At 74.2% G+C, this 113,343-nt stretch carries 97 protein-coding genes, 1 tRNA gene, 2 pseudogenes and 1 riboswitch (2 of these 101 running past the window's edge); of the genes and pseudogenes, 59 read left to right on the top strand and 41 right to left on the bottom strand.

The window, feature by feature from the left end; genetic code table 11:
• On the bottom strand, window positions 1-1,574 hold the 5' portion of the coding sequence (locus tag OHS33_RS32755; protein ID WP_330334037.1) for a glycosyl hydrolase family 18 protein. Its footprint begins 181 nt before the window's first position; the window shows 1,574 of its 1,755 coding nt (coding positions 1-1,574); it begins with the start codon at window positions 1,572-1,574; its stop codon lies beyond the left edge, outside the window.
• 305 nt (window positions 1,575-1,879) lie between these two features.
• Here OHS33_RS32755 and OHS33_RS32750 point away from each other — a divergent pair, with 305 nt between their 5' ends.
• The 7 genes from OHS33_RS32750 to OHS33_RS32720 all read left to right on the top strand — a co-directional run bounded on the left by OHS33_RS32750 (window position 1,880) and on the right by OHS33_RS32720 (window position 7,237).
• On the top strand, window positions 1,880-2,869 hold the full coding sequence (locus OHS33_RS32750) for an ATP-grasp domain-containing protein (RefSeq protein WP_330334036.1): 990 nt from the start codon (window positions 1,880-1,882) through the stop codon (window positions 2,867-2,869).
• A complete protein-coding gene (locus tag OHS33_RS32745) occupies window positions 2,866-3,726 on the top strand; it encodes an ATP-grasp domain-containing protein (protein WP_330334035.1) in 861 nt (286 codons plus the stop codon). The genes OHS33_RS32750 and OHS33_RS32745 overlap by 4 nt, the downstream gene beginning before the upstream one ends.
• 93 nt (window positions 3,727-3,819) lie before the next feature.
• Window positions 3,820-4,557, top strand: a complete 738-nt coding sequence (locus OHS33_RS32740; RefSeq protein ID WP_330335295.1) for an SAM-dependent methyltransferase — start codon at window positions 3,820-3,822, stop codon at window positions 4,555-4,557.
• 43 nt (window positions 4,558-4,600) lie between these two features.
• Window positions 4,601-4,966: a DUF6204 family protein gene (locus OHS33_RS32735; RefSeq protein WP_330334034.1), complete on the top strand. Its 366-nt coding sequence runs from the start codon at window positions 4,601-4,603 to the stop codon at window positions 4,964-4,966.
• Window positions 4,967-5,025: 59 nt separating this feature from the next.
• Window positions 5,026-5,391 carry a YbjQ family protein gene (locus OHS33_RS32730; protein WP_330334033.1) on the top strand — a complete coding sequence of 122 codons (366 nt, stop codon included), beginning with the start codon at window positions 5,026-5,028 and terminating at the stop codon, window positions 5,389-5,391.
• A 185-nt stretch (window positions 5,392-5,576) separates the two neighbouring features.
• A complete protein-coding gene (gene tmpA / locus OHS33_RS32725) occupies window positions 5,577-6,686 on the top strand; it encodes a 2-trimethylaminoethylphosphonate dioxygenase (RefSeq protein WP_330334032.1) in 1,110 nt (369 codons plus the stop codon).
• Window positions 6,683-7,237 (top strand): phosphonate degradation HD-domain oxygenase, encoded by a 555-nt coding sequence (locus OHS33_RS32720; RefSeq protein ID WP_330334031.1) that lies wholly within the window; start codon window positions 6,683-6,685, stop codon window positions 7,235-7,237. The genes tmpA and OHS33_RS32720 overlap by 4 nt, the downstream gene beginning before the upstream one ends.
• A gap of 21 nt (window positions 7,238-7,258) precedes the next feature.
• Here the strand turns inward: OHS33_RS32720 and OHS33_RS32715 are convergent, their stop codons facing one another.
• The 7 genes from OHS33_RS32715 to OHS33_RS32685 form a co-directional block, all read right to left on the bottom strand.
• Window positions 7,259-8,011, bottom strand: coding sequence for a GntR family transcriptional regulator (locus OHS33_RS32715; RefSeq protein WP_330334030.1), 753 nt, complete (start codon window positions 8,009-8,011; stop codon window positions 7,259-7,261).
• 58 nt (window positions 8,012-8,069) lie between these two features.
• On the bottom strand, window positions 8,070-8,711 hold the full coding sequence (locus OHS33_RS32710) for an HAD family hydrolase (protein WP_330334029.1): 642 nt from the start codon (window positions 8,709-8,711) through the stop codon (window positions 8,070-8,072).
• Window positions 8,708-9,811: an ABC transporter ATP-binding protein gene (locus OHS33_RS32705; protein ID WP_330334028.1), complete on the bottom strand. Its 1,104-nt coding sequence runs from the start codon at window positions 9,809-9,811 to the stop codon at window positions 8,708-8,710. The genes OHS33_RS32710 and OHS33_RS32705 overlap by 4 nt, the downstream gene beginning before the upstream one ends.
• Window positions 9,811-10,698 (bottom strand): ABC transporter permease, encoded by an 888-nt coding sequence (locus OHS33_RS32700; RefSeq protein ID WP_330334027.1) that lies wholly within the window; start codon window positions 10,696-10,698, stop codon window positions 9,811-9,813. Before OHS33_RS32700 ends, OHS33_RS32705 begins: the two co-directional genes overlap by 1 nt.
• Window positions 10,686-11,681, bottom strand: a complete 996-nt coding sequence (locus OHS33_RS32695; protein ID WP_330334026.1) for an ABC transporter permease — start codon at window positions 11,679-11,681, stop codon at window positions 10,686-10,688. The genes OHS33_RS32700 and OHS33_RS32695 overlap by 13 nt, the downstream gene beginning before the upstream one ends.
• Window positions 11,682-11,688: 7 nt before the next feature.
• Window positions 11,689-12,846 (bottom strand): ABC transporter substrate-binding protein, encoded by a 1,158-nt coding sequence (locus OHS33_RS32690; RefSeq protein WP_330334025.1) that lies wholly within the window; start codon window positions 12,844-12,846, stop codon window positions 11,689-11,691.
• 120 nt (window positions 12,847-12,966) lie between these two features.
• Window positions 12,967-14,517, bottom strand: coding sequence for a vWA domain-containing protein (locus OHS33_RS32685; protein ID WP_330334024.1), 1,551 nt, complete (start codon window positions 14,515-14,517; stop codon window positions 12,967-12,969).
• Between the two features lie 397 nt (window positions 14,518-14,914).
• On the opposite strand from OHS33_RS32685, the gene OHS33_RS32680 reads away from it, so the two are divergent.
• From OHS33_RS32680 to OHS33_RS32640, 9 genes are all read left to right on the top strand, one after another.
• Window positions 14,915-15,220 carry an urease subunit gamma gene (locus OHS33_RS32680; RefSeq protein WP_330334023.1) on the top strand — a complete coding sequence of 102 codons (306 nt, stop codon included), beginning with the start codon at window positions 14,915-14,917 and terminating at the stop codon, window positions 15,218-15,220.
• A 2-nt stretch (window positions 15,221-15,222) separates the two neighbouring features.
• Window positions 15,223-16,056: a sirohydrochlorin chelatase gene (locus tag OHS33_RS32675; RefSeq protein WP_330334022.1), complete on the top strand. Its 834-nt coding sequence runs from the start codon at window positions 15,223-15,225 to the stop codon at window positions 16,054-16,056.
• Window positions 16,057-16,070: 14 nt separating this feature from the next.
• Window positions 16,071-16,550, top strand: coding sequence for an urease subunit beta (locus OHS33_RS32670; RefSeq protein WP_330334021.1), 480 nt, complete (start codon window positions 16,071-16,073; stop codon window positions 16,548-16,550).
• Window positions 16,550-18,274, top strand: a complete 1,725-nt coding sequence (ureC, locus tag OHS33_RS32665) for an urease subunit alpha (protein WP_330334020.1) — start codon at window positions 16,550-16,552, stop codon at window positions 18,272-18,274. Before OHS33_RS32670 ends, ureC begins: the two co-directional genes overlap by 1 nt.
• Window positions 18,271-18,999: an urease accessory protein UreF gene (locus tag OHS33_RS32660; protein ID WP_330334019.1), complete on the top strand. Its 729-nt coding sequence runs from the start codon at window positions 18,271-18,273 to the stop codon at window positions 18,997-18,999. Before ureC ends, OHS33_RS32660 begins: the two co-directional genes overlap by 4 nt.
• 45 nt (window positions 19,000-19,044) lie before the next feature.
• Window positions 19,045-19,668: an urease accessory protein UreG gene (ureG, locus tag OHS33_RS32655; RefSeq protein WP_330334018.1), complete on the top strand. Its 624-nt coding sequence runs from the start codon at window positions 19,045-19,047 to the stop codon at window positions 19,666-19,668.
• A complete protein-coding gene (locus OHS33_RS32650) occupies window positions 19,665-20,645 on the top strand; it encodes an urease accessory protein UreD (RefSeq protein ID WP_330334017.1) in 981 nt (326 codons plus the stop codon). Before ureG ends, OHS33_RS32650 begins: the two co-directional genes overlap by 4 nt.
• 97 nt (window positions 20,646-20,742) lie before the next feature.
• Entirely contained in the window at window positions 20,743-21,111 is a 369-nt protein-coding gene (locus OHS33_RS32645) for a PadR family transcriptional regulator (RefSeq protein WP_330334016.1), read from the top strand.
• Window positions 21,108-21,710 carry an HAAS signaling domain-containing protein gene (locus tag OHS33_RS32640; protein WP_330334015.1) on the top strand — a complete coding sequence of 201 codons (603 nt, stop codon included), beginning with the start codon at window positions 21,108-21,110 and terminating at the stop codon, window positions 21,708-21,710. Before OHS33_RS32645 ends, OHS33_RS32640 begins: the two co-directional genes overlap by 4 nt.
• Window position 21,711: 1 nt before the next feature.
• Here the strand turns inward: OHS33_RS32640 and OHS33_RS32635 are convergent, their stop codons facing one another.
• Window positions 21,712-23,286, bottom strand: a complete 1,575-nt coding sequence (locus OHS33_RS32635; protein WP_330334014.1) for an IucA/IucC family protein — start codon at window positions 23,284-23,286, stop codon at window positions 21,712-21,714.
• A gap of 142 nt (window positions 23,287-23,428) precedes the next feature.
• Between OHS33_RS32635 and OHS33_RS32630 the strand changes: the two genes are divergently transcribed.
• The 3 genes from OHS33_RS32630 to OHS33_RS32620 all read left to right on the top strand — a co-directional run bounded on the left by OHS33_RS32630 (window position 23,429) and on the right by OHS33_RS32620 (window position 27,693).
• Complete coding sequence (locus tag OHS33_RS32630) at window positions 23,429-25,063, top strand: IucA/IucC family siderophore biosynthesis protein (protein WP_330334013.1); 1,635 nt, start codon at window positions 23,429-23,431, stop codon at window positions 25,061-25,063.
• Window positions 25,064-25,171: 108 nt separating this feature from the next.
• Window positions 25,172-26,704 carry an FAD-binding oxidoreductase gene (locus OHS33_RS32625; RefSeq protein WP_330334012.1) on the top strand — a complete coding sequence of 511 codons (1,533 nt, stop codon included), beginning with the start codon at window positions 25,172-25,174 and terminating at the stop codon, window positions 26,702-26,704.
• An 80-nt stretch (window positions 26,705-26,784) separates the two neighbouring features.
• Window positions 26,785-27,693, top strand: coding sequence for a trypsin-like serine protease (locus OHS33_RS32620; protein ID WP_330334011.1), 909 nt, complete (start codon window positions 26,785-26,787; stop codon window positions 27,691-27,693).
• On the opposite strand, the gene OHS33_RS32615 is transcribed toward OHS33_RS32620, so the two are convergent.
• Window positions 27,653-28,021 (bottom strand): hypothetical protein, encoded by a 369-nt coding sequence (locus OHS33_RS32615; RefSeq protein ID WP_330334010.1) that lies wholly within the window; start codon window positions 28,019-28,021, stop codon window positions 27,653-27,655. The genes OHS33_RS32620 and OHS33_RS32615 overlap by 41 nt on opposite strands.
• Before the next feature lie 137 nt (window positions 28,022-28,158).
• On the opposite strand from OHS33_RS32615, the gene OHS33_RS32610 reads away from it, so the two are divergent.
• Window positions 28,159-29,199: a phosphotransferase family protein gene (locus tag OHS33_RS32610; protein WP_330334009.1), complete on the top strand. Its 1,041-nt coding sequence runs from the start codon at window positions 28,159-28,161 to the stop codon at window positions 29,197-29,199.
• A 6-nt stretch (window positions 29,200-29,205) separates the two neighbouring features.
• Here OHS33_RS32610 and OHS33_RS32605 read toward each other — a convergent pair whose 3' ends face one another.
• Window positions 29,206-29,793, bottom strand: coding sequence for a hypothetical protein (locus OHS33_RS32605; RefSeq protein ID WP_330334008.1), 588 nt, complete (start codon window positions 29,791-29,793; stop codon window positions 29,206-29,208).
• The gene (locus OHS33_RS32600; RefSeq protein WP_330334007.1) at window positions 29,790-30,758 is read right to left on the bottom strand and encodes an AEC family transporter; all 969 of its coding nucleotides are present in this window, start codon (window positions 30,756-30,758) and stop codon (window positions 29,790-29,792) included. The genes OHS33_RS32605 and OHS33_RS32600 overlap by 4 nt, the downstream gene beginning before the upstream one ends.
• A 186-nt stretch (window positions 30,759-30,944) precedes the next feature.
• Between OHS33_RS32600 and OHS33_RS32595 the strand changes: the two genes are divergently transcribed.
• The 5 genes and pseudogenes from OHS33_RS32595 (at window position 30,945) to OHS33_RS32575 (ending at window position 34,671) form a co-directional block, all read left to right on the top strand.
• Window positions 30,945-32,255 (top strand): sensor histidine kinase, encoded by a 1,311-nt coding sequence (locus tag OHS33_RS32595; protein ID WP_330334006.1) that lies wholly within the window; start codon window positions 30,945-30,947, stop codon window positions 32,253-32,255.
• On the top strand, window positions 32,252-32,932 hold the full coding sequence (locus OHS33_RS32590) for a response regulator transcription factor (protein ID WP_330334005.1): 681 nt from the start codon (window positions 32,252-32,254) through the stop codon (window positions 32,930-32,932). Before OHS33_RS32595 ends, OHS33_RS32590 begins: the two co-directional genes overlap by 4 nt.
• A 156-nt stretch (window positions 32,933-33,088) precedes the next feature.
• On the top strand, window positions 33,089-33,880 hold the full coding sequence (locus OHS33_RS32585; protein WP_330334004.1) for an alpha/beta fold hydrolase: 792 nt from the start codon (window positions 33,089-33,091) through the stop codon (window positions 33,878-33,880).
• A gap of 27 nt (window positions 33,881-33,907) precedes the next feature.
• Window positions 33,908-34,252 (top strand): annotated as a pseudogene (locus OHS33_RS32580) (serine hydrolase); the annotation flags it as partial.
• 179 nt (window positions 34,253-34,431) lie between these two features.
• Window positions 34,432-34,671: a chaplin gene (locus tag OHS33_RS32575; protein ID WP_330334003.1), complete on the top strand. Its 240-nt coding sequence runs from the start codon at window positions 34,432-34,434 to the stop codon at window positions 34,669-34,671.
• A gap of 66 nt (window positions 34,672-34,737) precedes the next feature.
• On the opposite strand, the gene OHS33_RS32570 is transcribed toward OHS33_RS32575, so the two are convergent.
• On the bottom strand, window positions 34,738-35,406 hold the full coding sequence (locus OHS33_RS32570; protein ID WP_330334002.1) for an NUDIX domain-containing protein: 669 nt from the start codon (window positions 35,404-35,406) through the stop codon (window positions 34,738-34,740).
• A 59-nt stretch (window positions 35,407-35,465) separates the two neighbouring features.
• Between OHS33_RS32570 and OHS33_RS32565 the strand changes: the two genes are divergently transcribed.
• Window positions 35,466-36,221 carry a DeoR/GlpR family DNA-binding transcription regulator gene (locus OHS33_RS32565; protein ID WP_330334001.1) on the top strand — a complete coding sequence of 252 codons (756 nt, stop codon included), beginning with the start codon at window positions 35,466-35,468 and terminating at the stop codon, window positions 36,219-36,221.
• 32 nt (window positions 36,222-36,253) lie between these two features.
• Here the strand turns inward: OHS33_RS32565 and OHS33_RS32560 are convergent, their stop codons facing one another.
• Window positions 36,254-37,033: an NAD(P)H-dependent oxidoreductase gene (locus OHS33_RS32560; RefSeq protein ID WP_330334000.1), complete on the bottom strand. Its 780-nt coding sequence runs from the start codon at window positions 37,031-37,033 to the stop codon at window positions 36,254-36,256.
• A 207-nt stretch (window positions 37,034-37,240) separates the two neighbouring features.
• Between OHS33_RS32560 and OHS33_RS32555 the strand changes: the two genes are divergently transcribed.
• The 3 genes from OHS33_RS32555 (at window position 37,241) to OHS33_RS32545 (ending at window position 40,621) form a co-directional block, all read left to right on the top strand.
• Entirely contained in the window at window positions 37,241-38,089 is an 849-nt protein-coding gene (locus OHS33_RS32555) for a helix-turn-helix transcriptional regulator (RefSeq protein WP_330333999.1), read from the top strand.
• Window positions 38,090-38,231: 142 nt separating this feature from the next.
• Window positions 38,232-39,311: an alpha/beta hydrolase gene (locus OHS33_RS32550; RefSeq protein WP_330333998.1), complete on the top strand. Its 1,080-nt coding sequence runs from the start codon at window positions 38,232-38,234 to the stop codon at window positions 39,309-39,311.
• 125 nt (window positions 39,312-39,436) lie between these two features.
• Entirely contained in the window at window positions 39,437-40,621 is a 1,185-nt protein-coding gene (locus tag OHS33_RS32545; protein WP_330335294.1) for an acyltransferase family protein, read from the top strand.
• Window positions 40,622-40,630: 9 nt separating this feature from the next.
• Here the strand turns inward: OHS33_RS32545 and OHS33_RS32540 are convergent, their stop codons facing one another.
• On the bottom strand, window positions 40,631-41,053 hold the full coding sequence (locus OHS33_RS32540; RefSeq protein WP_330333997.1) for a DUF350 domain-containing protein: 423 nt from the start codon (window positions 41,051-41,053) through the stop codon (window positions 40,631-40,633).
• 126 nt (window positions 41,054-41,179) lie between these two features.
• Here OHS33_RS32540 and OHS33_RS32535 point away from each other — a divergent pair, with 126 nt between their 5' ends.
• Complete coding sequence (locus OHS33_RS32535) at window positions 41,180-42,958, top strand: GNAT family N-acetyltransferase (RefSeq protein ID WP_330333996.1); 1,779 nt, start codon at window positions 41,180-41,182, stop codon at window positions 42,956-42,958.
• On the opposite strand, the gene OHS33_RS32530 is transcribed toward OHS33_RS32535, so the two are convergent.
• Entirely contained in the window at window positions 42,955-44,964 is a 2,010-nt protein-coding gene (locus OHS33_RS32530; RefSeq protein ID WP_330333995.1) for an AMP-binding protein, read from the bottom strand. The genes OHS33_RS32535 and OHS33_RS32530 overlap by 4 nt on opposite strands.
• 142 nt (window positions 44,965-45,106) lie before the next feature.
• On the opposite strand from OHS33_RS32530, the gene OHS33_RS32525 reads away from it, so the two are divergent.
• Window positions 45,107-47,005: an ABC transporter ATP-binding protein gene (locus tag OHS33_RS32525; RefSeq protein ID WP_330333994.1), complete on the top strand. Its 1,899-nt coding sequence runs from the start codon at window positions 45,107-45,109 to the stop codon at window positions 47,003-47,005.
• Between the two features lie 62 nt (window positions 47,006-47,067).
• Here OHS33_RS32525 and OHS33_RS32520 read toward each other — a convergent pair whose 3' ends face one another.
• The 3 genes from OHS33_RS32520 to OHS33_RS32510 all read right to left on the bottom strand — a co-directional run bounded on the left by OHS33_RS32520 (window position 47,068) and on the right by OHS33_RS32510 (window position 51,285).
• Window positions 47,068-47,712, bottom strand: coding sequence for a hypothetical protein (locus OHS33_RS32520; RefSeq protein ID WP_330333993.1), 645 nt, complete (start codon window positions 47,710-47,712; stop codon window positions 47,068-47,070).
• A 601-nt stretch (window positions 47,713-48,313) separates the two neighbouring features.
• Window positions 48,314-50,452 carry an ATP-binding protein gene (locus tag OHS33_RS32515; protein WP_330333992.1) on the bottom strand — a complete coding sequence of 713 codons (2,139 nt, stop codon included), beginning with the start codon at window positions 50,450-50,452 and terminating at the stop codon, window positions 48,314-48,316.
• Between the two features lie 122 nt (window positions 50,453-50,574).
• Complete coding sequence (locus OHS33_RS32510) at window positions 50,575-51,285, bottom strand: FadR/GntR family transcriptional regulator (protein ID WP_330333991.1); 711 nt, start codon at window positions 51,283-51,285, stop codon at window positions 50,575-50,577.
• A 148-nt stretch (window positions 51,286-51,433) separates the two neighbouring features.
• Between OHS33_RS32510 and OHS33_RS32505 the strand changes: the two genes are divergently transcribed.
• The 3 genes from OHS33_RS32505 (at window position 51,434) to OHS33_RS32495 (ending at window position 56,398) form a co-directional block, all read left to right on the top strand.
• Window positions 51,434-51,961: a gluconokinase gene (locus tag OHS33_RS32505; protein WP_330333990.1), complete on the top strand. Its 528-nt coding sequence runs from the start codon at window positions 51,434-51,436 to the stop codon at window positions 51,959-51,961.
• Window positions 51,962-51,973: 12 nt separating this feature from the next.
• Entirely contained in the window at window positions 51,974-53,371 is a 1,398-nt protein-coding gene (locus OHS33_RS32500) for a GntT/GntP/DsdX family permease (RefSeq protein ID WP_330333989.1), read from the top strand.
• 117 nt (window positions 53,372-53,488) lie between these two features.
• Entirely contained in the window at window positions 53,489-56,398 is a 2,910-nt protein-coding gene (locus tag OHS33_RS32495) for a tetratricopeptide repeat protein (protein WP_330333988.1), read from the top strand.
• 91 nt (window positions 56,399-56,489) lie between these two features.
• On the opposite strand, the gene OHS33_RS32490 is transcribed toward OHS33_RS32495, so the two are convergent.
• Window positions 56,490-57,260 (bottom strand): serine hydrolase domain-containing protein, encoded by a 771-nt coding sequence (locus tag OHS33_RS32490; RefSeq protein ID WP_330333987.1) that lies wholly within the window; start codon window positions 57,258-57,260, stop codon window positions 56,490-56,492.
• A gap of 223 nt (window positions 57,261-57,483) precedes the next feature.
• Here OHS33_RS32490 and OHS33_RS32485 point away from each other — a divergent pair, with 223 nt between their 5' ends.
• Complete coding sequence (locus OHS33_RS32485) at window positions 57,484-59,004, top strand: MFS transporter (RefSeq protein WP_330333986.1); 1,521 nt, start codon at window positions 57,484-57,486, stop codon at window positions 59,002-59,004.
• A gap of 12 nt (window positions 59,005-59,016) precedes the next feature.
• Here the strand turns inward: OHS33_RS32485 and OHS33_RS32480 are convergent.
• Window positions 59,017-59,832, bottom strand: a pseudogene (locus OHS33_RS32480) (hypothetical protein); the annotation flags it as partial.
• 112 nt (window positions 59,833-59,944) lie between these two features.
• Between OHS33_RS32480 and OHS33_RS32475 the strand changes: the two are divergent.
• On the top strand, window positions 59,945-60,625 hold the full coding sequence (locus tag OHS33_RS32475) for a DUF6629 family protein (RefSeq protein ID WP_330333985.1): 681 nt from the start codon (window positions 59,945-59,947) through the stop codon (window positions 60,623-60,625).
• On the opposite strand, the gene OHS33_RS32470 is transcribed toward OHS33_RS32475, so the two are convergent.
• The 3 genes from OHS33_RS32470 to OHS33_RS32460 form a co-directional block, all read right to left on the bottom strand.
• Window positions 60,589-60,765, bottom strand: coding sequence for a DUF6126 family protein (locus OHS33_RS32470; RefSeq protein WP_443065378.1), 177 nt, complete (start codon window positions 60,763-60,765; stop codon window positions 60,589-60,591). The genes OHS33_RS32475 and OHS33_RS32470 overlap by 37 nt on opposite strands.
• Window positions 60,766-60,840: 75 nt before the next feature.
• Window positions 60,841-61,446 (bottom strand): helix-turn-helix domain-containing protein, encoded by a 606-nt coding sequence (locus tag OHS33_RS32465; RefSeq protein WP_330333984.1) that lies wholly within the window; start codon window positions 61,444-61,446, stop codon window positions 60,841-60,843.
• A 76-nt stretch (window positions 61,447-61,522) separates the two neighbouring features.
• Window positions 61,523-63,091: an ATP-dependent DNA ligase gene (locus tag OHS33_RS32460; RefSeq protein ID WP_330333983.1), complete on the bottom strand. Its 1,569-nt coding sequence runs from the start codon at window positions 63,089-63,091 to the stop codon at window positions 61,523-61,525.
• Between the two features lie 130 nt (window positions 63,092-63,221).
• Between OHS33_RS32460 and OHS33_RS32455 the strand changes: the two genes are divergently transcribed.
• Window positions 63,222-65,957: an alpha/beta fold hydrolase gene (locus OHS33_RS32455; RefSeq protein ID WP_330333982.1), complete on the top strand. Its 2,736-nt coding sequence runs from the start codon at window positions 63,222-63,224 to the stop codon at window positions 65,955-65,957.
• The gene (locus OHS33_RS32450; protein ID WP_330333981.1) at window positions 65,954-66,841 is read left to right on the top strand and encodes an ABC transporter permease; all 888 of its coding nucleotides are present in this window, start codon (window positions 65,954-65,956) and stop codon (window positions 66,839-66,841) included. The genes OHS33_RS32455 and OHS33_RS32450 overlap by 4 nt, the downstream gene beginning before the upstream one ends.
• A gap of 125 nt (window positions 66,842-66,966) precedes the next feature.
• Here OHS33_RS32450 and OHS33_RS32445 read toward each other — a convergent pair whose 3' ends face one another.
• Window positions 66,967-68,790, bottom strand: a complete 1,824-nt coding sequence (locus tag OHS33_RS32445; protein ID WP_330333980.1) for a glycoside hydrolase family 35 protein — start codon at window positions 68,788-68,790, stop codon at window positions 66,967-66,969.
• A gap of 205 nt (window positions 68,791-68,995) precedes the next feature.
• Between OHS33_RS32445 and OHS33_RS32440 the strand changes: the two genes are divergently transcribed.
• The 5 genes from OHS33_RS32440 to OHS33_RS32420 all read left to right on the top strand — a co-directional run bounded on the left by OHS33_RS32440 (window position 68,996) and on the right by OHS33_RS32420 (window position 74,600).
• The gene (locus tag OHS33_RS32440) at window positions 68,996-70,165 is read left to right on the top strand and encodes a substrate-binding domain-containing protein (protein WP_330333979.1); all 1,170 of its coding nucleotides are present in this window, start codon (window positions 68,996-68,998) and stop codon (window positions 70,163-70,165) included.
• A 127-nt stretch (window positions 70,166-70,292) separates the two neighbouring features.
• Entirely contained in the window at window positions 70,293-71,663 is a 1,371-nt protein-coding gene (locus OHS33_RS32435) for an ABC transporter substrate-binding protein (RefSeq protein ID WP_330333978.1), read from the top strand.
• A gap of 155 nt (window positions 71,664-71,818) precedes the next feature.
• Entirely contained in the window at window positions 71,819-72,667 is an 849-nt protein-coding gene (locus OHS33_RS32430; RefSeq protein WP_330333977.1) for a carbohydrate ABC transporter permease, read from the top strand.
• Window positions 72,664-73,569: a carbohydrate ABC transporter permease gene (locus tag OHS33_RS32425; RefSeq protein ID WP_330333976.1), complete on the top strand. Its 906-nt coding sequence runs from the start codon at window positions 72,664-72,666 to the stop codon at window positions 73,567-73,569. Before OHS33_RS32430 ends, OHS33_RS32425 begins: the two co-directional genes overlap by 4 nt.
• A 26-nt stretch (window positions 73,570-73,595) precedes the next feature.
• Window positions 73,596-74,600 carry a hydroxyacid dehydrogenase gene (locus OHS33_RS32420; protein ID WP_330335292.1) on the top strand — a complete coding sequence of 335 codons (1,005 nt, stop codon included), beginning with the start codon at window positions 73,596-73,598 and terminating at the stop codon, window positions 74,598-74,600.
• On the opposite strand, the gene OHS33_RS32415 is transcribed toward OHS33_RS32420, so the two are convergent.
• The gene (locus OHS33_RS32415) at window positions 74,588-75,394 is read right to left on the bottom strand and encodes a sugar phosphate isomerase/epimerase family protein (protein ID WP_330333975.1); all 807 of its coding nucleotides are present in this window, start codon (window positions 75,392-75,394) and stop codon (window positions 74,588-74,590) included. The two genes, OHS33_RS32420 and OHS33_RS32415, sit on opposite strands and share 13 nt — an antisense overlap.
• Window positions 75,391-76,467: a LacI family DNA-binding transcriptional regulator gene (locus OHS33_RS32410; protein ID WP_330333974.1), complete on the bottom strand. Its 1,077-nt coding sequence runs from the start codon at window positions 76,465-76,467 to the stop codon at window positions 75,391-75,393. Before OHS33_RS32410 ends, OHS33_RS32415 begins: the two co-directional genes overlap by 4 nt.
• Window positions 76,468-76,651: 184 nt before the next feature.
• Between OHS33_RS32410 and OHS33_RS32405 the strand changes: the two genes are divergently transcribed.
• From OHS33_RS32405 to OHS33_RS32380, 6 genes are all read left to right on the top strand, one after another.
• Window positions 76,652-77,803 (top strand): Gfo/Idh/MocA family protein, encoded by a 1,152-nt coding sequence (locus OHS33_RS32405; RefSeq protein ID WP_330333973.1) that lies wholly within the window; start codon window positions 76,652-76,654, stop codon window positions 77,801-77,803.
• On the top strand, window positions 77,800-78,954 hold the full coding sequence (locus tag OHS33_RS32400; protein WP_330333972.1) for a dihydrodipicolinate synthase family protein: 1,155 nt from the start codon (window positions 77,800-77,802) through the stop codon (window positions 78,952-78,954). Before OHS33_RS32405 ends, OHS33_RS32400 begins: the two co-directional genes overlap by 4 nt.
• On the top strand, window positions 78,951-79,784 hold the full coding sequence (locus OHS33_RS32395; protein ID WP_330333971.1) for a sugar phosphate isomerase/epimerase family protein: 834 nt from the start codon (window positions 78,951-78,953) through the stop codon (window positions 79,782-79,784). Before OHS33_RS32400 ends, OHS33_RS32395 begins: the two co-directional genes overlap by 4 nt.
• Window positions 79,785-79,847: 63 nt before the next feature.
• Window positions 79,848-82,241 (top strand): polysaccharide lyase 8 family protein, encoded by a 2,394-nt coding sequence (locus OHS33_RS32390; protein WP_330333970.1) that lies wholly within the window; start codon window positions 79,848-79,850, stop codon window positions 82,239-82,241.
• 82 nt (window positions 82,242-82,323) lie between these two features.
• Window positions 82,324-83,961, top strand: coding sequence for a N,N-dimethylformamidase beta subunit family domain-containing protein (locus OHS33_RS32385; RefSeq protein ID WP_330333969.1), 1,638 nt, complete (start codon window positions 82,324-82,326; stop codon window positions 83,959-83,961).
• A 121-nt stretch (window positions 83,962-84,082) separates the two neighbouring features.
• Window positions 84,083-84,478 (top strand): VOC family protein, encoded by a 396-nt coding sequence (locus OHS33_RS32380; protein WP_330333968.1) that lies wholly within the window; start codon window positions 84,083-84,085, stop codon window positions 84,476-84,478.
• A gap of 60 nt (window positions 84,479-84,538) precedes the next feature.
• Here OHS33_RS32380 and OHS33_RS32375 read toward each other — a convergent pair whose 3' ends face one another.
• The 5 genes from OHS33_RS32375 to OHS33_RS32355 form a co-directional block, all read right to left on the bottom strand.
• On the bottom strand, window positions 84,539-85,327 hold the full coding sequence (locus OHS33_RS32375) for an ABC transporter ATP-binding protein (RefSeq protein WP_330333967.1): 789 nt from the start codon (window positions 85,325-85,327) through the stop codon (window positions 84,539-84,541).
• On the bottom strand, window positions 85,324-86,385 hold the full coding sequence (locus tag OHS33_RS32370; protein ID WP_443065484.1) for a FecCD family ABC transporter permease: 1,062 nt from the start codon (window positions 86,383-86,385) through the stop codon (window positions 85,324-85,326). Before OHS33_RS32370 ends, OHS33_RS32375 begins: the two co-directional genes overlap by 4 nt.
• Window positions 86,349-87,362 (bottom strand): ABC transporter substrate-binding protein, encoded by a 1,014-nt coding sequence (locus OHS33_RS32365; protein WP_330333965.1) that lies wholly within the window; start codon window positions 87,360-87,362, stop codon window positions 86,349-86,351. Before OHS33_RS32365 ends, OHS33_RS32370 begins: the two co-directional genes overlap by 37 nt.
• 56 nt (window positions 87,363-87,418) lie before the next feature.
• Window positions 87,419-87,494: riboswitch (cobalamin riboswitch) on the bottom strand.
• A gap of 175 nt (window positions 87,495-87,669) precedes the next feature.
• Window positions 87,670-87,742: transfer RNA gene (locus OHS33_RS32360), tRNA-Trp, on the bottom strand.
• A 58-nt stretch (window positions 87,743-87,800) separates the two neighbouring features.
• Window positions 87,801-88,538, bottom strand: coding sequence for an ankyrin repeat domain-containing protein (locus tag OHS33_RS32355; protein WP_330333964.1), 738 nt, complete (start codon window positions 88,536-88,538; stop codon window positions 87,801-87,803).
• A gap of 265 nt (window positions 88,539-88,803) precedes the next feature.
• On the opposite strand from OHS33_RS32355, the gene OHS33_RS32350 reads away from it, so the two are divergent.
• The 5 genes from OHS33_RS32350 to OHS33_RS32330 all read left to right on the top strand — a co-directional run bounded on the left by OHS33_RS32350 (window position 88,804) and on the right by OHS33_RS32330 (window position 96,524).
• Window positions 88,804-89,334, top strand: coding sequence for a DUF4352 domain-containing protein (locus OHS33_RS32350; RefSeq protein WP_330333963.1), 531 nt, complete (start codon window positions 88,804-88,806; stop codon window positions 89,332-89,334).
• Window positions 89,335-89,497: 163 nt separating this feature from the next.
• Window positions 89,498-90,850, top strand: a complete 1,353-nt coding sequence (locus OHS33_RS32345; RefSeq protein WP_330333962.1) for a glycoside hydrolase family 18 protein — start codon at window positions 89,498-89,500, stop codon at window positions 90,848-90,850.
• Window positions 90,851-90,913: 63 nt separating this feature from the next.
• A complete protein-coding gene (locus OHS33_RS32340) occupies window positions 90,914-92,143 on the top strand; it encodes a serpin family protein (protein ID WP_330333961.1) in 1,230 nt (409 codons plus the stop codon).
• Window positions 92,144-92,286: 143 nt separating this feature from the next.
• A complete protein-coding gene (locus tag OHS33_RS32335; RefSeq protein ID WP_330333960.1) occupies window positions 92,287-93,927 on the top strand; it encodes a sigma-70 family RNA polymerase sigma factor in 1,641 nt (546 codons plus the stop codon).
• A gap of 155 nt (window positions 93,928-94,082) precedes the next feature.
• The gene (locus tag OHS33_RS32330; RefSeq protein ID WP_330333959.1) at window positions 94,083-96,524 is read left to right on the top strand and encodes a DEAD/DEAH box helicase; all 2,442 of its coding nucleotides are present in this window, start codon (window positions 94,083-94,085) and stop codon (window positions 96,522-96,524) included.
• A gap of 39 nt (window positions 96,525-96,563) precedes the next feature.
• On the opposite strand, the gene OHS33_RS32325 is transcribed toward OHS33_RS32330, so the two are convergent.
• Complete coding sequence (locus OHS33_RS32325; RefSeq protein WP_330333958.1) at window positions 96,564-97,508, bottom strand: DUF1906 domain-containing protein; 945 nt, start codon at window positions 97,506-97,508, stop codon at window positions 96,564-96,566.
• Between the two features lie 102 nt (window positions 97,509-97,610).
• A complete protein-coding gene (locus OHS33_RS32320) occupies window positions 97,611-99,038 on the bottom strand; it encodes a glutamate decarboxylase (protein WP_330333957.1) in 1,428 nt (475 codons plus the stop codon).
• 302 nt (window positions 99,039-99,340) lie between these two features.
• On the opposite strand from OHS33_RS32320, the gene melC1 reads away from it, so the two are divergent.
• Window positions 99,341-99,730, top strand: coding sequence for an apotyrosinase chaperone MelC1 (gene melC1 / locus OHS33_RS32315; RefSeq protein ID WP_330333956.1), 390 nt, complete (start codon window positions 99,341-99,343; stop codon window positions 99,728-99,730).
• The gene (melC2, locus tag OHS33_RS32310) at window positions 99,730-100,566 is read left to right on the top strand and encodes a tyrosinase MelC2 (protein ID WP_330333955.1); all 837 of its coding nucleotides are present in this window, start codon (window positions 99,730-99,732) and stop codon (window positions 100,564-100,566) included. The genes melC1 and melC2 overlap by 1 nt, the downstream gene beginning before the upstream one ends.
• Before the next feature lie 29 nt (window positions 100,567-100,595).
• On the opposite strand, the gene OHS33_RS32305 is transcribed toward melC2, so the two are convergent.
• Both OHS33_RS32305 and OHS33_RS32300 read right to left on the bottom strand, forming a co-directional pair.
• Window positions 100,596-101,294 carry a response regulator gene (locus tag OHS33_RS32305; protein ID WP_330333954.1) on the bottom strand — a complete coding sequence of 233 codons (699 nt, stop codon included), beginning with the start codon at window positions 101,292-101,294 and terminating at the stop codon, window positions 100,596-100,598.
• Window positions 101,291-102,874, bottom strand: a complete 1,584-nt coding sequence (locus OHS33_RS32300; protein ID WP_330333953.1) for a sensor histidine kinase — start codon at window positions 102,872-102,874, stop codon at window positions 101,291-101,293. Before OHS33_RS32300 ends, OHS33_RS32305 begins: the two co-directional genes overlap by 4 nt.
• Window positions 102,875-102,979: 105 nt before the next feature.
• Between OHS33_RS32300 and OHS33_RS32295 the strand changes: the two genes are divergently transcribed.
• Together OHS33_RS32295 and OHS33_RS32290 are read left to right on the top strand one after the other, a co-directional pair.
• Entirely contained in the window at window positions 102,980-104,410 is a 1,431-nt protein-coding gene (locus tag OHS33_RS32295; RefSeq protein ID WP_330333952.1) for a cation:dicarboxylate symporter family transporter, read from the top strand.
• A 278-nt stretch (window positions 104,411-104,688) separates the two neighbouring features.
• Window positions 104,689-106,443, top strand: coding sequence for a S8 family peptidase (locus OHS33_RS32290; RefSeq protein ID WP_330333951.1), 1,755 nt, complete (start codon window positions 104,689-104,691; stop codon window positions 106,441-106,443).
• Between the two features lie 32 nt (window positions 106,444-106,475).
• Here the strand turns inward: OHS33_RS32290 and OHS33_RS32285 are convergent, their stop codons facing one another.
• From OHS33_RS32285 to OHS33_RS32275, 3 genes are all read right to left on the bottom strand, one after another.
• A complete protein-coding gene (locus OHS33_RS32285) occupies window positions 106,476-107,942 on the bottom strand; it encodes an alpha/beta hydrolase family protein (RefSeq protein WP_330333950.1) in 1,467 nt (488 codons plus the stop codon).
• Window positions 107,943-108,086: 144 nt separating this feature from the next.
• Window positions 108,087-108,761 (bottom strand): (2Fe-2S)-binding protein, encoded by a 675-nt coding sequence (locus OHS33_RS32280; RefSeq protein WP_330333949.1) that lies wholly within the window; start codon window positions 108,759-108,761, stop codon window positions 108,087-108,089.
• Window positions 108,762-108,861: 100 nt separating this feature from the next.
• Entirely contained in the window at window positions 108,862-110,103 is a 1,242-nt protein-coding gene (locus tag OHS33_RS32275) for an MFS transporter (RefSeq protein WP_330333948.1), read from the bottom strand.
• Between the two features lie 499 nt (window positions 110,104-110,602).
• Here OHS33_RS32275 and OHS33_RS32270 point away from each other — a divergent pair, with 499 nt between their 5' ends.
• The gene (locus OHS33_RS32270; protein WP_330333947.1) at window positions 110,603-111,295 is read left to right on the top strand and encodes a GNAT family N-acetyltransferase; all 693 of its coding nucleotides are present in this window, start codon (window positions 110,603-110,605) and stop codon (window positions 111,293-111,295) included.
• Between the two features lie 49 nt (window positions 111,296-111,344).
• On the opposite strand, the gene OHS33_RS32265 is transcribed toward OHS33_RS32270, so the two are convergent.
• Window positions 111,345-112,373: a TolB family protein gene (locus OHS33_RS32265; RefSeq protein ID WP_330335291.1), complete on the bottom strand. Its 1,029-nt coding sequence runs from the start codon at window positions 112,371-112,373 to the stop codon at window positions 111,345-111,347.
• Between the two features lie 46 nt (window positions 112,374-112,419).
• On the bottom strand, window positions 112,420-113,343 hold the 3' portion of the coding sequence (locus tag OHS33_RS32260; RefSeq protein ID WP_330333946.1) for an MFS transporter. 435 nt of this gene lie beyond the right edge of the window; only the last 924 of its 1,359 coding nucleotides appear in the window; the start codon falls outside the window, past its right edge; it ends in the stop codon at window positions 112,420-112,422.

The raw sequence follows: 113,343 nt of genomic DNA, 5'->3' as shown, positions 1-113,343 counted from the left end.
TGGACCCATCCGCTCAGCGTGTACTTGGTGTTCGGGGTGAGTGTGAGGGTCTGCGTGCATTCCCCCGTCTGACCGGCGGTCGGCGCGGTCTTCAGCGCGTACGAGCCCCCGTGCGCCGGGGTCGCCACCACCGCGCCCCCGCTCTCACAGGTCCACGGGGCGAGCGCCCCGCTCTCGAAGCCGCCGTTGACCAGGGCGCCGCTGCCGCCGCCCGGGCCGGAGACGGTGAGGGTGAAGGTCGCGGAGTGGGTGAGCTGTCCCGCCGTCCCGGTCACGGTGACCGGGTAGGTGCCCGGCGCCGCCGAGGCCGCGGCGGTGACGGTGAGCTGCGCCGAGCCGCCCGCCGTGACCGTGCCGGGGCTGAGCGTGGCGGTGACCCCGGCCGGGGCTCCGGAGGTGGTCAGGGTGAGGGTCTTGGCGCTGCCGGAGGTGACGGCCGTGCTCACCGTGGCCGTGGCGGCCGCGCCGCCGGGTGTCACCGAGGCCGATCCGGGGGCGACGGCGAGGGAGAAGTCGTCGGCCACCGGTCCGCCGCCCCCGGTGAAGGGGGCGAAGGTGTGGGTGAAGTACCAGGGGTCCTGGGCGATGCCCGAGCAGGTGTCGGAGCCGCCGGTGCCGGGGCAGCCGCCGTTGTCGCGCTGCAGGGCCCAGAAGGAGAGGGTGTTGATGCCCTTGCCGACGGCCCAGTTGTAGACGGCGCTCGCGTCGGCGGTGGTGAAGGTCTCGGCGGCGCCGAAGTCGTCGATGCCGGGCATCTCGGTGACGCCGATCATCCCCCACAGCTGGGCGGGGGTCTTGGCCGGGTAGAGGGTGGCGAGCTGGTTGTAGAGGCCGGTGGCGGCGGTCTGGGTGTCGGCCGCCATGTTGTGGCTCGCGTTGTCGTAGTAGTCGAAGGTCATCAGGTTCACGACGTCGACCTGCGCGCCCGCGGTCTTGGCGCTCTTGAGGACGGCCAGTCCGCTGCTCGCGAGGCCGCCGGTGGTGGTGGGCAGGGTGTAGGAGATCTGCAGCGGGCGGCCGCTCGCCGCGGCCCAGTCCTGGACCTTCTTGATGGCCTGGTTGCGGCGGTCGATGCCGGCCTTGTTGGTCAGCGAGTTGTCCTCGATGTCCATGTCGAGGCGCGCCATGTCGTAGGTGGTGATCACCTTCTCGTAGGCGGCGGCGATCGAGTCCACGCTGCTGCAGCTGTCGGCGATCTCGGTGCCGCCGTTGTCGGCCGCGTACCCGCCGAAGGAGGGGATGACGTCACCGCCGCGCGAGCGGATGGTCGCGAAGTCGGCGCCGAAGACGGCGGAGGAGACCGGCTGGGCGGTCGAGCCGTTCCAGTAGGGGGTGCACGATCCCTTGGCCTCGGTCTGGACGAACGCCATGGTGAGGTACTTCGCGCCGGACTTCTGGGCGAGGTCGGCGGGGCTGTCGTTCGAGTACGCCTCGAAGTACGGGGCGAAGACGTGCGCGGGCAGCGGGGTCGCGGCGGCGTGCGCGGCGGAGTCGGCCGCGAGGACGAGGCCGGCGGAGGCGGTGACCGTGCAGAGGGCGGCCAGTAAGGCGTGCAGGGGCCTGGGGCGTCTCATCGTTGCTCCCGGTGGGGCGTGAGCGTGCGGATGGGCGGACGCCCCATGATTGGTCTGGACCAACCCTCGGTCAAGGGTCCAGACCACTTCATTCCCAAGGGTTTGCCGATCCGGCCAAGTCGGCGCCGCTCATCGCCCGTTGACGGGCGGACCGGGACGCGGGGGTCCGTACCGGGACGGGGTCCGCACCCCCCGGGAGCCGGGAACAGCACACCGATGCCGGGCTCGTGGCGGTTCATGACATCCTATGACGTCACAACTCGCCGGGCCGGACCGGTCGATGTCCGGGCAGACAGGGAAGGTCGATGAGGCTCTGCTTTCTGGTGGAGGAGCAGTACCGCCATGACGGCATGCCGAACGAGGTGATCGGGCAGCTCACCGCGTGGGGCCACCACGTGGACGTGGTGCGGCCCGGCGGTTCCCTCCTGCGCATGACCGAGGCGGTCCGCACCGGTACCCACGACGCCTGGGTGCTCAAGACCGTCTCCGGCGGCCCCGGACTCACCCTGCTCGAAGCCGCCGCGGGGGCCGGGATGACCACGGTCAACGACGCCCGCGCGATCCGCGGCGTCCGGGACAAGGCGCTCGCCGCCGCCCTGGGCAGCAGCCGCGGCCTGCCGCTGCCCCCGACGTACGCGGTGGCCCGCCCCGAACTCCTGCTGGAGATACCGGACGCGGAGTACCCGCTGGTCGTCAAGCCCGCCGACGGCAGCTCCGGCCGGGCCGTGTACCTGGTGTCCTCACCGGACCGGCTGGCCGCGATGCTCCCGGAACTGGCGGGCGAGGGCATGCTGATCGCGCAGCCGTACGTACCCAACGCGGGCACCGACATCAAGGTGTACAGCGTCTGCGGCGAGCTGTACGCGACCGAGCGCCGCTCGCCGCTGCACCCGGACCACTCGGTACGGGAGCGGCGCGTCCCGCTGTCCGCCGAAGTGGCCGCGATAGCCGGGCAGGTGGGCGCGGTGTACGGGCTCGACCTGTACGGGGTCGACGTGATCCTCGGCCCCGACGGCCCGGTGGTGGTCGACGTGAACGACTTCCCGAGCTTCCGCCAGGTGCCGGACGCGGCGGCGCGGGTGGCCCGGGCGGTGCTCGGGCTGGCCCGGGCCGGAGCGCCGGGCTCCGCGGGCGCGGGCACGGGCCTGCGGTCCCCCTCGATCCCGGCGCAGGTGGGCGCGGCGGGGGCGTCGTCGGTGGCGGGCGCCTCGTCGGCGAACGGGGCGGGCGCGCCGTCGGCGAGGAGCGCACCCGCTTCCGTCCCCACGGCCGTGCCGGCGGGCGAGGCGCTGTGAGGATCGGCCTGATCACCCCCGAGCCCGGCCATCCCCTGCTGGCGGGCGCCACCGCGCTGCTCTCCCCCCGGCACCGGGTCGAGGCGCTGGACCCGGGCACCGCGACGGAACTCCCGGGACCGCCCGCCGATGTGTACCTGCTCAAGTCCCGTACGCCGCGGGCCCTCGCCCTGGCCCGGGAAGCGGAGGCGCTCGGGGCCCCGGTGATCAACTCGGCGGCGGCCACCGCCCTGTGCCAGGACCGTACGGCGATGGCGGAGCTGGCCCGCGGGGCCGGACTGCCCTTCGCCGCCACCCGCGCGCACGCCTCCCTCGCCGCGCTGGCCGCGGGCCCGCCGCTGCCGGGACCGGTCGTGGTCAAGAGCCGGCACAGCCGCCGCGGCGATCTGGTGGCCCGGGTCGACGACGGCGCGCGGCTGAGCGCGCTGGCCCGCCAGTGGGCCGGGGAACCGGTCGTGGTGCAGGAGTTCGCGCCCAACAGCGGCTGGGACCACAAGCTGTGGGCGATCGGCGACCGGGTCTTCGCGGCGCTGCGCCGGTCCGAGCTGTCGCCCGGCGGGCGCGGCCCCACCGTGCCGCTGGCGCTCGACGACCTGCCGCCGGGCTGGGCCGATCTGGTCCGCGCGGTCGGCGAGGTCTTCGCCCTGGACGTGTACGGCGTGGACATCATCGCCGCCGGTGCCGACGGCGGCGGCGACGGCGACGGCGACGGCGAGCGGGCGGGGACCGGCGGGGAACCGCTGATCGTGGACATCAACGCCTTCCCCGGCATCCGGGGCCAGGCCGGGGCGCCCGAGGCGCTGGCGGCGCTGGCCCTGCACCGCGCGCAGGCTCTCGGCCGCACGAGCCCGCGATGAAACGGTTCCGCGAGGAAACGCGCCCCGACCTAACGGATCATGAAAAATTCGGGTGCGGATGCGCGGGCCGGATGTGAGGGTGCGGCCATGACCATGAACCGTGAACAGATCTCCCGCATCGCCCACACCCGCCACCCGATCAAGTCCCCGCTCGACGACGCGTCGGTGCAGCGGTTGCTGGAGCACGGCGTCGCCCACGGCCAAGCGCGCCTGCTCGATCTCGGCTGCGGCACGGCGGAATGGCTGCTGCGCGCGCTCTCGGCCCATCCCGAGGTACGGGCCGAGGGCGTCGACGTGTCCACCGAGGCCCTGGAACAGGCCTCCGAGGCGGCGCGTGCGCGCGGGGTGCAGGACCGGCTGGTCCTGCACCAGCAGGAGGCCGCGGCCTTCACCGCGCCGCACACCTTCGACCTGATCCTGAACGTGGGGTCCAGCCACGCCTTCGGCGGGCTGCTGCCCACCCTGGACGCGGCGGCGGCCCACCTGGCGCCCGGCGGACGGGTGCTGATCGGTGACGCCTTCTGGGAGCGCGAGCCGTCCCCGGAGGCCGTGGAGATGCTCGGCGAATACGGCGACCTGGCGACCACCCTGGACCAGATCACCGCCGCGGGCTGGACTCCGGTGCACGCGCACGTCAGCACCCGCCAGGAGCTCGACGCCTACGAATGGGCCCTCTGGGGCACGCTGGCCGACTGGGCGCTGGACCACCCGGAGGACCCGGACAGCGCCCAGGCCCTGGAGACGGCCGCCGAACGCCGCTCCGAGTGGCTGCACACCTATCGGGACAGCTTCGGTTTCCTGTCCCTGGTGCTGCGCCGTACGGCCGGGTGAAAACGTGGTGCGGCCGCCCGGAGCCCCGGCCTAGAGTCGGGGGATGAGCACTCGCACCTTCCGCATCACCGTCCGCGGGGCCTTCGACGGGCTCACCCCTGAGCAGCACGCCGAGCTGGCCGCCCGCGCGCCGGAGCACGACGTCCTGCGGGCGGAGTTCACCACCGAGGGCCATCTGAGCTACGACATCGGCTCCCGGCCGTTCTTCACCTTCCGCTTCCTGGACTCGGGCGAGAAGGAGGAGGACATCCTCGACGCGGGCGCGCGGGCGGAGCTGGCCGCCGAGGCCTGGCTGACGGAGCACGGGTACGGCTTCAAGAACCTCAAGTCCCAGTCCCAGGACCTGTCCCTCGCTCCGCTCGGCAAGCGCGGGCGGCGGGCGGCGGCAGCCGCTCTGGCGACGGACTGACCCACGGCCCCGTCGCGCGCCGGGATGCGGGTGGCGGGGTGCGGCGGGAGAGTGGCCGCATGGGAATCGATGATTACGGCGGCGGCACCGGACCTCAGTCCGCGGTGCTCGTCGTCACGACGAACGACGTTCCGGGCTATCGCGTCCAGCAGGTGATCGGCGAGGTCTTCGGGCTCACCGTCCGCTCGCGCCACCTCGGCAGCCAGATCGGCGCGGGCCTCAAGTCGATGATCGGCGGCGAGCTTAAGGGCCTGACCAAGACCCTGGTGCAGACCCGCAACCAGGCCATGGAACGGCTCATCGAGCAGGCGCAGGCCCGCGGCGCGAACGCGGTACTGATGATGCGGTTCGACGTGACGGACGCCGCCGACGTCGGAACCGAGGTGTGCGCCTACGGGACGGCCGTCGTCATCGCCCCCCAATAGGCGGACCGGCAGCAGGCGGACCGGCAGCAAGCGGGCCGGCAGTAAGCGGACCGTCCACCCCGTCGCCACCTCTTCGTCATGCGCGGATGCCACCCTGCCCGTGGGTCGAAGTTGTACATACAACTTTGACCCACGCGGGCGAGAGCACCGCGAAGACGACGAGAGACACGACGACGGGAGCCGTGATGACGGCAACGACGACGATCCCCCACCCACCCGCCTTCTGGCTGCGCGACAACTGCCCCTGCACCGACTGCCGCGACCCGCGCAACGGACAGAAGCTGTTCCAGATCACCGACCTCCCGGCCGGCCTGGCGATCGGCTCCGCCCGGGAGGCCCGCACGCCGCTCGGCGAGCCCGCCCGCGAGATCGTCTGGGCACCGGACGGCCACCGCTCGCTGTACCCGCTGGCCTGGCTGGACGCGCACGCACCCGAGCGGGAGGCCCCGCACCCCGGCGACGGGCGGACGGAGGCCGACAAGGAGCTGTGGGCCGCCGCCGACCTGCGGGGCCGGTTGCCGCAGGCCCACTGGGCCGCGTACAGCACGGACGACGCGGTACGGATCCACGCCCTGGACGGCGTCCGGCGGCTCGGCTTCGTGCTGCTCCGTGACGTCCCCCTCCGCGACCGCCAGGTCCTGGACGTGGCCCGGACCTTCGGTTTCGTCCGCGAGACGAACTACGGCGAGCTGTTCGAGGTGCGGGTCGAGGCCGATCCCAACAACCTGGCCTTCACCGGGGCCCGGATCACCCCGCACACCGACAATCCCTACCGCGACCCGGTACCCACCCTCCAGCTCCTGCACTGCCTCGCCAACGAGGCGAGCGGCGGGGACTCCGGGCTGGTCGACGGGTTCCACGCGGCCGCCCTGCTGCGCGCCGAGGACCCGGCCGCCTTCGAGGTCCTGACCCGGACCCCGGTCGAGTTCGTCTTCGCCGACGCGCGCACCGAACTGCGCGCCCAGCGGCCGCTGATCGAGACCGACGCCCTCGGCCGGATCCGCGAGGTCCGCTTCAACAACCGCTCGACCGGGACCCTGCACCACCCGGCCGAGGTCCTCGACGCGTTCTACCGCGCCTACCGGAGCTTCGCCGCGCTGCTGCTGCGCCCGGAGCTGCAACTGGACTTCCGGCTCACGCCCGGCGACTGCCTCGTCTTCGACAACACCCGGCTGCTGCACGCCCGGACGGCCTTCGCCGAGTCCGGTGCGCGCCACCTCCAGGGGACCTACGCCGACCTCGACGGCCTCGCCTCCACCCTCGCCGTCCTGCGCCGCGAGGGGGGCGCGCGATGAACCCGCTCGACGAACTGGCCACGCTCTTCGAGGGCGAGGGCAGCGCCGAGTACCTGGGCGAGGCCGTCACCCAGGCCGGGCACATGCTCCAGGCGGGCGCGCTCGCCGAAGCCGCCGGGGCGCCCGCGCCGCTGATCGCCGCCGCGCTGCTGCACGATGTCGGGCACTTCCAAGGGGCGGTCACCGGACGGGATCTGATGGAGGGTCACCAGGACAACCGGCACAGCCACACCGGGGCGGACTGGCTCGGGCAGTGGTTCGGGCCCGAGGTCACCGAGCCGGTGCGGCTGCACGTGGCCGCCAAACGCTACCTGTGCACCGTCGAACCGGGTTACTTCGCCCTGCTCTCGGAGGCCTCCGTGCACACCCTGCGGATGCAGGGCGGCCCGATGCCCGCGGAGCAGGCCCGCGCCTTCGAGGCGTTGCCGGGGGCGGCCGACGCGGTCGCCGTGCGCCGCTGGGACGAGCGGGCCAAGGATCCGGACATGCCCACCCCCGGGTTCGGCCACTTCCGGCCGCTGCTGGCGTCCCTGCTGGTCCAGCGCGCCTGACCGCCGGCGCCTCGCCCCCGATCAGGGGGCGAGGCTGCGGCCGAGGGCGCTGGCCGCCGTCGTGTGCACCGTGAAGGCCACCGTCCCCGGCAGGTAGCGGTCCTGCGACCACTCCATCGGGGTGCCCGCCGGGTCGGTGGAGCGCCGCCGCTCGCGCAGCAGCGCTTCCCCGGCCCGGCAGCCGAGCAGTTCGGCGTCGTCCGCGTCCGCCGCCACGAGGTCGATGGTGTGGTGGGCGTCCATGAACAGCACGCCGTGCAGGGCGAGTTCCTCGGAGTACGAGACGGTGTCCCGCGGCATGCCCGCGACCAGGGCGCCGACGGCCTCCGGGTAGGTCGTGCGTTCCACCATCACCGGGGCCCCGGCCAGCGTCCGCAGCCGCCGCACCCGGTAGACCGTGTCCCCGGGGCCGATCCGCAGGTGTTCGGCCTCTTCGGCGTCGGCCGCCACCCGGTCCACCGCGACCGTCCGGCCCCCCGGTTCACGGCCGAGCGAGCGTGCCCACCGGGTGAAGCTGCGCAGTTCCGCGGAGCCCGCGTCGCCGGGCGCGGCCAGGACCACCCGGCGGGTGCCCCGGCGCGAGGTGATGAGGCCGTCGGTGCGCAGCGCGGCGAGCGCCTGGCGGACCGTACCCCTGGACACGCCGTGACGGCGGGCGAGTTCGTCCTCCGCGGGCAGTCTGGCCCCGGATCCGTATTCGCCCGCCGTGATGGCGGTCCGCAGGTCGGCGGCGACGCGGAGGTACAACGGGGTTTTGCGGGGTGCCTGGTTCACGGATCAAGCTTGCCATGTGTGCGCGTGCGCACCGCGGTTGGAGTGCGCCCGGCGCCGCTCACGCGCACAGCGCGCGCAGCAGCGCGGGGTCCGCGTCCGCGAGCGAGCCGAGCAGGGTCAACCCGGGTGCGGGGGCCAGCGGTTCGGTGGAGGGGACCCCGAGCACGCGGCAGCCCGCGGCGAGCGCGGAGGTCACGCCGGTGGCGCTGTCCTCGACGGCGACGCAGCGGTCCGGTGCGGCGCCGAGCGCGAGGGCGGCCGCCAGGTACGGGTCCGGCTCGGGCTTGGTCCGTACGGTGTCCTCCGCGCCGAACAGCGCGTCGAAGCGGTGCCCGTCCAGGGTCCCCGCGACCTGGTGGACCACGGCGCGCGGCGAGGCCGACACCAGGGCGGTGGGGACGGATTCGGCGCGCAGCGCGGCGAGCAGCCGCAGCGCACCGGGGCGCGGGACGGTGCCGGCGGCGAGCCGCGCGGCGAAGCCGTCCCCGAGTTCGGCGGCGAGGTCCGGCTCCCGCGCGTCCAGGTACCGGGCCAGCAGCGCGGCGGCGTCCTCGACGGAGCGCCCGGTCACCGCGGTGCGGCGGGCGGGGTCCAGGGCGCGCCCCCGGCGTGCGGCGGCGGCCTCGACCACCTCCAGCCACACGCCCTCGGTGTCGACCAGGGTGCCGTCCATGTCGAAGAGGACCGCCTGCAGGCTCATGCCGGGCCGTCCTGGACGTCCTGGACGTCGGGGACGGCGAGCAGCACGGGGCGCGGCTGCGGGCGTACGGTGACGCGCGCGCCGGGCAGCAGGGCGGCCGCGGCGTGCGTGGGGACGTCGGCCTTCAGCTCGGTCCCCGCGTCCGCGCCGTCGGTCAGCTCGATGCGGACCCGTACGGTCGGGCCGTGGAAGGCGGTGGCGAGGACGCGGCCGGGGCCGTCGTCCTGGGCGGTGACCTCCAGGCTCTCGGGGCGCAGCAGCGCCTCGACGGGGCCGGGCGCGGGCGCCGGTCCGTCGACGGGCAGCCGGACGCCGAGCACTTCGACGGTCCCGTCGGCGGCGGCCCGTGCGGGGACGCGGTTCATGGCGCCGATGAAGCCGGCGACGAATCCGGTGGCGGGGCGGGCGTACAACTCGGTGGGGGTGGCGCACTGTTCGAGGCGGCCGCCGCGCATGACCGCGACCCGGTCGGCCATCGAGAGGGCCTCTTCCTGGTCGTGGGTGACGAAGACGGTGGTGATGCCCAGCTCCAGCTGGAGGCGGCGGATCTCCTCGCGCAGCGTCACCCGGACCTGGGCGTCGAGAGCGGAGAGCGGCTCGTCGAGGAGCAGCAGCCGGGGCTGGAGGGCGAGGGCGCGGGCCAGGGCGACGCGCTGCTGCTGGCCGCCGGAGAGCTGGTGCGGGTAGCGGTCGCCGTGGCCGGGCAGGCCGACCAGTTCGAGGAGTTCGGCGGCGCGGGTGCGCCGTTCGGCGGCGGGCGCCTTGCGCATCCGCAGGCCGAACCCGACGTTGTCGGCGGCGTTCAGGTGCGGGAAGAGGCTGTACGACTGGAACACCATCGCGGTGTCACGGCGGTTGGCCGGGACCGGCACGATGTCCTTGCCGTCGAGCAGAACCTGTCCGGCGTCGGGCCGTTCGAACCCGGCGAGGACGCGCAGGGCGGTGGTCTTGCCGCAGCCCGACGGGCCGAGGAGGGCGAGGAGTTCACCCGGGGCCACGTCCAGGTCGAGCCCGTCGAGGGCCACGGCCGAGCCGAATTCCCGGCGCAGGCCGCGCAGTTCGAGGCTGGCTCCGGTGCGGGTCGCGGTCATCGCGTTCATCAGGGGGTGACTCCTACGGATACGGACTTCGTGCGGGAGGTGCGGTGGTGGCGTTTGCGGCCGGCCACCGTCAGGGCGAGCAGCAGGATCCAGGTCAGCAACAGGCTCAGCAGGGACACGGCGACGGACAGCCGGGCGTCGGAGCCGGAGGCCTGGACAACCCACACGGTGAACGGTTCGAAGCCGAGCAGCTGGGCGACGGTGAACTCGCCCAGGACCAGGGCCAGCGCGAGGAAGGACGCGTTGAGGAGCGCGCCGCGCAGGTTGGGCAGGACGGCGAGGACCAGCGCGCGGGGCCAGGACGCCCCGAGGTCACGGGCCGCCTCCACGAGGGTCCGTACGTCCACCGCGCGCAGTCCGGCGTCGAGCGCGCGGTAGACGAACGGCAGGGCCATCACGGCGTAGGCCAGGACCAGGATCAGCGGGAAGGAGGGGTTCTGGACGGCCACGAAGGTCTGGTAGAGCGGGGTCGCGGCGAGCTGCTCGGGGCCCCAGCGCAGGACGGTGCTGATCCCGGCGGTCAGCGCGACCGGCGGCACCACGAGCGGCAGGGTGCAGACGACTTCCAGGACGGAGCGCAGCCGGGGCGCCCCGAGCCGGACCGCGACGGCGGCCGGGACGGTGACCAGCAGCACCAGGGCCACGGTCGCCGCGGCCAGGCCGAGGGAGAGGGTCAGGGCGGTGAGGAAGCCCTCGGCGTGCACGATCCGGGTGTAGGCGGAGAGGGTCCAGCCCTGGCCCGGGATGTCGAGCGTGAAGACCGCCGAGGCCAGCAGCGGGACGAGGAAGTACGTCGCGGCCAGCAGCAGGACGACCGTGCGGCCGGGCCGCAGCCTTCCCCGGACCCGGACCGCCGGGATGAGGGTCGCCGGGTTCAGGCGAGCCATCGGGTGCTCCTTCGCTGGAGGGGCAGGTGGACGGCCATCACGAGCACCGCGACCAGCACCATGTCCAGGCTGAGCGCGAGCGCCACGTTCTCCTGGCCGATCAGGACGTTCCCGGAGAGGGCGTCGGCGATCTGCATGGTGACGAGGGGGACGGAGCTGCCGACCATGGCGGCGGCGGTGGCGTAGGCGGCGAAGGCGCTGCCGAAGAGCAGGACGAACCCGCCGAGGAGGGTGGGCAGCAGGACGGGGATCCCGATGTGCCGCCAGTAGTCCCAGGTGGAGGCGCCGCAGTCCTGGGCGGCCTCGCGCCACTGGGGGCGCAGCCCGTCGAGGGCGGGGGCCACGGTGAGGACCATCAGCGGGACCAGGAAGTAGAGGTAGGTCAGCGACAGGCCCCAGAAGCCGTAGAGGGACCAGCCGTGGGCGCCGAGGCCGAGGCCCGTGGTGAGGACGCCCGCGTTGCCGAGGGTGGCGACGAAGGCGAAGGCCAGCGGGACGCCGCCGAAGTTGGCGAGCACCCCGGACGCGGTCAGTACGGCCTCGCGCAGCGCGCGGCTGCGGGAGCTGACGACGGCCTGCGCGACGAGGAGCCCGAGGAGGGCGCCCGCGGCGGCGGTGAGCGCGGACAGTTTCACGCTGCCGATGAGGGCGGTGCGGTAGGCGCCGTCGACGGAGCGGGTGAGGTTGTCCATGCCGTAGGCGGTGGTGCCGGCGACCGGGTCCTTGACGCTGAAGGCGCCGAAGACCATGGCCAGGGCCGGGAGGCCGAAGGCGAGGCCGACCAGGAGCAGCAGCGGGACGGCGGCGAGCCAGGCGCCGGGGCGGCGCCGGGGTCCGCGGCCGGGCCGGGATCCGGGGCGGGCGGCGGGGCCGGCCTCGGGGCGCGGCCGCGGCAGGGCGGACCGCGCGGGGGCGGGGGCGGGGGCCGCCGCCGCGCCGGGCACGGGGCCCGGCGTGGCGGCGGTCGAGGCGTGGGGGGTCATCTGCGCGTCAGCCGGCGATGGCCTTGGCCCAGCCGCCGGCCAGGGTTTCCTTGGCCTTGGCGGTCTGCTCCTGGCTCGGGAACCTGGGGCTGCCGGTGACCGGGGGCAGGGCGGCGGCAGCGGTCTTGTCGAGGGTGCCGTCGGCCTCCATGACGGGCATCAGCACCGGGCGGGCGTGGCCCTTGAGCCACAGGTTCTGGCCCTCGGCGCTGTACAGGTACTCCTGCCACAGGCGGGCGGCCGCCGGGTGCGGGGCGTCCTTGTTGATCGCCTGGGAGTAGTACTGGGCGAACTGGCCGTCGGCGGGGACGGCGACCTTCCAGTCGATGCCCTTGGGCTTGAACTGCTCGGCGTACCCGGCGTTCAGGTAGTCCCAGTCGATGCTGATGGGCGTCTCGCCCTTCTCGACGGTGGCTGGGGTGGACTCGACGGGGTTGTAGTTCCCGTTCTGCTTCAGCTTGCCGAAGAAGTCGAGGCCGGGCTGGATGTTGTCGAAGGAGCCACCGCTCGCGAGGGAGGCGGCGAAGACGCCCGCGTAGGCGGAGCCGGACTTGGTGGGGTTGCCGTTGAGGGCGACCTGGCCCTTGTACTCGGGCTTGAGGAGGTCCGCGAAGGTCTGCGGGCAGACCTTGACGCGCTTGGCGTCGCAGCCGATGGAGACGTAGCCGCCGTAGTCGTTGAACCAGCGGGCCTGCGGGTCGCGCTGGCCCTCGGGGATCTTGTCGAAGGCGGTGACCTTGTACGGGGCGAGCAGGTTCTCGGCGGCCGCGGACTGGGCGAAGGCCGCGCCGAGGTCGAGGACGTCCGGGGCGCGGTCCTGGCCCTTGCGGGACTTCACCGCGTTGACCTCGTCCGAGCTGGAACCGTCCGGGTTCTCCACCTTGACCTGGATCGCGTACTTCTTGGTGAAGCCGTCGATCAGGGCGCCGTAGTTCGCCCAGTCGCGCGGGATGGCGATGGCGTTGAGCGTGCCTTCCTTCTTGGCGGCGGCGACCAGCGCGTCCATACCGCCGAAGTCGGCGGCGGAGGCCGCGGTGGCGGCGTTCTTGCCGTCCTTGGTCGTGGCGGCCGCCTTGTCGGGGGCGGCGCCACAGGCCGAGAGGGCCAGGGTGGAGAGGACGAGACCGGCGGCGAGGGCGACGGTCCGGGTGTGAGCGGTGATCACGTGGGGGCTCCAAGTTGTATGGACAACTGAGCCCATTACTGGAGTCCCGGATGTCGCCCCGGTGAATGGAAGACGGCATCCTGACAGCACTTGGCGGTCGTTTCAGGCCACTGCCTGAAATCACCCCATCAGTCGGGAGGCCTGCCGGACGGTGTCGGCGAGCCCGCGCACGTCCGCGTCCTCCGTCAGGTCCGCCACCGTCGCCGCCCGCTCCGCGAGCCGGTCGAGCGGGAGGGCGCCGGGTACGGGCTCCCAGCCGCCCCCGCGCTCGCGCAGCGCCGAGGCGAAGTACGCGGCCACGGCGGTGACCTGGAAACGGGCGTCGGCCTCGGTCCACGCACGGCCGGTCAGCGCGGCCGCCTCGACGGAGGCCGACTCCTCGTGCGGGGCCCGGGTGGCCGGATCGAGCCAGCGGACGGTGGCCGTCGCCACGTGCCCGGCGGCCCCCGGGCGCGTACGGACGGCGTACAGGGCGGTGACGCTGTGGCCCGGGCCGACCTCGCCGCCGTCCACCGCGTCGTTGCGGAAGTCCTGGTCGGCGACGCGCCGGTTCTCGTAGCCGATCAGCCGGAACGACTCCACGGTCTGCGGGTCGAAGGCGACCTGCGCCTTGGCGTCGCGGGCCCGCAGGTCTATCTGGGCCGGCAGGTCGTCGCAGAAGACCTTGCGCGCCTGCTCGGGGTCGGAGACGTAGACGGTGTGCCCGTCACCGCGGTCGGCGAGGGTCTCCATCAGCCGGTCGCCGTAATCACTGCCTACGCCGACGCCGAACAGGGTGATGCCCTTGTCCTTGCGCGCCTTCTCGACCCGTTCGAGGATCCCGTCGGCCGAGGTGTCACCGGAGTTGGCGAGGCCGTCCGAGAGGACCACGACCCGGTTGGTGGCGCCCTCGCGCAGGCCCTTGACCGCCTCCTCGTAGCCGCGGGTCACCCCGGCCTCGACATTGGTGGAACTGTCGGGCCGCAGACCGGAGATGACCTCGTGGACGTGCTCGCGGTTGCCACCGAGGCGGGTCATCGGGATCCGCGTCTTCGCCTTGTCGCTGAAGGTGACCAGGGCGATCGAGTCGTCGTCGCGCAGCCGGTCGGCCATCAGCTCCATGGAGGTGCGGACCAGGTCCAGGCGCCCCGGCTCGGCCATGGAACCGGAGATGTCGACGACGAAGGTGAGCGCGGCGGGCTTGCGGACCGAGTCCGCGGCGGGGGCCCTGGTGGTGAGCCCGACCCGCATCAGCGACCAGCCGTCCGCGCCGGTCCGGGCGCCGTCGACGGTGACGGAGAAGCCGTTGCCGTCCGGGCTGCGGTAGTCCTGGCGGAAGCTGTTGACGAACTCCTCGGGCCGGACGGTCTCCGGGTCCGGCAGGCGGCCCGAACCGATGGTGCGGCGGGCGAAGCCGTAGCTCGCGGTGTCCACGTCCAGGGCGAAGGTGGAGAGGTAGTCGGCGGGCGGCGCGGTCCGTTTCGCCCCGTCGGTCTCCCCCTCGGCCTGCCCGGGGTCCGGGGTGCGGCCGCCGCCGTCCGGGGCGGCGTGGCGGATGCCCCCCGATGCTCTCTGGTCCGCACTGCGCGAGCCGCTGCCCGCACTGCACCCGGTCAGCAGTACGCCGCCCACCGCGAGCGCGGCGACCGTCCTCATGTATGTCCCCGTGTACGTCCTCACGCGAAGTCTCATGCGGTGCTCCTCCGTTGGCCGGTACTGCTGAATGTGACGCCCCGGCAGGCTTTCCGGACGAGTCGGAGGCGTTGCGAATGCGTCTCGAAGCGACAACGGCAGGCGGAACATCAAGGTCTGGGCTCGGAAGGGCCACGAAGTCCTCACGGAGAACAACCCCTGGCCGCTGCACACATTGAACGAAATCCCTATTTGCGACGCCTTCGATATCTCCGGTCAGGGACGTGAATCACCGGAGCAACACCTGGTCGGATCGAGTTGATTTGTCCGCTCGGCGGATACTGTCGCCACATGAACGGCTCTGGCACGGCTTCTTCGCCGATTTCGGGCAGACCGTCGGAGTACCCGCGATCCCCCGGCGCGCCGGAACCGCACCGCGCCCGAAAGAGAGTGACCGATGAATCTCGCTCCCCGTGAGATGGACAAGCTCTGGATCTACGTCGTCGCCGACCTCGCCCGCAAACGGCGCGACCGCGGCGTCAAGCTCAACTACAGCGAGGCGTGCGCCCTGATCAGCGAGGGCATTCTGGAGGGCGCCCGGGACGGCAAGACCGTCGCGGAGTGCATGGAACTCGGCAAGCAGGTCGTCGCCGCCGCCGAAGTCATGCCCGGGGTCCGGGAGATGCTGCCGCTGCTCCAGGTCGAGGCCGCCTTCGTCGACGGCACCAAACTGGTCTCCTGCCACGACCCCGTCGGGGCCTGAGCGTGACCGCGGCCGTGGACACGGACGAACGGCCCGGACCCGCCGATGTGACACCGCCCGCCTCGGTGGTCCTGGGCGCCGGGCACGAGGGCGGGGCCGCCGTCGGCGGGGTGGCCGCCGGGCGCCCGCTGACCGAGGCGGTCACCGCGGCGCTCGCCGCCTCCACCGCTCCGGTGTGCGTGGTCCCCATGACCCTGGGGCGCGATCCGAAGCTGATCGCCGACTGCGCCCGCGCGCTGCGCTGGCTCGGCCGCGGCGAGGGCGGGGGCGAGGGCCGGGGCCGGCTGGTGCTGGCGCCGCCCTTCGCCACCGCCGACCACCTCACCGCCTGGCTGCGCACGGCGGCGCTGCGGGCGGTGCGCTCCGCTCCGCAGACCTCGGCGGTGCTGGTGACCGCCCCGGCCGCGGGCCCGTTCGAGGACGCCGAGCTCTTCCGGGTGGCCCGGCTGGTACGGCAGTACGGCGCCCACCGCTGGGTCGAGGTCGCCTTCGACGGGGGCGACCCGGACCTCGCCGAGGGGGTGGAGCGGTGCCGCCGCCTCGGGGCCCGCCATGTCGCCCTGGTCCGCGCGGCGTTCGGCTCCGCGGGCGACGTAACCGACGTAACCCGTGCGACCGGTGCGACCGGCGCGCCCGCGGACGTGCTGGACACCGGGCCGCTGCTGGGTGAGGCGGCGATCGCCGAGGTGCTGCGGGCCCGGGTCGCGCACGCCCTGCACCGGCTGGCCCACGGGGACGACGGCACCGGAGCCGGGCTGGACGCGGAACACGGCCACGGCTACGCGCACGCGCACGGCCCGGAAGACGGCGACGGCCACGAACACCCCCACCACTGAAGGGAAGTACCCCCATGTCCGGTGGCGCCACCTACCTCTACGGCGAAGGCACCGTGGAGATCAACGCAGGCCGCCGCAAGGCCACGGTGTCGGTGTCCAACACCGGTGACCGCGCCGTCCAGGTCGGCTCGCACTACCACTTCTTCGAGGCCAACCGGGCCCTGGACTTCGACCGCAACGCCGCCTACGGCATGCACCTCGACCTGCCCGCGGGCACCGCGGTGCGCTTCGAGCCGGGCGACACCCGCGAGGTCGAACTGACCGCCTTCGCCGGCCACGGCCGGCTCATCGGCTTCAGCTCGCTGGTCGACGGCGGGCTCGGCTGCGCCGACACCCGCAACCGCGCGCTGCGCCGGGCCGTCGAACTCGGCTTCCTGGGCGCCCGGATCGAGGAACCCCAGCGGCCCGGGGCCGCCCCCGGCGCCCCGGCCCCCGGAGGCGACGACGGCGGTCACAAGAAGAAGAACAAGGGCCACAAGAAGGGCGAGAACTGATGGCCGTCCTGAGCCGCAAGCAGTACACCGACCTGTTCGGGCCGACCGTCGGCGACCGCTTCCACCTGGCGGACACCAATCTGGTCGTCGAGGTCGAGAAGGACCACAACGAGGGGCACTACGGCGACGAGGCCGTCTACGGCGGCGGCAAGGCCATCCGCGACGGCATGGCCCAGGACCCGCAGGCCACCAACCAGCAGGGCGCCCTCGACCTGGTGATCACCAACGTGGTCGTGATGGACGCGGTGCTCGGTGTGGTCAAAGGGGACCTCGGCGTCAAGGACGGGATGATCGCGGGCCTGGGCAAGGCGGGCAACCCGCACACCCAGTCCGGGGTGCACCCCGAGCTGGTGATCGGCCCCGGCACCGAGGTGATCTCCGGCGAGCACCTGATCGCCACGGCGGGCGGGATCGACACCCACATCCACTTCATCGCCCCGCAGCAGGCCGAGCACGGCCTCTCCAACGGCATCACCACCCTCATCGGCGGTGGCACCGGCCCCTCCGACGGCACCAACGGCACCACCTGCACCCCCGGCCCCTGGAACATCGGCCGGATGTACCAGGCCGTCGAGGACATGCCGGTCAACGTCGGCCTGCTGGGCAAGGGCAACGGTTCGCTGCCCGACGCGCTGATCGAGCAGATCGAGGCGGGCGTCTGCGGGCTGAAGGTGCACGAGGACTGGGGCACCACCCCGGCCGCGCTCAGCAAGGCCCTCGACGTCGCCGACGACCACGACGTCCAGGTCGCGGTGCACACCGACACCCTGAACGAGTCGGGCTTCTTCGAGGACACCCGCTCCGCCATCGACGGCCGCACCGTCCACACCTTCCACACCGAGGGAGCGGGCGGCGGTCACGCCCCGGACATCATGCGCATCGCGGGCGAGCCCAACGTACTGCCCTCCTCCACCAACCCGACGCTGCCCTACACCGTCAACTCGGTGGACGAGCTGCTCGACATGGTGATGGTCTGCCACCACCTGTCGCACGACATCCCCGAGGACGTCTCCTTCGCCGACTCCCGCGTGCGGGCCGAGACGATCGCGGCCGAGACCGTCCTGCACGACGAGGGCGTCATCTCGATCTTCTCCTCCGACTCGCAGGCCATGGGCCGGATCGGCGAGTCCTGGACGCGGGCGTTCCAGACCGCGCACCACTGCAAGGACCAGCGCGGCAAGCTGGCCGGGGACACCGAACGCCACGACAACTTCCGGGTCATGCGCTACCTGGCCAAGATGACCATCAACCCGGCCATCGCCACGGGCACGGCCGAGCACATCGGCTCCCTGGAGGCCGGCAAGCTCGCCGACATCGTCCTGTGGCCGATCCACTCCTTCGCCGCGAAGCCCAAGATGGTCATCAAGGGCGGCCTGATCAACTGGGCGCTGATGGGCGACCCGAACGCCTCGCTGCCGACCCCGCAGCCGGTCTACTACCGGCCCATGTTCGGGGCGTACGGCAAGGCGAAGCAGGCCACCCGGGTCTCCTTCATGTCCCAGGCCGCGATCGCGCTCGGCGTGCCGGAGCGGCTCGGCCTGGACAGCCGGGTGCTCCCGGTGCGGCACTGCCGGACCGTCGGCAAGCAGCACATGCTGCACAATGACGCGCTGCCCGAGATCACCGTCGACCCGGAGACCTACAAGGTCAGCCTGGACGGGGTCCCGGCCACCATCGAGCCGGCCCGCGAACTGCCCCTGAACCACCTGTTCTACCTGGTATGAGCGCCGACCCCACGGCCGACGCCACGGCCGACGGCGGGATCGGTTCCGCGGCCCTGCTGGTCAGCCTCCAGCTGACCGACTCCTCCTTCCCCAGTGGCTTCTACACGCTCTCGCACGGCCTGGAGGGGTACGCCCAGGCCAGGGCCGTGACCCCGGAGGGCGTGCCGGAGCTGCTCGCCGACCTGCTGCGGCACTCGGTGGGGCCCTCCGACGCCACCGCGCTGGCGCTGGCCCACCGGGCCGCGTCGGCGGGCGACTGGGCGGAGCTGGGCGAGGTGGACCGCAGGCTGTACGCGGCCAAGCTCAACGAGGGGCTGCGGCGCGCGGCCACCCGGACCGGACGCCAGCTGCTCGACATCGCCCGCGCGTGCGTGGGCGGCGCGCCCCTCGACCGGTATGCGGAACTCGTCGCCGCCAAACGCGCGCCCGGGACGCAGGCGGTCGCCGCCGGGGTGGCGTACGCCGCGGCGGGCGTCCCGGTGCGGGCGGCCGTGGTCAGCGACCTGTTCGCCTTCTCGGCCAGCTTCACCGGGGCCGCGCTGCGGCTGCGGCTCACCGACCACGTACGGGCCCAGGTCGTGCTCCGCGCCACCGCCCCCGTCATCGAGGAGGTGGCGGAGGCGGCCCTGCTCCGCGAACTCGCCGACCTCGGCGGGTGCGTGCCCCTGGCCGACGTGATGTCGGCCCGGCACGAGCGGGCCGAGGCCCGCCTCTTCGCCACCTGATCCCTCTCCCCGCCTCCTACGGAAACGGAAAGGCAGCAGCAGCCCATGAGAGACGACCACGTCCTGCGGGTCGGCATCGGCGGCCCCGTCGGCTCCGGCAAGACCGCGCTGATCGAGGCACTGGTGCCGGTGCTCATCGCGCGCGGGCACCGGCCCGCCGTGATCACCAACGACATCTACACCCAGGAGGACGCCCAGCACGTGCGCCGCACCCTCGCCGGGGTGCTGGATCCCGAGCGGGTGGTCGGCGTGGAGACCGGCGCCTGCCCGCACACCGCGGTGCGCGACGACCCGACGATGAACCTGGCCGCGGGCGCCGAGATGCTGGAGCGCTTCCCCGATGTGGACACGCTGCTGTACGAGTCGGGCGGGGACAACCTGACGCTGACCTTCAGCCCGGTGCTGGTGGACCTGTTCCTGTTCGTACTGGACACCGCGGAGGGCGAGAAGATGCCCCGCAAGCGGGGGCCGGGCATCACCGAGTCCGACCTGCTGGTCATCAACAAGACCGACCTCGCCCAGTACGTCCGCGCCGACCTGGGCGTGATGGAGCGCGACGCCCACCACGTGCGCGAGGGACGCCCGGTGGTGCTCACCAACTGCCTGACGGGACACGGCCTGGAGGAGGTCGCGGCCTTCGTCGAGTCCTTCCGCCGGGTAGCGGCGTGAGCGTCGTGGCCGACCCGCCGACCGTCCCCGCCCGGTCCCCCGCCCGCTCCCCCGGGCGGCTGGAGCCGGCGCACTACGAACCGGCTCGCGTGCCCCGGGAGGTACGCCGCCACTCCGCGGTCCCCGACACCCTCGGCGTCGGCCGCCCCGGCAAGGTGGGCCTGCTGGAGCTGGGCTTCGAACGGCGCGGCGGCCGCACCGAGCTGGTCCGGCACTACCAGAAGTCCCCGCTCCAGATCATGCGGCCGCTGTACTTCGACCCGCACCGCCCCGACCTGCCGGTGACCTTCCTGATGTCCACGGGCGGCGGTGTCGTCCAGGCGGACCGGCTGCGCCAGGACCTCGCCTTCGGGCCCGGGACGGCGGCCCACATCACGACGCAGGCCGCCACGAAGGTCCACCGGATGGAGTACGACTACGCCGTCTCCCAGACCTTCCTGACCGCCGGGGCCGACTCCTACGTCGAGTACCTGCCCGACCCGGTGATCCCGTACGCCGACTCCCGCTTCTACCAGCGCACCGTGATCACCGCCGACCCCTCCGCCACCGTGCTCGCGAGCGAGACGGTGCCGGCCGGGCGGCTCGCGCGCGGGGAGCGGCACGCCTACGCCGTCTTCGCCTCCGACTTCGAGGTGCGGCGCCCCGGCGGCGACCTGGTCGCGCTGGACACCGTACGGCTGGAGCCCGGCGCGGGCGGGGTGGCGGGGCCGGCCGTGCTGGGCGGGCACTCGGTGATGGCCTGCTTCTTCGTCCTGACCCCGCTGGCCCCCGCCCGGGAGGTGGCCGACCTGCTGCACGGGGCCCTGGCGGACCGCGGTCTGCCGTACGGGGTCAGCGTGCTGCCGCAGGAGTGCGGGGCCTGGGTGCGGGTGCTGGGCGAGCGGAGCCAGGAGGTCTCCCGGGCCCTCGCCCTCGCGTGGAACGCCGTACGGCTGCGGCTCATCGGCAGCCCGGCGCCCGACCTGCGCAAGACCTGAGCCGCCGTGGGCCCGGCCCGCGGGCCGCGTCAGGGTCGCGGTGAGGGTGTCGAGTTGGGGGGTGGCGCGTTCGCCTTCACGTGGTACCTTGCGTTGCATGGTACCTGGCAATGCAAGCCCAGACGGAGCCGATGGCCACGTGGCCAGTCAGCTGCGCAAGGGCGTACTGGAGTACTGCGTTCTGGCACTGCTGCGTGACGGCCCGCGCTACGGAGTGGAACTACTGGAAGAGCTGGCCCGGGTCGAGGTGATGGCGACCAGTCAGGGAACGATGTACCCCCTGCTGTCCCGCCTGCGCCGGACCGGACTCGCCGACACCCATCTGCGCGAGTCCGCCAGCGGACCACCGCGCAGGTACTACACGCTCACCGACGCGGGCCGCGAAGCGCTCGCCGAGTTCGCGGCCGGCTGGCCCTCCTTCCGCAGCGCCGTGGACCACTTCCTCACTCCTGGAGAGACGACGTGAACGACACCCTGACCCACCCCCTGGTCCGCGCCTTCCTGTCCGAGGCCGACGAGCGGAGCCGGACCCTGCCCGGCGACCGGCGCCGCGAGCTGCTGGCGGATCTCGGCGAGCACATCGAGGTGGCCCTGGCCGAGGCGGACCCCTCGGACGAGACGGCCGTGCGCCTCGTCCTGGAGCGGCTCGGATCGCCCCGGGAGATCGTGGCCGCCGCCCTGGCCGAGGAGGGTTCCGGCCCCGCGGGCCCGGAACCGGAGAGCGCGGCGCGCACCTGGGTCACGCTGGGCCTGGCCGCCGTGGCGTTCCCCGTGGCCCTCGTCCCCGTGGTCGGCTGGCCGGTCGCCCTGATCGCGTTGGCCGTCGGCCTCATACGGCTGGGACGGTCCGCCCAGTGGGCGCGCCCCGAGAAGCGGCAGGCGATCTTGCTGCTGCTGTCCCCGGTGGTCACGCTCTTCGCCTTCGCGGCCCTGCTCTCCGTGGTGTTCGGCGGGCTGACCGCCTACGCCGTGATGACCGCGTACGTGCTCTCCTGGTGCCTGCCCGCCGTGGCCGCCGTCCGCCTGGCCCGCTCGGCCGCACGACTGCGCGGGGCGGTGGCCTAGCTCAGGAAGGCTCCGGCCCGCGCAGCGGGTTCGGCAGCGGCAGGTAGCGGGCGGCGGCGCCGTCGGCGCGGGTCCAGCGCAGCAGCAGGTTCGTCTTGCCCGGGAGCGTCGGGGCGCTCAGCAGGTCGCGCACCTCGGGGAGGCCCTGCTCGGCGTCGTAGCGGCGGAACTCCTCGCGCGCGGCGGGCCACAGCCCCGCGGCGATCCCCGGGTGGCGGTCGGCGAGGGTGGCGGCGATCTCGCTGAGGTGGTTGACGACCAGGCAGTACACCAGCCGCTGCCAGCCCTCCTCGCGGCTGGTCTCCGGGAGCAGTTTGACGCCCTCCGCGTCCCGGAAGAGGGCCTGCACCGGGGTGCCGGAGCCGTCGACCGCGATCAGGGTGTTCTGGAGGTGGGCCTCCAGCACCACTCCGTGGCGCGCGAAGACCTCCAGGACCGGGGGCACGACCTGGCGCAGGTACGCGCGCCACCAGGCGGCCGGATCGGCGGTGCGCTCCAGCGGCCCCGGCTCGGAGCCCTCGGCGAGCGCGGCGGCCAGCAGCGGGGTGGCGCCCGGCACGAGGTGCGCGCGCAGCCCCTCGCGGACCATGACGGCCAGCTCCTCGAAGGCGAAGGCCGCGGTGCGGTAGCCGAGGTCGGCGGTCCAGGCGGCCGTGGTCCCGGAGCGGGCCCGGACGGCCGCGAAGGCGGCGACGACCGCGGCGTCGGTGCGGCGGAGTTTCAGCAGGTCGTGCCGCCACAGGCGGCGCACGTCGTTGGTGATGCGGACGTCGAGGCTGAACTTCGCGAAGAGGTCGGCGGCCGGGCCACCGGGCAGGTACACGGTCCGCACGGAGGCCGTCGGCCAGCCGACGCGGGTCCCGGTCCCCAGCCGCAGCAGCCGCCCGTCGGCGTGGGCCGCCCGCAGTTCGGGGCTCGCGCAGGTCAGCTCCAGCTGCCAGGGGTGGGCGGGCAGCAGGACGTACCCGGACGGGACGGGCGGCGCGCCCGCGGCCTCGGCGAGCGCCCCGAACAGCTCCGCGGCGGGCGCGCCGCCCTCCTCCCGCAGCTGGTCGGCGCGCAGTCCGAGGAAGGCCAGCGGGAACCGGCCGTGGGCCTCGGGCGCATACGGCAGCCAGGAGCGGGCCGGAGCGCCGCCGCGGGCCTTGGGCGCCGGGTGGTACGGGTGCCCCATCAGCAGCGACTGCTCGGAGCGGACGTAGGGGTCGGCCGCCGCCCCGGCCCTCGCCCGGGCCTCCAGCAGCGCGCCGATCGCGGCGCGGCTGTCGGCCATCTCGGCGGGCAGTTCGTCGTTCACCGCGCCGGTGTAGCGGCGCAGCTCGTCGGCGGTGAGCTTGACCAGGTCGGTGTGGCTGAGCGGGTGCCAGCCGTCGGCGTCGCGCAGCTCGGGGCCGCTCGGGCGGCGCCCGGGCCGCACCCGCAGCAACCGCCCGCTGCCGCGCAGCCGGTGGACGCCGTCCGCGTCGCCCTCGGGGTCGGCGGCCTCGCGCAGGAGGCAGTTCAGGAGCGGCGCCGCGGCGTACTCGTCGGCGGTGACAGCGGTGACGGCGGGCGTCACGGCGGCGGTGGGTTCCAAGGGTCCACGGACTTCCCTCTAGGTCCGGCAGTGATCTTCAGTATCGGCGATCCGAGCGGCCGCCGGGGCGTTCGGGTGATGATGATCCGGCGATCTGGTCATCCGGTGATCCGGGAAACCGATCATGCAATGACATGACGTGATGTGCCGTGATGGAAGGAGTACTGCCCTGTACCGCAGTGGCCATGCCCCCGGATCCGCCGCCGAGGAGGCCGTCGCCGCCCGGCTGGACGACGTACGGCCGACGCTCGGCCCGGCCTACGCGGCGGCGCTGCCCGGCGCGCGGGCGGCCGTACTGACCCGGCTGTGGCGGGCACTGGCCTTCGAACCGCTGCCCTGGGTGGTGCGGCGCTCGGTGTCCGGTGACGCGATGACCGTGCTGCTCGCCGGTGGCGGGCGGCTGCGCGGGCCGCTCCCCGATCCGTACGCGAGCGACGCGTACGTGCGCGAGCTGGACCTCGACAGCGCCGTGCACACGCGGGCCTCTGACCTGATGGCGGCGCTGGGGGCTCCGAACGGCGCCGGTTTCGCGGCCGAGCTGGACGGCAGCACCGCCTCCCTCGCGCTCTCCCGGGCCGGGCAGTCCCGCCACCGGGGCCCGGACCGTCCGGCCGAGGTCTGGGAGTGGGAGCAGCGGGTGGTCGACGGACACCCCTACCACCCCAACTGCCGCTACCGCCCCGGTTTCTCGGTGGCCGAGGAGCTGGCGTACGCGCCGGAGCACCGGCCGGTCGTCACCCTCGGCCTGCGCGCCGTACGGGCGGACGAGACCCTGCTCGCAGGCGCCTGGCCGGCGGCGCTGCGGGACGGGGCGCGGATCCTCGTCCCGGTGCACCCGTGGCAGGCGGAGCACGTGCCCGGGCTCCCCGGGGCGGCGGTCGGCGGGGCGGGGTTCACGGCGCATCCGCTGATGGCGCTGCGCTCGCTGGCCCCGGTCGCGGGCGGCCCGCTGGACGGCTTCGCCCCGGCGGGCGCCGCCCCGCAGCTGAAGACCGCGCTGAGCACCCGGCTGACCTCCTCCGTGCGGGACATCTCGGCGTACTCGATCGAGACGGCGCAAGCGGTGTCGGACTTCGCCGGCTCCCTGGCCGCCCGGCTCGACGGACGGCTGCACGTCACCCGGACCCTGGGCGCGGTCACCTCGCACAGCCCGGACCTGGCGGCCGTGCTGCGCGAGCCGCCGGAGCGGTACGCCGACACCGGCGCGGGCGAGCGGGTGGTGCCGGTCGGGGCCCTCGCCGGCACCTCGTGGGCGCGCTCCCCCGCCTGGCGGGCCGCCTTCGCCCGGCTCGCGCTCTCGGTGTGCCTGCGCGTCCTCGACCTGGGCGTGGCCCTGGAGGCGCACGGCCAGAACCTGCTGGTCGTCCTCTCCCCCGCCGGGGAGCCGCTGCGGCTGGTCTACCGGGACCTCGCCGACATCCGGATCAGCCCGGCCCGGCTCGCCGCGCACGGGATCCCGGCGCCGCCGCTGGCGGGGCGGCTCGTCACGGACGACGAGACGCTGCTGCGCCGCAAGCTCTTCGGTTCGCTGGTGACGGGGGCGCTCGGGGCGCTGGCGGGCTCGGCCGGGGCGCTCGCCGAAGACCTGGCCGCCGCCGCCCCCGCGCTGGAACGCACCCCGGACACGGTGGCCCTGCTGACCGGACCCCTGCCCGCCAAGGCGCTCACGCTGATGCGGCTGAGTCCGCAGACCCCGGGCGATCTGTGGACCACCCTGGGCCACCCGTCGGGACCAGGGGGTGTCTGCCGGATCTCCGCGGCGTCGCAGCATCCCTGAGGCACCGCGCCCGGCCGGGGTGTCGGGGGTGGGCCGTTCGGGGGGAGCCGGGGCCGTGCGCGGCCCTGTCCCGCGGGCGATCGGGGGCCGCGATGGCACTAGTGGGACATGAGCCTCGATCGCCGTCACGTCCTGGCGGGTGCTGCCGCAGCCGTTCTCGCCTCCGTCGGGGCGAGCGGGCCACCGGGAATCCGGGACGGGCGGCGCGCCGCCGACTTCGCGGCGCTCGCGCGGGACCTGGACGGGCCGGTGGTGCTGCCCGGGCAGCGGGACTACGCCGAGGCCCGCCGGCTCTTCCAGCCGCGCTACGACGCGATCGCGCCCGGCGCGGTCGCCTACCCCGCGCATCCGGGGGACGTCGCCACCTGCCTGGCCTTCGCCCGCCGCGCGGCGGTGGCCGTCGTACCGCGCGGCGGCGGGCACAGCTACGCCGGGTACTCGACCGGCCCGGGCCTGGTCGTCGACGTCGGCGCGATGGCCGGGATCGAGACCGGGACCGGCGAGGTCCGGGTGGGTGCGGGGGCCCGGCTCGGGGACGTGAACGCGCTCCTCGCGGAGCGGGGCGTGGCCGTGCCCACCGGGCTGTGCCCCTCCGTCGGGATCGCGGGCCTCGCCCTCGGCGGCGGTCTCGGGGTCTCCAGCCGGGCCTTCGGAACGACCAGCGACCAGCTCACCGGCATCCGGATCGTCACCCCCGACGGGGCCGTGCGCGACGTGGACGCGCGGACGGATCCCGACCTGTTCTGGGCGCTGCGCGGGGGCGGCGGCGGGAACTTCGGGGTGGTCACCGAATTCCGGCTGCGCACCCGTCCGGCCGGTGACTGCGCCTTCGCCGAACTGCACTGGCCGTGGCCGGACTCGGCCGCCCTGCTGCGCGGCTGGCAGCGCTGGCTGGGCACGCTGGCGGACCCCTTCTGGAGCCAGGTCGAGTTCGTGGCCGAGCCCGGTACGGCGCCGGGCCCCGCGGCCGTGCGGGTGCTGTGCCTCGACGGGCGCCGGGAGCTGGAGGCGCAGCTGTCGCGGCTGGCGGACGAGGTCGGGATCCGGCCCCGCGACAGCCATGTGGAGGTGGCCGGCTACGGCGACACGATGCGGACCCTGTCCGGCTGCCGGGAGGAGACGCGGGCGCAGTGCCACCTGCCGGGGCGGCTGCCCGGGCACGATCCGCAGGGGCGCCTCGGCCGGGACGACCACGCGGCCCGCTCGGACTTCTGGCCCGCGGCGGGCCTGCCCGAGGACGCGGTCACGGCCGCGCTGGACGGCGTACGGCGCTACGCCTCGGCGGTGCCCCCGGGCGGGCTCGGGGTGGTGCAGTTCGACGGGGTGTGCGGGGGCGCGGTGGGCCGGGTGGACCCGGCGGCGACGGCCTTCGTGCACCGCGGCGCCGGGTTCCTGGCCCAGTACCTCGCGTACTGGCCCGCGGGGGCGACGCCCGCCGAGGCCGGGCGGCACCAGGCCTGGCTGGACGGGCTCTGGCAGCGGCTGCGGCCGTGGGCGAGCGGGCGCGCGTACCAGAACTACACGGATCCGAAGCTCGGGAACTGGCGCGAGGCGTACTACGGCGGCAACCTCGCTCGTTTGACGGAGGTCAAGCGTGCCTACGACCCCGGCCGTCTCTTCGACTTCCCGCAGGCGGTCTAGTGCGCGGGCTCCCCCCGGTCGGATCCGGTCAGCGGTCCGGTCAGCAGCGAGAAGAGGAATTCAGCATGCGGTGTGGTGCGATGCTGCGTCGGACGCTTGTCGTGGTGGCCGCGGCCACCGTGGCGGTGGGCATCGGGCAGCTGCCCGCCGGAGCCGGGAGCGCCGCCGGGACCCGGGCGCCGGGCAAGGGCCACTGGACGGCCGGGGACGCGCAGGCCTTCTGGACCCCGGAGCGGATGGCGGCGGCCACCGCCATGGGTGGCGACCCGGGCGTCCCCGCGGTGGCCGCCGGGCCGGGTGACGGGCAGGACTTCGACGGGGTGCCGGTGGTCGGCCGGCTGTTCGTGATGAAGGACGGCGGCGGGTACTTCTGCACCGCGAGCGTGGTCGCCTCCGCCCACCACGACCTGGTGCTCGGGGCGGCGCACTGCCTGCTGGGCGCCGACACCCGGCAGGTGGCGTTCGTACCGCACTACACGGCCAAGACCCCCCGCCCGTACGGGATGTTCCCCGTGCTGAAGGTGTGGGTCGACCCGCGCTACCAGCAGCAGGGGCCCGATCTCGCGGCCACCCTCGACGTGGCCTTCGCCCGGGTCGGGCCGAACAGCCAGGGCACGGAGGTGGAGGACGCGGTCGGCGGGAACCGGCTGGTCACGGGGGACGGGTACGAGCACGACGAGGTCCGGCTGATCGGCTATCCGGCCTCGGCCGCGCGGCCGCGCGTGTGCGTCAACCGGACGACCAAGTTCACAAGTACCGATCCGGCCAGCCCGGGGTCGTTCCTGCGGATCGACTGCACCGGGTATCCCGGCGGGACCAGCGGCGGCCCGTTCCTGAAGAACTTCGACCGGTTCACCAACACCGGTGACGTGGTCGGGGTGATCGGCGGCTGGAAGACGGGCGGTCCCGGACCGGACACCTCGTACAGCGCCTACTTCGGCACGGACGTCAGGAACCTGTACCAGTCGGCGGTCGACGCGGCGCGATGAGCCCGTACGGGCGCCGGGTGCGCCGCGGGTTCCCCACGGTCCGGGGGGTCGGCACCACGCCCGGCGCGATCACGGTGTCCGCCGGGGGCAGTTCGAGCCGCCGCCGCAGGTCGGCGAGGGCCGCGTGCACCGGCGCGAGGATGACCTCCGCCCGGGGGTGGACGTTCGCCAGCGCGTGCGCGGTGGTCTCGATGGTCTCGGCGGCGTCCTCGGCGGCGGTCCGGCTCCAGCCGCCGAGGAAGGCGGCGTCGTACAGGTGACAGGCCGCGTCGGCGGCGGCATCGGCCCGCTCCCCGACCCCGGGCGCCGCGACGGACGGCAGTTCCACGCCAGTTTCCATACCGGGCTCAACGACGCTCCCCCGCCCGGGGGAACGCGGCCGGGGCGGCCCGCAAAACCGGGTGACGGCGGGCCGCCGCGCGTGGTGGGGTGGGGGCGTTTCTGCCGGGGAACGGAAGGGGCGCGATGACGGACCGATTGCCGTTCGGGGACGGGCTGCGGGAGCGGCTGGGGCCGCCGGGGCGGGTGCGGCGGCTGGAGAGCAGCCCGCGCTCGCTGGTGTGGCGGGTGGAACTGGCGTCAGGACCGGCCGTGTTGAAGCAGCTCGTCGCCGGGCCCGAGGCGCGGGGGCGGTACGAGCGCGAGGTGGCCGCACTGCGACTGGCCGGGCGGCGGGGCGCGGGGCCGGTGGTGCCCGCGCTGCTCGGCGCCGACCCGGACGAGCGGGTCCTCGTACTGGAACACCTGGAACACCGGCGGCCCGGGCCCGGGTGGATCGTGGAGTACGCGCAGGCACTGGCGCGGCTGCACGCCTGCGGGGCGGGGCCGGCCGGGGCCGACGCGGGGGCGCTGCCGCGCTGGCGGGGCCCGGACGCGGCGGACGTCGCGGCGTTCCTCGGCTTCGCCGGGGAGCTGGGGGCCGAGGTCCCGGCCGGGACGGAGTCGGACGTGCGGGCGCTGGTGGAGCGGCTCGCCGCCGCCCCGGCGGACTCACTGCTGCACGGCGACCCGTGCCCCGGCAACGACCTGCACACCCCGGCGGGGATCCGGTTCGTGGACTTCGAACAGGCCTCTCTGGGCAGCGGTCTGGCGGAACTGGCCTACCTCCGGATCGGCTTCCCCACCTGCAGGTTCGTGACCGCCGCGGCCCCGCCCCTGCTGGCCCGGGCCGAGGCCGCCTACGCGGCGGTGTGGCGGGAGGAGCGGGGCGAGGACCTCCCCGACGGCCTCGCCGACGCCTGCGCGGGCTGGCTGCTGCGCGGGGACGCGCTGGTGCCGCGGGCCGACCGCGAGAACGGCGACCACCTGGCCCGGGCCGCACGCCGGGACTGGCCCTGGGGCCCGGCCACGGCCCGCCAGCGCCTCGCCCACCGCCTCGCCGTGGTCACCACCCTGGGCGCGGACCACCCGGAACTCTCCACCCTGTCGGAACTCGCGTCCCGCATCCGCGTCCGCATGCACGACCGCTGGCCCCGCCTGCCCCCCATCCCGTCGACCCGCCCGTGACCGGCTTCAATCGGACCGGGCGGACCGGGCGGCGATCGCCTCCCAGATGGACCGCGCCAGGAGTACGGAGTCCCGGCGCGCGTCGACGACGAGGTCGCAGGTGGTGCGGACCGGTTCGACATGGCGCTCGTGCGCGCCGCGCCGGTGGTCGAGGTAGTTCGTCAGCAGGACGTCGAGGGGGAACCCTTCGCGCAGGCACTTGCGCCGGATTTTGCGCGCCAGCCGCAGATCGGCCGGGAGGTCGACGAACACGTCGAAGCGGGCGCAGGCCACCCGCGGGGTGACGTGCCGGGCGAACAGGCCCTCGACGACGACCACCCGGGCCACCGCGAGCGCGCGGTCCGCGTCCTCGGCGAGGCGGTCGCCGTCGGCCGACCGCGGGTCGCCGGTGTCCAGGCGCGGGGTGCCGGTGGCGTCGGGCCGCCAGATGCCGCGCCGGGGCGTGTCGCCGGGGTACGTGTCGGCGTAGTAGTAGTCGTCGCCGTGGAGCACGCGCAGCGGGCCCTCGGGCGCGGCGGCCGCCAGTGCGGTGGCCAGGGTCGTCTTGCCCGCGCCCGCGCCGCCGGTCAGGGTGAGCAGGACCGGCCGGATCATGCCGCCCACTGGATCCAGAGGGGGAGCAGGAGCAGGGCCGCGACCGAGCTTTTGATGACCAGGGCGGCGGAGAGGTCGACGCCGATGTCGTAGCGCTGGGCGAAGATGAAGAGGTTCTGCGGGGTGGGCATCGCGGCGATCAGGACCAGGTACTTCAGCCAGTCGCCGTGGACGCCGAACAGGCCGCCGCAGACGGCCCAGGCGAGCAGGGGGAAGGCGAGGCATTTGAAGGCGATCAGGGCGATCTCCTCGCGGGTCGTGCCCCGTATGTCGAGGCCGAGGCCGCCGAGGTGGAGGCCGAGGGCGAACAGCGCGACGGGCGAGGCGCTGTCGCCGACGAAGGAGAAGCCGTCGAGGACCACCTTCGGGACGTGCAGGGAGAGCAGGTTGAGGAGGATGCCCGCGTTGCAGGCGAGGACGAGCGGAGTGGTGAGCGAGGCGCCGACGGCGCGGACGAGCCGGGCGCCCGTGCCGTGCGCGGCCCCGTCCGCGAGGTCGTCGGCGAGGTCGTCCGCACGGCCCAGTTCCATGATGGCGATGACCACGAGGGACAGCACGCAGACCTGGAAGAGCAGCACCGGGAAGATCGGCGCCGCGGTGCCGAACACCGTGATGAAGACGGGGACCGCGAAGTAGGCGGTGTTGACCTGCACTCCCGCCATGATGCGCAGGGCGACCCCGCGCGGCTCCCGCACCCCGCGGGCCCGCGCGGCCAGCCCGACCGCCAGCACGGCGAGGGCGGCGGTGGCGGCGTAGCCGGACAGCGCGCGCCAGTTGAACAGGGCGCCGAGATCGCTCGCGTAGATGTTGCCGAAGAGGTAGCAGGGGACGGCGAAGAGGAAGGCGTAGTCCGCGAAGGCCTTGGACGCCTCGGCGGGTACGACCTTCCGTTTCGCGAGCACCGCGCCGCAGCCGAAGGCCAGCAGCACCGGCAGCAGTTTCTCCAGCGTGGCCACCGCACCCATGCCCCGACCCCTGACGCTCGCGTTGTCCCTGGTGTTGTCCCTGGTGACGCCGTCCCCACGGCGCCACCGGAGACCCTATCCCCCGGCGCCCCGGCAAGATCCGCGCGGGGCGGCCCGACGGCCCGGGTCCCGGTCCCGGTCCCGGTCCCGGTCCCGGTCCCGGTCCCGCACTACGCTGGACGGATCATGCGAAGCGAAGAGACCCCCGGTCCGTCGCGCGGGCTGGCCGTGGTGCTGCGGACCCCGGCCAGAGCCGCGGAGCCGTTGTTCGCGCAGGCCCCGAAGCGCTGGCAGCGCCGACTGCCGTACGCGGTCGTCGCGGTGGCCCTGCTCACGCTGCTGCCCGTGACGGCCAGTGTCCTCACCAACGACTACAAGGCGGGCGGCGGCTGGGCGGGCGCGCTGGCGGTGGCCCAGACCGTGCCGCTGCTGCTGGCGCTGACCCGGCCGCTGGCCGCGTGGGCCGTCGTACTCGCCGCGGACACCATCGGCGCGGTGGTCCTCGTCCACGCGGACCGGATCACCGGGCAGACCTGGCCGTGGACGCCCATGGTCATCGTCGGTTACCTGCTGCTGATGGCCTGCCTGGGGCTGCGCGAGTCGATCCGGACCCTGGTCGGGGTGTGGCTGGCGACCGGGGTGGTCGGGGCGCTGCTCGGTTTCCTCCAGCCGGACGGGGTGACGAGCACGCACGCGCTGCTGTTCGTCCTGGCCGGGGTGATGCTGGTGGTCACGGGGGCGCTGCGGGGCGTGGGCGACGCGCAGCGCCGGGTCGCCGAGCAGGAGAGCATCAGCGAGGCCGAACGGGCCGGGCGCACCCTGCTGGAGGAACGGACCAGGATCGCCCGCGAGCTGCACGACGTGGTGGCCCACCACATGTCGGTGATCACGGTCCAGGCGGACTCGGCGCCCTACCGGCTGCCGGACATGCCCGAGGACGTACGGGCGGAGTTCGGCGCGATCGCGGCGAGCGCCCGGGAGTCGCTGAGCGAGATGCGGCGGCTGCTGGTGGTGCTGCGCGGCGACGGCGTGGACGGCGAGCGGGCGCCGCAGCCGGGGCTGGCGCGGTTGCAGCAGCTGGTGGAGGCGACCGTACGGGCGGGCCTGCCGGTGGAGTTGTCGATGACGGCGGAGGCGGCGCGGGCGGCGGAGGCGGTGCCCGCGGTGGACCTGTCGGCGTACCGGATCGTGCAGGAGGCGCTCGCCAATGTGGTGCGGCACGCACCGGGTGCCACGACCCGGGTGGCGGTGCGCCACGACCCGGGGGGCCCGCAGGGTGAGGGCGGCCCGGGCGAGGTGCTGGTGCTCGTCGTCAACGGGCGGCCCCGCAGCGCGCCGGTGCGGCTGGAGAGTTCGGGCACCGGCCACGGTCTGGTCGGGATGCGCGAACGCGTACGGTTGACCGGCGGGACGCTGGACACCGGTCCGCTTCCCGACGGCGGCTTCCGGGTCGCCGCCCGCCTGCCGTTGCACGCCCCTGCCGAGGACTCCAGTTGACCATCCGCGTGATCATCGTCGACGACCAGGCCATGGTGCGGGCGGGGTTCGCCGCGCTGCTGTCGGCGCAGGCCGACATCGACGTCGTGGGCGAGGCCCCCGACGGCCGCCGCGGCATCGAGGTGGCGCGCACCACGCACCCCGACGTGGTGCTGATGGACGTGCGGATGCCGGAAATGGACGGGCTCACGGCGGCCCGCGCCCTGCTCGGGCCGGCGCCCGGGGTGGTGCACCGGCCGAAGGTGCTGATGCTGACCACCTTCGACATCGACGACTACGTGTACGAGGCGCTGCGCGCGGGCGCCTCCGGGTTCCTGCTGAAGGACGCGCCGCCCGCCGACCTGATCGCGGCGGTCCGCGTGGTCGCCTCGGGCGAGGCACTGCTGGCACCGTCGGTGACCCGGCGGCTGATCGCGGACTTCGTGCAGCAGCGGCCCGCGCCGCGCAAGGATCCGGCGCTGCGGCTCAACGGGCTGACCCCGCGGGAGACCGAGGTGCTGGAGCTGATCGCGCGCGGGCTCTCGAACCAGGAGATCGCCGGACACCTCGTCCTGGCCGAGCAGACGGTCAAGACGCACATCGGCCGGGTCCTGGGCAAGCTGGACCTGCGGGACCGGGCGCAGGCCGTCATCTTCGCCTACGAGGCCGGGCTGGTGCGCCCGGGCGACGGCGCCTGAACTCCCCTTCCCGTACCGCTGGTTCCCCGCCCCCTCGTCCGGCCGTCCCCTCGCCGCAAATTCATACAACCGTCTTGTACATCCGTCATAGACGCTTGTATGGTTTGCATGACAGCGAGCACAGAGCCCGCCCGGGCACGAACGAGGGGAACACCGATGTCCATCCAGCCCACCCGCGCCACCCTGACCATCGACGGACGCACCCTGTCCTACCTGGACTTCGGCGGAACCGGCCGCCCGCTCCTCGCCCTGCACGGCCACCTCTCCGAGGGCTCCTCCTTCACGGACCTCGCCGCGGCCCTCGGCCCCGACTGGCGGGTGATCGCACCCGACCAGCGCGGCCACGGCGACTCCGACCGCGCCGACGACTACACCCGCGCCGGCTACGTCGCCGACCTCGTCGCCCTGCTGGCCCACCTCGGCATCGACAGGACCGTCGCCCTCGGCCACTCCCTCGGCGGCATCAACGCCTACCACCTGGCCGCCGAACACCCCGCTCTGGTCGAGGCGTTCATCGATGTCGACGGCCCCGTCGACCTCCCCGACCACGGCACCAGCCCGCTCGCCTTCGTGCTCGGCTTCCCCTACACCGCCGCCACCCGCGAGGACCTCCTCGCGGCCTGCGGCCCCATGGCCCCCGCCCTCGCCCCCGGGCTGCGCCGCCTGCCCGACGGATCCGGCTGGCGACTGCCCTTCCACCCGCAGGACACCGTCGACTCCGAGAACCTCGTCCACGGCGACCACTGGAAGCAGTGGCTCGCGAGCAGCTGCCCGGCCCTGCTGATCAACGGCCTCCGCAGCCAGGCCCTGCCCGTCCGTCAGGCCCTCGACATGACCGACCGCCGCCCCGGCACGACGTACCGCTCCCTGGACACCGACCACTTCGTCCTCCAGGCCGACCCCGCCGGCAGCGCGGCCCTCATCCGGGAATTCCTGGCCACCCTCTGAGATCGCCCACGCCCAAGGGCGGAAGCGCTGTCCGAGGAGGCCCTGCGGTTCCGGGCGGCGATGGGACACCTGGGCGAGGCGGGCCAGGACCCGGACCCGGCGCCGGCCTGGGACCTCATGCCGCGCTCGGCGGGTCCGTACGGCCGGGTCATCGCCACGGCCGGGGACCTCGCGCGGCCGGCACGGATGCGCCTCGACGGCGGAGTGGCACAGGACGGCACGCGCCTGCTCTCCGAGGAGACCGTCGCGCTGATGCGGCGCCGCGTCGTCGGCTCCCCCGACAAGTGGACCGTCAGCGCGGACGGCTGGGGGCTGGGCTGGACCCTGTACGACGGGAACGGCGTCCAGGGCTTCGGTCACGACGGCGCCTCTCGCGCAGCGCGCGGCCGCGTGCCGTCCGGTCATGCTGCCAGACGGGGGGAAATGCTCACCCCTTCGAGGGAAACGGCCGGGGAAGGCCGATCCGCGTGCGCTGATCGGCCGAAGAGACCTTGCGGGCCCGGTCCGGGCCGCCGGCGCGCAGGCGCCGCTTGAGCATCAAGGAGAGTTCCATGTCCCGTTTCCTGAAGAGTGCGGCCCTCGCGCTGGCCGTCGGCATCGCCGTTGCCGGAGGGGCGACCACGGCGTCTGCCGATGCCAACGCCACCGGTGCGGCCATCGGCTCCCCGGGCGTCCTGTCGGGGAACGTGATCCAGGTGCCGATCCACATCCCGATCAACCTGTGCGGGAACAGCATCAACGTGATCGGCCTGCTCAACCCCGCTGGCGGAACCACCTGCATCAACAGCTGAAGGCCCTGAGCGCCGGATCTTGAGCAAACCTTCGGCCCCTTCGCCGCGTGGTGGCATCCCCTTCCATCACGCGGCGAAGGGGCCGTCCAGGGCCGCCCATTGCAGGAGCAGGATGGTCTTGCCGTCGGTGATGCGCCCGTCGCGGATCATGCCGAGCGCTTCGCCGAAGGGGAGTTCCAGGACCTCGATGTCCTCGCCCTCCTCCTCGACTCCCCCGCCGGTCCCGGTCCGGTCGGCCGCGGTGTAGGGGGCCGCGAAGAAGTGCAGGCGTTCGGTGACGGAGCCGGGGCTCATGTAGGCGTCGAGGACGTGGGTGAGCGGGCCGAGCGTGACCCCGAGTTCCTCGGCGCTCTCACGCCGCACGGCGGTCGGCGGGTCGTCCGCGTCGAGCAGTCCCGCCGCGGCCTCGATGAGCATGCCGTCGGGATGGTCGTTGACGTAGGCCGGGTAGCGGAACTGCCGGGTGAGCAGGACGCAGCGGCGTTCGGCGTCGTAGGGCAGGACGACCGCGCCGTTGCCCCGGTCGTAGGTCTCGTGCCGCTGGGTGATCCACCGTCCGTCGCGGCGCCGGTAGTCGAAGGTGGTGCGGCGCAGCACGTGCCAGCCCTGGGAGGTGAGCTCCACGTCGCGGACCCGCACGTCGGGGTTGCGGTCCAGGTCGCGGCCCGCGCGGTCGAGAGCGGTGCGGCCGCGGTGATCGGGGATGTCGATGCCGGGGCGGGGGGTGTCCGTCATGGGGCGCTACACTACATGCAGAACCGTGCAGAAATACGCAACACCAGGGGAGAACGTTGATGCTGGCCGCTGAACGGCGTGACCATCTGCTGGGCCTGCTGGACCGCGAGGGCAAGATCGTCGCCAAGGACGTGGCCGCCGAGCTGCGGATCTCCGAGGACAGCGTGCGGCGCGACCTGCGCGATCTCGCGGCCGAGGGATTGTGCCAGCGCGTCTACGGCGGGGCGCTCCCCGTCTCCCCCGCGACAGCGGATTACGCCGCCCGGCAGACCGTGGCTCCGGACGGCAAGCGGAGGGTCGCCGCGGTGGCCGCCCGCCTGGTGCGGCCGGGCGGCACGCTCATCCTCGACGGCGGCACCACCGCCCTCGCCGTCGCCCGGGCGCTCCCCCAGGACCTGGCCTGCACCGTGATCACCCACAGCCCGACCGTCGCCGCGGCCCTCCTCGGTCATCCGCGGGCGGAACTCTTCCTGCTCGGCGGCCGCGTCTTCAAACACTCGGCGGTCGCCTGCGGCGCGGCCGCGGTCGAGGCGGCCCAGAACGTCTCCGCGGACCTGTGCCTCCTTGGCGTCACGGGCGTCCACCCCGAGGCGGGGCTCACCACCGGCGACGCCGAAGAGGCCGCGATGAAGCGTGCCCTGGCCGCGCGCGCGGCGGACACCTACGTCCTCGCCTCCTCCGAAAAGATCGGCACGGCTTCGCGGTTCCGCGTCCTGCCCTGGGACGAGATCAGCGGGCTGATCACCGACGCCGACCCCCACGACGCCGTCGTCGAGCGGCTCACCGCACTCGGCGTGGAGGTCCTGGCGGCCTGACCGTCCCCGCCCACCGCGGCCGTGAGCCCCGGTCAGCCGCGCACGTGCAGCCCGAACCCCGTGCGGCCCGTGGGCTCCAGGCCCTCCTTCAGGTGCAGCGAGGGGATCTCGTAGTCACCGAAGTTCTGCCGCCGGAAGGCGATCGGCTCGGTCGACTCCAGGGTGAGCAGGCGCTCCTGCCAGGCCTTGGCGACGTCCGCGTAGTCCTCGTCGGTCATCCCGTCGGTGCCGTACAGCACGAACGGCGGCAGCGGCTCGATGCCCGGGTAGTAGAGGATGCCGTGGTGGATCGGGAACAGCAGGTCGTCGATGGGGCCGTTGATCCCGCGCGCGGCGTAGTGCGCCTCCGGGCCGCCCGCGGTCACCGACAGCAGGGCCCTGCGGCCCGCGAGGGTGCCTTCGCCGAAGCGCTCGCCGTACTGGGTGTCGCTGTGCTCGCCGACGCCGTAGGCGAAGCGGTACGTGAACACCCGGTCCACCCAGCCCTTGAGGATCGCGGGCATCGTGTACCACCACAGCGGGAACTGGAAGATGATCGTGTCGGCCCACCGCAGCTTCTCCTGCTCGGCGAGGACGTCCGGGGTGAGCGTCCCGGCCTCGAAGGCCCGGCCCGAGTCCCGGGCCACCTTCAGCGGGCTCGACGCGTCGGGGCCGTAGTCCGACGCGTCCACCACGGCCTTCCAGTTCATCGCGTACAGATCGCTCACCCGCACCTCGTGTCCGGCGCCCTCCAGTGTGGCCACGGCCAGGTCCTTCAGTGAGCTGTTGAGCGACTTCGGCTCCGGGTGGGCGTGGACGATCAGCGTCTTCATGGGAACTCCTTCGGGGCGGGTGCCTTGGATCGGGTGCCGTGGATCGGTTGCCGTGGATCCGATGCCGTGGATCCGATGAGTTCGATACTGGGCGCCGCGGCGCCCCGCGTTCAGGGGCGCCCGTTCCGTAGGACCGGTCTTCCTGGTACTGGCAGGGCCACCCTCAGGCCCACCCTCACGCACATCGCCGAGGCCATACTGGGAGGCATGGACGATCTTGCGGGCTTCCTGCGGACCCGGCGCTCCCGGGTCGACCCGACGGCCGTCGGCATACCCGTCGACAGCCGCCGCCGGGTCGAAGGGCTGCGCCGCGAAGAGGTCGCGCACCTGTCCGGAGTCAGCGTCGACTACTACGTGCGCCTGGAGCAGGGCCGCGCGACCCAGCCCTCCGAGCAGGTCCTCGACGCCCTCGCCCGCGTCCTCGGCCTCGACGACACCGAGCGCGGGCACCTCCACCGGCTCGCCCGGCAGCGCCACCGCCGCGCGAAGGCGCCGGGCGGGAGGGTCCGCCCGGAGGTGCTGCGCGTCCTCGGACTGGTCACCGGCGCGCCCGCGTTGGTCATGGACCACCGGCTGGACGCCCTCGCCGGGAACCGGCTCGCCCAGCTCCTCTTCGGCCGGCCGCTGCCCGGCCTGAACATCGCCCGGCACCTCTTCCTGGAGGAGGCCGAGCGCGGCCTCTACGCGGACTGGGACGCCTGCACCCTCGACGTGGTCGGGCACCTGCGCCTGGCCGCCGGCCAGTACCCCGAGGACCCCCGGCTGGCCTCGCTCATCGGCGAGCTGGCGATGGGCAGCGAGCGCTTCCGCCGCCTCTGGGCGCGCGCGGACGTACGCGCCCGCACCCACGGACGCAAGGCGTACCGGCACCCGCTGGTCGGACCGCTGGTCCTGCACCAGGAGAACTTCGCCCTCCCGGACGCGCCGGGCATGGAACTGGTGGTGCTGTCCGCGGCCCCCGGCAGCCCCGCCGAGGACGGCCTGCGCCTCCTGGCGGCCCTGGACGCGGACAGCGGCGACGCGCACCACCCGGCGAAGGCCCGGGTCCGCGAGTAGCCCGGCGACGCGACGCCCGCGCGCCGCGGTTCCTCCTCCACCCCCTACCCAGGTATGACATCCCACTTGGCTCCCTGGTGCGATGTCCGGTTCGGCACCTTCTTCCTACCTTCCTCCTCGACACGAGGAGAGGAGAAGGGGCATGCGCCGCTTCGGGAGGACGCTGGTCACCGCCGTACTGACGGTGGCCGTCATCACGGGAACCGCCGGCTGGGCGTCCGCCGATACCCAGCAGGCGGTCACCGGGCCGGTGCCGGGCACCGCCGCCTGGCTGGCCGAGCCGGGTCTCCGGGCGGGCGGCGGGGCGGGGACGGGTCCGGGGGCGGTGCGGGGGCTGCCCGATCCCGGGCGGGCCGCGCCGCGCGAGGTGGCCCGGTTCTTCGCCGCGCTGGACCCCGACGAGGCGCAGGCGCTCGTACGCCGTCACCCGCTGGTCGTCGGCAATCTGGACGGCGTACCCGTGGCGCTGAGGTATCAGGCGAACCGGATCGCGATCCTGGCCTCCGGCGAGGCCCGCTACCTCTCGCTCGCCGGGGCGGGCCGGCAGATCCTCGCCTTCGACCCGCGCGGACGCGGTCAGGTCGCCGAGGTGTTCGGCGACCTGGCGCGCGCGGAGCACGTGGCCGTGATCGTGCCGGGTTCGGACAACGACGCGAGTACCCACGACCGTACGCGCAAGCCGTACAGCGGGCCGGGCGGGATGGCCCAGGCCCTGCGCGCCTCGACCGGTGACGCGACCGCCGTGGTGGCCTGGACGGGCTACACGACCCCGGTCGGGGTGGGGCTCGACGCGGCCCAGGGGCGGCTCGCCGAGGCCGGGGCGGCCCGGCTGACCCGGTTCCTCGCCGGGCTCGACGCCGTCGGCGCCGCGGATCCGGCGCTGTTCTGCCACAGCTACGGCTCGGTGGTGTGCGGGCTGGCCGCCAGGAACACGGACGCGCGGGACATCGTGGTGCTCGGCTCCCCCGGCATGCGGGCGGACAACGTGGCCGCGCTGCACACCCGGGCCCGGGTGTGGGCCGCGAAGAGCCCCTCCGACTGGATCGACGACATCCCGAACGTCGAGTTCGCCGGGCTCGGGCACGGCGCCGATCCCACCTCGTCCGCGTTCGGCGCCCGCCGGGTCCCGGCCGCCGACGCCGAAGGCCACGCCGGCTACTTCGTTCCCGGGACCCAGTCCCTGGCGGCCTTCGCCGCGATCGCGACGGGAGCGGCCCGATGAGCACCACAACGAGCAACGCGACGAGCAACGCGACGAGCACCCCGACGGGCACCACGGCGAACCCCGCCGCGAGCCCCGCGACGCGTTCCCGCCCGACGGCACCCGCGCTCGCCGGGCTGCGCCGGATGGCCTGGCGGATCGAGCGGGACACCCCCGCCCACCGGGACCGCGCGGTCGACGCGCTGCGCGCGCTCGCACTGCTGGCCGTCCCCACCGGGCACTGGCTGCTGGGCGGGTTCACCCTGGACTCCGCCGGCGCGCTGCACAACGCCAGCCCGCTGTCCGCCTTCGCCGCGCTCGCGCCCGCCAGTTGGGTGCTCCAGATGCTCGGCATCTTCTTCCTCGTCGGCGGCTACGCCTCGGTGCTGTCCTACCACCGCCGCAAGGGCTCCGCCGGGTCCTGGCTGCGGGGCCGGATCGCCCGGCTGGGGCGCCCGGTGCTCGGTGTCACCGCCGTGTGGGCGGTGGCGGCGCCGGTGCTGTTCGCGGCGGGCGTGCCGGTGACCACCTTGCGGACCGGGGCGACGCTGGTGATCCAGCCGCTGTGGTTCGTCGGGGTGTACGCGGCGGTCACCGCCCTCACCCCGTACTGTGTGCGCGCGGCGCGGCGGCTCGGCGGATGGGCGGCGGCGCCGCTGCTGGTCTCGGTCGCCGTGGTGGACTTCCTGCGCTACGGGCCGTACGCGGACTCCGTACCCTCCTGGCTGGCCCTGGTGAACATCCTGCCGGGCTGGCTGTTCGCCTATCAGCTCGGGGTGTCCTGGGGCGAGGGCCGGATCGGGCGGCGCGGGGCCTGGCTGCTGTGCGCGGGCGGGACGGCGCTGTTCGCGGCGCTGCTGGTGCTGTTCCACTATCCGGCGTCGATGGTCGGCGTACCGGGCGAGGCCCGCACCAACTCGCACCCGCCGTCGCTGCTGGTCCTGGCGCTGGCCTCGGCGCAGTCGGGGGCGGCGATCCTGGTCCGCGACCGGCTCGCGCGGCTGCTGGCGCGACCGGCCCTGTGGGCTCCGGTCGTCGTCGTCAACCTGTGCGCGATGACCGTCCTGTGCTGGCACCAGAGCGCGATGCTGGCCGCGGCCGTGCCCGCCGCGGCCCTGGGCGGGATCCAGGGGCTGACCACGGCGCCGGACTCGCCGCTGTGGATCGTCCAGCGGCTCGCCTGGCTGCCGGTGTTCGCGGCGATCCTGGTCCTGATCGCCCGGTACGCGCGGCGGTTCGAGGCCCCGTGGACCCGGACGACGGCGGCCCGGCGCACGGCGGCCGGGCTGCTCTCGGCGGGCTTCGCCGTCTTCGCCCTCGGGCTGGCGTAGGAACGCGCGTCAGGAGATCGAGGCCGCCACGACGGCCGCGACCGCGAGGTTGCAGGAGGCGGTGACCCACACGGCCGGGTGCGGCTCCGGGTCGACCACGATCGCGCCGAGCTTTCCGGGGGTGAACAGGTCCAGGACCAGGAAGGCCAGCCCCATCAGGATCAGGCCGAGCAGGCCGAAGGCGGCCGTGTTCAGCAGTCCCTTGCCGAAGTCGTCGTACGTCGTCCAGATCGAGGTGAAGACGATCCCGCCGACGCCGAGCAGGGCGGAACTGAGCTGGAGGGCCGCGTTGCGGTTGCGCTCCTCCCAGATCTGCTTGCGGAGCGCACCGGGCGTCAGCACGTCCACGAGGACGATGCCGAGGATCAGCAGCACCAGCCCGAGTGCGCCGAAGGCGCTGGTGCGGCCGAGTCCGTTGATGATGTCGCTCATTGAGAGGCCTGTCTCCGCGTGGGTGGAAAGGGGATGCGAGGAGCCGCGTGGGGAAGGGAAAACCTATCGCACGGCCGTCCCGGCCGGGGATGGGAAGTGGGACGGGGAGAGGGACGGGAGGCCGCGATGGCGGTACGTGTTCGGGCCGCACGGCCGGACGAGGCGGCGGCGCTCGGCGCGCTGGCACTGCGTTCGAAGGCGCACTGGGGCTATGACGAGGCGTTCCTGACCGCCTGCGCGCCGCAGTTGCGGATCGGGGCCGGGGAGGTGGGCGCGCGCCGGGCCGTGGTCGCGCAGGCGGCGCCCGGCGGGGCCGTGCTCGGGCTGGCCACGCTCGAAGGCCGGGCGCCCGTCGTCGAGTTGGGCCTGCTGTTCGTGGAACCGGCCGCCATCGGCCGCGGGGTTGGGCGGCTGCTGTACCGGGACGCGGTGCGCCGGGCCCGCGAACTGGGCTGCCACACCCTGCTGATCGACGCCGACCCGCATGCGGCCGGGTTCTACCGCGCGATGGGGGCGATCCCCCGCACCGGCGGCGGGCCGGTGGACGGGCTGGTCCGGTTCGAGGTGCGGCTCGGCGCGGCGGAGCCGTGGGTGGCGGCCTGGGCCGGGGGCGGGGGCTCCGTACACGTGGGCAATGTCGCCGAGTACAACGCCCAGTTCGCCGATGCCTCCCTGGACCGGGAGCAGGTCGCCGCGCACCACTACGCCTGCCTGGCCGCCTTCTACGGGCCCCGGCCCGCCGCGCTGGTCCTGCCCCGGCCGGTGCCCGTGTGGTGGACGGAGCAGGTGGCGCGCCAACTGGACTGGACGGGGGTGGAGGTGCACGACGGGCTGGCGCCCGACCGTCCCGGTCTGTCGGCCGCCGTACGGTCGCGGCCCGCGCTCGCCGCCCGGCTGACCGGGTCGGGGGCGGCGCTGGTGCCGTGGGGGCAGAGCGCGGGGTTCGCGCGGCTGGCGGGGTACGGGCCGTGGCGGCCGCAGGTGCTGCGGTACGAGTCGAAGGCGGCCTCGCACGCGCTGTTCGCCGGGATCGTGGCGGCGGGCGGGCACCCCGGTGTGGTGGTCCCCCGGCAATGGCGGGTGCGGGGCCGGTGGGCCGCGGCCCGGCTGCTGGCGGCCCGGGCCCGGGCCGGACGGGGCACGGTGTTCAAGTCCGAGCACGGGGTGGGCGGTTCGGGTACCCGGGTGGTCACGGCCCGGGACGTACGGGCGGCGGGCGGGGCCTTCGCCGCACTGCGCGGGCTGCCGCGCGGGCCGCTGCTGGCCGAGGAGTACGCGCACGACCCGGGCGGGGCGGTGCGCGACCTGACGTACGACGCCTTCGTGGACGCGGCGGGGCGCGTCCACCCGGTGGGCGGGGCGGTGATGCACGTGGTGGGCACCGGATACCGGGGTGCCACGGTCGGCCCGGGGGTGGTGCCCGACGGGGCGGACAAGACGCTGTCGGCCTTCGGTGAGGCGGTGGGGCGCGAACTGGCGGCCTCGGGCTACCGGGGCTGGTTCGACGTGGACTTCGTGAGCGCGGGCGGGGGGCTCCTGGCCCCGACCGAGACGAACCTGCGGCTGACGGGTCCTTCGGCGGCCTTCGTCGTCAAGGCCCGGCTCGACGAACTGCGCGGCGGGGACCACGTGGTGCGGATCATGGACCGGGTGGAGCTGGGCGCGCGGCTGCCCGAGGCACTGGCCGGGGAGCTGTGCGCCGCGCTGGCCCGCGGCTGCGCGGCCCTCGGCGCCGTCTTCGTACCGGCGATCCCGACGGCCGCCTTCGACCCGGTTCCCTGGCTGGGGGTGCTGGTGGCCGCGCACACCCGGGAGGCGGTGGACGCGGCCGAGGCCCTCGTGCGCGCCGAGGCGGCTGCCGTGGGGGCGATGTTCGGTGACTCCTTCCAAGGCACCCACTCCTAAGGCGCCTCCGGGATGTCGGACGGTTTGCGGGTGGCGTAATAGGCGACGATCCCGGCGGCGATCATCAGCGGGATGTTGAAGGCGTAGACGAGGGCGGCCTGGCGGGGCCAGTCCTGTTTGGCGGCGAGCCGGTAGAAGTTGTCCTGCGGCCACCAGGACACCAGCAGATAGACGATGGCCAGGTGGGCCGCCGTGGTCAGGGCGCGGCCCCGGCCCTGGCGGAGCATCGGGGGACGGCCGGTGAGCAGGAACACCGCCCCGAGGCCGAAGGACAGCCACTCGAAGACGTACAGGACGCTGAACAGGGCCGCGTAGCCGCCGGGGACCGCGGAGAGGTCGGTGGAGCCGGGCCAGAAGACGGCGGTGAGGGACAGCGCGACCAGGGCGAGCAGCAAGGTCCCGCAGCCGCCCCCGCAGGAGCCGAGGGCCTCGCCACCGGAGGCGCCGTACTTCCCGGTGCCGCGGGCGGCGCCGTACTTGCCCGTGCCGCGGGCGCCCCGCGCGGGGACCGGGGTGACCGGGAGCGGGAGGCCGTCGCGGTCCTCCCGGCCCGCGCGGTCGCGGGGCAGGCCGCCCAGCCTGACCACCGTGCCCGGTATCTGCTCCTCGGGCAGCTTGGCGGCGAGGAACCGGCGCAGCGCGGCGGCGTCGGGCAGTTGCGCGACGGCCAACGGGTCGTCGGCGGACTCCGCCGAGGGCGAGCGGGCGGCGGGCGGAGCCACGTACGCGACGAGGCGGATCTTCGACGCGGCGTCGGGGACACCGCGCACCACCACCCCGCCGACCTGCGGGTGGCCGCGGATGACGGACTCGATCCGGTAGGCGTCGACGCTCCCGCCGCCGACCGCGATCCAGTGCCGTCGGCGGCCCGCGAACTCCAGCAGCCCGTCCTCCCGTTCGCGGGCGAGGTCCCCCGTGGCGATGGCCTCCCCGCCGCCCGGCGGGATGAGCCGGACCTCGCCCCCGGCGAGCTCCACCCGGTGGCCCGGGAAGAGGACGCCGATCAGGCTGACGCCCTCGGGCGCGTCCACGGGGCGCGGCAGTTGGGACAGTTCGAACCAGGCCCCGGCGCCGGCCGTCTCGGTGAGCCCGTAGACATTGAGCAGGCGGGCGCCCGGCCGCAACCGGGCGTGCAGTGCGGCCTGTTCGTCGAGGTGGAGCCGCTCTCCGGTGACCGTCACCAGCCGTACGGACCACGTGTCGCGATCGGGTTCACTGCGGCTGTCGGGCACGCCCCCGGCGGCGAACAGCCGGGATGCGGACCAGGGGTCGGTATGGACGACGGAGACCCGTTCGGTGCGGATCAGGCGGCGCAGTTCCTCATGGGTCCAATAGGGGCGTGGCGGCAGGACCAGGGCGCCGCCGGTGCACAGGGCCCGGGTCCAGCCGGTGGCGAAGCCGACGAGGTCGGGCCGGGCAGTGATCAGGTGCCGGTCGTGAGGGGTGAGCCCGGCGACCTCGGCCCAGCCGTCGTGGGCGGCGAGCAGCCGGGCGTGGCCGATCCGCACCGCGCGCGGCTCCTCGCCTCCGGTGAAGACGACCGCGGCCGTGTCGCCGGGGGCGGGGTCGGGCGTCCGGGCCATCTCGGCGGGCTGACCGGCGATCCGCGGGGCCTCGGTGTCGAGGCAGATGACGCGCAGGCCGGTTCCCTCGTCGAACCAGTGCAGCTGATCGTGGTGCGTGAGCAGGGCGAACGGCGCGGTCCCGGCCAGATTTCGCCGCGACACGCCGGGATCGTTCGGGTCGAGGAGGGTGTACGCCCCGCCCGCCTTGAGCACGGCGAGCAGCGCGGTCACGACCTCGGCCGGGTGGGCGGTGCCGATGGCCACGGTGGCCCCCGGCGGCAGGCGGGCGGCAAGCAGGTGTCCGGCCAGGCGACTGGAACTCTCGTCCAGTTGCCGGTAGTTGACGACGGTCTCGCCGCCGAGGACGGCGGGGGCCTCGGGGGTCGCCGATGCCCATCGGCGGAATCGGTGGAGCACGCTGTCGGCGGGTTCCCGGTTCATCTCCCGATGATGCCATCGGGCACTGACAGCGCACGAGGGTCCGTCCCGGGGCACCGTGGGGCACGGCGGACGGCACGGGCCGGGGCCCGGTTCTCCACCAGCCCTTGACCTCAGGTTTGATTGAGGTCTTAACGTTCCTCTTATGTCAATGGAAATGACCGCCTGGTCCTCGCTGCACAACGCGCTCAACGCCCAGCAGGAACGCCGGGCCCCCACCCGCGAGAGCCTGCGCCGGGTCGCCGCCTTCGCCCGCCCGCACCGTCGCGGGCTGCTGCTCTTCCTCCTGCTGAGCATCGTCACCGCCCTGCTCGCGGTCGCCACCCCGGTGCTCGCCAGCCGGGTCGTCCAGGCCATCGTCGGCGGCCGGGAGAGCGGTACGGTCACCCGGCTCGCCCTGCTCATCGCGCTGATCGCGGTGGTCGAGGCGGGCCTGGGCCTGCTCACCCGCAAGCTGTCGGCCACCCTCGGCGAGGGGCTGATCCTCGATCTGCGCACGGCGGTCTTCGACCACGTGCAGCGGATGCCGGTCGCCTTCTTCACCCGGACCCGGACCGGGGCCCTGGTCAGCCGCCTCAACAACGACGTCATCGGCGCGCAGCGGGCGTTCAGCAACACCCTCTCCGGGGTGGTCGCCAACACGGTGACCCTGCTGCTGACGCTGGCCGTCATGCTGAGCATCTCCTGGCAGATCACCCTGCTCGCGCTGGTGCTGCTGCCGCTGTTCGTGATCCCGGCACGGCGTACGGGCACCCGCATGGCGCGGATGCAGCGCGAGGCGGCGGCCCTCAACGCTTCCATGGGCACCCAGATGACCGAGCGGTTCTCGGCGCCCGGCGCCACGCTGGTCAAGCTCTTCGGGCGGCCCTCGGACGAGTCGGCCGAGTTCGCGGCCCGGGCGGCCCGGGTGCGGGACATCGGGATCCGCACCGCGGTCGCCCAGTCCGCCTTCATCACCGCCCTCACCCTGGTCTCGGCGCTCGCCCTGGCCCTGGTCTACGGGCTCGGCGGGTACTACGCGCTGCGCGGCACCCTCAACGCCGGTTCCGTGGTGGCCCTGGCGCTGCTGCTGACCCGGCTGTACGCGCCGCTGACCGCGCTCGCCGGGGCGCGGGTCGAGGTGATGAGCGCGCTGGTCAGCTTCGAGCGGGTCTTCGAGATCCTCGACCTCGAACCGCTGATCGCCGAGAAGCCGGACGCCCGCCGGGTGCCGGACGGCCCGGTGACGGTGGAGTTCGACAAGGTCTCCTTCGGCTACCCGGCCGCCGACAAGGTCTCGCTCGCCTCGCTGGAGGAGGTGGCGACGCTGGACACCCGGGGCGGTACGCAAGTGCTGCACGAGGTCTCGTTCCGCGCCGAGGCGGGGCAGATGATCGCGCTGGTGGGCTCGTCCGGAGCCGGCAAGTCCACCATCGCGCAGCTCCTGCCCCGGCTGTACGACGCCGACGCGGGCGCGGTCCGGCTGAACGGGGTCGACGTACGCGATCTGACCGCCGATTCGATCCGCGACACCCTCGGCATGGTCACCCAGGACGGGCACCTCTTCCACGAGTCGGTGCGCGCGAACCTGCTGCTGGCCCGGCCGGAGGCCACCGAGGAGGACGTGTGGGAGGCCCTGCGCCGCTCACGGCTGGACGGGCTGGTCGCCTCGCTGCCGGACGGACTGGACACGGTGGTGGGCGAGCGCGGCTACCGGCTCTCCGGCGGCGAACGCCAACGCCTCACCATCGCCCGGCTGTTGCTGGCCCGCCAGCGGGTGGTGATCCTCGACGAGGCCACGGCGCACCTGGACTCCACCTCCGAGGCGGCGGTGCAGGAGGCGCTGGGCGAGGCGCTCGCCGGGCGGACGGCCGTGGTGATCGCGCACCGGCTGTCGACCGTGCAGGCGGCCGACCAGATCCTGGTCGTCGAGGAGGGCCGGATCGTGGAGCGCGGCACGCATGCCGAACTGCTGGCCGTGGGCGGGCGGTACGAGGAGCTGTACCGGACCCAGTTCGCGACGAAGGGCGCCGCGGCGGCGGACGAGGCCGTCACGGGCGCGTGACGGCGGGTGCGGGTGCCGGGAAAGACGTACGGGCGGGACGCCGTGGGCCGGGGCCCGCGGCGTCATCCGTCGGTCGGCAGCCCGGCCGCCACGACCAGCTGTGGCTCGGCGGCGGTGCCGATCAGCCGTACGGGGAGTTCGTCCAGCCAGGCGTGCGGCGAGAGCCACCACGTGGCCGCGCCCCAGGGATCGCGGTCCGCGTCCAGCAGCCCGTTCACCTCGCGGACCACGGGGACGGGCTGCCCGTCGGCGGCGAACTGGAAGGCGGGCAGCCGGACGGAGCCGCCCGCCGCGCGCAGCCGGATGAGGCCCGGCGCGTACGGATCGCAGCCGCCCTCCAGCGCCTCCGCGTCCCCGACGGACGGGGCGGCGAGCAGCCGGTCGCGCACTTCGCCCAGCACCGGCCCGACCATGCGGTGCCCGTCGAGGACGAGGACGGCCAGGTCGTCCGCGATGAACCCGAGGTGCCCGGCGGCCGGGGCGGAGGCGGCCGGGGCCAGCCGGCTCTCGCCGGGGAACCGGTCCGGCAGCTGCTCGCCGAGCAGCCGGGCGGCCAGCAGGGCGGCCCGTTCGGCGACTTCACCGGTGGCCAGCCGTAACGACGCCAGCAGCAGGGCGAGTTGGCGCAGCGCCACGGGAGCGAGCCGGGGATGGAGGTCGTCCCACTCGGCGGCCGCGACCGCGAGGCGCGTGTAGGGGTTCGTCACGTGGGCATCCGTTCACTGATCGTTGGTCCTGGACCGGAGCGGGGGCCGACCCGGCTCGCGCGGTCGGACGTCCCGGCCCGCCGCGCTTCCCTCACCTCCGCGGGGCCACGATCGGGGCGGCGCGGAGCGAGCGGCATGGCGGAAGGATCGCACCGCGTGCGGGCCCCGACAAGCGGGATCCGGCAAGCCGGGGCTTGCGGGCCGGGGTCGTTGGCCGGAACCGGCGCCCGGTGACCGGCCCGGTGGGCCTGGCCCGCTGGGCAGGGTTCGCCTCCGGCGGCGCCTCAAACGCCGGCGAGGCTGGGATTGGCTCCGGCGACGGGGACGGACCGGCACAGCGGGGCTGGGTTGGTCGGTCTGCCCGCGGGGGCAAATCCAGCCGCCCGGCGTTTGAGGGCCCGCCGGAGGCGACATCGGCCCGCGCGGCGATCGAGCGTCTGCGGCCCGGCTGTCCCTCGGGCGCCTCAATCGCCGGCGGGGCTGGATTCGCTGCTCTCGGTGGGCGCCTCAAACGCCGACGAGGCTGGGTTTGGCCCCGGCGGAGGGGGCGGACCCGCCCGGCGGCCCGGCGGGGCTGGGTTTGGCTCCGGCGGGCCGGGCGTCAGGTCTCGCGTTGGTGCGGGCGGGCGCGCAGGGCGTGGCCGTGTCGGACGCCTTCCAGGAAGGCGGCCTCGTACGCCCGGTCGCCCAGGGCGCCGCGCGCGGTGCGCTCGTACTCCTCGCGCACGGCCTTCAGTTCCGGCGTGCCGCGCTGCGGATGGCCGACCGCCTGCCAGTAGGCGTGGCCGGTGCCGTAGGCGCGGGCGGCGCCGACGCCGTCGCCCTGGGCCGCGCGGGCGGCGGCGAGCAGGTCCAGGCCGAGTGCGGTGCCGAAGCTGTCGCCCAGTTCGCGCTTGCTCTCCAGCATCGCGCGGGCGTGCGCGGCGGATTCGGCCGGGCGGCTCTCCAGCAGGCAGATCAGGGAGAGCTGGTAGTCGGCGTAGGCCCGCGTCCAGTACTCCTCGCGGGCGGCGCAGCCGGAGCGCAGCAGCTCGGCCTCGGCGCGGGCGTCGGTGAACAAGCCCATGCCGGTGAGGGCGAAGACGCGTACGAGGTGGCAGCGGAGCCGGGCCGGGGAGTCGAAGGGGGTGCCGGGGGCCGCGCCGAGGGCGTTCTCGGCGACGATGCGCGCCGCGAGCGGGCGGCCGGCCAGGAGGTGGCTCAGGCCCAGCAGGTAGGCGGCGTCCAGAGCGAGGGCCGGTTCCCCGTCCGGGGGGTCGGCGGGGCCGCCGTCCCCGGGCGTCATGACCAGGGCCTCGCAGCCGACGGCGAGCCGGTGCGCGGCGTCCTTCTCGCCCTGGAGCAGCAGGGTGACCCCCAGGGCCCACAGGGCGCGCACCCGCACCGCGCGGGTGACCTTCTCGGGGCGCGCGGCGGCCAGGGCCCGTTCCAGATAGGCGCGGGCGGCGTGCAGGTAGCCGCAGCAGGCCCAGAAGAAGCCGACCCGGCCCGCCATGTCGAGCGCCCGTGCGGGGGCGGTGGCCAGGTAGAAGTCCAGGGCCGCGCAGACGTCCCCGTGGGCCGCGCCGACCCGCCGGTATCCGGCGCGCTGGCCCGGGCCCAGCCAGTCCCGTTCGGCCCGGCGCACCAGGGCCAGGAAGTGGGCGGCGTGCCGGGTCCGCAGGACGTCCTGTTCGCCGACCTCCGCGAGCCACATCGCGCCGTACTCGCGGATCGTGTCGAGCATGCGGTACGAGCCGTCGCCGCCGCGCCGTACGACGGACTTGGCGACCAGGGCCGCCAGCAGCGGCGGTACGTCCGCCTCGGCGAGCGGGGCGGCGGAGCAGACGGCGCGGGCCGCCGCCTCGTCGAAGGGGCCGCCGAAGACGGACAGCCGCAGCCAGAGCAGGCGTTCGCGCGGCTCGCACCACTCGTGGCTCCAGCCGATGGCGGTGCGCAGCGCGCGGTGCCGGGGCGGCTGGACCGGGCGGCCGGTGGCCAGGGCGCCGATCCGGCGGGCCAGCCGGTCGGCGAGTTCCTCGACGGTGTGGTCCGTCAACTGGGCGGCGGCGAGTTCCAGCGCGAGGGGGACCCCCTGGAGGCGTACGCAGACGGACCGGGCGGCGGCGAGCCGTTCCTCGGACCAGGGGGTGGGTGTCTGGGGCGCGGCCTCGGCGGCCCGGGCGCGGAAGAGGGCGAGCGCGTCCTCGGCCCCGGCGGCGTGCGGGAGCGGGCCGATCTCCAGGACGTGCTCGGCGGGCAGCCCGAGGGGCTGGCGGCTGGTGAGCAGCAGGACGAGGTGCGGGGCGGCGCCGAGGAACTCGCGGACGAGCGTGCGGACGGCGGGGACCAGGTGCTCGCAGCAGTCGAGTACGAGCAGCAGGCGGCGCTCGCCGATCCACTCCCCCACGGCGTCCACGAGGGACCGCGAGGTGTGGTCGGCGAGGCCGAGGGCGTCGGCGACGGTGCCGGCGAGCAGCCGTTCGTCGGGGACGGGCGACAGGTCGGCCCAGTGGATCCCGTCGGGGAACCCCCGCCGCCCGCCGGCGTCGGCCGCCCCGCCGGTGGAGTCGCGGGCCGGACGCGCCGGGGTCCGCCGGGCCAGGGCCTGCCGGGCCAGGCGACTCTTGCCGACGCCGCCCGGCCCGGTCAGGGTGACCAGCCGGTGGGTTACCAACGCGCTTTCGAGCGCGGCCAGTTCACTGTGTCGCCCGACGAAGGACGCGGGCCCGCCTTCGGACCCATCGGCATGTGCCAGCACGGGGAACAGTGTGACCCACCACAGGACTCCCCCGGACCGCCCCCGCGGACCACGGCACCCCGGCCCGGGCGGCGTCGGCGGGCCGTCAGGCCGTGCGGGCCGGTGGGGGGCTGCACGGCGCGCTACGGGGCGAGCACGTCCAGTTCCTCCAGCGCCCCCGTGGCGATCTCCCGGGTCAACGCCTCGGCCCGGGCCGCGTCCCCCTCGCGTACCGCCTCGGCCACCCGCACGTGCAGGGTGACGGCGGCCGGGTCGGGGTCGTGGAACATCACCGCGTGCTGGGTGCGGCCGGTCAGCACCTCGGCGACGACATCGCCGAGGCGGGCGAACATCTCGTTGCCGGAGGCGTTCAGCACGGTCCGGTGGAACGCCACGTCGTGGTGGAGGTAGCCGTCCAGCTGGTGTCCGCGCGAGGTGCGGACCATGCCGAGGGCCGCTTCGGTGAGGGCCGCGCACTGCTCGGGCGTGGCCCGTACGGCGGCGAGCCCGGCCGCGACGGGCTCGACGGCGGAGCGCAGCACGGTCAGCGAGCGCAGCTGGCGGGGCCGGTCGGCGCCGGCCAGGCGCCAGCGGATGACCCGCGGGTCGTAGACGTTCCACTCGTCGGCCGGACGGACGGTGACGCCGACCCGGCGGCGGGATTCCACGAGCGCCATGGATTCCAGCACCCGGACGACCTCGCGGACGACGGTGCGCGAGGCGCCGAACTCCTGGGCCACCTCGTCGGTGCGCAGCACGCTGCCCGGCGGGTGCTCGCCCGCGGTGATGGCGAGGCCGAGGGCGTCGAGCACATGTGCGTGGAGTCCCTGCGCGGGACCGCCCTCGGTTGTCATGGCGCAAGCGTACGGGGTACCCGGTACGGCAAAAGATGTGATGTTTTCCCGGTGAACCCTTGAATAAGTACTACTTAATAGGTTTGAGTGTTGCCAGATGTCGATGAGGACATCGCCGAGAACAGCGAGGTACCCCATGGGCTACGGAGTGAGCACCGCGCGCGTCATCGTGGTGATGGGCGTGGCCGGGACGGGCAAGACGACCGTGGGGCAGTTGCTCGCCACCGCGCTCGCGCTCCCCTACGCGGAGGGCGACGCCTTCCACCCGGCGGCCAACGTCGCGAAGATGGCGTCCGGCGTCCCCCTGGACGACGCCGACCGGTGGCCGTGGCTCGACGCCATCGGCGAATGGGCCCGTTGCCGCGGCGACCGGGGCGGGGTGGTCTCGGCCTCCTCGCTCAAGCGCGCCTACCGCGACCTGCTGCGCGCCGCCGCCCCCGGCGCCGTCTTCGTCCACCTCACCGGTGAGCGGCCCCTGATCGAACGCAGGATGGCCGCCCGTACCGGGCACTTCATGCCCACCACGCTGCTGGATTCGCAGTTCGCCGCGCTCGAACCCCTCCAGGAGGACGAACCGGGCGTCGCCGTCGACGTGTCCGGCTCCCCCGAGGAGATCACCGCGCGGGCACTGGCCGCGCTGCGGCCGCTCGCCGCCCCCACCCGCCTCGAAAGCTAAGGAACCGTCACCGTGACCAGTCTCAGCGTCGAGACTCTGGCAGCGGCCGCCGCCCCGATCACCTCGGCGGGCAACGCACAGCTGGGCACCGCCGTCCTCGCGGGCATCGCCCTGATCATCCTGCTCATCACCCGCTTCAAGATGCACGCCTTCCTGGCGCTGACCATCGGGTCGCTGGCCCTCGGGGTCTTCGCGGGCGCCCCGCTCGACAAGACCATCACCAGCTTCACCGCGGGCCTCGGCGCCACCGTCGCGGGGGTCGGCGTACTGATCGCACTCGGTGCGATCCTCGGCAAGCTGCTCGCCGACTCCGGTGGCGCGGACGAGATCGTGGACACGATCCTCGCCCGGGCCAAGGGCCGGGCGATGCCCTGGGCCATGGTGCTGATCGCGTCCGTGATCGGGCTCCCGCTGTTCTTCGAGGTCGGCATCGTGCTGCTGATCCCGGTGGTGCTGCTGGTGGCCAAGCGGGGCAACTACTCGCTGATGCGGATCGGCATCCCGGCACTGGCCGGCCTGTCGGTGATGCACGGTCTGATCCCGCCGCACCCCGGCCCGCTGGTCGCGATCGACGCGCTGCACGCGAACCTCGGCGTCACGCTCGCGCTCGGTGTGCTCGTCGCGGTACCGACCGTGGTCATCGCCGGTCCGCTGTTCTCCCGGTACGCCGCCCGGTGGGTGGACATCCAGGCCCCCGAGGCCCTCACCACCGCGCCGTCGGAGGCCCCCGACCGGGAGCACCGCCCGCGCTTCGGCGCGACGGTGGCCACCGTGCTGCTGCCGGTGGTCCTGATGCTGGTGAAGGCGCTCGTCGACATCGTGGTCGACGACAAGGCCAACGGGCTGCAGAAGGTCACCGACGTCATCGGCTCGCCGCTGATCGCCCTGCTCGCGGCGGTCATCGTGGGCATGTTCACCCTGGGCCGCGCGGCGGGCTTCACCAAGGCCCGGCTGTCGGTGACGGTGGAGAAGTCCCTCGCCCCGATCGCGGGCGTCCTGCTGATCGTGGGCGCCGGTGGTGGTTTCAAGCAGACGCTGATCGACGCGGGCGTCGGCCAGATGATCCTGGACCTCTCCAAGAGCTGGTCGATCCCGGCCCTGCTGCTCGCCTGGCTGATCGCGGTGGCGATCCGGCTCGCGACGGGTTCGGCGACGGTGGCGACGATCTCGGCGGCCGGTCTGGTCGCCCCGCTCGCCGCGGGGATGTCCACCACCGAGACCGCCCTGCTGGTCCTGGCGATCGGCGCGGGCTCGCTCTTCTTCAGCCATGTCAACGACGCCGGGTTCTGGCTGGTGAAGGAGTACTTCGGGATGACCGTCGGACAGACCGTCAAGACCTGGTCGGTGATGGAGACCATCATCTCGGTGGTCGGCCTCGGGTTCGTCCTGCTGCTCTCGCTCGTGCTGTAACCGCACACCGGTCGCGCCTGGGTGCGCCAGCCTCCCCGATGCCCTGCCGCGACCGCCGCGGCAGGGCATCATGCCTTCACGGGGACGCGGGCGGCGGGGCGGCGGGGGCGAGGTCCGATGAACGAGCGGGCGGTCAGCAGGCAGGAGCTGATCCAGCGGCGACGGCGCGGCGGGTTCGTCGGACGGCGCCGGGAACTGGCGGTGTTCGAGGAGAACTTCGCGCGCCTCACCGACGACGCGGCGTACCAGTTCCTCTTCCACGTGCACGGCACGGCGGGCGTCGGGAAGACCTCGCTGCTGCGCCAGTGGGAGGCCGCCGCCCGGCGCCACCGGGCGGTCACCGCCTTCCTCGGGGACGAGGTGCACGGCGTACTGGAGGCGATGGAGGCCGTCAGCGCCCAGCTGCTCCGCCAGGGATTCCCGCTCAAGGGTTTCGACAAGCTGCTCGCCACCTACCACCTGCGGCGCCACGAGGCGGAGACGGCCGCCCCGGAGCCCGGGCAGGAGCCCGGCCCGGGAGCGGCGGGCCCCTCGGTCACCAGCGAGCTGGTGGCCCGGGCCGGGGTGGCGGGACTCGGCCTGGTCCCCGGCCTCGGGCCGGTCGCCGGGGCCCTCGACCCGCAGCAGGTGGCGGCGGGCGCCGAGCGGCTGCGCGTCGCCCTCGGTGCGCGGCTGCGCAGCCGTGAGGACGTCCAGCTGGTGCTCTCGCCGCTCCGGGTCCTCACCCCGGCGTTCCTGACGGACCTCGCGGCGGTGGCCGGGAAGGCGCCGTGGGTGGTGCTGTTCCTCGACACCTACGAGCGCACCGCGCCCGTGCTGGACGAGTGGCTGCGGGACGTGCTGATCGCCGAGCGGTACGGGCCGGTGCCGGTCAGCGTCCAGGTGGTGCTCTGCGGTCAGGGGCGGCTCGACCCCCGCTGGTGGGGCGACTGCCTGGAACTCATCGCGCCCGTGGGCCTCGACGTGTTCAGCGAGGAGGAGGCGCGGGCGCTGCTGGCGGCCCGCGGGGTGACCCACGACGCGGTGGTGGACCTGGTGCTGCGGCTGTCCGGGCGGCTCCCGGTCCTGGTGGACCTGCTGGCCCAGGCGCGGCCCGGGCACCCGGACGCGGTGGAGGACCCCTCCGACACGGCGGTGGAGCGTTTCCTCAAGTGGGAGGCGGATCCGCTGCGCCGCGCGGCGGCCCTGGACTGCGCGCTGCCGCTGTACCTCGACCAGGACGTGTTCGCGGTGGCCGTGGACGGGGGCGCGCTGCCGCCGGAGCGCCTCGCCGCGGAGTACGGCCGGCTGCGCGGCCTGTCCTTCGTCACCGACCAGGCGGGCCGCTGCCGCTACCACGACGTGGTGCGGGCGGCGATGCTCCGGGTCCGGCGGGCCCAGTCCCCCGCCCGCTGGCGCACGGACCAGTTGCGGCTGGCCGACGCGATGCGGCGGTGGCGGGAGGCCCGGGAGGGCGGGCCGCCCGGGGCCCGGGAGCCGTGGCAGGACCCGGTGTGGCGCGAGCACCGGCTCGGCGAGATGTACCACCTGCTGTGCGCGGACCCCGTCGCGGCGCTGCCGGGGGCCCTGGACACGCTGGTGCGGGCCTGTGACCCCGGCGGCACGGCGGCCCACCGCGGCGCCGGGACCGCGGAGCGGGCGGGGCAGGACGCGGGGGATCCGGCACTGGCCGCGCTGGGGCGGGAGCTGCGGGAGGCGGCCGACACCGGGGGCGGGGGCACGGTCCGGGTGCTGACGCTGCTGCTGGGCGCGCCGGGGCTGGCCGGGCCGTCGCGGGCGCTGGCCCACACGCTCCGGGGCCGGGAGCACCGCAACTCCGGGCAGGACGCGTGGGCGCTGGCCGACTACGGCCGGGCGATCGCCCTCGATCCGGGCGCGCCGCGCGCGTACTTCGGCCGGGGCGCCACCCATGTGCTGGCGGGCCGGTACGAGGAGGCGCTCGCCGACCTGGACCATTTCCTGGAGCGGGAGCCCGGGGCGGCCCACGGCCGGCTGGAGCGCGGGAAGTGCCTGCACTACCTGGGCCGGTACGAGGAGGCGCTCGCCGACTTCGACCGGGCACTGCTGCTCAACCCCGAGGATCCCTGGACGCTCTGCTTCCGCGCGCAGGCGCAGCGCAGCCTCGGCCGGGCGGAGCAGGCCATGGCCGACTTCGACGCGGCGGTCGCGCGGGATCCCGACGACGGCTGGATCCGTGCCTGGCGGGGCTCCGCGCTGCACGGTCTGCGGCGCTACGAGGAGGCGCTGGCCGACCTCGACCGCTCGCTGGAGCAGCGGCCCGAGTACGTGTGGGCGCTGGCCCAGCGGGCGGGCACCCTCGGGTTCCTGGGCCGCTTCGAGGAGGCGCTCGCCGATCTGGACGCGGCGCTGCGGGTGCGGCCCGGCGCTCCGTGGATCCTGGTCCGCCGGGGGCACTTGCACCGGCGGATGCGGCGGTACGCCGGGGCGCTGGCCGATTTCGACGCGGCCTTGGCAGCCGAGCCCGCGAACGGCTGGGCCCGGGCGGGCCGCGGGGAGACGCTGCGGTGCCTGGGGCGGCCCGGGGAGGCGCTGGCCGAGCTCGACCGGGCGCACGCGCTGGATCCCGCGGATCCCTGGATCCTGGCCTGGCGCGGCCGGCTGCACCGGCGCTCGGGGCGGCCGGCGCGGGCGCTGGACGACTTCAACCGGGCGCTGGCCCTGGCTCCGGACAGCGCCTGGGACACCTACGAGCACGCCCTGGTCCTGCGGCTGACGGGCCGGGACGCGGAGCCCGGACTGCGCCGCGCGGCCGGGATGTTCGCGCGGGAGGCGGCGCGCACCGGGGTGGACGGGGTCCGCTCCCGGGGGAACCTGATCGTCGTGCTGTGCGCGCTGGGCGACTGGGAGCGGGCCGCGGCGGAAACGGCGGTGTTCCTGGCGCCCGGGCGGCCCGGCTGGCAGATCGAGGAGGTGCTGGACGACCTGGCGGACCTGCGCGGCGTACGGGACCCGGAACCGCGGCGGAGCGCGGAGCTGGCCGCCCGGCTGTCGGCCGCGCTCGGCTGAAGCCCGTAACGCCGCCGGGGCCCGTACGCCGCTCGGGCCCGCGCGCCGCCGAAGCGCGTACGCCGCCGGGGCCCGCGGCGGCCGGGCGCGGTCAGCCGAAGGCGGCCGCGCGGAAGGCGCCCCGGGCCGGGGCGTCGGCGGTGGGCGCGAGGAGCAGTGCCCAGCGGCCGCGGAGCGGGGAGACCCACAGGTCGGCGCCGCCCGGGCCGTGGTGCGTCCAGGTGTCCTGCCTGCGGTCGGTGCCGGGGGCCGGGTGCCAGAGCAGGCCGCGGGCGGGGGTGAGTTCGCCGGTGCGGATCCGCAGCGATTCGGTGATCCAGGCGCGGGTGAGCGGCTGGTCGGGGCCGGCGAGCAGGTGCCGCAGGAAGCGGCTGAGGTCCTCGACGGTGGAGTGGAGCCGCCCGGATCCGGTGAGGGCGGTACGGACCATGCCGAGCGGGTGCCAGACGCGCGTGGCGGCCAGGTCGGCGAGCGGACGTCCGGTGAGGTGTTCGGCGATCCCGCCGAGGGTGGCGCAGGAGCCGTGGTCGGCGGCGTGGGTGAGCAGGTGGTGCGCGGTGGCTCCCCCGGTGGCCTCGTCGCTGTAGGCGGCGAGGGGGGTGTGCAGGCTCAGGGCGCCCTCGGCCACCAGGGTGCCGATGACCGGCCAGAGGGCGAGGACCGGGCCGAGGCCGTCCGCCTCGACGGGGGCGTCGCCCTGCCCGGAGCCCGCGAGGGTGCCGTGCCGGTCGCCGATCGCCCAGGTGGCGGCGGGTCCCGCGGCGGCTTCGGCAGCTGCCCTCAGCTCCGCCGTGGCCCGCGCGGGCCGCTCGGTGGTCTCGTTCGGCTGGTCGGTCTGCGGTGTCGGCGGCGTCGGACTCATCGCGGTTCCCGGCTTTCCGATTCCTGGACGGCGGCGGTCCGGTCACGGTAGCCACGGCCCGGGTGCCGGTACGGGCGCGCCGCCCCGGCGTCGGCGCCTGCCACCCGAATGCCCGTACCGGCGCGGGGGCTGGGGCGTGACGAACCGGCCACCGTGAAGGCCTTTCGCGCCGCTCCGGTCCGCCGGGTGGCCCGTAGGGGTCCGGCGGGTCAGCCTGGGAGACATGGACACGGACGCGCACCCGGGCACCGACACGGACACGGACGGACCGTCCGGTGTGCGCCTCGCCTCGGCCCAGGGCCGCTGGATCCTGCTCGCCACGGTGCTCGGCTCGTCCATGGCGCTGCTGGACTCGACCGTCGTCAATGTCGCCCTGCCCCGGATCGGCCGGGACCTGGGCGCGGACCTCGCCGTGCTCCAGTGGACCGTCAACGCCTATCTGCTCACCCTCGCCGGACTGATCCTGGTCGGCGGGGCCCTGGGCGACCGCTTCGGGCGGCGGCGCGTCTTCGTCCTCGGCGTCACCTGGTTCGCCCTCGGCTCGCTGCTGTGCGGCATCGCCCCGAACGCGGGGGTGCTGATCGCTTCCCGCGCCCTCCAGGGCATCGGCGGGGCGCTGCTCACCCCCGGTTCGCTCGCGCTGATCCAGGGCTCCCTGCATCCCGCGGACCGGGCGCGGGCCGTCGGACTGTGGTCCGGGTTCGGCGGCGTGGGCGCGGCCGTGGGGCCCTTCGTGGGCGGCTGGCTGGTGGACGGGCCGGGCTGGCGCTGGGTGTTCCTGCTGAACGTGCCGCTGGCCGCGCTCTGTGTGCCGGTCGCGCTGCGGCACGTACCGGAATCCAGGGATCCGCGGGCGCACGGGCGGTTCGACGTGGCCGGAGCCGTGCTGGGGGCGGCCGCGCTGGCGCTGGTGACCTACGCGCTGATCGAGGCGCGGTCGGGCTCGGCGCTGGTGGTGGGGGCGGCGGTGGCCGGCGTGGCCCTGGCCGTGGCGTTCGTGCTGCTGGAGCGCCGACGCGCGGATCCGATGGTGCCGCCGGGGATCTTCGCCTCGCGCCAGTTCACCGCCGTCAATCTGGTCACCCTGTGCGTGTACGCGGCCTTCGGCGGGTTCTTCTTCCTGTCGGTGCTCCAGCTCCAGGTGGTCGCCGGGTACTCCGCGCTGGCCGCCGGGGCCGCACTGCTGCCGACGACCGCGCTGATGCTGCTGCTGTCCGCCCGCTCCGGGGAACTGGGCGAGCGGATCGGGCCGCGGCTCCCGCTGACGGTGGGGCCGCTGCTGTGCGCCGCGGGGATGCTGCTGATGCTGCGGGTCGGGCCGGGGGCCTCGTACGTGGTGGACGTGCTGCCCGCGCTGCTGGTGCTCGGGGCGGGCATGGTCACCCTGGTGGCCCCGCTGACCGCGACCGTACTGGCCTCCGTGGACCCGGGCCGGGCAGGCCTGGCCAGCGGGATCAACAACGCCGCGGCCCGGGCGGCCGGGCTGCTGGCGGTGGCGGCGCTGCCGCTGCTGGCCGGGATGGGGCCGGACGCCTACCGCTCGGCCGCGCAGTTCGACGCCGCCTTCGACCGGGCGATGCCCTGGTGCGCGGGGGTGCTGGTGCTCGGCGCCGTGGTGGCGTGGGCGACCGTACGCTCCCCCGCGCCCGGGTCGGCCCGGCCGCAGTGTCACACGCAGTGCGCGGTGACCGCCCCGCCGCTCGAATCCCCCGGAGCGGACGGGCGGCCGGACCCGGCGGCCTGAGTCAGCGGCGGCTCACCAGGGTGGCGGCGTGGGAGGGGCGACCACCGGCGGCCGGTCGTCGTAGGTGAGCGCGTTGGGCAGCTCCCACGGGGCGAGCCAGGGGCCTGTGGTCGAGGAAGCTGTTCCCGGTGACCCGGATGTCCGCCCCGTCGATGCTCCGGTCCAGGGCGTAGAACCAGATCGCGCCGAGGCCGATGTTCCAGTTCAGCTCGTACGTGCCCGCCCGGACGGTGGTGTTGCCGCTGATCCGCAGCGCACCGGTGAAGGGTTCGGCGCCGAACCGGGACCCGACGTGCAGGGCGCTGCCCTCGCGGACGGGGTCGGCGACCAGGTTGTCGGCGACCGTGGTGTCGGAGCCGCCGTAGACCGCGATCCCGTTGGCCAGGGTCGGGCTCTGCACGGTGTTGTGGGAGAAGGTGTCACGGGCGTCGGCGGTCTTCTCGGACCACAGCGCGAGGCCGTCGTCACCGGTGTTGCGCTCCACGTTGTCCTGGACCAGGGAGTCCGTGACCCCGGTGTGGAAGTTGAGGCCGTCGGCGATCTGGTCGGCGATGACGTTGCGCGTGACCTTGAGACCGCTCATCGGACCGTCGAACCAGAGTGGACGTACAGGCCGTCGACGGTGGAGTCGCTCATGGCCCCGCCGACGCCGTTCACCTGGTCGGTGTCCACGCGTTCGCGGACATCGCCCTCGATGGCGAAGCCGGACAGGTGGACGCCCCGGCTGCCGCCCGCCGCCGCGTCCTTGCCGTAGAACCCGACGCCCTTGCCCTTGACCACGGTCCATCAGCTGCCCGCGCCGGTGATGGTCACGTCGTCGACGACGACGGCCAATAATCTTCGGAGCGTTGTCGGGTTTTTGCGGAGATCTGTGGTGTGGCGGACTCCCGGGCGGGCTCGTACCGTGGAGATCCCTTGTCACTCCTGCGCCGGGAGCCCCATGTGCTGGAGCGCGACGGCCGACCTGGCCGCCGGTTCGGCGATCACCGCCGTCGGGCTGCTCTGCGTGGTGCGGGCGCGCCGCGCCCGTGATCTGCCGGTCGCCGCGCTGCCGCTGCTGCTGGGCGCCCACCAACTGGTGGAGGCCGCGCTCTGGCACTCCGGTGGCGGCCGCGGCCCGGCCGCCACCGCCTGGGCGGTGATCGCCCTGCCGCTGCTGGCCGTGTGGGTACCGCTGGGCGTGCTGCTCGCGGCGGGGCCCGGAGCCTCCCCGGCGGTGCGGCGGCGGCTGTTCCCGCCCGCCGCCGTGGGGCTCGCCACCGCGGGGGTGCTCACGTACTGCCTGGCCACCCGCCCGGTGACCGCCGAGATCCGCGGACACGTCATCGGCTACGGGGTGAGCGTGCCGTGCGTACCCCTCGTGCTCGCGGGGTACCTGTTCGCCACCCTCGGCTCACTGCTGCTGGCCGGGGACCGGCTGCTGCGGGTCCTCGGGGCGGTGCTGGCCGCCGGGGCGGCGCTCTGCGCGCTGGTGTGGCGGCTGGAGTTCGCCTCGACCTGGTGCGCCTTCGCCGCGGTCGCGTCCCTGCTGGTCCTGGGCTGGGTGCGCCGCGACGAGGACGGCCGGGCTCAGGACGGCCGGGCTCACTGGTTCTTGGCGCCCAGGACGAAGAGCAGGTAGACGAAGAAGGCGAAGAGGTGGCCGACGAACAGGTACACGGTCAGCCGGATGATCAGGCCGCGCGGGAACTTCGACTCGATGCGCTTGCGGGCGGCGGGCCGCTCGGCGGGCACCTCCGATATCTCCGATGCCTTTGACACCCCTGACACCTCCGACACCTCCGACACCTCTGATGACACGTTCTCTCCCAAGGACACGGTGCGGCTCCTCTGCTCTCAGTGGTGCGTGGTGGCCGCGCCGCCGAGGCACAGCCCGGCGAGGCTGCTCTGCAGCAGCGTGTGGACGAACAGCAGGTCGGCGCCGCCTTCGGCGGCCGCGCCGATCCGGTGCGGGGTCAGCGAATCGAAGTGCGCGCTGTCCCCCGGCTCCAGCACGTGCCGGGTCTCCCCCAGGTACAGCCGCAGCCGCCCCTTGAGGACGTACAGCCACTCCTCACCGGGGTGCACGCGGACCAGCTCGCCGCGCTCGCTGGTGTACGGGACGTGCACGCGCAGCGCCTGCATCCCGCGCCCCGGACCGCCCGCCTGCCAGTACGTCCAGCCGTCGGCCTCGCGGGCGCCCGGCCCCCCGGCCCGTACGATGGGGTCGGCGACCGCCGGGGTCTCCCCCAGCAGTTCCGAGACCGTCGTGCCGTAGGTGCGGGCCAGTTCCAGCAGCAGCGGCAGCGAGGGCTGGCGGCGGCCGGTCTCCAGACGGGAGAGGTGGGCGGGCGAGAGCCCCGCCCGCGCGGCGGCGGCTTCCAGGGTCAGCCCGGCACGGCGGCGCAGTTCGCGCAGCTGGGGGGCGACCGTGGCGGACGGCTCGGCGGGACCGGGGTTCATGCCCTGATTGAGTCAGAAATCTTGCCCGGTTGGCAATTCTCTTGCCTCAGAGGCAAAACCATCCGCTCCCCTGTGGTCAGTCAGCCGTTCCCGCTCCCGCTCCCGTTCCCGCTCCCCACGCCCCCTGGGCCAGTACGTCCTCCAGCGTGTCCGCCTCGGCCGCCGGCTTGTCCGGGCGGTAACGGACGACCCGCGCGAAGCGCAGCGCCACCCCGCCCGGATAGCGCGAGGACCGCTGGAGTCCGTCGTGGGCGATCTCCACCACCAGCTCGGGCCGGACCCGCACCGTGTAGCCGTCGTCCTCCACCGCCAGCTCGCCCAGCCGCGCCGTCTGCCAGCGCAGCAGCTCGTCCGTGAGCCCCTTGAAGGTCTTGCCGAGCATCGCGTACGTCCCGTCGGCGGCCCGTGCGCCCAGGTGCAGGTTCGACAGCAGGCCGGTGCGCCGCCCGTGGCCGCGTTCCACCGCGAGCACCACCAGATCGAGCGTGTGCACCGGTTTCACCTTCAGCCAGTGTTTGCCGCGCCGCCCGGCCGCATAGACCGAATCGAGTGCCTTGGCCATCACCCCCTCGTGCCCCCGGGCCAGCGCCGCCGACCAGAACGCGGCGGCGGCCTCGCCCGCCGCCTCCGGGTCCTCGGCCACCAAGCGGCGTACCCGCGCGTCCTCGGGCACCAGGGCCGCCAGCGCCGCGTACCGCTCGCGCACCGGAAGGTCCAGCAGCGCCCGGCCGTCCACGGCCAGGACGTCGAAGAAGAAGGGGGTCACCGGCAGCGCCAGCCGGGCCGCCGCCACGTCCGTCCGGGAGCCGACCCGGCTCGCGACCTCCTGGAACGGCACCGGGCGCCCGTCCGCCGCGAGCGCGATCACCTCGCCGTCCAGGACAAACCGGTCCCCCGGCAGCGAGCGGGCCAGTTCCACCACCTCGGGCAGCCGGCCCGTGATCTCGTCCAGCGACCGCGTGTAGACGCCCACCTCGTCCCCGTCCCGGTGCACCTGCACCCGGATCCCGTCGAGCTTCTCCTCCAGCGCGCAGGGCCCGAGCGCCGCCAGCGCGTCCGCCACCGACTTCGCGGTGTTCGCCAGCATCGGCTGTACGGGCCTGCCCACCCGGAGCGTGAAGGCGTCCAGCGCCTCCGCGCCCCCGGCCAGTACCGCCCCGGCCACCCGCGGCAGCGACCCCTCCAGCATCACCGCCCGGCGCAGCGCGGCCTGCGGCACGCCCGCGGCCCCGGCGACGGCGGCCAGCGCCACCGCGTCCAGCGCCCCCTGCCGCACCTCTCCGGACAGCAGGGCGCGCAGGAACCGCTGCTCCTGCGCGGTCGCCGCGCCCAGCAGTTCCGCGAGGATCCGGCGCCGCTCCCCCTGCGCGCCCGCCCCCGCGACCCCGGCCAGCGCGGTCACCGCCGTGTCCACCGCGCGGACGGTCAGCGTGGCCTGCGCGGCGGCCGGGATCTCCTCGCTCAGCGCCCGCCAGCCAACGCCGGGGCGGCCCTGGGGCAGCCGCCCGGCGAGGTAGGAGATCACCAGGGCGGCCTCGTCCGCCGGGGCGGCCGCGAACAGTGCGGCCAGCAGCGCCACCTTCTCCGACCGGGCGGAGGTCCCGGCCACTTCCCGGGACACCCGCGCGACCTCGGCCAGCAGCATGCGGCCATCCTCCCGCGGTCCGGCGTACCGCGCCCGCGGTACGCCGGACCGGCGGAGTACTCCTTGAGGAGGTGCGGAGGTCCGCCCGTGGGCGCTCCGGCCGGAGCGCCCGTGCGATTAGGGTCTCCGTATGAAGCTCCGACTGCCCCGGCGCCGCCGAAGCCGCCTGCTCGCGGGCGCCGCCGCGCTCGCCGTCGTCGCGGGGGCCGGTACCTGGACCGCCGCGGCCTCGGCCGCCGACGCGCCGGCCGTGCACCGCCAGGACCGCATGATCGAGATGCCCGGCGCCGCGATCGACACCTCTTACTTCACCGCCGGGGGCGGTGCGAAACGGCCCGCCGTGCTGCTCGCCCACGGCTTCGGCGGCAGCAAGGACGACGTCCGGGCGCAGGCCGAACAGCTGGCGCGCGACGGGTACGCGGTCATGACCTGGTCGGCCCGCGGCTTCGGCCGCTCCGGCGGCAAGATCGGCCTCAACGATCCCGAGTACGAGGTCAAGGACGTCTCCCGGCTCATCGACTGGCTCGCCACCCGCCCCGAGGTGCGGCTCGACGCGGCCGGGGATCCGCGCGTGGGCGTGAGCGGCGCCTCGTACGGCGGCGCGATCTCGCTGCTCGCGGCCGCCTACGACCCGCGGGTGGACGCGATCGCTCCGGAGATCACCTACTGGAGCCTCGCGGACTCGCTCTTCCCGAACGACGTCTTCAAGAAGCTCTGGGCCGGGGTGTTCTTCACGACCGGTTCCGCGGGCGGCATGCAGCCCGGTGGCGCCCCGGGCGCGGCCGCGGCCGGGCCCGTCGATCCCCTGGCCGCGCCCGGCTGCGGACGCTTCCAGCCGGAGCTGTGCGCGATGTACGAACGGGTGGCGGTGGCGGGCAAGCCCGACCAGCAGGCCCGTGAGCTGCTGGAACGGCGCAGCCCGTCCGCGGTCGGGGACCGGATCAAGGCGCCCGCCCTGATCGTGCAGGGGCAGGCCGATTCCCTCTTCCCGCTGGGCCAGGCCGATGCCATGGCCGCCGCGCTCGCGAAGAACGGGGCGCCGGTGGCGGTGGACTGGGCCGCGGGCGGTCACGACGGCGGGATGACGGAGAACGACCGGATCCAGGGCCGGGTCACCGCCTGGTTCGACCGCTACCTCAAGCAGGACACCGCGGCGGACACGGGCCCGGCGTTCCGCGTCTCGCGCACCGGAGGAATCGATTCGACGGACGGCGCGGTCAAGCTGCGCGGCGCGTCCGACGAGCACTACCCGGGGCTGGCCGCGGGCGGGCAGAAGATCGCGCTGACGGGCGCCGAGCAGAGCTTCGCCAATCCCGCGGGCGGCGCGCCCCCCGCGCTCTCCTCGCTGCCGGGGATCGGCGGTCAGCTCGCGGGGCTCGGAGCGAGCTTCGCCCTGGACTTCCCCGGGCAGTACGCGAGCTTCGAGTCGAAGCCGCTGGAGAAGGAACTGCGGATCACCGGCACCCCGACCGTCACCCTGAAGGTGAGGTCGAGCGCCGCCGACGGTTCGGCCGTGCTCTTCGGCAAGGTGTACGACGTCGGGCCCGACGGGCGCCAGCAGGTGCTGCCCAGCCAGTTGGTCGCACCCGTGCGGGTGGAGAACGCCGCCCAGGGCGCCGAGGTGAAGCTCGCGCTCCCGGCCGTCGACTACGGCGTCCAGAGCGGCCACCGGCTGCGCCTGGTGGTCGCGGCGACCGACCTCGGCTACGCCACCCCGGCCGCCCCGGCGACGTACGCCGTCTCCACGGCGGACGGGACGCTCACCGTGCCGGTCGTCGACGCCGTGCGCACCGCCTCGGCCGGGCTGCCCGCCTGGACCTGGGGGCTGCCGCTCGGCGCGGCCGTGCTGGCCGCCGCGCTCCTGGGCATCCGGCGCCGCGGCGACGGTACGCGCGCCACCGCCCCGGACGGAGCCGTGCCCGGCGGGCCGGAGCACGAGGCCGCGCTGGACGGCGTACCGCTCCAGATCACCGGACTGACCAAGCGGTACGCGAAGTCGCAGGACCGGTACGCGGTCCGCGACCTGTCCCTGCGGGTGGAGAAGGGCCAGGTGCTCGGGCTGCTCGGGCCCAACGGCGCCGGCAAGACCACCACCCTGCGGATGCTGATGGGACTGATCTCGCCGGACGCGGGCGAGATCCGGGTGTTCGGGCACGCGGTGCGGGCCGGCGCCCCGGTGCTGTCGCGGGTCGGCGCGTTCGTCGAGGGCGCGGGCTTCCTGCCGCACTTGTCGGGCCGCGCCAACCTGGAGCTGTACTGGCAGGCCACCGGCCGTCCGGCCGCGGACTCCTACATGGCGGAGGCCCTGGAGATCGCCGGGCTCGGCGACGCGCTGGAGCGCGCGGTACGGACGTACTCGCAGGGCATGCGGCAGCGGCTCGCCATCGCGCAGGCCATGCTCGGCATGCCGGACCTGCTGATCCTCGACGAGCCGACGAACGGTCTGGACCCGCCGCAGATCCGCGAGATGCGGGACGTGATGATCGACTACGCGGCGGGCGGCCGGACCGTCATCGTCTCCAGCCACCTCCTGTCGGAGGTCGAGCAGACCTGTACGCACCTGGTCGTCATGGACCGCGGACGGCTCGTCCAGGCCGGCCCGGTCGCCGAGATCACCGGCGGCGGGGACACCCTGCTGGTGACCCTGGCGGGGCCCATCGGCGAAGCGGCCGTCGAGAAGGTGGCGGCCCTGGAGGGCGTGGATTCCGTGGTGGCGGCCGAGGACGGGCTGCTCGTCCGGCTGGACGGGGCCACGGCCACCACGCTCATCGCCGAACTCGTCCGGCTGGAGGTGCCGGTGACCGGAGTGGGTCCGCACCGGCGGCTGGAAGACGCGTTCCTGACCCTGATCGGAGGTCCGGCGTGAGCGCCGTACGGGAAGTGGAACCACAAGAGGCTCAGGAAGTGGCGGCCGGGTACCAGGCGAGCCGGACGCTGCCGCTGCGGGTCGAGGCCCTGCGGCAGTGGCGCAGGCGCCGCACCCTGGTGATGGGCGGGGTGCTGGCCGCACTGCCCTTCATCATGATCATCGCCTTCGCGGTGGGCGGCTCCCAGGGCGGCGGCGGGGGCCGGGACGGCCGGATCACCCTCATCGACACGGCGACCGCGTCCGGCGCGAACTTCGCCGCGACCTGCCTGTTCGTCTCGGCGGGCTTCCTGCTGGTGGTGCCCGTCGCCCTGTTCTGCGGGGACACGGTCGCCTCGGAGGCCAGCTGGTCCTCGCTGCGCTACCTGCTCGCCTCGCCGGTCCCCCGGGCCCGGCTGCTGTGGAGCAAGCTGGTGGTGGCGCTCGGGTTCAGCCTGGCGGCGATGGTGCTGCTGCCGGTGGTGGCCCTGGCGGCGGGCACCGCCGCCTACGGCTGGGGACCGCTGAAGCTGCCGACCGGCGGGGAACTGGCGGCCGGGGACACGCTGCCGCGGCTCGCGCTGGTGGTCGCCTTCATCTTCGTGTCACAGCTGGTCACGGCCGGGCTGGCGTTCTGGCTCTCGACCCGCACGGACGCCCCGCTCGGCGCGGTCGGCGGGGCGGTCGGGCTGACCATCGTCGGGAACGTGCTGGACGCGGTGACCGCGCTCGGCTCCTGGCGCGAGTTCCTGCCCGCGCACTGGCAGTTCGCCTGGGCCGACGCCCTCCAGCCGCACCTGGAGTGGGGCGGGATGGTGAAGGGGACGGCGGTGTCGGTGTCGTACGCGCTGGTGCTGTTCGCCCTCGCCTTCCGGGGATTCGGGCGCAAGGACATCGTGTCCTGAGCCCTGCGCCCCCTGGGCCCCCCGTTCGCTCCGTACGCCGTCTCCCCCCGCCCGGGGAGGCGGCGTACGGGCGTTACGCGCCCGGGTCCGGGGAACGGGCGGCGCGTGCCGTCACGGCGCTCCTCTCACTGGAGGGTGACGACCTTGCGGCGGCCGAGGTCGGGCGTGTCGCGCAGGGGCAGGTCGGCGCCGGGGCGCTCCAGTTCCAGGACGACGACCTCGTTCTCGCCGGTGCGCCAGAGCGGGGCGGGGGCGTAGAGGGTGCGCTGGGGGCCGCGCGGGGTGTCGTAGTGGCCGAGGAGGAAGCCGTTCAGCCAGATCAGGCCGGTGCCCCAGGAGGAGAGGTCGAGGAAGCCGTCGGCGGGGGCCGGGACGGTCAGGGCGAAGCGGTGGAAGGCGGGGTCCTCGAAGGCGGGATCGTGCCGGGTCTCCGTGGGGGCGGCCGGGGCCGGGGCCGCGTCCGGGGCGGTCCACTCCAGGGCGGTGAGGTCCGTGAGCGGCAGCGGCCTGATCTCCCACTCGAACAGGTGCTGGTGGCCGTGGCGGACACCGCGCCAGATGCCCTTGCGGTCGTCGAGCAGCGGCCCGTAGTTCACCCGGCCCTGGGCGCGGACCAGTACGTCGAGGACCACCCCGGCCTCGCCGACCGGGAGGTCGAGCCCCTCGTCGAGGGCGTTCCGGTCGAGGATGCCGAGCGGCACCCCGTCGGCGAACACGTACGCGCGGTCGCCGAGGCCGTCGATCCGTACGGGCATGGCGGGGCGGGGCCCGGTGATGGCGGTCCGGTAATGGATCATGCCGAAGTCCTGGCCCAGCTTCTCCATGGGCTCCGGCGCCGGGCGGTGCACGACCGTGGAGAGCGCGTCGAGCTGCGCCGCGAGCGGGGCGCGGCCGGTCGGCGTGGCGAGGGCGGGCGCCAGCCGGGGCGGCGGCTCGGGCAGCGGACCGTCCGGCAGCGGGGCGTACTTGCCGATGACCTCGCGGAACGCGTGGAACTTGGCGGTCAGTTCACCGGCCTCGCCGATGGGGGCGTCGTAGTCGTAACTGGTGACGGTCGGCTGGTAGCCGGCCTCGCCGGGCCGGGATCCGGTGTGGTTGGCGCCCGCCCAGAAGCCGAAGTTGGTGCCGCCGTGGGCCATGTAGAGGTTGACGGAGGCGCCGGTGGCGAGGAGTTCGTCGAGCGAGGCCGCCACCTCGTCGACGGCGCGGACGTGGTGGTCCTCGCCCCAGTGGTCGAACCAGCCGAGCCAGAACTCCATCGCGGCCAGCGGTCCGCTCTTCTGGTAGCGGCGCAGCGCCTCCAGGCGTTCGGCCGGGCGGGCGCCGAAGGTGGCGGTGGCGAGGCGGCCGGGGACCATGCCGCCTTGCAGCATCGCGTCCTCGGGGCCGTCGGCGGTGAACAGCAGGCAGTCCACGCCGCGTTCGAGCAGGGCCCGCTCGACGTGGGCACGGTAGCGGGTGTCGTTGCCGTAGGAGCCGTACTCGTTCTCGATCTGTACGGCGACCACCGGACCGCCCCGGCTCGCGAGCAGCGGCAGCAGTTCGGGCAGGACGAGGTCGAACCAGCCGTCCACCTCGGCCTCGAAGCGCGGGTCGGAGCAGCGCAGGCGCAGCCCGTCCCGGGCGAGCAGCCGGGCGGGCAGACCGCCGAAGTCCCATTCGGCGCAGATGTACGGGCCGGGGCGGACGATGGCGTCGAGGCCCAGGTCCTGGGCGGTGCGCAGGAAGCGGGCGAGGTCGCGGGGGCCGGTGAAGTCGGCCTTGCCGGGGGCGCTCTCGTGGAAGTTCCAGGGGACGTAGGTGTCCACGGTGTTGACGCCGAGGGCGCGCAGTCTGCGGAGCCGGTCCTCCCACAGGTCCGGGTGGACCCGGAAGTAGTGGAGGGCCCCGGAGATGACGCGGTGGGGCCGGCCTGCGCGCCGGAATCCGTCCTGGTCGTGCGTGAGCATGCGCTGACTCCCGTGCCGTGCGGTGCGAGGGGTGCCGGACGACGCCGAATATATGAACGCGACGCGCACGCCGTCAATGACGAGTTGATCGGAAACGATCGAATCGATCGTTCAGGTGCTCTCGGTTCTCTATGATGAGCGGGGAGCGCGCACAGCGCGCGGAAGAGCGCGTACCAGCACCGGCAGAACAGCCCAGGGGGACCCCTTGAGACCACATGTAGACCAGCGCCAGGCGCAGGTGCTCGCGCTCGTCCGGGCCCGGGGCAGCGTGCGGGTCGCGGACGTCGCCCAGGAGCTGGGCGTCTCCCCCGTCACCTTGCGCCGGGACATCGAGGCGATGGCCGCCCGGGGCGAGATCCAGCGGATGCACGGGGTGATCAGCCGGGTCGAGACCCCGGGGGGCTCGGGCGCCCCGGGGACGGACGGCCGGGCCGCGGGGCGCGCGGCGGGGCCCGGCGCGCGGGGCGCGGCGGACCGGGCGGGGACGGGTGACGCGGCGGGCCTGGTGGTCGGCATGGTCGTGCCGACCACCGAGTACTACTACGCGGAGGTGGTGCGCGGGGCCCGGGAGGTGGTCGAGGCACGGGGCGCGCGGCTGACCGTGGGGCTGACCCGGTACCTTCCGGGCGAGGACCGGACCCAGGCCGACCGCTTGCTGTCCACGGGGGCGGACGGGCTGCTGCTGACCCCGAACTGGGACGCCGGATCGCCGGGGCCCGGCGAGGGCGCCTGGACCGCTGAGCTGCCGGTTCCCACCGTGCTGGTGGAGCGGTGGGCCCCGCCCGGGCACCCCGCGGCCGCACTGGACCGGGTCGTGTCGGACCACGCCCACGGCGCGGCGCGGGCGGTCCAGCACCTGGTGGGGCTGGGCCACCGGCGGATCGCGCTGGCCTGCCAGGAGACGCCGACGAGCGCGCGGCTGCGGGCCGGGTACGAGGCGGCCGTGGCCGCGCTCGGCCTGGAACCGGCGCCGCCGTGGCCGACGGCCGGACCGGGTGCGACGCCGGTCGCGGAGCTGTCGGTGGCGGACCGGTTCGCGCGAACCCTGGAGTACCTGTGCGAGGCGGTCTCCGGGGGCGGGGTCACGGCCGCGCTGATCCACAGCGACACGGACGCGATCATGCTGATCCCGCGGCTCCAGGCGCGGGGCGTGCGGGTGCCGGAGGACCTGGCGGTGATCACGTACGACGACGAGGTGGCGGGGCTGGCGGACGTGCCGCTCTCGGCCGTCGCCCCGGCCAAACGGGAGGTGGGGGCGCGGGCGGCGGAGCTGCTGCTGGACCGGCTGTCGGGGGCCGACGAGGCGGCGTACGGGCCGGACGGCGGGCCGCGGCAGCATCTGGAGCTGCTCCCCCGGTTGACCATTCGCTCATAAAGGAGGAGTCGATCTGATTGTTTCGATCGAGTTGTGCGTTCGCTCTTGACGGTGTGCGCGTTCGGACAAAAGATGGGCCGCGTTCTCCCATCCGCCGCCCGCAGCGGTCGTCCGTAGGAGTCGAAACATGTCGCGCAGCCTGCCTTCCTCCCGCCTGCACTCCTCCCGCCTGCCTTCCCCTCGCCCGCACTCCTCCCGCCTGACCCGTCTCGCCCTCACCGCCTCGGTCGCCTCGCTGGCGCTGCTCGCCACCGCGTGCGGCGGCAAGGAGGGGACGGGGGCGTCGGCCGAACCGGCGGGCCCGGCCGATCAGCCGGTCACCCTCACCTACTGGTCCTCCAGCGCGGGCGCCCAGCAGACCGCGGACGCCTTCAACAAGACGCACAAGAACATCCGGGTGACGTTCTCGGCCGTGCCCGGCGGGCCGGACGGCGCGGCCAAACTCTCCAACGCCGTCAAGGGCGGCAACGCGCCGGACATCGCGACGATGGACTACTCCGCGCTCCCCGAGTTCGCGAGCGGCGGCAACCTGGAGGACCTGAGCGCGACCTCCGGCAAGCTCGTCGCCGAGAAGTTCCCCAAGGCGGTCCAGTCCCTGGTGGGCCTCGGCGGCAAGACCTGGGCGGTGCCCTTCGACGTCACCCCGCTCGAACTCTTCTACCGCAAGGACATCTTCGAGAAGCACGGGGTCGCCGTGCCGACGACGTGGGAGGAGTACAAGCAGGCCGCGGAGAAGATCAACAAGGCCGACCCCTCGGTCCGGATCACCAACTTCGGCGGCGGCGACCCCGCCGTGCTCGCCGGACTCTCCTGGCAGGCGGGCGCCAAGTGGTACGGCACCGAAGGCGACAAGTGGAAGGTCGCCATCAACGATCCGGCCTCCCGGAAGGTGGCCACGTACTGGAACGGCCTGCTCGATGCGGGACTGGCCTCCAAGACCCCGCTGTGGGGCGAGGGCGAGGCCAAGGAACGCTCGTCCGGTCAGGTCGCGACGGTCATCGGCGCCGCCTGGACGGCCGGTACCTTCCTCGCGAGCTACCCGGACCTCAAGGGCAAGTGGGGCATCGCCCCGCTCCCCACCTGGGACGGGAAGCCCGCCACGGGCATGTACGGCGGCACCTCCTACATCGTGCCGAAGGGCAGCAAGCACACCAAGGCCGCGGCGGAGTTCATCGCGTGGGTCACCACCGACCCGGAAGCCGTCAAGGCGCGGCTCAGCTCGCTGAAGGCTCCCAGCAGCGCCCTGCCGGCCAACCCGGAGATGCGGGTGGCGGCCTCGAAGCTGTTCGACGCCTCGTACTTCGCCGGGCAGGACCCCTACGCCCTGGCCGGCGCGGCGGCGGACACCATCGTGCCCGGCTGGACCTGGGGCCCGACGCACCTCCAGGTCAACGCGGCCCAGAACGCGGCCGGGGCCGACCAGCTCAAGGCCCTGAGCGAGGGCCAGAGCGCCGCCGAGAAAGCCATCAAGGCCCGCGGCCTGGGCCTGGCCAACTGATGCCCCCGCACCACCCCGAGGCGAGCACGGGCCACCCCGGGCCGACCGCGGCTCGGGTCGGAACGGCCCCGGGGAGGGAGGGCGCGGGCGGCCCGCGCCGGCTCGCCGCCGCGGGCGGAGCCGGGACGCGGTTCCGTTCCGCTCCCCTCCTCTTCATGGCCCCCTTCTTCCTCCTCTTCGCCCTCGTCACCGTCGCCCCCATCGCCTACGCCGCCTGGCTGAGCCTGTTCCACGACGAGCAGTCCGGCCTCGGCTTCGGCGGCACGCGGCGCGTGTTCAGCGGATTCGGGAACTACACGAACGCCCTCACCGATCCCCTCTTCCTGGCCTCCTTCCGCCATGTCGCCGTCTACTGCCTCCTCTACATCCCCGTCATGGTCGGCGGCGCGCTGGTGCTCGCCCTGCTGCTGGACTCCGCCCTCGCCCGGGCCAGACGGTTCTTCCAGATCGCCTTCTACCTGCCGCACGCCGTCCCCGGCCTGATCGCCGCCGCGATCTGGCTGTACCTCTACACCCCCGGTCTGAGCCCGGTCCTGGACGTCCTCGACGGCGCCGGACTCTCCTGGAACTTCTTCGGCCGTGACGAGGCCCTGCTGTCCGTCGTCAACGTCTCGGCCTGGCAGTGGATGGGCTACAACATGATCATCTTCTTTGCCGGGCTCCAGGCCGTACCCCGGGAAACCCTGGAGGCCGCCACCATGGACGGCGCCGGAGCCATCCGCACCGCCTTCCAGGTCAAGGTGCCCAGCATCCGGCCCACCCTGATCCTGACCGTGCTCTTCACCTGTGTCGGCGCCGTCCAGCTCTTCGACGCACCGCAGTTGCTCCAGCTCCGGGCCAACGAGATGGGCGAATCCTGGTCGCCGACGATGTACGTCTTCAGCGCCGCGTTCAAGAGCCACGACTACGGCCTCGCCGCCGCGGGCGCCCTGCTCCTCGCCCTGGTCGCGGGAGCCGCCTCCTACGTCGTCACCACGCTCGGCAACCGCTGGAGGGACGCATGACCCACACGCTCACCCGGCCCGTCGCTCCCGCCCACACCCCCGCCCCCGCCCCCGCGCGGCGCCGTTCCTCCGCCCTCCTCTCCAAGACCGCCGTCAACGCCGCCCTGCTGCTGGTCGCCGCCTACACCCTGATGCCCCTCGCCTGGCTGGTCATGGCGGCCACCAAGAACCGGCGTGACCTCTTCGCCACCGATCCCTACTCCTTCGGCGACTTCAACCTCCTCGACAACCTCCACGACGTCTTCGCCTACAACGACGGCATCTTCGGCCGCTGGCTCGGCAACAGCCTCCTGTACACCGTGGTCGGCTCCGTCCTGTCCGCGCTCATCAGCGTGGCCTGCGGATATGCCTTCCACGCCTACGACTTCCGGCACAAGGAACGGCTGTTCGGCGTCGTGCTCGCCGGTGTCCTGGTGCCGGCCACCGTGCTCCAGCTCCCCCTTTACCTGATGGCCTCGGCGGCCGGGGCCGTCAACACCTACTGGGCCTATCTGGTGCCCGCCCTCGTCAACCCCTTCGGGGTCTACCTGGCCCGGGTGTTCGCCGAGGGATACGTCCCCGACGAGGTGCTCGCCGCCGCCCGGATGGACGGCGCGAGTGAACTGCGCGTCTTCGCCCACGTGTCGTTCCCGATGCTCTGGCCCGGGTTTGTGACGATCTTCCTGTTCACCTTCACGGCCATCTGGAACAACTTCTACGGCGCGCTGACCATGCTGAACGACGAACGTCTCTACCCGGTCAGCCTCGGCCTGTTCATGTGGAACCGCAGCGTCTACCAGCAGCCCGAGCTGTACCCCCTTGTCATCACCGGTTCGCTCGTCGCCGTCGTCCCGCTGGTCCTGGCCTTCCTCGGCCTCCAGCGATTCTGGCGCTCGGGTCTCACAGCGGGAGCCGTCAAGTGACCCACCGTCCCGTCACCCTGCTCGCCATGAGTCCCGGCACGCGCGCCGCCGTGCTGGGCGACCCGGCCACCCTCGCCGAGCTGCACCGCGTCGCCGACGTCGACTCCGGTCTCCTCCTCACCGATTTCGCGGAGTTCGCGGACATCACGGACCCGGCCCGTCCGGGGCACCGGCTCGGCGAGACCGAGGTGCTGTTCACCGGCTGGGGCTGCCCGCCGCTGGACGCGGCGGCGCTGGAACGGATGCCCCGGCTCCGCGCCGTGGTCCACGCGGCCGGCAGTGTCAAACACCATGTGACCGAAGCCTGCTGGGAACGCGGTCTGCTCGTCTCCAGCGCGGCCGCCGCCAACGCGGTGCCCGTCGCCGAGTACACGCTCGCCGCGATCCTCTTCGCCAACAAGCGGGTACTGGAATCGGCCCACCTGTACCGGTCCACCCGCGGCCCGATCGACCTCCTGAGCCGCTATCCGGGCATCGGCAACTACCGCCGGACGGTCGGCCTGGTCGGCGCCTCGCTGATCGGGCGGCGGGTCCTGGAACTGCTCCGCCCCTTCGATCTGCGGGTGCTCGTCCACGATCCGTACGCCGACCCGGCCGAGCTAGAGGCGATGGGCGCCGAGCCGGTCCCCCTGGACGAACTGCTCTCCCGCAGTGACGTGGTCAGCCTGCACGCCCCCGCGCTCCCGCAGACCCGCCACCTGCTGGACGCGCCCCGGCTCGCCCTGATGCGGGACGGCGCCACGCTGGTCAACACCGCACGCGGCTCCCTGGTCGACACCGCGGCCCTGACCGAGGAACTGATCTCCGGCCGACTGCACGCCGTCCTCGACCACACCGAGCCCGAGGTGCTGCCCGGCGCCTCACCCCTCTTCAACCTGCCGAACGTCCTGCTCACCCCCCATGTGGCCGGTTCGCTGGGCGGGGAGCTGGACCGCCTGGCGGCAACGGCCGTCGAGGAGTTGGAGCGGTACGCCCTGGGGCTCGGCTTCCGCCACACCGTCGATCCGGGCCGACTGGCCTACTCGGCGTGAGCCACCTCCTTCCGCGCCGCTCGCACCAGCCCGGCCAGATGCTCCCGGCCCGCGGTGAGCAGGCCCGGCAGTTCCTCGGCGCCCGGGTACCAGCGTCTCTCGTACTCCCAGCAGAGCCAGCCCCCGGGCGGCGCGGCGGCCACCGCCTCGGCCAGCGGGAGCGTCCCGCGGCCCAGCCCCAGCGGGGTCAGGTCCGCCGCCGATGCCACGTCCTTGACCTGTATGTAGCCCAGGTGCCCGGACAGCGCCCGGCTCGACCGCGCCGGACTCTCGCCACCGAGCCAGGTGTGCAGTACGTCCCACAGCGCGCCCGCGCCGGGGTGCCCGACCCGGTCCAGCACCCGCGCGGCGGCGGCCCCGGTGCGGTGGGAGTCATGGGTCTCCAGCAGGATCCGCACGCCCTCGCGCTCGGCGAACGGCGCCGCGGCGGCGAGTCGGCGCGCGGCGATCGCATCGGCCTCGGCGGAGTCGGGGTCGCCGCCGGGGAAAACCCGGACGTAGGGGGCTCCGAGGTCGGCGGCGAGCGCGGTCAGGGCTCTCAGCTCGGCGAGGACGGGTTCGTCGGGTCCCTCGGCCGCGACCCGGGCATAGCCCGCGACCGCGAGGATCCCGACACCGGCGGCGGCGAAGGCACGGACAGCGGCGGCCCGGTCGGTGGCCGGGGAGCCGCAGTGGAGCGGCTCCTCGGGGTGGGTGCGGAGTTCCACCCCGTCGTATCCGTGCGTGGCGGCGAGGGCGGCGGCCTCCGTGAGCGGGGTGCCCGGCAGGCCGAGGGTGGAGAAGGCGTACTTCATGGCCGGCTCCCGGCGGGTGGGGGTGCGGTGGAACCGCGCACCATCAGTTCGGTGGGCAGGGTGGTGATGCCGCCGGGCGGGGGCAGTCGGCGTCCTGTGACCAACTGCGCGGCGAGCGCGCCCGCTTCGCGCAGCGGCACCCGCACGGTGGTGAGGGCGGGGGCTGTGTCCACGCAGAAGGGCAGATCGTCGAAGCCCGCGACGGACACGTCTTCGGGGATCCGTATCCCCTCTTCCCGCAGGGCCGCGGCGACCCCGGTCGCGACCGTGTCGTTGGCGGCGACGACCGCGGTGAACGACGCGCCGCGGCGGAGCAGTTCGCGGGTGGCGTCATAACCGGCGGAGCGGTCGAAGCTCGCATGGACGGTCAGGGGGGCGCAGGCCTCGGTCAGGGCGGGATCCTGCCGGTGCAGGGCGGCGCGGTGGCCGGCGAGCCGCTCACGGGTGGTGCTCAGCCCGGGCGGTCCGGCGACATAGGCGATCCGGCGGTGCCCCAGGGTCAGGAGGTGTTCCGCCAGGCGGAACGCGCCTCCGTGGTCGTCGAACATGACGGTGGCGACCGGCAGTGCGGCCGGGACGGGCAGCGGGGGGCGGCCGCACAGCACGACCGGGACGCCGGTGGTGGCGATCCGGGTGACGCGAGCGGTCAGCGCGGCGGTGTGGGCGGGCTCTTCCACCGCGCCGCCGGTGAGCACGACGCCACCGGCGCGCTGGCCTTCCAGCAGGGTCAGATAGGCCAGTTCGGCCGCGGGGTCGCCTTCGGTGTTGCAGACCACGGCGAGGCGGCGGCTCCCGGGGTGGCCGCTCTCCGGGCCGAGCGCGCTCTGCAGGGATCCGGCGAGGATCCCGAAGTAGCTGTCGGCCACGTCGTGGACGAGGACGCCGACGAGGTCGGAGGTGGCTGCCGCGAGGGCGCGCGCCGGACCGTTGGCCACATAGCCGAGTTCCTCGATCGCCCGCTCCACGCGGGTCCGGGTCCCCCCGGCCACGGGGTAGCCGCCGTTGAGTACGCGCGAGACCGTCGCGGGCGACACGCCCGCCTGCTCCGCGACCTCTGCCAGAGTCACCGCCATCTTTCCGCCCCTTCCGTCCTGCCCGGGTCATCGTCTCATCCGGTGTGTGGATCTCCATACTCGCAAATTTAGAAAGCGCTTTCTATCACCCGAAAGAGTCTTGCCGCGGCGAGATCCCCGGCCCTAGCCTGAACGGAGTGAAAGCGCTTTCTACCGGCGCCCGATGACGCAGAGGGAGGTCAGCATGGAACGCAGGACGATCAAGATCGCCATGAACGGCGTGACGGGGCGGATGGGGTACCGGCAGCATCTGGTCCGCTCCCTGCTCGCGCTGCGCGAGCAGGGAGGCCTGGACCTGGGCGACGGCACCGTGCTCTGGCCCGAGCCGGTGCTGGTGGGCCGCCGCGAGGCGGCGCTCCGGGCCCTCGCCGAGCGACACGGCCTGGAGCACGTGAGCACCGACCTCGCGTCGGTCCTCGCCGACCCCGAGGTGGAGATCTACTTCGACGCCCAGGTCACCAGCGCCCGCGAAGCCGCCCTCGCCCGGGCCATCGCCGCGGGCAAGCACGTGTACTGCGAGAAGCCGACCGCCCTCACCTTCGAGTCCTCGCTGCGCCTCGCCCGGCTCGCCGCGGCCGCCGGGGTCAGACACGGGGTGGTCCAGGACAAGCTCTTCCTGCCCGGGCTGCTGAAGCTGAAGCGGCTGATCGACGGTGGGTTCTTCGGCGAGATCCTCTCGGTCCGGGGCGAGTTCGGCTACTGGGTCTTCGAGGGGGACTGGCAGCCCGCCCAGCGGCCCTCCTGGAACTACCGGTCGCAGGACGGCGGCGGAATCGTGGCCGACATGTTCCCCCACTGGGAGTACCTGCTGCACGAGCTGTTCGGCCGGGTCCGCACGGTGCAGGCGCTCACCCGCACGCACATCGGCCGCCGCTGGAACGAGGACGGCAAGCCGTATGACGCCACGGCGGACGACGCGGCCTACGGGATCTTCGAGCTGGAGGGCGGCGCCGTCGCCCAGATCAACTCCTCGTGGGCGGTGCGGGTCCACCGGGACGAGCTGGTGGAGTTCCAGGTCGACGGCACGCACGGATCGGCAGTCGCCGGACTGCGCGACTGCCGCGTCCAGCACCGCGCCATGACCCCCAAGCCCGTCTGGAATCCGGATCTGCCCCAGACCGAGCCGTTCCGCGCCCAGTGGCAGCAGGTCCCGGACAACACCCCCTGGGACAACGGGTTCAAGGCGCAGTGGGAGTTGTTCCTGAGACACGTGGTGCGGGGCGATCCCTGGCAGTGGGACCTCCTCGCCGGCGCCCGTGGGGTACAGCTGGCCGATCTGGGCCTGCGCTCCTCGGCCGAGGGCAGGCGGCTGCCGGTTCCGGAGGTGACGCTGTGAGCATCAGGCTCCCCTCGGCGGACGGCGGGCTCCGCGTCCACGCACCGTGTCGCGATCCGTTGCCGCCGCTCAATTTCCTCCCGGCCCGCAGCCGCAGGTTCTACTCCGCCGCGCATGTGGTCGCCGATCCGCTGGCCGCCTGTGCCGGAGCCCGGCCCGTGGTCGACTGGGACAGCACGCTCTCCTTCCGGCACCGGTTGTGGGCGCAGGGCCTGGGCGTGGCCGAGGCGATGGACACCGCCCAGCGCGGGATGGGGCTGGACTGGCCCGCCGCGGCGGAGCTGATCCGCCGGTCCGCCGTTGACGCGCTGGCCGTGGGCGGCCGGATCGTCTGCGGCGCGGGTACCGACCAGCTCCCCGGCGGCGCGCACACCCTCGCCGCGATCACCGCCGCCTACGAGGAGCAGCTGGCGCACGTCGAGGCATGCGGTGCGTCGGCGGTGCTGATGGCCTCGCGGGCCCTGGCCGCCGCGGCCCGTGGTCCCGAGGACTATCTGGAGGTGTACGGGCGGCTGCTCGGCCAGAGCGCCCGGCCGGTGGTCCTGCACTGGCTGGGCCCGATGTTCGACCCCGAGCTGACCGGCTACTGGGGCCACCACGGCCTGGACGACGCCACCGATGTCTTCCTGAAGATCATCGCCGAGCATCCGGAGAAGGTGGACGGCGTCAAGGTGTCCCTGCTGGACGCCGGCCGCGAGGTGGACCTCCACCGTCGGCTCCCCGCCGGGGTGCGCTGCTACACGGGAGACGACTACCACTATCCGGAACTGATCGCGGGGGACGGGGAGTACGCGAGCGACGCCCTGCTCGGCATCTTCGATCCGATCGCACCACTGGCCGCCCGCGCGTCGGTGGCCCTGGACCGGGACGACCCCGCGGCTTTCCGGGCGCTGCTGGACCCCACGGTGGGTCTGTCGCGGCACCTGTTCGCCCCGCCGACCCGCTACTACAAGACCGGGGTGGTGTTCCTGGCCTGGCTGGCCGGTCACCAGGACCATTTCACGATGGTGGGCGGGCTCCAGTCGGCCCGCTCGCTCCCCCATCTCGCCACCGCGTACGAACAGGCCGATCAGCTCGGCCTGTTCCCCGACCCGGAGCGGGCGGAGCGGCGCATGCGACGCCTGCTGGCGGTTCACGGGGTGGCCTCGTGACGGGGGCCCCGGCCCGGCTGAGCCTCAATCAGGAGACGATCCGGCAATGGTCCGTGCCGGAGCTGGTGACCGGGTGCGCGGCCGCCGGAGTGACGGCCGTCGGGCTGTGGCGGGATCCGGTGCGGGCCTTCGGGGTGCGGGAGACCGCGAAGCTCGTCGCGGAGGCGGGGATCCGGGTCAGTTCGCTCTGCCGCGGCGGGTTCTTCACCGCCGCCGACCCCGGGGGGCGGGCGGCCGCGCTCGATGACAACCGCCGCGCCGTGGCGGAGGCGGCCGAGCTGGGCGCCGACACCTTGGTGCTGGTCTCGGGCGGGCTGCCGGAAGGGGACCGGGATCTGGTCGGGGCACGGCAGCGGATCGCCTCGATCCTGGGCGAGCTGGCCCCGTGGGCGGCGGCGCACGGGGTGCGCCTGGGGATCGAGCCGCTGCATCCGATGTTCGCGTCGGACCGGTGCGTGGTGTCCACCCTCGGCCAGGCGCTGGACCTCGCCGAGCAGTTCCCGGCCGAGCAGGTCGGGGTGGTGGCCGACGCCTACCACCTGTGGTGGGACGAGCGGCTCCCCGCGGAGCTGCGCAGGGCCGGTGCCGGCGGGCGGATCGTGTCCGTGCAGGTGGCGGACTGGGTCACCCCGCTCCCCGAGGGCGTGTTGCTGGGCCGTGGCCAGCTCGGCGACGGAAGCATCGACCTACGAACCTTCCGCGAGCTGGCCGACGCGGCCGGGTACCGGGGTCCGGTCGAGGTCGAGATCTTCCAGCCGGGCCTGTGGGCCCGGGACGGCGCGGACGTGCTGCGGGAGGTGATCGAGCGCTACCGCGAGCATGTCGAGTGACCGATCGGTCGATGGCCCCTGAAGCGACGAGTCGACGCATCCACGGGCCGAAAGGAGTTGGCGATGACGGAAGTATGGAGTCGGCGTTCCTTCCTCTCCACCGCGGGCGGGGGTGCGTTCCTGCTCGGGACGCCTGCCAGGCGGGCGGCCGCCGAGGCAGCGGGGGACGTCCACGACGGCATGCGGTCGGTGTGGCGCTCTCTGGTCCTGGGCGGTGATCTGCCCACCGCGGCCGAGCCGTTCCGCTCCCGGCTGGCCGCGCTGGGTGACCAGACCGCGGGCTGGCTGGGGGCCATGGCCCCGGCCAGTGGTTCGCTCTGGCCCGATCTCGGGTTCGCCACCGATCCCGAGATGCTGATGCAGAGCTACTACCGGCTGCGGACGATGGCGGAGGCCTATGTCCGGCCAGGGACGGGGGTGACCGGATCGGACACCCTGCGCGCGGGCCTGCTCACGGGGCTCGACCATCTGCACGCGCGGGCCTACCACGCGGGTCAGGCGCCGTACGGCAATTGGTACTGCTGGCAGATCGGTGCGCCGCAGGCGCTGCTGGACCTGTGCGTCCTGCTGTACGACCAGCTGTCGGCGGCGCAGCTCGCCGATTTCTGCGCGGCCGTGGACCATTTCGTGCCGGACAGCGCGGTCGGCGCGTACACCGGGACGAGCACCGGTGCGAACCGGGTGGACCTGTGCCGGGTGCTGGCGGTGCGCGGGGTGGTCGGCAAGCAGTCGGCCAAGATCGCTCTGGCCCGGGACGCCCTCGCTCCGGTCTTCCCCTACGTCACCTCGGGGGACGGCCTGTACCGCGACGGGTCATTCATCCAGCACTCCTGGGTGCCGTATTCGGGCACCTACGGTGCGGTGCTCCTCGGTGGTCTGGGCCTGCTGTCGGGGGTACTCAAAGGGACGCCCTGGGCCCTCACCGATCCCGGTGCGCAGATCGTGTTCGACGCGGTGGAGCGGGCCTGGGCCCCGTTCCTTTTCAACGGTCTGATCATGGACTGTGTGTCCGGCCGGGCGATCAGCCGGGGCCTGGCCGCGGCGGACGTCCGCCAGGTCCGCCAGGACGACCACGCCCGGGGCCATGCCGTGCTCGCCGGGATACTGCTGCTCGGGGAGGGGGCGAGCGCGGCCGAGCGGGCCCGCTGGCGGGCGCTGGTGAAGGGCTGGATGGCGCGGGACTACTACAGCCGCCCGCTCGCGGACGAATCCCTGCCCCTGTCCTCGCTGGCCCGGCTGGCCGAGGTCGAGGGGGACCCGGCGGTCCTGGCCGCGGCCGAGCCGGTCGGCCACCGGCTGTTCGGTGCGATGGACCGGGCCACGCACCGGCGGCCCGACTGGGCGGCTTCCCTGGCCATGGCCTCGCGCCGGATCACCCACTACGAGACGGGCAACGGGGAGAACCTGCGCGGCTGGCACACCGGCAGCGGCATGCTCTGCTGGTGGGGTGCCACCTATGGGAACGGCCAGTACGCGGACGCCTTCTGGCCGACCGTGGACCCGTACCGGCTGCCGGGAACCACCGTCTCGCGCAAGGTGCTGGCCGATGGCGCGGGAGGCGACTGGGGGGCCTCCCGGCCGGACGCCGTGTGGGTGGGCGGTTCCACCGACGGGGAGTTCGCCTCGGTGGGCCAGCACCTGCGGGGCCTGTCCAGCACCCTCACGGCCCGCAAGTCCTGGTTCTTCCTGGCCGACACGATCGTGTGCCTGGGGGCGGGGATCCGGGCCACGGACGGCGCCGTGGTGGAGACGGTGGTCGACAACCGCAATCTCGGGGCCACCGGGACGCACGCGCTGACCGTCGGCGGCACCGTCCAGCCGACCGCCCTCGGCTGGTCGGCCGTCTTCCCTTCCCCCGGCTGGGCGCACATCGCGGGGTTCGGCGGGTACGTCATGTCGGGGGCGGGCACCTTCAAGGCCCTGCGGGAGCAGCGCGACGGACGGTGGAGCGATGTCAACCGGGGCGGTTCCACCAGCGTGCTGACCCGCCGCTATCTGACGCTCTGGTACGACCACGGCACCGATCCCACCGCGGGGTCGTATGTCCATCAGATACTCCCGGGCGCCACGGCGGCCCAGACCTCGGCGCGGGCCGCCGCCGCGGGCTGGCTGACGGTCCTGGCCAACTCGGAGGTGGCCCAGGGCGTGCATGTGCCGTCCCTGGGGTTCACCGGGGTCAACCTCTGGCAGGCCGGGACGGCCGGCCCGGTGGAGGCGGGCGGACCCTGTTCGGTGACCATCCGGGAGAGACCGGACGGGACGGCGACGGTCCGCGTCAGCGATCCGACCCGGACCCAGACCGCGCTGACCGTGGTGTGGCACCGGCCCGTCACCGAGGTGGTCACCCGGTCCGCCGGAGTGGTGTCGGCCGTCCCCGGCGCGGTGCTCCGGCTGGGATTCGCCGACCTCACCCAGGCGGCGGGGGCGACACAGGAGGTGGTGGTGCGCCTGGGCTGACGAGCTGGTGGTCCGGGCCCTCGGGGACGGACCGCAGCGCCCGGTTCGAATAGGGCCGAACGGGTGACATACCGTGCCCTCCATGGATCAACAGCACAGGGCAGGGGACGGCGAAGGAGCGGGCAGGCGGCGTTTCCTCGCGATCGCGACGGGTGCGGCCACCGTGGCCGGGCTGGGCGCCGTGGCAGGCTGCGCGGACGGGTCGGGCTCCGCCGACGGCCCGGGCGCGGGCCACCCGTCGAGCGGTGGCCCGAAGCCGTCCGGATCCGGTTCCGCCGCGCCCGGCGGTCCGGCCGGGCCGCACGGCTTCGACGTCAAGGCCGAGAACGCACGACCGGGCAACGCCGACTGGGCCGTGGCCAAGGCGGGACCCGCGCGGGCGATCGAGGGTTTCGCCGACCGGGTGAGCGTCCTGCCGGGCGAGTCCTTCGGGCTCCACGTCTCCACCACCGCGCCCCGGTTCACCGTCTCCGCCTACCGGATGGGCTGGTACGGCGGGGCGCGGGCCCGCCTGGTGTGGCGGTCGCAGGCGATCACCGGTGCCCGGCAGCCCGAGGCGGCGGTGGAGCAGGGGACCCGGATGGTGCGGGCCCGGTGGGCGCGCACCACCACCGTGGAGACGAAGGACTGGCCGGAGGGCAGCTACCTGCTGCGCCTGGACGCGCAGGGCGGCGAGGGCCAGCGGTTCGTCCCGGTCACCGTGCGGTCGGCGGCGACCGGGGGCCGTACCGTCATCGTCAACGCGGTGGCGACCTGGCAGGCGTACAACAAGTGGGGTGGATACAGCAGTTACGACGGCCCGAGCGGCGGCTTCGCCTCGCGGTCCCTGTCGGTGACCTTCGACCGGCCGTACGAGTACGACGACGGCGCGGGGCTGTTCCTGGTCTACGAGGCTCCGCTGATCGCGCTGGCCGAGCGGCTCGGCATACCCCTGGCCTACACCACGACCACCGACGTGGCGCGCGAGAAGCGGCTGCTGGAGGGGGCCGCCGCGGTCGTCTCGCTCGGGCACGACGAATACTGGTCGCCCGAGCAGCGCGCGCACATCACGGCCGCCCGGGACGCGGGGAGCAACATCGCGATACTCGGCGCGAACTGCTGCTACCGCCGCATCCGCCTGGAGGCGAGCGAGCTGGGACCGGACCGTACGGTCGTCTGCTACAAGACGTCCTACGAGCAGGACCCGGGCTTCAAGCGCGGTCATCCGGCGACCGTGGACTTCCGTACCGCCCCCGGGGCGGACCCGGAGAGTTCGCTGCTGGGCGTGATCTACGACGGCTACCCGGTGGACGCCCCGTACGTGGTGACCAACCCCGGCCACTGGCTCTTCGAGGGCACGGGCGTCAAGCCGACCGACCGGTTCCCGCACCTGGTGGGCGTGGAGTACGACAAGGTCTCCACCGGGTTCCCGACCCCCCGGCCGATCGAGATACTGGCCCACTCCCCCGTGGTGTGCGAGGGGCGGCCCAGTCACCAGGACACCGCCTACTACACGACGCCGAGCGGCGCCGGGGTCTTCGCGACCGGAACCATGCGCTGGGTCGAGGCCCTGGACGCGAAGGGCGACGGGCGCAGCGGCGCCAACCACGGGCTGGACGAGCGGGCGGGGGCGCTGACCACCCGGGTGACGGAGAACCTGCTGCGGGTGTTCGCCGCGGGCCCGGCCGGCCGGACGCACCCCGCGCAGGACAACGTCAAGACGGTGTACGGAGGTTCGTGACGAGGCCGGGTGGACCCGGGCGGGGTCGGCGTTTAGGATCTCGTTCACGTCATCGCGTGCCGGTCACCGTCCGGGTGAGGCATGGAGGTGGCCGTGAGGTGCCTTGCGGAGGCATTCACCCATGTCAGTCGAGTTGAACCACACGATCATCCATTCCCGGAACAACCGGGAGTCGGCCGAATTCCTGGCGCACGTCCTCGGTCTCGAAGTCGGCCCCGAGTGGGGGCCGTTCGTCCCCGTCGACACCGCCAACGGCGTCCAGCTGGACTTCGCCACCGTGCCGTCCGGTACCGTCACCCCGCAGCACTACGCCTTCCTCATCTCCGAGGAGGAGTTTGACGCGTCGTTCGCGCGGATCCGGGCGGCGGGCGTCACGTACTTCGCCGATCCCATGCAGAAGCAGCCCGGCGAGATCAACCACAACGACGGGGGCCGGGGCCTGTACTTCCTGGACCCGTCCGGGCACGGCATGGAGATCATCACCCGGCCGTACGGCAGCGGCGCGACCCCGGAATAGGCGGCGCGGCGGGGCCGGGGGCGACGCTGCGCGCAGCGGGCCGCCCCCGGCCCCGCCCGCTCAGGGCAGGTAGACGATGTTCGGCGCGCCCGTGGTGGGATGGGCGGAGATCCGCGTGCGCACGCCGTACACCTCGGCCAGCAGTTCTTCCGTCAGGACCTCCTCCGGCGTCCCGGAGGCCACCGCCCGGCCCGCCTTCAGGACGTACAGGCGGTCGCAGAAGGTCGCGGCGAGGTTGAGGTCGTGCAGGACCAGCAGGGCCGTGGCGGACAGGCCCCGGACCAGGCCGAGGATGTCGAGTTGGTAGCGGATGTCCAGGTGATTGGTCGGCTCGTCGAGGGCGAGCAGGCCGGTGTCCTGGACGAGGGCGCGGGCCACCAGCGCGCGCTGGCGCTCGCCGCCGGACAGTTCGTCGAAGCGGCGCTCGGCCAGTTCCCCGGCGCCGACCGTCTCCAGTGCGGCGGCGACGCGCCGTGCATCGCCCGGACCGTCCTGTTCCCAGAACCGTTTGTGCGGACTGCGCCCCATGGCCACCACCTCGCGCACGGTCAGCCCGAAGGTGCCGCTCGCGTCCTGCGGTACGACCGCGATCCGGCGCGCCCGCTGCTTGACGCCCAGCGAGGCCGCGTCCACGCCGTCCAGCACCACCCGCCCGGCGGTGGGCCGCAGGGTGCCGTGGACGCAGCGCAGCAGGGTGGTCTTGCCGCTGCCGTTCGGACCGACCACGCCGACCGTCTCGCCGGGGCGGGCGGCGAGGTCGACGCCGTGCAGCAGGGTGTGCCCGTCGACCTCGTAACGTACGGCCTCGGCGCGCAGTTCCAACGCCGGTGCCGACTCCGACGGGCTCATCCGGCCACCCCCTCGGTACGGCCGGAGCGCCGCAGCATCCACAGGAAGAACGGCCCGCCGACCAGCGCGGTGACGACGCCGACCGGGATCTCCTCGGGCGCGGCGGCGGTACGGGCGACCAGGTCGGCCAGCAGCAGGAACACGGCCCCGCCCAGCGCGGCCACCGGCAGCAGCGCCCGGTGCCCGGCTCCGACGACCATCCGGGCGGCATGGGGAACCATCAGCCCGACGAAACCGATCGCACCGCTGAAGGCGACCAGCACCCCGATGACGAGGGAGGCCAGCACGAAGGCGGCGGCCCGGAACCGGCCGGTGTCGAGCCCGAGGGTGCGCGCGTCCTCCTCCCCGGCGAGCAGCAGGTCCAGGGGCCGGGCGAGGCCGAGCAGCAACACGGTCCCCACGGCCAGGACGGCGGCGGGCAGGGCCAGTTCGTCCCAGCGGGCCCCGCCGAGGCCGCCGAGCGTCCAGAAGAGGATGGAGCGGACCTGTTCGGCCCGGGCGGCGAGGACCAGCGCCAGGCTGGTCAGCGCGGACAGCACGTACTGGACGGCGACCCCGGCCAGGATCAGCCGCCCGGTCGTCATGGCGCCGCCGCGCCGGGCGAGGGCGTACACCGTGACCAGGGCGCCGAGCGACCCGGCGAACGCGGCGACGGGCAGGGTGACGCTGGTCGCGAGGCCCGCGCCGAGGCCGAGCACGATGACGGCCACGGCGCCCGCCGAAGCGCCGGAGGACGCGCCGAGCAGGAACGGATCAGCCAGCTGGTTGCGTACGAGGGCCTGCAGCACGGCGCCCGTCACAGCCAGCCCGGCTCCGACCACGGCCGCGAGCAGCACGCGCGGCATCCGGACGTCCCACACGATGGAGGCGAACGCTCCGGGGCGCGGCCCCGCGATGACGATGTCCAGCACCTGGCCGGGGGCGATCCGTACGGGACCCAGCGCCAGGCCCGCCACCGCCCCGGCGGCGAGCGCGAGGGTGAGGAGGACGAGGACGAGCGGGGTCCGGCGGCGGTCCGCCCTCACGCGGCGTCGGGGTGCAGCTGGCCGGCGAGGGATTCCACGGCGTCGGCGACGCGCACCCCGAGGACGGCCGAGGACAGCGGCAGGACGACGAACCGCCGGTCCCTGATCGCGGGAACCTCCGCGAGGGCCGGATCGTTCAACAGACGCTGCTTCTTGGCTTCGACGCCGGTCCCGCCGTAGTCGTAGATCAGCACGGTGTCCGGCTTCCGTTCGATGACCTTCTCCCAGGAGACGTCGCCGAAGGTGTCCCCCAGGTCGGCGAACACGTTCGTCCCGCCCGCCAGCGAGACGATCTCGTTGCCGATGCCGTTGCCGCCCGAGGTGAAGGCCGCCGTCTCCCCGGAGTCGTAGACGAAGACGGCCGGGCGCGCCTTGTCCTTGACGCGGGCGGTCACCGCGTCGATGCGGCGCTGCTCGTCCTCGATCAGCCGCGCGCCCCGGTCGGGCACCCCGAAGGTGCGGGCGACCTCGGTGATCTCCGTCTTCAGCTGGTCGATCCGGACGGGGCCCGGGGTGCAGTACTCCACGCTGAGACGGGTGTTGATGCCGCTCTTGCCCAGCCCCTGGCGGTCGCGGCCCTGCGAGGCGTCGAAGGCGCTGGAGTAACCGCCGTAGACGAAATCTGGGTTGGCGCCGAGGAGCACCTCCTTCGAGGGGTACTCCTTCGCCAGCACCTTGATCTTGTCGTAGGCGGGCCGGTACGCGGGCAGGACGGCGTCGTCGATGTAGGCGGTGCCCGCCATCCGGTCGCCGAGGCCGAGGGCGAGCAGCACCTCGGTGGCGTGCTGGTTCATGGAGACCGCACGCCGGGGCGGGGCCTGGTAGGTCGTGGTCACACCGCAGTTGGTCACGGTGTACGGGAATCCGGCGCCCCCGGCGGCTGCCGTCGGCCGCGCGGTGCCGTCCGGCCCGGTGCCGTCCTGGGCGGCGCCGCAGGCGGTCAGGGGTATCAGGAGCGCCAGGGGGACGAGCGGGGTGAGCGCGCGCAGGGCGGCGCGGAAACGCGGCATGGCGAAGCCTCTCCGGGGGATCCTCGTCCCCAGGTCGAAATGAAGAGGCGGCGCGTCAGTGTCTGACTCCCGGGCCCGCGAGGGGGCCCGGTCACAGTGGCGGGACCGTACCGGTTTCACACCGGTTTCCTGGTCCGCGCCGCCCGGAGTAACCCGGACAAGTGTGCCAGACCACCCGCAACCCGGCGGTCACGCGGTGCCCGCGGGCCGACGCGGAGGAGACCGGTCCGGGCACACCCACGCGCGACGCACCGGAGCCCGGGCCGGACGGTGACCGTCCGACCCGGGCTCCGGGTGGTGTTCCATGCAGGGGCGGCAGGACTCGAACCTACGACATTTGGTTTTGGAGACCAACGCTCTACCAACTGAGCTACGCCCCTCCGTTGGCACAAGCTTCGCACGGAGCGGCCGGATGATCCAATCTCTTCCACGATGTGGTCACTCGATGAGATCAGCGGCCGGGTGCGCGCCGCGTTCCAGCAGCCATGCCGTCACCTCGCGGGCCCCGTCGGCGTCCTGGGAGCGCGCGATGTCCAGCGGGGTCAGTCCGTCGTAACCGATCCAGTCGAGGTCGGCGCCGTGCGCGAGCAAGTACCGCGCCGCCGCCAGGCTGCCGCCGTGACAGGCGCCCCAGAACGCGGCGGTGATCTCGTCCGGTCCCGGGGGCGTCGGCGCCGCGAGGAACGCCTCGATCCGGTCGAGGAGCCCGAGGGAGGCGGCGTCCTGGAAGTCGGCGTGGGCGCCGTGTTCCAGGAGGCGCCGGGCGGCCCGCCACTGCCCGAAGGCCCGCGCGTCGGACAGCGGGGTGCCGCCGCCGATGATCCCGCCGCCGGCCTCCACCTCGGCCCCGCAGTCGATGAGGGCGTCGATCGCGGCGACGTCGTCATTGCTCGCGGCCCAGTGCAGCGGGGTCTCGGCGTGCGCCCCGACGAACCGGGCCGTCGGATCGGCGCCCGCCTCGACCAGCAGCCGGATGACCTCGGGGCCGCGCGGAGGGTGGCCGGGCCAGTCCGTGACGATGTGCAGCAGGCTGCGGCCGCCCGCGGCCGCGCCGGTCCTGACGAGGGTGGCTCGGGCCAGGGCGGGGTGCGCGCCGAGGAGTTCCCGCAGCCGCGGGAGGTCGCCGGAGCGGATGGCGGCCGTGACGGCCACCGCGATCGGATCCTCGGAGTCCATCGGGCCCGTCCTTCCGCCGTGAGCCGCCGGTCCGCGCCCAGGCTAACGGGACCGGCCACCGGACCGGGCCCCGCCACCCGGCGCCGCAACCCGCACCCGGCACCCGGCCGCGGAGACCGGCACGCACTGCCGGGCCCCGCCACCCGGAGCCGAACCGCAAGGACCCGCGCGGCGCCCCGGCCGCGGGTGGCGGGGCCCGGCGCCGAGGGGGAAGGTGGAGGTGTCCCGCGCCGGGAGGTGTCCCGCGCCCCGAGGAGGTACCGCCATGCGCCGTCTCCGGTACTCCGCGGCCGCGCTCGCGCTCACCGCGGCGGCCCTGCTCGGGCCGGCGCTCGGGACGGGTGCCGCCGCCACGGCGTCGGCCGGGCCGACCAGGCAGGCCGGACCGACCGGGCAGACCATCGAGCTGCGCGGCAATCGGCCCGGCGAGCTGCTCGACGTCACCCTGCTCGCCGTGACGGACCCGGCCACCCCGCGCGCCGCGTACCCCCAGCAGGATCCGGCCGGGCGGCTCGTCGCGGTCGAGTTCCGGCTGGCGAACACCGGAACGGCCCGCTACGCCGACACCCCGCGCAGCGGCTCGTACCTCCTGGACCTCGGCGGCGCGCGCCATTCCAGCGTGGCCGCGGCGACGACGGCCGGGGACGGCTTCCCCGACGGACACACCCTCGCGCCCGGCGACTCCGCCACCGGGTGGGTCACCTTCGAGCTGCCGAAGCAAGCCCGGCTCGCGGCGGTGCAGTTCGCGCTGAACGACGGATCGGCCGACGACATCGGCCAGTGGAACCTCTCCTGATCGAGCGACCCGGGGCGCCCCGGAGAGCCACGGCGAGCCATGGGGAGCCCCGTGGGCCGCCCGCCCCCTTGACCGCTCTGGTCCAGACCAATAGCTTCCGGATGCACAGCACGCGCACAGCACGGCTCAGGAGCACCACTCCCCGCATCCGCAAAGGAAGCCCATGCGCCGCAGCACCCTCGCCAGGCTGGCCGTCGCCGCCTGCTCCTTCTCCCTCCTGGCGGCCTTCGCGCCCGCCGCCGGAGCCGCCACCGCCGGAGCCGCCACCGCCCAGGCCGACGCCGCGGGCGAAGGCCACGCACGCGCCTACCACCGCGTCGGCTACTTCACCCAATGGGGCGTCTACGGCCGCGACTTCCAGGTCAAGAACCTCGAAACCAGCGGCGCCGCGGCCAAACTCACCCACATCAACTACGCCTTCGGCAACATCGGCGCGGACGGCAAGTGCTTCACCGGCAACGTCCCGGGTGAGGCGGACGCCTGGGCCGACTACGTCCGCCCGCTCGACGCGGCGGGCTCGGTCGACGGGGTGGCCGACACCCGGGACCAGCCGCTCGCCGGGAGCTTCAACCAGCTGCGCGAGCTGAAGGCCAGGCACCCGGGCCTCAAGGCCCAGATTTCGCTGGGCGGTTGGAGCTGGTCCACGCACTTCTCCGACGCGGCCCGCACCCCCGCCTCGCGCACGGCGCTCGTGCAGTCCTGCATCGACCTCTACATCAAGGGGAACCTGCCCCGGGACGGCGCCCGCGGCGGCGCGGGCGCGGCCGCCGGCCTCTTCGACGGCATCGACCTCGACTGGGAGTGGCCCGGCTCGCCCGGGGACACCGACACCACCCACCGGCCCGAGGACAAGCGCAACTTCACCGCGCTGGTCCAGGAGTTCCGCACCCAGCTCGACGCCTACGGCCGGACCCAGAAGAAGAAGTACCAGCTGACCGCCTTCGTCCCGACCGCCCCCGCCAAGATCGACGCGGGCTTCGAGGTCCGGAAGGTCATGCGGGACCTGGACTTCGTCACGCTCCAGGGGTACGACTTCCACGTCTCCGGCGAGAAGACCACCGCCCAGCAGTCGGCCCTGTACGCACGCGACGACTTCAGCGTCGACGGCACGGTGGACGCCTGGCTGCGGCGCGGGGCGCCCGCGGGCAAGCTCGTGATGGGCATGCCGTTCTACGGTCAGGGGTGGACCGGGGTCACCGGGGGCGGGGACGGCATGGGCCAGCCCGCGACGGCTCCCGCGCCCGCGACCTGGTCCGCCGGGTACGAGGACTACAAGGCGCTGAAGAAACTGGCCGGTTCGGGCGCGTACACGCTGCACCGGGACCGGCGGTCGGGCAGCGCCTGGCTGTTCGACGGATCCACCCTGTGGACCTACGACGACCCCCAGGTGCTGCGCACGAAGACGGCGTACATCCGCGAACACGGCCTGGGCGGCGCGATGTTCTGGTCCCTGGACGGGGACACGGCGGACGGCGAGCTGATGACGGCCGTGGACCAGGGGCTGCGCGGCCACTGATCCGACCGTCCGAGCATCGAAAGGCCGTACCGTCCGTGGATCAAGAGCCCGTACCCTCCGCGCATGGAGAACTCGACGGTACGCGCGGTCAACCGGCTCACCGGGCGCTGGGCCGCGGTGGTGCGGCCCGGAGCACAGGGCACCGTGTTCACGGCAGCCGGGGTCTGGCCCCTGCTGGCCCTGCTCGCGGACGGTGCGGGCGGCCCGGCGCGCGAGGAACTGGCGGCGGCCCTCGGCATACCCGCCGGGGACGCGGCCGGGGCGGCGCGGGCGCTGCTGGAGGGGCTGGGCCCGGTCCGGGGCCTCGAAACGGCGACCGGCCTGTGGACCCGGGCCGGGCTGCCCCTGGAGGAAGCATGGACCTCCCGGCTGCCGGACGGCGCGCGCGGGTCCCTGACCGGCGACCCGGACGTCGACCGGCCGGTGCTCGACGGATGGGCGGCCGAGCGGACGGGCGGGCTGATCGAGCACATGCCGGTGCCGGTGGGCCCCGAGGTCCTGATGGTCCTCGCCTCGGCGCTGGCGCTGCGGGTGACCTGGTCCCGGCCCTTCGACGACTTCCCGGCGGCGCCGGACCAGGGCCCCTGGGCCGGGCGGACCTCCTTCGGCCTGCACCGGCGGACCTCCCGGCTGGACCGGGCCAGGGTGACGCGGTCGGCCGGCGGTCCGGTAACCCTGCTGGAGGTCGAGGGCTCGGCCGGCATCGACGTCCACCTGCTGCTGGGCGGCCCCGACGCCGCGCCCGGCGAGGTGCTGGGGGCGGGGATCGCCGCGGTCACCGGGGCCGCGCCCGCCGAGGGCGCGGGCACCCTGCCCGAGGGAACGCCCGGACCCGGCCTGGAGGTCCGTACCGTCGAATCCGTCTCCTCCGAGCCGTCCCTCCACATCAAGACCGTGGCCTTCGCCCTGCGGGCCGAGCACGACCTCCTCGCGCACGCGGAGCTGTTCGGGCTGGCCACGGCGTCCGACGACACCTTCGGCCACTTCCCCGGCATCAGCTCCGACCCGCTGGCCGTCGGCGCGGCGCGGCAGTCCGCGATGGCGCGGTTCCACGCGAAGGGGTTCGAGGCGGCGGCCGTCACCGCGGTCAGCATGCGGGCGGGCGGCGGCGCGCCGCGCACCCTCCACCGCGTCCGCCACGCCACGGTCTCGTTCCTGCGGCCCTTCGGCTTCCTGGCCTTGCACCGCCCCTCCCGCCTGGTCCTCGCGGCGGGCTGGGTGAACGAACCCCTCCCGTACGAGGCGCCCGACCGGGGGCCGCGCGCACGCCCGGGGGGCCTGCTCCACGGCTGAGGGGGCCCCGCGGTGCGCCCCCTGCGCACTTGTGCGAGAGAGTGCTCACCGATAAGTGTTCCGATAAGTGTTATCGGGACCCCGCTCGGCGGTCTCCCAGGTATCGGGCACCATCGACCGCCGGCACGGACAGGGATCAACACATGAGTACTCAGCACACCGCAGCGCTGGTGTCGGCCGCCCGCGCGGGCGATCAGCGGGCGCAGGACGAACTCGTCGGCGCGCACCTGCCGCTCGTCTACAACATCGTCGGCCGGGCCCTGAACGGGTCCGTCGACGTGGACGACGTGGTCCAGGACACCATGCTGCGGGCCCTCGACGGCCTGGGCGGGCTGCGCTCCGACGAGAGCTTCCGGTCGTGGCTGGTGGCGATCGCGATGAACCGGGTACGGGCGCACTGGCAGGCCCGCAGCACCGGCCCCGACGCGAGCGGGCTGGAGGCGGCGCGGGAGCTCGCCGACCCCGGCGCCGATTTCGTGGACCTGACCGTCGTCCAGCTGAACCTCACCGGTCAGCGGCGCGAGACGGCCCGGGCCACGCGCTGGCTGGAGCCGGACGACCGGGCGCTGCTGTCCCTGTGGTGGCTGGAGTGCGCCGGGGAGCTGACCCGGGAGGAGGTCGCGGCGGCGCTGGAGCTGTCGCCGCAGCACACCGCCGTGCGGGTGCAGCGGATGAAGGCGCAGCTGGAGTCCGCGCGGGTGGTCGAGCGGGCGCTGGACGCCCAGCCGCCCTGCGAGGCGCTGCGGGCGGTGGCGGGCGGCTGGGACGGGCGGCCGTCCGCGCTGTGGCGCAAGCGCATAGCCCGGCACGCGCGCGAGTGCCTGCGCTGCGCGGGCCTGTGGAACGGCCTGGTCCCGGCGGAGGGACTGCTGGCCGGGCTGGCCCTGGTCCCGGTCTCGGCGGCTGTGCTGGCCGCGGTCCACGAGGCGAGCGCGGTTCCGGTCGCCTTCTCGTACGCCGCCTCCTCGTCCGGCGCCGCGCAGGACCCGGGGGCGCACGCGGCCGGTGCCCGCGGCGACGCGGGCCGGGGTGCCGCCCGCAAGCGGCGCCGCACGCGCCGCAGGGTCATCGCGGGCGGGGTGGCCGTCCTGTGTGTCGCCGGTGGTGGGGCGCTGTACCTGGCTGACGCGCTGCCGGGGTCGGGCGAGAGCGGGACGACCGCCGCCGCTCCCGGCGTGCCGCTGGCCGCGCTCTCCACGGCCGGGGCGGCCACGCCGTCCGCCTCGGCTTCCGGTTCTCCCTCGGCCTCGGCGTCGGCTTCCGCCTCGCCCTCTCCGTCGGCTTCCGCTTCGGCCTCCGCTTCGGCTTCCTCCTCGGCCTCGGCGTCGGCTTCCGCGAGCGGGGGCGGGAGCGCGAAGCCCGCTCCGAGTTCCTCGGCTCCGCGCCCGGCGCTCGCCGCGCCGCAGGGGACCGTGGCCCAGGTGATCGCGCTGGTCAACAACGAGCGGTCGGCGGCCGGCTGCGGACCCCTCAAGGACGACGCCCAGCTGCGCGCGGCCGCGCAGGACCACTCGGACGACATGGCGGACCGGAACTTCTTCGCGCACACCAACCCCGACGGGGCCGACCCGGGGCAGCGGATCACCGCCGCCGGGTACCGCTGGTCGACGTACGGCGAGAACATCGCGATGGGCCAGCAGACGCCCGCGGCGGTCATGGACTCCTGGATGAAGAGCCCGGGGCACCGCGCGAACATCCTCAACTGCTCCTTCAAGGACATCGGGGTGGGCGTGCGCCAGGGGGCGGGCGGGCCGTGGTGGACCCAGGACTTCGGCGCCCACTGACCCGGACGGCGCCCCTCGTCCACTCAAGGACCGCTCGTTCGCTCAAGGACCGCTCGACGACACCCCCCGCGCGGGCACTGAATGCTTCAATTTCGGGGCAGGATAGTGACTGGAGCCAAATGGGCTGATCAGACGGGGCGAGTGGAGAACAGCGGATGGCGAGGAAGGTCCTGCGTCCGCATCAGCGCGAGGCCGTCGACGCCGTCGTGCGGGCACTGGAGCTGCCCGTGGGAAGGCGGGTGCCCGAGGCCGGGCTGCGCACCCAGGTGATCATGGCCACCGGTTCCGGGAAGTCGCTGGTGGCCGTCCGCTCCGCCGAGGCCCTGGGGGCCGGGCGGGTGCTGGTCCTGGTGCCCTCGCTCGACCTGCTGGTGCAGACCGTCACCGCCTGGCGCGAGGGCGGCCGCACCGGGCGCTTCCTCGCCGTGTGCTCGCTGCGCGGGGCGGAGGCGGGCGTGCCCAGCACCACCGATCCCGAGCGGATCGCGCAGTGGTGCCGTCCGGTGCCGCGGGTCACGGTCTTCGCCACCTACGCCTCGCTCGGCCTCGGCATCCTCGAACGGGCGCACCTGGCCGGGCTGCCGGGCTGGGACCTGATCGTGGTCGACGAGGCCCACCGTACGTCCGGACGGATCGGCAAGCCCTGGGCCGTGGTGCACGACAACACCCGGATCCCGGCCGTCCGCAGGCTGTACATGACCGCAACGCCCCGCATCTGGCAGGACCCCGAGAGCGCTGACGAGGCGGCGGGGGCCGCGGAGTCCCGCCCCGCCCCCGGCCGGGTGCCCGGCGGGGTGCTGGTCGCCTCGATGGAGGACGACCCGGACGGGCCGTTCGGCGCCCGCTGCCACACCCTGTCGCTGTCCGAGGCCATCGACCGGGGCATCTGCGCGCCGTACCGGGTGGTGTGCGTGGACGTCAGCGATCCGCAGTTCCAGGCGGCGGTGCTGCTGGGGCCGCAGGGGCGCTCGGACGCGGTGCGCGGGGCCCGGCTGGCGGCGCTGCAGACCGCGCTGGTCAAGGCCGCCGCCGATCAGGGCTTCCGGCGGACCCTGGTCTTCCACCACCTGACGAGGGAGGCCGAGGCGTTCGCGGCGGGGCTGCCCGCGGTGGCCGCGCGGCTGCGGATGACCAGCCGGACCCCCCGCCCGGTGTACCCCCGCACGGTGTGGGCGGACTGGCTGGGCGGGCAGCATCCGGCGGCGCACCGGCGGCGGGTGCTGGACGCCTTCGCGGCCGAGCGGATCGCGGAGAAGGCCTTCCTCGGCAGTGTGCGGGTGCTCGGCGAGGGGGTCGACACCAAGGAGTGCGACTCCGTCTTCTGGGCGGATGTCCGGGACTCGATGCCGGACCTGGTCCAGGCCGTGGGCCGGGCCCTGCGGATCCGACCCGGGGAGGGGAAGGTCGCCTCGCTGGTGGTGCCGGTGCTGCTGGGGCCGGGCGAGACCCCGGAGACGATGCTGACCTCGCGGGCGTACGGGAGCCTGGCGCGGCTGCTGGAGGCACTGCGGGCGCACGACAGCAGGCTCGTGGAAGCACTGGCCCAGCCGCAGCGGCCCAGCGGGTCGCCTGGCCTCTCGGCGACGGCCGGGGCGGGGGGCCCGGCGGGCACCGGGCCCGAGGGGCTGCTGAGCTTCTCCACGCCCCGCGATCCGGCGCTGCTGGCCGCCTTCATCCGGTTGCGGGTGCTGCACCCTGAGCACGAGCACTGGCGGCGCGGGCTGGCGGCCGCCGGGATCTACGCCGCCGCGGCCGGGGACCTGAAGGTGCCGTTCGGGTTCAAGGCGCCCGCGGGCGGGGAGGGCTGGCCGCCCGGGCTCGCCCGGTTCCCGCTCGGGCAGTGGATCTCGGACGCGCGGCGCGCGTACCGCCGGGGCACCCTCGGCAAGCAGCGGACCGCGGAACTGGACGCGCTCGGCATGGTGTGGAGCGCCTTCGACGTGGCCTTCGAGGAGGGGCTCACCGCGGCCCGCGCGTGGGCCGCCGAGCACGGGCACCTGCTGCCGCCGGTGGATGCCACCTGGGAGGGGCACCCGGTCGGCATCTGGGTCAAGAACCAGCGTGCCGCGGCCCGGCGCGAGGGCCCCGGGGAGCTGTCGGCGGAGCGCCGCCAGGCCCTGGAGGACATCGACCCGGGCTGGTGTCCGGACTGGGACATCTCCTGGCAGCGGGCCTACCGGCTGACCCGTGCCCGGCTGGAGGCGGGCGGCGCCCTGCCGCCGGCCCCCGGGGAGGTGCACGTGCAGGGCGAGGACCTGGGGCTGTGGGTGCGGGCACAGCGCCTGGGCTGGGACCGGCTGACGGGGGCGCAGCGCTGGCTGCTGGAGCACACCCTGGGCACGGGTCCGGCGCAGGAGTCCGAACGCCCCCGGGCGCGCCGGGCGCACGCCGACGCGTGGGCGGCGAACCTGGCCGCCGCCCGCCGGTTCCGGGAGCGGGAGGGCCACCTGCGGGTGCCGCGCGGCCATGTCGAGCCGGTCGGCGGGGAGGAGCTGCGGCTGGGCTCCTGGATCGCCAACCAGCGCTCCCGGGCGGCGGGCCTGACCCCGGAGCGGCGGGCGGCCCTGTCGGAACTGGGCATGCGCTGGTCGTCCTGAGCGGCCGGAGCCCCCGCTGCGAACCAGGCAGACCGCGGGTCAGCCGCCGGAGCGCGCCGCGGGGGTGGCGACCGGGGCGTCGATCAGGTTGCGGTCGATGGTGAGGGTCACCCCGCCGTGGGTCTCCCGTACGTTGCCGCGGTACTGGTGGATCCGCCGGTGGCCCTGCCACAGCCCGGCGGCCAGGGCGCCGCTGTCCGCCGTGTCCGCCCGCTGGTCCCAGCGGGCGTACCAGACCGCGTCCGGCAGCGGCGAGGTGCCCGCCCGGGCCGCGGCGGCCAGGTCGGCGAGGCCGGAGCCGAGGCTGGAGTAGTAGCCCGCGCGGTGCCCGGCCCGGTGCAGGCGCTGGGTCCAGCCGCTGGCGAAGTCGACCACGGCCTGCGCGCACCGCGGGTCGCCGGAGTGGTAGGCCTCGATGTCCAGGTACACGGGGGTGCCGCCGCCGAGGCCCAGCGCCCGGAGTCCGGCGAGCGCTTCGTCGGCTTCGGCGCGGCCCTGTTCGACCGCCCGTGCCGGATCGATCCTGCTCGGCTTGTGGGCGTACGACGTGCAGGGCGCCTGGCGTCCGATGTGGACCGGGACCAGCCGCCAGCCCATGGCCTGGACCCGGCGGACCCAGTCGGCCGTGAGCCGCGGCTGGGCACAGTGCCGCTGGCCGCCACTGGTGTAGATGCCGACGGCCCCGTACGGCGAGTGGTCCCACCAGGCCCGCATGGCCGCGACCGAGGGCGCCGCGCACGCGTCGAAGCCCTCGCCCCGGAACACCTCGGGGGCCCGGCCCGGCGGTCCGTGGTCGGGCAGCACCCGCGGGGTGATGCCCCGGAGCGTGGCGGACCTGGGTCCGGGCGACCCGGGCCCGGGCCCGCCGCCCGCCAGGGCCGGGGCCGCCGCCGGACCGGGCAGCACGAGGGCGGCGGCGAGCGCGGCGAGCGCGGTCGCACGGAGTCGGGGCACGCGGATGCGGGGCACGCGGAGTCGGGTCATGCCTCCCACGGTCCGTCCGCCGCCCCCGGCACCGGGGCAGCCCGCGCCGGGCGGCGGCCAAGTTCATCCGTGCGCGGCGGCGGACGCCACTGATGACACGCTTCAGTGGTGGAAGCCCGGCTGCGGGGCGGCCACGGCGGTCGGGGGTGCCTTCGTCAGGTGGTCCACGGCCCTGCGCAGGTCGCCGACCAGCAGGGCGATCTGATCGCGGGTCACCCCGTGCCGGATCAGGACGCGCTGGACGACCGTCTCGCCCCGGTCGGCGGGCAGCGGATAGGAGGGCACCTGCCAGCCGCGCATCCGCAGCCGGTCGGAGAGGTCGTAGAGGGTGAAGCCGGCGGATCCGGGGTCGGTGAGGGCGTAGCAGACGGCGGGGAGGCCGCCTTGGCCGTCGTACAGGAGGGTGAAGGGGCCCATGGCGCGGATCTCGCCGGCCAGGTAGCCCGCGGTGTCGGCGCAGGCCTGCTGGACGCGCCGGTAGCCGCCCCGGCCCAGGCGCAGGAACAGGTAGTACTGGGCGATGATCTCGCCGCCGGGGCGGGAGAAGTTGAGGGCGAAGGTGGGCATGTTGCCGCCGAGGTAGTCCACCTTGAAGACGAGTTCCTCGGGCAGCAGGTCGGCGGTGCGCCAGACGATCCAGCCGACGCCCAGCGGCGCGAGCCCGTACTTGTGGCCGGAGGTGTTGACGGAGGCCACCCGGGTGAGGCGGAAGTCCCAGACCACGTCGGGGTGCAGGAAGGGGGCGACGAAGCCGCCGCTGGCCGCGTCCACGTGGACGGGGACATCCCAGCCGTGTTCGGCCTGGATCCGGTCGAGGGCGGCGGCGATCTCGGCGACCGGCTCGTAGTCGCAGGTGTAGGTGACGCCGAGGATCGCGACGACCCCGATGGTGTTCTCGTCGACGTACGTGGCGAGCTGATGGGGGAGCAGGCCGGTGGCGCCGGGCTCCAGCGGCACCTGGCGCAGTTCCACGTCGAAGTAGCGGGCGAACTTCTCCCAGCAGATCTGCACCGGTCCGCAGACCAGGTTGGGGCGGTCGGCCGGCTTGCCCTCGGCGCGGCGGCGGGCGCGCCAGCGCCATTTGAGGGCGAGCCCGCCGAGCATCGCGGCCTCGCTGGAGCCGGTGGTGGAGCAGCCGGTCGCGGCGCCGCCGGGCGGGGCGTTCCACAGGTCGGCGAGGATGTTGACGCAGCGCGCCTCGATCTCGGCGGTCTGCGGGTACTCGTCCTTGTCGATCATGTTCTTGTCGATGCACTCGCTCATCAGACGGCGGGCGCCGTCGTCCGACCAGGTGGTGCAGAAGGTGGCCAGGTTCTGGGCCGCGTTGCCGTCGAGCAGCAGTTCGTTGTGGAGCAGGGAGTAGACGACCTCGGTGGGCGAGTGCTCCTCCGGCATCCGGTACTTGGGCAGTACCTGGCCGCTGAGCGGGGACGCGAACACGTCGGTGGCGAAGTCTGTGCCGATGTCCGGGCGGCCGTCCCCCGTGCGGGCGGCTCCGGAGGGTACGTCCTTCATCTCGTGAAGTGCCATATCGGGACTATAAGGTCGCGCTGCCCCGTACCGGCGGGACGTCGGCGGGGCGGATCCGGAAGGTCAGGTCGACCCACCGCTTCCGGTCGACTCCGCAGTGTGACCCTTCACATAGTCGTCACATATGCCAGGAGATCTTGCGGTCGCATATCGTCTCAACAGGCGATCTTCCCGTTCGGGCCACTGGAGACGGTTCGGACGGGAAGATCACCGATCTGGTTTTCCACACAACTTATCCGCAGATGTCCTGTTCCAGGCCCACTGGTTGGGCGGCCCGCACCGCGGTGAACATCCTTCGTCCCATGAACCAGATCACCCGCCGACGGGCCCTCGGGACCACCGCCGGCGCACTCACCGTCCTCGGCCTCGCCGCCACCGCGCACGCGGCCACCCTCCCCGCCACCGCGACCGTGCCCACACCCCGCACGGGCGACGCCCTCGACGAGGTCTACCAGGGCCGCCGGATCGAGATAACCCCCGCCCAGGGCGGCGGCCACCACGGCGGCCACCACTCCCCCGGGACCCCGACGGTCCGGATAGACGGCGCCGAACTGCACGTGATGCGCAACGCCGACACCAGCTGGATCAGCGTCGTCAACCACTACGAGACCTTCCCCGACCTGCCCTCCGTGGCCCGCGCCGCGGTGCGCGAACTCCAGGGCGCCCCCCTCGTCCCGATGGGCGGCATGTGATGGCCGTGCGCAAGAACCAGGCGACCCTGACCGCCGACGAGAAGCGCGCCTTCACCTCGGCGCTGGTGGAACTCAAGCGCACCGGCGTCTACGACCGGTTCGTCACCACCCACAACGGCTTCATCATGGCCGACACGGACAGCAGCGACCGGGTGGGCCACCGCTCCCCCTCCTTCCTGCCGTGGCACCGCCGCTTCCTCATCGAGTTCGAGACGGCCCTGCGCAGAGTCGACCCGGCCGTGACCCTCCCCTACTGGGACTGGACGGCCGACCGCACCTCCCGCTCCTCGCTGTGGGCCGCCGACTTCCTCGGCGGCACCGGCCGGGCGCGCGACGGCCAGGTCCTGGACGGGCCCTTCGCCTACGCCGCCGGGAAGTGGCCGGTCAACGTCCGCGTCGACAGCCGCAATTACCTGCGCCGCGCGCTCGGCACCGGCGTCACCGAGCTGCCGACGAAGGCCGAGGTGGACTCCGTGCTCGCCCTGCCGGTCTACGACACGGCCCCCTGGAACAGTGCCTCCAACGGCTTCCGCAACAACCTGGAGGGCTGGCGCGGGGCCAACCTGCACAACCGCGTGCACGTGTGGGTGGGCGGCCAAATGGGCACCGGGGTCTCCCCCAACGACCCGGTGTTCTGGATGCACCACGCCTACGTCGACAAGCTCTGGGCCGAGTGGCAGGCCAGGCACCCGCAGTCGCCGTACCTGCCCGCCGCGGGCACCCCGGACGTGGTGGACCTGCACGACGTGATGCGGCCGTGGAACGACGTGACCCCGGCGGACATGCTCGACCACCGGAAGTTCTACACCTTCGACACCGAGCCCGCCCGGGTCTGACGACCCGGCCGGAGCCGCTTTCACCACGCCTAAGTCGTCCAGCGGTAGTGCAGTTCGGGGCGGCCGACCTGGCCGTACCGGGGCGCGCGGGCGGCCCGGCCGGTGTCCACGAGGTGCTCCAGGTAGCGCCGGGCGGTGATCCGGGAGGTGCCCGCCGCCTCGGCCGCCCCGGCCGCCGTCAGCCCCTCGGGCGCCGCCCGCAGCAGCGCGGCGAGCCGGTCCAGGGTGGGTGCGCTCAGCCCCTTGGGCAGCTCGGCGGGGCGCGGCGGGCGCAGCGCGGCCAGTGCCCGGTCCACGTCGTCCTGGCCCGCGGCCTCTCCGGCGGCGGCGCGGAACTCGGCGTAGCGCAGCAGCCGTTCGCGCAGGGTCGGGAAGGCGAAGGGCTTGAGCACGTATTGCACGACGCCGAGCGAGACGCTCTCCCGGACCACCGCGAGGTCCCGGGCCGAGGTCACCACGATCACGTCCACCGGGTGCCCGGCGGCGCGCAGTCCGCGGGCGAAGCGGAGCCCGTTGCCGTCGGGCAGGCCGAGGTCGAGCAGCAGCAGATCGACCCGGGTCCGTTCCAGGGCCCGGGTCGCCTCCGCGAGGGAGTGCACCGCGGCAACGGCGGTGAAGCCGGGGACCCGGCCGACGTAGAGCGCGTGCGCGGCGGCGGCGACGGGGTCGTCCTCGACCACCAGCACCCGCACCGGCGGCGCCTCGCCGCGCACGTCCTCGCCGCTCATGTCCGCGCCCCTGCCGCGAGCGGCAGCCGTACGGTGAACTCCGCGCCCCCGCCGCTCACTTCGGCGGCGCTCACGCTGCCGCCGTGCCGGTGCGCGGCCTGGCGCACGAGGGCGAGGCCGAGCCCGCGCCCCGCTCCCTTGCCGGACCAGCCGCGCCGGAACACATCGGCTCCGGCGGGCAGCCCGGGCCCGTTGTCGGCCACCCGCAGCAGCAGTTCCCCTTCGCCGGGGCGGACGGTGACGCGGACCCGTCCGCCCGGGGTGCCCGTCAGCGCGTCCACCGCGTTGTCGATGAGGTTGCCCAGCACCGTGACCAGGTCACGGGCCGGGGGCGCCGCGTCGGCCGCGGCCAGCGGCCCGCTGTCGGGGGTGATCACGAGTTCCACTCCGCGTTCGTGCGCCTGGGCCGCCTTGCCCAGCAGCAGGGCGACCAGGACGGGCTCGCCGACGGCGGTGACCACCTCGTCGGTGAGGGCCTGGGCCAGCTCCAGTTCGGCGGTCGCGAACTCCACCGCCTCCTCGGCGCGGCCGAGTTCGATCAGGGACACCACGGTGTGCAGCCGGTTGGCCGCCTCGTGGGCCTGTGAGCGCAGTGCCTCGGTGAAGCCCCGCTCGTGGTCCAGTTCCCCGGTCAGCGACTGGAGTTCGGTGTGGTCGCGCAGGGTGACGACGGTGCCGTGCCGGCCGCCGCCCGCCACCGGTGAGCTGTTGACGACCAGGACCCGGTCGGCGCTCAGGTGCACCTCGTCCACCCGGGGCCGGTCGGCGAGGAGGGCGCCGGTGAGCGGTGCGGGCAGGCCCAGCCCGTCCACGGCCCGGCCGCGCACCTCTCCGCGCAGGCCGAGCAGTTCGCGGCCCGCGTCATTGATGAGGGTGACCCTGCGCTGTCCGTCGAGCATCAGCAGGCCCTCGCGGACGGCGTGCAGCGCCGCCTGGTGGTAGTCGTGCATCCGGCTCAGTTCGGCCGCGTTCATCCCGTGGGTGTGCCGGCGCAGCCGGGCGTTGACGACGTACGTTCCCGCGCCGCCGAGCGCGAGCGCGCCCGCCGCGACCCAGAGCAGCGCGGCCAGCTGCCCGCCGAGCCGGTCGCTGATGGCGCGGACCGTGATCCCGGCGCTGACCAGGGCGGTCACCCGGCCGTGGTCGGTGACCGGGGTGACCACCCGGATCGAGGGGCCGAGGGTGCCGGTGTAGGTCTCGCTGAAGGTCTCGCCGCGCAGCGCGGGGGCGGTGTTCCCGAGGAAGCGCTCGCCGATCCGGCGCGGGTCGGGGTGGGTCCAGCGGCGGCCGTCCGGGGCCATGATCGTCACGAAGTCCACGCCGGTGTCGCTGCGCACCCGCTCCGCGTAGGGCTGGAGCGCGGCGGAGGGGTCGGGTCCGCCGACCGCCTCCCGGACGGAGGGCGAGTCGGCCACCGCCCGGGCCGCGGCGCCCGCCTGGCGGCCGGCCGCGTCCTCGGCCTGACGGCGCGCGGTGGCGTAGGCGAAGACCGCGCATCCCGCGACGACCACGGCGACCAGCACCACCTGCATGGCGAAGAGCTGGCCCGCGAGGCTGCGCGGACGGGGGAAACGGAACATGACGCTCAGTGTGCACCCGGCCGTGAACTCAATGAACGCAAGGGTGACCGGGGTCACAGGGTGGGCCATGGTCGGCGCGGGACGTATTCATCTTCAGGAGGCGACGTGGCCGCCAAGCGCGACAAGACCCACTATCTCTACATCGCGGTGATCATCGCGGTGCTGCTCGGCATCGCGACGGGCCTGGCCGCGCCCGGTACGGCCGTCGAGCTGAAGCCCCTGGGCACGGGCTTCGTGAACCTCATCAAAATGATGATCTCGCCCATCATCTTCTGCACGATCGTGCTGGGCGTCGGTTCGGTGCGCAAGGCCGCCAAGGTGGGTGCGGTGGGCGGGCTGGCGCTCGGCTACTTCATGGTGATGTCCACGGTCGCGCTCGCCATCGGGCTGCTCGTGGGCAATCTGCTGGAGCCGGGCAGCGGACTGCACCTGACCGAGGCGGTGCGGGGCGCGGGCGAGGCCCAGGCGAAGGCGGGCGGGGCGCAGAGCACCGCGGACTTCCTGCTCGGGATCATCCCGAAGACGCTGGTGTCGGCCTTCACCGGCGGCGAGGTGCTCCAGACGCTGCTGGTGGCGCTGCTGTGCGGGTTCGCCCTGCAGGCCCTGGGGACGGCGGGCGAGCCCGTGCTGCGCGGGATCGGGCACGTACAGAAGCTGGTCTTCCGGGTGCTCGCGATGATCATGTGGGCGGCGCCGGTGGGCGCGTTCGGGGCGATGGCGGCGGTGGTCGGCGCGACCGGCATCGACGCGCTGAAGTCCCTCGCGGTCATCATGATCGGGTTCTACACGACCTGCCTGCTCTTCGTGATCGTGGTCCTGGGCACCCTGCTGCGGGTGTGTACGGGCGTCAACGTCTTCGCGCTGCTGCGCTACCTGGGGCGCGAGTTCCTGCTGATCCTGTCCACCTCCTCCTCCGAGTCGGCGCTGCCGCGGCTGATCGCGAAGATGGAGCACCTGGGCGTGTCCCGGCCGGTGGTCGGGATCACGGTGCCGACGGGCTACTCCTTCAACCTGGACGGCACCGCGATCTACCTGACGATGTCCTCGCTCTTCATCGCCGAGGCGATGGGCAAGCCGCTGGCGCTGGGCGAGCAGATCTCGCTGCTGCTGTTCATGATCATCGCTTCGAAGGGCGCCGCTGGGGTGACCGGCGCGGGCCTGGCCACGCTGGCCGGCGGCCTCCAGTCGCACCGGCCCGAACTCGTCGACGGCGTCGGCCTGATCGTGGGCATCGACCGGTTCATGAGCGAGGCACGGGCGCTCACGAACTTCGCGGGGAACGCGGTGGCGACCGTACTGATCGGGACGTGGACGAAGGAGTTCGACCACGGCCGGGCCGCCGAAGTCCTCGCGGGGCGGCTGCCGTTCGACGAAGCGAGCCTGACCGACGACGGACACGGCGGGGCCGGGGACGGCGAGTCCGGACACGGCGGGGCCGGGGACGGCGAGGCCCGGGACGGCGGCGGGCGCGACGACGCACGGTCCGCCCCGATGCCCGGACAGACCCCCGGGGACAAAGACGGCGTACCGGCCTAGAGCGGCACGGGCCGGTACGCGCGCCGGACCGGCCGGGCAGGGCTCTCCCCCCACGGTGCCCAGCCCGGCCGGTACCGACACCCCGGAGGCAAGGGCGTTTTTCAGCCAACCTTCCGAGAACTGGCGTGCGGTAAAAGGTACTTCCATATCGGGGCACGCGTCTGACATCTTGCGTCCACCACTTGTTTCGTACGGCCCGGTAGGCACCACCAGCACCACCGGGCCCATCGGAGGACGCATTGATACCCCACATATCCAGCCGACCTCGACGTACCCTCGTGCTGGCCGCCGCCCTCGGCGCCGCACTGACCCTCGGGGCACCCGCCGCGCTCGCCGGCACCGCCCCCGTGACCTCCTCCGGGGCCCCCGCCCCGGCTTCCCGGGCCGCGGCCCCGGCTTCCCAGAGTGCGACCTGGGTTGCCGGCACCCGTGCCTACCTCGTGATCACGGCTCCCGGTGACAGCTCGGCCGTCCGCTCGGCCGTCGCGGCCAACGGCGGCACGGTGTTCTCGAACTTCGACGCCATCGGCGTGATCGTCGCCCACTCCGCCTCCGCCTCCTTCGCGTCCACCATGCGCGGGGTCAGCGGGGTCCAGCAGGTCGGCGCCACCCGTACCTCGGACGTTCCGGCCGACGCCTACAACCCGGCGCTGCCCGCCAACCCGGCGCAGTCCACGACCCCCGCGGGCGAGCCGGTCCGCGCGGACATGAGTCAGATCAAGGCGGACCAGGCCTGGGCCGTCAACCCCGGCTCGTCCTCCGTGAAGGTCGGCATCCTGGACACCGGTGTGGACGACCAGCACCAGGACCTGGCCCCGAACTTCAACGCGGCCGACTCGGTCTCCTGCGCCTACGGCAAGCCCGACACCCGCACGGGCGCCTGGCGTGACGTGGACACCCACGGCACGCACGTCGCCGGCACCATCGCCGCCGCCAAGAACGGCAAGGGCGTCGTCGGTGTGGCCCCGGGCGTGAAGATCTCCGCGGTCCGGGTCGCCGAGCCCGGCAAGTCGTTCTTCTTCGCCGAGAACACCATCTGCGGTTTCGTGTGGGCCGGTGACCACGGATTCAAGGTCACCAACAACAGCTACTACACGGACCCGTGGCAGTTCAACTGCCCGGACAACATCGACCAGGCCGCCATCATCGAGGGCGTCAAGCGCGCCCAGGAGTACGCGGAGAGCAAGGGTTCGCTCCAGATCGCCGCGGCGGGCAACGAGGACTACGACCTCGCCCACAAGACCACGGACTCGGCGAGCCCGAACGACTCGACGCCGACCACCCGGACCATCACGAACGCCTGCCTCGACATCCCGACCGAGCTTCCGGGCGTGGTCACCGTCGCGGCGAACGGCACGGGCACCACGAAGGCCTCGTTCTCCAACTTCGGCGCGGGCGTCATCGACGTGGCCGCCCCGGGCCAGGACGTCTACTCCACCCTGCCGGGCGGCAAGTACGGCACCAAGAGCGGTACGTCGATGGCCACTCCGCACGTCGTGGGCGTGGCCGCGCTCCTCGCGAGCGCCAACCCCGGCATCACCCCGGCCCAGTTGCGCGACAAGCTGGCCACCCAGGCCAACGACATCGCCTGCCCGGCGGACGGCCGCTGCACCGGGACGACGGCGAACAACTCCTTCTTCGGCGAGGGCCAGGTCGACGCGCTGAAGGCGGTCGGCGCCACCCCGCCGCCCGGGAAGTACTTCGAGAACCTCGCGGACTTCGCGATCAACGACAACGCGACCGTCGAGAGCCCCATCACCGTCAGCGGGGTGACCGGCAACGCGCCCACCACCCTCAAAGTCGGCGTGGACATCAAGCACACCTACATCGGTGACCTGAAGGTCGACCTGGTCGCACCCGACGGCAGCGTCTACACCCTGTCCAACCGGGCCGGCGGCGGCACGGACAACATCATCCAGACCTTCACCGTGAACGCCTCGGCGGACGCCGCGAACGGTGTCTGGAAGCTCCGTGTGAACGACAACGCCAACGCCGACACCGGCAAGATCGACGCCTGGAACCTCACCTTCTAGTTCCGGGGAAACCGGCAGGAACCGGCGGCGCGTCAGCGGCGCAGGATCTCGGCCAGCCAGTCGAAGACCACGTCGCAGTGCTGTTGCGGGGCCATCGGGGAGCAGTGCAACTGCGCCCCGGTGGCCCCGGTCAGTTTCACGTACTCGCGCCGGGCCCGCAGCAGGTCGTACATCTGCCGGGGCTGGCCGGGGTAGAACTGCTCGGCCTCGTAGTCCAGGACGAGGGTCGGGGTCTTGATCTTCGGTACGAGAGCGGTGACGTCGAGGCCGATGACCCGCTGGGCCGGGGTCCACAGGTCCTTGAACACCCGGCCCGCCCTGGCCTCGCGCAGCGCCTCCCGGGAGAAGATCCCGAAGCGCTTCTTGACCGTGTAGGCGAGCTGCGGGGAGAGGTCCGGGACCACCTGCTCGTTCCAGTTCCGGTTGGTCGCCTCCTTGTCGGCCGTGACCACGTCGCGCAGCGTCTTGTCGAAGGCCAGCCACGGGCTGACGCAGCCCGGCATGCAGACCACGGCCGCCAGCCGGTGCTCGAAGGCGGCCGCCCGGGCCACCAGGTTGCCGCCCATGCTCAGACCGGTCAGCGCGATCCGGGCGCTGTCCACGTCCTCGCGGCGGTCCAGCCAGTCGATCAGCGGCGCGACCACCCCTTCCCAGCGGGTGGTGAAGGGGATCTCCTCGACGAAGAGCAGCCGCCCCTGCCCCGGCCCGTCGTAGACCAGCGCGTTCCAGCCCCGGTCGAGGGCCGCGGACACGCCGTAGGTCCACATGTCGACGTTCTGGCCGTCACTGCCGTTGGTGAGGATGACGGTCGGGCGCGGCTCGACCGGTCCGTCCGGGCGGAAGAACCACACCGGCAGGTGGGTCCCCTCGTACGGGACCCGGGCGCGCACGGCGGCCGGCGAGCACAGCGAGGCGAAGGTGTCCCAGGCCGCCAGACCGGCCAGGTACACCGCCTTCTCCTCGGCCGGTTTCGCCGTGCCCAGGACGTAGAACAGGCTCTGCGCGAAGTACTGGGCGGCCCGCAGCGAGCGCAGCCGCCGGGTCTGCGAGGGGAGCTCGTGGCCGTGGCGCCCGGCGGGCGGGGGCGCGGCGAGCTTCTCGCCCCAGCTCCGGAAGGTGTCGGAGAAGGTCTGCTCGGACGCTCCGGCGGCGTTGACGGAGTTGACCGCGGTCAGGACTTCGCCGGCCTCCGAGGCCCGCATCCCCGCGGCGCCGAGGGCGAGCAGGGCCGCGAAGTTGAAGCCGGGGTCGGTGAAGAGCTTCATGGCACCGGGCGCCGGATCGGGCTCGGCGGTCGCCGTGGCCGCGGCGTCCGTGGCGTCCGTGGCGTCCGTCGGCGCGTCCACCGCGGCCCTGGCCGGGACCGCGGCCACGGCGCCGGTGGCGAGGGCCCCGGCCCCCGCCGCGATCCCGGCCAGGGCCGCGCGGCGGGAGAGGACGGACGGCGGCAGCGGCGCGGGCGGCGGCGGCTGGTGCGGGGTGGTGCGATGGTGCGTCATGCTCGGGACGGTAGGAGGCCGCTGCGGCGGGTCGCCCGGCGCCACACCCGCCACTGCTCCGAACGGAGCTGCCCGGCGGGCCGCGACCGCACGCGCGCCGCGCCCCGGACGCCGGACGCCAGGGGACGTACGCCCGGTGAGTGGCTACCGGGTGCGCAGCACGCAGTCCCCGCACAGGCCGCCGCCGGGTGCCTTGTAGTACAGGCAGCAGCTGCGCCGTACGAAGGCCACCCCGAGGCCCTCCTCGTACACGAAGGTGCCGGTCCGGCCCAGCGGCCCGTCCTCGGCCAGCAGCGCCACGGCCAGGTCGACCGCGCCCGCCGCCGGGATCCGGTCGATCAGCACCCGCAGGGCCCCGACCAGCCCGGAAGCGGTGTTCCCGAGGAGCACCTGGGGCGAGAGCGCGAACCGCGCCCGCAGTCCCGCGTCCAGCCCGGCGAGGTTCCCGAGCACGGTGGCCGCGAGTTCCTCCGCGGGCAGGTCCACCGGTCCGGGCAGCCACAGTTCCAGTGATCCGGCGTCCGGCAGCCGCCACCACACCCGGTCGGGTGCCAGGTCCGGCACCCGACCGGACAGCGCCGCGCAGCCGAGGCCGAGGGACCACAGCCGGGAGGCGATGCCGAGCTGCGCGGTGGAGGCGGCCACCCGCCCCGGGCCGGTGCCCAGGCGGCGGCCCACCTCGCCGACGTACGCGCCGAGCCGGTCGCCGTACAGCTCGGTCAGCGGACGGAATCCCGGCCCGGGCGGCTCCGCCGCGCACGGCACGGTGAAGAACGGCCCGACCGAGGCCAGCCGCCGCAGTACGTCCTCCAGGTCCATGGCCCGATGATCTCAGGCGCTCCCCCGGCGGCCGGGCGCAGGGTGGTCCCCCGCCCCGGCGGCCAACGACCCGAGCCGGGTCGGGTTCGCCCGGGTCCGGTCAGGTCCGTACGACGTCCAGCGCGCCTCCGTCGGCGCGCTCGGCGGCGCCTTCCGCCCACCGCACGGCCGGGCCCATCGCCCAGGAGGCCGCCAGCAGGACGGCGGCCAGCAGCAGCCAGCCCGGGATCCCCCACAGCAGGAGCAGCGAGGTCAGCAGCAGCGGCCCCAGCGTGCGCGCCACCGGCACCCCGGTGCCGAAGAACCCCTGGTACTGCCCGATCCGCTCGGGCGGGGCCAGCGAGAAGCTGATCTGCCAGGACCCGGCGGACTGGCGCATCTCGGCGTGCACCTGGAGCACCGCGCCGAGGACGAGCAGCGCGGCCGCCGCCCAGGCACCGGCGGGCAGCGCGGAGAGCGCGAAGACCACGCAGGAGGCGGCCATCACCAGGCCCGAGTTCCGCACGGCGCTGCGCGCACTGTCCAGATCGCCCACCGGGCGGGCCATCCGGACCTGGAACAGCATCACGGCCACCGTGTTGAGCACGAACAGCGCCGACACCAGCCAGCCCGGCGCGTGGGTGCGCTCCACGATCCACAGCGGGATGGCCAGGCTCAGCAGCGGCATCCGCAGCAGCAGGATCGCGTTCAGCAGGGTGACCACCGCGTACGGGCGGTCGCGGAGCACCGCCAGGCGCGGCTCCCCGGCACCGCGCCCGGGCAGCGGGGCCACCGCGGGCAGCCGCAGCAGCACCCCGGCGCAGACCAGGAAGCTCACCGCGTCCAGCACGAAGACCAGGCGGTACGCCGGGCCGGTGTCGGCGCTGAGCGCGAGCCCGCCGATGGCCGCGCCCAGCGCCAGCCCGCCGTTCAGCATCGACTGGAGGTGGGCCAGTACGGCCGTGCGCTCCGCCGGGGCCACCAGCCCGGCGAGCAGCGCCTGCCGGGCCGCGGCCAGCCCGCACTGGGCGGTGGCGTAGACGCAGGCGGCCAGCAGGAACGGCCAGAACGAGGAGATCAGCAGGAAGGAGGCGACCGCGGCGGAGGTGGCCAGGGCGAGCAGCACCGAGGTGCCGCGGGGGCCCCGCCGGTCGGCGAGGGCGCCGATGGGCACCCCGGCCACCGATCCGACGGCCCAGGCGACGGTGAGACCGAGGCCGATCTGCGCGGGCGACAGACCGACCACTCGGGTGAAGTAGAGCGCCGAACACACGTAGTAGGCACCGTCACCGACGGAATTGCTCAGCTGGGCGGCGGCCAGGCGGCGCGGCGCGCCCGGAGGCGGCAGGATCCGTATCCTCATCCGACCATTTCACCAGGCATCCGGCCGGTTCGGAGGGTGCAATTGACCACACCTCCGGTGGGCCGCTTGGCACCGCCAACAGCCCCCCGGGTTTAGGGGGTGTCCGGTGGATCAGGGCCGGATAGGCCGGGTCGGCTGGTGCCGTGCATTGCAAGGCGGAGGAGGGAGTCGACGCGGAGCGTCGGCGAGTGACGACAACGCGGCAAGGCGCGGTGCCGGGCGGCCCGGGCCCGGCCCTGATCCACCGGACACCCCCTAAGGCGGAACGGGCCCCTCCGGAGCGGCGGAACGGGCGCTCCGGGGCGGCGGCGGGGGCCGTCGGAAAACAGTGCCGCGTCGTTGCCAAAAGGGGGGTTCATATGGGGACTTTAAGGAGCTACATTGAGCCACTCGCGTTCACCTGACAGCCCGTTGCCTTTCACTCGCGTTTTGCGCGGGGGGTGACGTCAGGAGCGCAGACTGTGCAACCACCCCACCGCCTAGAAGGACCGAAGGCTCCGTGCCCGTACCCGTACTCCTCGCCGGCCGCACCGTGCGGCTCGAGCCCCTCGCCCCCCACCACACCGAGGCCCTGGCCCTGGCCGGGGCCGAGGATCGTACGACTTACGCCTTCACCCCCGTGCCCCACGGGCTGCAGGCGTCCCACGAGTACATCGACCGTGCCCTCGCCGATCAGGCGGCGGGTCGATCGCTCCCCTTCGCGGTGGTCAGAGCCACCGACGGACGGGTGGTCGGATCGACCCGGTTCCTGGAACTCGACTACTGGCAGGGCCCCCTGGTGTGGCCCGCTGTGCCGGGAGTCCCGTACGGCGACCCGGCCACGGCGATCCCCGATGCCGCGGAGATCGGGAACACCTGGCTCTCGCCGGGTGCCCAGGGAACCGGCATCAACACCGAGGCGAAGCTGCTCATGCTCCGCCATGCCTTCGAGACCTGGGGGGTCCGCCGGATCTCACTGCGCGCCGACGCCCGCAACACCCGCTCCCGCGCGGCAATGGAGCGGCTCGGGCTGACCTGCGAGGGGGTCCGCCGGGCCCATTCGCGGGGGCTGGACGGGGCCGTGCGCAGCACGGCCTTCTATTCGGTGCTCGACGAGGAGTGGCCCGCCGTGCGCTCCGTCATCGAGCTGCGGATCTCGGCCCGGCGGCCGCGCCGGTCACGGCGCCCCGCCGGATCCCTGATCCCGGCGTAGGCGTCCCGCACGTCCCGCAACCCCCCGCTCCGGCGTTCCCCGGCCGTGCTCAGCCGAGGAAGGCCGGGGCGAGGGCCGAGGGCATGAGCCGGACGGGGGCGCCGCTGCCGTCGGCCGGCACCGCGTACAGGTCGGCGCCGAAGTCGCCGGGCAGGGAGTAGACGACCGTGTGGTCGTCCGTCCACACGGCCTGGTCGTCGACGCTACGGGCCTCCGCGAGCGGGGTCTCCGTACCGGAGGCCAGGTCGAGGGCGTAGAGCCGCCAGGGCGCGTCCGCGGGGGCGCCCGGCACGCGCTTCTTGAAGACGATCCGGGTGCCGTCGGGGGACAGCGAGGGGCACTCGACGTTCTCACGGACCGTGGTGAGGGTGCGCTCGACCAGGTCGCCGTGGACCAGGTAGGTCTTGCCGCCGGTGGCGAGGGTCGCGTAGAAGCTCCGCTCGTCGGCCGCGAAGGTCACGCCCCAGAAGTTCACGTCGGCCGCCTGGTAGGTGCGGCCGTCCTTGCGGACGGTGAAGTCCTCCAGGGAGGCGTCGTACTTCCCGGTGCGGGTGTCGAGCAGCGAGGTCCGGGTGGAGAAATTGGTCCCGGCGTACGAGTCCCCGCCGACGAACACCGTCCAGGCGACCAGGTGTCCCCCGGGCGAGACCCGGGCGCGGGTCGGTATCCCGGCCAGCGGATGGCTGGAGACCTCCTTGAGGTGCGCGTCGAGCACCACCGCCCGGTAGCTGTCCTGGACCCCGCCCTTGACGGAGCGCAGGCAGATCCCGGTGCCCGCGGCGGCGTGGAAGCGCAGGCAGGAGACGCCGGAGGCGGTGCGTTCGCCGGCCGGCTGCCCGGCGGGCACGGTGGTCAGCTCGTCGCGGTGCGGCCCCCAGGCCATGTTGCGGAACACGATCCGCCGCCCGCCGTCCCCCGGGGTCAGCGAGACGTGGCCCGGGGTGATCCGCGGGCCGCCCGCCTGTTCCTGGTTCTTCTCGTCGGCGCGGGAGGAGGCCCGTACGACGGCGACGACCCCCACTCCCGCGAGGACGAGCACGGCGGTGAGCAGGATCAGGATCCGGCGCTGGAGGGTCATGGGGTGGGGGGTCATGGGGTGGGGGGGCCTTTCAGGTGGGGATGTGTCAGTGCGCGGCCGTGGCGGCGGCTGGGGACCCGTCGTCCGCGCTCTCGTGGTCCGTGTTCTCGTCGTCCGCCTCGTCAGGGCGCAGGCGGGCGCAGACGGCGGTGGAGGCGGCGAGCAGGACGGCGGCGGTGATGAGCGCGGGCCGGGCGCCCCAGGCCGTCCAGGCGGCGCCGAAGGCGATCGAGCAGAGGAAGCGGGCGAGGGCCTGGCCGGTCTGCACGAGGGCGAGGCCCGCGCCGCGGTGCTCCTCGGGGACGGTGCCCGCGGCGGCGGCCATCAGCACGCCGTCGGTGGCGGCGTAGAACGCGCCGTGCAGCAGGAGGACGGCGTAGGGCAGGGCGGGCGCCGCGGAGCCGGTCAGCAGGAGTCCGTAGGCCAGGAGCAGCGCCAGGTGGCCGCCGAGGAAGACGCGGCGGCGGCCGATCCGGTCGGCGAGGCGGCCGAGCGGCAGGGCGAGCAGGAAGAACGCGGCCGCGGTGCCGAGCGGCAGCAGGGCGAACCAGCGGTCGGCGATCCCGGTGGTGCGCTGGAGCAGCAGGAAGACGAAGGCGTCGCTGACCGTGCACAGGCCCAGCAGCAGGGCGCAGACGCTGATCCGGCGCAGCGCGGGGCGGCGCAGCAGGTGGACGGAGGCGCGCAGCGAGGGCCGCGCGACGGCGGCGTCCACGTCCGGCACGGAGCCGGGGGCGGCGGTGGGCCCGGCCCCGGTGTGGCGCGGGACGAACAGCACCAGGACGAGGACGCCGAGGGCGGCGACGCAGGAGCTGACGGTGAAGACGGCGTCGTAGCCGTCGGCGGCCCCGCGCAGGATGACGAAGGCGAGGACCGGGCCGATCAGTGCGCCCGCGGTGTCCATGGCCCGGTGGGCGCCGAAGGCCCGGCCGCGGTTCTCGGGGGTGCTGGCCAGCGAGATCAGCGCGTC

The organism is Streptomyces sp. NBC_00536 (assembly GCF_036346295.1).
Classification (GTDB): domain Bacteria; phylum Actinomycetota; class Actinomycetes; order Streptomycetales; family Streptomycetaceae; genus Streptomyces.
Note: the sequence above shows the minus strand (reverse complement) of the source record. Positions and strands in the feature narration are given on the sequence as shown.

Coding starts and splice junctions, on each gene's coding strand:
- OHS33_RS32705 (WP_330334028.1), bottom strand. CDS start 9,811: ATGAACGCGATGACCGCGACCCGCACCGGAGCCAGCCTCGAACTGCGC.
- OHS33_RS32380 (WP_330333968.1), top strand. CDS start 84,083: ATGTCAGTCGAGTTGAACCACACGATCATCCATTCCCGGAACAACCGG.
- OHS33_RS32485 (WP_330333986.1), top strand. CDS start 57,484: ATGGACACGGACGCGCACCCGGGCACCGACACGGACACGGACGGACCG.
- OHS33_RS32540 (WP_330333997.1), bottom strand. CDS start 41,053: ATGAGCGACATCATCAACGGACTCGGCCGCACCAGCGCCTTCGGCGCA.
- OHS33_RS32735 (WP_330334034.1), top strand. CDS start 4,601: ATGAGCACTCGCACCTTCCGCATCACCGTCCGCGGGGCCTTCGACGGG.
- OHS33_RS32525 (WP_330333994.1), top strand. CDS start 45,107: ATGTCAATGGAAATGACCGCCTGGTCCTCGCTGCACAACGCGCTCAAC.
- OHS33_RS32610 (WP_330334009.1), top strand. CDS start 28,159: ATGACGGACCGATTGCCGTTCGGGGACGGGCTGCGGGAGCGGCTGGGG.
- OHS33_RS32680 (WP_330334023.1), top strand. CDS start 14,915: ATGAATCTCGCTCCCCGTGAGATGGACAAGCTCTGGATCTACGTCGTC.
- OHS33_RS32700 (WP_330334027.1), bottom strand. CDS start 10,698: ATGGCTCGCCTGAACCCGGCGACCCTCATCCCGGCGGTCCGGGTCCGG.
- OHS33_RS32670 (WP_330334021.1), top strand. CDS start 16,071: ATGTCCGGTGGCGCCACCTACCTCTACGGCGAAGGCACCGTGGAGATC.
- OHS33_RS32275 (WP_330333948.1), bottom strand. CDS start 110,103: ATGAGGATACGGATCCTGCCGCCTCCGGGCGCGCCGCGCCGCCTGGCC.
- OHS33_RS32390 (WP_330333970.1), top strand. CDS start 79,848: ATGACGGAAGTATGGAGTCGGCGTTCCTTCCTCTCCACCGCGGGCGGG.
- OHS33_RS32320 (WP_330333957.1), bottom strand. CDS start 99,038: ATGGCACTTCACGAGATGAAGGACGTACCCTCCGGAGCCGCCCGCACG.
- OHS33_RS32445 (WP_330333980.1), bottom strand. CDS start 68,790: ATGCTCACGCACGACCAGGACGGATTCCGGCGCGCAGGCCGGCCCCAC.
- OHS33_RS32550 (WP_330333998.1), top strand. CDS start 38,232: ATGCGCCGCTTCGGGAGGACGCTGGTCACCGCCGTACTGACGGTGGCC.
- OHS33_RS32425 (WP_330333976.1), top strand. CDS start 72,664: ATGACCCACACGCTCACCCGGCCCGTCGCTCCCGCCCACACCCCCGCC.
- OHS33_RS32455 (WP_330333982.1), top strand. CDS start 63,222: ATGAAGCTCCGACTGCCCCGGCGCCGCCGAAGCCGCCTGCTCGCGGGC.
- OHS33_RS32750 (WP_330334036.1), top strand. CDS start 1,880: ATGAGGCTCTGCTTTCTGGTGGAGGAGCAGTACCGCCATGACGGCATG.
- OHS33_RS32405 (WP_330333973.1), top strand. CDS start 76,652: ATGGAACGCAGGACGATCAAGATCGCCATGAACGGCGTGACGGGGCGG.
- OHS33_RS32490 (WP_330333987.1), bottom strand. CDS start 57,260: ATGAGTCCGACGCCGCCGACACCGCAGACCGACCAGCCGAACGAGACC.
- OHS33_RS32695 (WP_330334026.1), bottom strand. CDS start 11,681: ATGACCCCCCACGCCTCGACCGCCGCCACGCCGGGCCCCGTGCCCGGC.
- OHS33_RS32300 (WP_330333953.1), bottom strand. CDS start 102,874: ATGTTCCGTTTCCCCCGTCCGCGCAGCCTCGCGGGCCAGCTCTTCGCC.
- OHS33_RS32710 (WP_330334029.1), bottom strand. CDS start 8,711: ATGAGCCTGCAGGCGGTCCTCTTCGACATGGACGGCACCCTGGTCGAC.
- OHS33_RS32620 (WP_330334011.1), top strand. CDS start 26,785: ATGCTGCGTCGGACGCTTGTCGTGGTGGCCGCGGCCACCGTGGCGGTG.
- OHS33_RS32475 (WP_330333985.1), top strand. CDS start 59,945: ATGTGCTGGAGCGCGACGGCCGACCTGGCCGCCGGTTCGGCGATCACC.
- OHS33_RS32465 (WP_330333984.1), bottom strand. CDS start 61,446: ATGAACCCCGGTCCCGCCGAGCCGTCCGCCACGGTCGCCCCCCAGCTG.
- OHS33_RS32335 (WP_330333960.1), top strand. CDS start 92,287: ATGAGTACTCAGCACACCGCAGCGCTGGTGTCGGCCGCCCGCGCGGGC.
- melC1 (WP_330333956.1), top strand. CDS start 99,341: ATGAACCAGATCACCCGCCGACGGGCCCTCGGGACCACCGCCGGCGCA.
- OHS33_RS32595 (WP_330334006.1), top strand. CDS start 30,945: ATGCGAAGCGAAGAGACCCCCGGTCCGTCGCGCGGGCTGGCCGTGGTG.
- OHS33_RS32420 (WP_330335292.1), top strand. CDS start 73,596: ATGAGTCCCGGCACGCGCGCCGCCGTGCTGGGCGACCCGGCCACCCTC.
- OHS33_RS32685 (WP_330334024.1), bottom strand. CDS start 14,517: ATGAGACTTCGCGTGAGGACGTACACGGGGACATACATGAGGACGGTC.
- OHS33_RS32265 (WP_330335291.1), bottom strand. CDS start 112,373: ATGACCCTCCAGCGCCGGATCCTGATCCTGCTCACCGCCGTGCTCGTC.
- OHS33_RS32280 (WP_330333949.1), bottom strand. CDS start 108,761: ATGGACCTGGAGGACGTACTGCGGCGGCTGGCCTCGGTCGGGCCGTTC.
- OHS33_RS32660 (WP_330334019.1), top strand. CDS start 18,271: ATGAGCGCCGACCCCACGGCCGACGCCACGGCCGACGGCGGGATCGGT.
- OHS33_RS32330 (WP_330333959.1), top strand. CDS start 94,083: ATGGCGAGGAAGGTCCTGCGTCCGCATCAGCGCGAGGCCGTCGACGCC.
- OHS33_RS32415 (WP_330333975.1), bottom strand. CDS start 75,394: ATGAAGTACGCCTTCTCCACCCTCGGCCTGCCGGGCACCCCGCTCACG.
- OHS33_RS32345 (WP_330333962.1), top strand. CDS start 89,498: ATGCGCCGCAGCACCCTCGCCAGGCTGGCCGTCGCCGCCTGCTCCTTC.
- OHS33_RS32730 (WP_330334033.1), top strand. CDS start 5,026: ATGGGAATCGATGATTACGGCGGCGGCACCGGACCTCAGTCCGCGGTG.
- OHS33_RS32600 (WP_330334007.1), bottom strand. CDS start 30,758: ATGGGTGCGGTGGCCACGCTGGAGAAACTGCTGCCGGTGCTGCTGGCC.
- OHS33_RS32385 (WP_330333969.1), top strand. CDS start 82,324: ATGGATCAACAGCACAGGGCAGGGGACGGCGAAGGAGCGGGCAGGCGG.
- OHS33_RS32495 (WP_330333988.1), top strand. CDS start 53,489: ATGAACGAGCGGGCGGTCAGCAGGCAGGAGCTGATCCAGCGGCGACGG.
- OHS33_RS32570 (WP_330334002.1), bottom strand. CDS start 35,406: ATGACGGACACCCCCCGCCCCGGCATCGACATCCCCGATCACCGCGGC.
- OHS33_RS32605 (WP_330334008.1), bottom strand. CDS start 29,793: ATGATCCGGCCGGTCCTGCTCACCCTGACCGGCGGCGCGGGCGCGGGC.
- melC2 (WP_330333955.1), top strand. CDS start 99,730: ATGGCCGTGCGCAAGAACCAGGCGACCCTGACCGCCGACGAGAAGCGC.
- ureG (WP_330334018.1), top strand. CDS start 19,045: ATGAGAGACGACCACGTCCTGCGGGTCGGCATCGGCGGCCCCGTCGGC.
- ureC (WP_330334020.1), top strand. CDS start 16,550: ATGGCCGTCCTGAGCCGCAAGCAGTACACCGACCTGTTCGGGCCGACC.
- OHS33_RS32375 (WP_330333967.1), bottom strand. CDS start 85,327: ATGAGCCCGTCGGAGTCGGCACCGGCGTTGGAACTGCGCGCCGAGGCC.
- OHS33_RS32630 (WP_330334013.1), top strand. CDS start 23,429: ATGTGCCGTGATGGAAGGAGTACTGCCCTGTACCGCAGTGGCCATGCC.
- OHS33_RS32365 (WP_330333965.1), bottom strand. CDS start 87,362: ATGCCGCGTTTCCGCGCCGCCCTGCGCGCGCTCACCCCGCTCGTCCCC.
- OHS33_RS32410 (WP_330333974.1), bottom strand. CDS start 76,467: ATGGCGGTGACTCTGGCAGAGGTCGCGGAGCAGGCGGGCGTGTCGCCC.
- OHS33_RS32545 (WP_330335294.1), top strand. CDS start 39,437: ATGGCCTGGCGGATCGAGCGGGACACCCCCGCCCACCGGGACCGCGCG.
- OHS33_RS32340 (WP_330333961.1), top strand. CDS start 90,914: ATGGAGAACTCGACGGTACGCGCGGTCAACCGGCTCACCGGGCGCTGG.
- OHS33_RS32350 (WP_330333963.1), top strand. CDS start 88,804: ATGCGCCGTCTCCGGTACTCCGCGGCCGCGCTCGCGCTCACCGCGGCG.
- tmpA (WP_330334032.1), top strand. CDS start 5,577: ATGACGGCAACGACGACGATCCCCCACCCACCCGCCTTCTGGCTGCGC.
- OHS33_RS32560 (WP_330334000.1), bottom strand. CDS start 37,033: ATGAAGACGCTGATCGTCCACGCCCACCCGGAGCCGAAGTCGCTCAAC.
- OHS33_RS32720 (WP_330334031.1), top strand. CDS start 6,683: ATGAACCCGCTCGACGAACTGGCCACGCTCTTCGAGGGCGAGGGCAGC.
- OHS33_RS32740 (WP_330335295.1), top strand. CDS start 3,820: ATGAACCGTGAACAGATCTCCCGCATCGCCCACACCCGCCACCCGATC.
- OHS33_RS32555 (WP_330333999.1), top strand. CDS start 37,241: ATGGACGATCTTGCGGGCTTCCTGCGGACCCGGCGCTCCCGGGTCGAC.
- OHS33_RS32530 (WP_330333995.1), bottom strand. CDS start 44,964: ATGAACCGGGAACCCGCCGACAGCGTGCTCCACCGATTCCGCCGATGG.
- OHS33_RS32325 (WP_330333958.1), bottom strand. CDS start 97,508: ATGACCCGACTCCGCGTGCCCCGCATCCGCGTGCCCCGACTCCGTGCG.
- OHS33_RS32435 (WP_330333978.1), top strand. CDS start 70,293: ATGTCGCGCAGCCTGCCTTCCTCCCGCCTGCACTCCTCCCGCCTGCCT.
- OHS33_RS32460 (WP_330333983.1), bottom strand. CDS start 63,091: ATGCTGCTGGCCGAGGTCGCGCGGGTGTCCCGGGAAGTGGCCGGGACC.
- OHS33_RS32305 (WP_330333954.1), bottom strand. CDS start 101,294: ATGAGCGGCGAGGACGTGCGCGGCGAGGCGCCGCCGGTGCGGGTGCTG.
- OHS33_RS32535 (WP_330333996.1), top strand. CDS start 41,180: ATGGCGGTACGTGTTCGGGCCGCACGGCCGGACGAGGCGGCGGCGCTC.
- OHS33_RS32285 (WP_330333950.1), bottom strand. CDS start 107,942: ATGACGCACCATCGCACCACCCCGCACCAGCCGCCGCCGCCCGCGCCG.
- OHS33_RS32565 (WP_330334001.1), top strand. CDS start 35,466: ATGCTGGCCGCTGAACGGCGTGACCATCTGCTGGGCCTGCTGGACCGC.
- OHS33_RS32645 (WP_330334016.1), top strand. CDS start 20,743: ATGGTACCTGGCAATGCAAGCCCAGACGGAGCCGATGGCCACGTGGCC.
- OHS33_RS32585 (WP_330334004.1), top strand. CDS start 33,089: ATGTCCATCCAGCCCACCCGCGCCACCCTGACCATCGACGGACGCACC.
- OHS33_RS32355 (WP_330333964.1), bottom strand. CDS start 88,538: ATGGACTCCGAGGATCCGATCGCGGTGGCCGTCACGGCCGCCATCCGC.
- OHS33_RS32510 (WP_330333991.1), bottom strand. CDS start 51,285: ATGACAACCGAGGGCGGTCCCGCGCAGGGACTCCACGCACATGTGCTC.
- OHS33_RS32430 (WP_330333977.1), top strand. CDS start 71,819: ATGGCCCCCTTCTTCCTCCTCTTCGCCCTCGTCACCGTCGCCCCCATC.
- OHS33_RS32575 (WP_330334003.1), top strand. CDS start 34,432: ATGTCCCGTTTCCTGAAGAGTGCGGCCCTCGCGCTGGCCGTCGGCATC.
- OHS33_RS32625 (WP_330334012.1), top strand. CDS start 25,172: ATGAGCCTCGATCGCCGTCACGTCCTGGCGGGTGCTGCCGCAGCCGTT.